General features: G+C 68.1%; 109 protein-coding genes, 3 tRNA genes and 1 pseudogene (1 of these 113 running past the window's edge). 53 read left to right on the top strand and 60 right to left on the bottom strand.

Features of this window, described 5'->3' with window-relative positions; genetic code table 11:
• Positions 1-272, bottom strand: partial view of a DUF488 domain-containing protein gene (locus tag FV242_RS01805; RefSeq protein WP_147937718.1) — the 5' portion only. 232 nt of this gene lie to the left of the window's left edge; 272 of the gene's 504 nt are visible here — the first part of the coding sequence; the start codon lies at positions 270-272; the stop codon falls past the left edge of the window.
• Positions 273-948: 676 nt separating this feature from the next.
• On the opposite strand from FV242_RS01805, the gene FV242_RS01800 reads away from it, so the two are divergent.
• Positions 949-2,145, top strand: coding sequence for a PD-(D/E)XK nuclease family protein (locus FV242_RS01800; protein ID WP_147937717.1), 1,197 nt, complete (start codon positions 949-951; stop codon positions 2,143-2,145).
• Positions 2,146-2,684: 539 nt separating this feature from the next.
• On the top strand, positions 2,685-3,401 hold the full coding sequence (locus tag FV242_RS01790) for a Crp/Fnr family transcriptional regulator (RefSeq protein ID WP_147937716.1): 717 nt from the start codon (positions 2,685-2,687) through the stop codon (positions 3,399-3,401).
• Between the two features lie 62 nt (positions 3,402-3,463).
• On the opposite strand, the gene FV242_RS01785 is transcribed toward FV242_RS01790, so the two are convergent.
• Positions 3,464-4,024 (bottom strand): hypothetical protein, encoded by a 561-nt coding sequence (locus FV242_RS01785; RefSeq protein WP_147937715.1) that lies wholly within the window; start codon positions 4,022-4,024, stop codon positions 3,464-3,466.
• Positions 4,025-4,291: 267 nt separating this feature from the next.
• On the opposite strand from FV242_RS01785, the gene FV242_RS01780 reads away from it, so the two are divergent.
• Genes FV242_RS01780 through FV242_RS01770 form a run of 3 tightly spaced genes read left to right on the top strand, consistent with a single transcriptional unit; the run spans position 4,292 to position 6,028 of the window.
• Positions 4,292-5,131 (top strand): TIGR04255 family protein, encoded by an 840-nt coding sequence (locus FV242_RS01780; protein WP_147937714.1) that lies wholly within the window; start codon positions 4,292-4,294, stop codon positions 5,129-5,131.
• On the top strand, positions 5,131-5,619 hold the full coding sequence (locus FV242_RS01775) for a hypothetical protein (RefSeq protein WP_147937713.1): 489 nt from the start codon (positions 5,131-5,133) through the stop codon (positions 5,617-5,619). Before FV242_RS01780 ends, FV242_RS01775 begins: the two co-directional genes overlap by 1 nt.
• Positions 5,620-5,659: 40 nt before the next feature.
• Entirely contained in the window at positions 5,660-6,028 is a 369-nt protein-coding gene (locus FV242_RS01770; protein WP_147937712.1) for a hypothetical protein, read from the top strand.
• Positions 6,029-6,218: 190 nt separating this feature from the next.
• Here FV242_RS01770 and FV242_RS01765 read toward each other — a convergent pair whose 3' ends face one another.
• From FV242_RS01765 to FV242_RS01725, 9 genes are all read right to left on the bottom strand, one after another.
• A complete protein-coding gene (locus FV242_RS01765) occupies positions 6,219-6,626 on the bottom strand; it encodes a response regulator (protein ID WP_147937711.1) in 408 nt (135 codons plus the stop codon).
• A gap of 52 nt (positions 6,627-6,678) precedes the next feature.
• A complete protein-coding gene (locus FV242_RS01760; RefSeq protein ID WP_246692566.1) occupies positions 6,679-9,384 on the bottom strand; it encodes a PAS domain-containing protein in 2,706 nt (901 codons plus the stop codon).
• A gap of 591 nt (positions 9,385-9,975) precedes the next feature.
• Positions 9,976-10,620 (bottom strand): hypothetical protein, encoded by a 645-nt coding sequence (locus tag FV242_RS01755; protein ID WP_147937710.1) that lies wholly within the window; start codon positions 10,618-10,620, stop codon positions 9,976-9,978.
• A gap of 90 nt (positions 10,621-10,710) precedes the next feature.
• Positions 10,711-11,337, bottom strand: coding sequence for a hypothetical protein (locus FV242_RS01750; protein WP_147937709.1), 627 nt, complete (start codon positions 11,335-11,337; stop codon positions 10,711-10,713).
• A gap of 11 nt (positions 11,338-11,348) precedes the next feature.
• Positions 11,349-12,380 (bottom strand): hypothetical protein, encoded by a 1,032-nt coding sequence (locus tag FV242_RS01745; RefSeq protein ID WP_147937708.1) that lies wholly within the window; start codon positions 12,378-12,380, stop codon positions 11,349-11,351.
• A complete protein-coding gene (locus FV242_RS01740) occupies positions 12,380-13,123 on the bottom strand; it encodes a recombinase family protein (protein WP_147937707.1) in 744 nt (247 codons plus the stop codon). The genes FV242_RS01745 and FV242_RS01740 overlap by 1 nt, the downstream gene beginning before the upstream one ends.
• 459 nt (positions 13,124-13,582) lie before the next feature.
• Positions 13,583-14,752: a hypothetical protein gene (locus tag FV242_RS01735; RefSeq protein ID WP_147937706.1), complete on the bottom strand. Its 1,170-nt coding sequence runs from the start codon at positions 14,750-14,752 to the stop codon at positions 13,583-13,585.
• Between the two features lie 266 nt (positions 14,753-15,018).
• Complete coding sequence (locus FV242_RS01730; RefSeq protein WP_210248918.1) at positions 15,019-15,231, bottom strand: helix-turn-helix domain-containing protein; 213 nt, start codon at positions 15,229-15,231, stop codon at positions 15,019-15,021.
• A gap of 622 nt (positions 15,232-15,853) precedes the next feature.
• Positions 15,854-17,011 carry a site-specific integrase gene (locus FV242_RS01725; RefSeq protein WP_147937704.1) on the bottom strand — a complete coding sequence of 386 codons (1,158 nt, stop codon included), beginning with the start codon at positions 17,009-17,011 and terminating at the stop codon, positions 15,854-15,856.
• A 449-nt stretch (positions 17,012-17,460) separates the two neighbouring features.
• On the opposite strand from FV242_RS01725, the gene FV242_RS01720 reads away from it, so the two are divergent.
• From FV242_RS01720 to FV242_RS34290, 5 genes are all read left to right on the top strand, one after another.
• Positions 17,461-18,102 carry a hypothetical protein gene (locus FV242_RS01720; protein WP_147937703.1) on the top strand — a complete coding sequence of 214 codons (642 nt, stop codon included), beginning with the start codon at positions 17,461-17,463 and terminating at the stop codon, positions 18,100-18,102.
• A gap of 404 nt (positions 18,103-18,506) precedes the next feature.
• Positions 18,507-19,505, top strand: a complete 999-nt coding sequence (locus FV242_RS01715; RefSeq protein ID WP_306440285.1) for a helix-turn-helix domain-containing protein — start codon at positions 18,507-18,509, stop codon at positions 19,503-19,505.
• A 185-nt stretch (positions 19,506-19,690) separates the two neighbouring features.
• Positions 19,691-21,379, top strand: a complete 1,689-nt coding sequence (locus FV242_RS01710; protein WP_147906109.1) for a methyl-accepting chemotaxis protein — start codon at positions 19,691-19,693, stop codon at positions 21,377-21,379.
• Positions 21,380-21,565: 186 nt separating this feature from the next.
• Positions 21,566-21,757 carry a hypothetical protein gene (locus tag FV242_RS01705; RefSeq protein WP_147937702.1) on the top strand — a complete coding sequence of 64 codons (192 nt, stop codon included), beginning with the start codon at positions 21,566-21,568 and terminating at the stop codon, positions 21,755-21,757.
• A gap of 324 nt (positions 21,758-22,081) precedes the next feature.
• A complete protein-coding gene (locus FV242_RS34290) occupies positions 22,082-22,240 on the top strand; it encodes a hypothetical protein (protein ID WP_187278306.1) in 159 nt (52 codons plus the stop codon).
• A gap of 347 nt (positions 22,241-22,587) precedes the next feature.
• On the opposite strand, the gene FV242_RS01690 is transcribed toward FV242_RS34290, so the two are convergent.
• Entirely contained in the window at positions 22,588-23,928 is a 1,341-nt protein-coding gene (locus tag FV242_RS01690) for a sorbosone dehydrogenase family protein (RefSeq protein ID WP_147937701.1), read from the bottom strand.
• The gene (locus FV242_RS01685) at positions 23,925-24,392 is read right to left on the bottom strand and encodes a DUF2231 domain-containing protein (protein ID WP_147937785.1); all 468 of its coding nucleotides are present in this window, start codon (positions 24,390-24,392) and stop codon (positions 23,925-23,927) included. The genes FV242_RS01690 and FV242_RS01685 overlap by 4 nt, the downstream gene beginning before the upstream one ends.
• Positions 24,393-24,534: 142 nt before the next feature.
• On the opposite strand from FV242_RS01685, the gene FV242_RS35320 reads away from it, so the two are divergent.
• Positions 24,535-24,930, top strand: coding sequence for a hypothetical protein (locus FV242_RS35320; RefSeq protein WP_246692565.1), 396 nt, complete (start codon positions 24,535-24,537; stop codon positions 24,928-24,930).
• A 130-nt stretch (positions 24,931-25,060) separates the two neighbouring features.
• Here the strand turns inward: FV242_RS35320 and FV242_RS01675 are convergent, their stop codons facing one another.
• Entirely contained in the window at positions 25,061-25,459 is a 399-nt protein-coding gene (locus FV242_RS01675; RefSeq protein WP_147937700.1) for a PRC-barrel domain-containing protein, read from the bottom strand.
• A 266-nt stretch (positions 25,460-25,725) separates the two neighbouring features.
• Here FV242_RS01675 and FV242_RS01670 point away from each other — a divergent pair, with 266 nt between their 5' ends.
• Positions 25,726-26,616, top strand: a complete 891-nt coding sequence (locus FV242_RS01670; RefSeq protein ID WP_246692564.1) for a DMT family transporter — start codon at positions 25,726-25,728, stop codon at positions 26,614-26,616.
• A gap of 9 nt (positions 26,617-26,625) precedes the next feature.
• Here the strand turns inward: FV242_RS01670 and FV242_RS01665 are convergent, their stop codons facing one another.
• Positions 26,626-27,549, bottom strand: coding sequence for a hypothetical protein (locus FV242_RS01665; protein WP_147937699.1), 924 nt, complete (start codon positions 27,547-27,549; stop codon positions 26,626-26,628).
• Between the two features lie 136 nt (positions 27,550-27,685).
• On the opposite strand from FV242_RS01665, the gene FV242_RS01660 reads away from it, so the two are divergent.
• The 4 genes from FV242_RS01660 (at position 27,686) to FV242_RS01645 (ending at position 31,867) form a co-directional block, all read left to right on the top strand.
• Positions 27,686-28,249, top strand: a complete 564-nt coding sequence (locus FV242_RS01660) for a nitroreductase (protein WP_147906103.1) — start codon at positions 27,686-27,688, stop codon at positions 28,247-28,249.
• Positions 28,250-28,276: 27 nt separating this feature from the next.
• Positions 28,277-28,906 (top strand): flavin reductase family protein, encoded by a 630-nt coding sequence (locus FV242_RS01655; protein ID WP_147937698.1) that lies wholly within the window; start codon positions 28,277-28,279, stop codon positions 28,904-28,906.
• 304 nt (positions 28,907-29,210) lie between these two features.
• The gene (locus tag FV242_RS01650) at positions 29,211-30,314 is read left to right on the top strand and encodes a lytic transglycosylase domain-containing protein (RefSeq protein WP_147937782.1); all 1,104 of its coding nucleotides are present in this window, start codon (positions 29,211-29,213) and stop codon (positions 30,312-30,314) included.
• Positions 30,311-31,867, top strand: a complete 1,557-nt coding sequence (locus FV242_RS01645; RefSeq protein WP_147937697.1) for a DUF2336 domain-containing protein — start codon at positions 30,311-30,313, stop codon at positions 31,865-31,867. The genes FV242_RS01650 and FV242_RS01645 overlap by 4 nt, the downstream gene beginning before the upstream one ends.
• Before the next feature lie 87 nt (positions 31,868-31,954).
• Here the strand turns inward: FV242_RS01645 and FV242_RS01640 are convergent, their stop codons facing one another.
• Both FV242_RS01640 and FV242_RS01635 read right to left on the bottom strand, forming a co-directional pair.
• Complete coding sequence (locus tag FV242_RS01640; protein ID WP_147937696.1) at positions 31,955-33,811, bottom strand: glycoside hydrolase family 15 protein; 1,857 nt, start codon at positions 33,809-33,811, stop codon at positions 31,955-31,957.
• A gap of 130 nt (positions 33,812-33,941) precedes the next feature.
• The gene (locus tag FV242_RS01635) at positions 33,942-35,177 is read right to left on the bottom strand and encodes an acyl-CoA dehydrogenase family protein (RefSeq protein WP_147937781.1); all 1,236 of its coding nucleotides are present in this window, start codon (positions 35,175-35,177) and stop codon (positions 33,942-33,944) included.
• 138 nt (positions 35,178-35,315) lie between these two features.
• Between FV242_RS01635 and FV242_RS01630 the strand changes: the two genes are divergently transcribed.
• Positions 35,316-36,071, top strand: a complete 756-nt coding sequence (locus FV242_RS01630; protein WP_187278305.1) for a response regulator — start codon at positions 35,316-35,318, stop codon at positions 36,069-36,071.
• Positions 36,068-37,480, top strand: a complete 1,413-nt coding sequence (locus FV242_RS01625; RefSeq protein WP_147937695.1) for an ATP-binding protein — start codon at positions 36,068-36,070, stop codon at positions 37,478-37,480. The genes FV242_RS01630 and FV242_RS01625 overlap by 4 nt, the downstream gene beginning before the upstream one ends.
• A gap of 126 nt (positions 37,481-37,606) precedes the next feature.
• On the opposite strand, the gene FV242_RS01620 is transcribed toward FV242_RS01625, so the two are convergent.
• Positions 37,607-39,754, bottom strand: coding sequence for a methyl-accepting chemotaxis protein (locus FV242_RS01620; RefSeq protein ID WP_147937694.1), 2,148 nt, complete (start codon positions 39,752-39,754; stop codon positions 37,607-37,609).
• Positions 39,755-40,183: 429 nt separating this feature from the next.
• Here FV242_RS01620 and rocF point away from each other — a divergent pair, with 429 nt between their 5' ends.
• The 3 genes from rocF (at position 40,184) to FV242_RS01605 (ending at position 42,254) form a co-directional block, all read left to right on the top strand.
• Positions 40,184-41,152 (top strand): arginase, encoded by a 969-nt coding sequence (gene rocF, locus FV242_RS01615; RefSeq protein WP_147937693.1) that lies wholly within the window; start codon positions 40,184-40,186, stop codon positions 41,150-41,152.
• The gene (locus tag FV242_RS01610; protein WP_147937692.1) at positions 41,152-42,015 is read left to right on the top strand and encodes an urease accessory protein UreD; all 864 of its coding nucleotides are present in this window, start codon (positions 41,152-41,154) and stop codon (positions 42,013-42,015) included. The genes rocF and FV242_RS01610 overlap by 1 nt, the downstream gene beginning before the upstream one ends.
• A 165-nt stretch (positions 42,016-42,180) precedes the next feature.
• Positions 42,181-42,254: transfer RNA gene (locus FV242_RS01605), tRNA-Cys, on the top strand.
• 152 nt (positions 42,255-42,406) lie between these two features.
• On the opposite strand, the gene FV242_RS01600 is transcribed toward FV242_RS01605, so the two are convergent.
• The 3 genes from FV242_RS01600 to FV242_RS34285 form a co-directional block, all read right to left on the bottom strand.
• Entirely contained in the window at positions 42,407-44,095 is a 1,689-nt protein-coding gene (locus FV242_RS01600; RefSeq protein WP_147937779.1) for a methyl-accepting chemotaxis protein, read from the bottom strand.
• A gap of 873 nt (positions 44,096-44,968) precedes the next feature.
• Entirely contained in the window at positions 44,969-46,648 is a 1,680-nt protein-coding gene (locus FV242_RS01595; RefSeq protein WP_147937691.1) for a methyl-accepting chemotaxis protein, read from the bottom strand.
• Positions 46,649-46,903: 255 nt separating this feature from the next.
• Positions 46,904-47,050, bottom strand: coding sequence for a hypothetical protein (locus FV242_RS34285; protein WP_187193565.1), 147 nt, complete (start codon positions 47,048-47,050; stop codon positions 46,904-46,906).
• 417 nt (positions 47,051-47,467) lie between these two features.
• Between FV242_RS34285 and FV242_RS01590 the strand changes: the two genes are divergently transcribed.
• Together FV242_RS01590 and FV242_RS01585 are read left to right on the top strand one after the other, a co-directional pair.
• Positions 47,468-47,543 (top strand) — tRNA-Asn (locus tag FV242_RS01590).
• 313 nt (positions 47,544-47,856) lie between these two features.
• The gene (locus FV242_RS01585) at positions 47,857-48,075 is read left to right on the top strand and encodes a hypothetical protein (RefSeq protein ID WP_147937690.1); all 219 of its coding nucleotides are present in this window, start codon (positions 47,857-47,859) and stop codon (positions 48,073-48,075) included.
• 19 nt (positions 48,076-48,094) lie between these two features.
• Here FV242_RS01585 and FV242_RS01580 read toward each other — a convergent pair whose 3' ends face one another.
• From FV242_RS01580 to FV242_RS36025, 9 genes are all read right to left on the bottom strand, one after another.
• Positions 48,095-48,823, bottom strand: a complete 729-nt coding sequence (locus tag FV242_RS01580; protein ID WP_147937689.1) for a response regulator — start codon at positions 48,821-48,823, stop codon at positions 48,095-48,097.
• Positions 48,820-51,537 (bottom strand): sensor histidine kinase KdpD, encoded by a 2,718-nt coding sequence (locus tag FV242_RS01575; RefSeq protein ID WP_147937688.1) that lies wholly within the window; start codon positions 51,535-51,537, stop codon positions 48,820-48,822. Before FV242_RS01575 ends, FV242_RS01580 begins: the two co-directional genes overlap by 4 nt.
• A 151-nt stretch (positions 51,538-51,688) precedes the next feature.
• The gene (locus tag FV242_RS01570) at positions 51,689-52,072 is read right to left on the bottom strand and encodes a nuclear transport factor 2 family protein (RefSeq protein ID WP_147937687.1); all 384 of its coding nucleotides are present in this window, start codon (positions 52,070-52,072) and stop codon (positions 51,689-51,691) included.
• Positions 52,073-52,363: 291 nt separating this feature from the next.
• On the bottom strand, positions 52,364-52,969 hold the full coding sequence (locus FV242_RS01565) for a K(+)-transporting ATPase subunit C (RefSeq protein ID WP_147937686.1): 606 nt from the start codon (positions 52,967-52,969) through the stop codon (positions 52,364-52,366).
• Positions 52,970-52,991: 22 nt separating this feature from the next.
• Positions 52,992-55,082, bottom strand: a complete 2,091-nt coding sequence (gene kdpB, locus FV242_RS01560) for a potassium-transporting ATPase subunit KdpB (protein WP_147937685.1) — start codon at positions 55,080-55,082, stop codon at positions 52,992-52,994.
• A gap of 55 nt (positions 55,083-55,137) precedes the next feature.
• Entirely contained in the window at positions 55,138-55,335 is a 198-nt protein-coding gene (locus tag FV242_RS01555) for a hypothetical protein (protein ID WP_147937684.1), read from the bottom strand.
• 1 nt (position 55,336) lies between these two features.
• Positions 55,337-57,052 carry a potassium-transporting ATPase subunit KdpA gene (kdpA, locus tag FV242_RS01550; RefSeq protein WP_147937683.1) on the bottom strand — a complete coding sequence of 572 codons (1,716 nt, stop codon included), beginning with the start codon at positions 57,050-57,052 and terminating at the stop codon, positions 55,337-55,339.
• A 22-nt stretch (positions 57,053-57,074) separates the two neighbouring features.
• Positions 57,075-57,176, bottom strand: coding sequence for a K(+)-transporting ATPase subunit F (locus FV242_RS01545; protein ID WP_210247817.1), 102 nt, complete (start codon positions 57,174-57,176; stop codon positions 57,075-57,077).
• A gap of 11 nt (positions 57,177-57,187) precedes the next feature.
• Positions 57,188-57,310, bottom strand: a complete 123-nt coding sequence (locus tag FV242_RS36025; protein WP_281407025.1) for a hypothetical protein — start codon at positions 57,308-57,310, stop codon at positions 57,188-57,190.
• Positions 57,311-57,879: 569 nt separating this feature from the next.
• Here FV242_RS36025 and FV242_RS01540 point away from each other — a divergent pair.
• The 3 genes from FV242_RS01540 to FV242_RS01530 all read left to right on the top strand — a co-directional run bounded on the left by FV242_RS01540 (position 57,880) and on the right by FV242_RS01530 (position 60,013).
• Positions 57,880-58,470, top strand: a complete 591-nt coding sequence (locus FV242_RS01540; protein WP_147906086.1) for a cell wall anchor protein — start codon at positions 57,880-57,882, stop codon at positions 58,468-58,470.
• 197 nt (positions 58,471-58,667) lie between these two features.
• Positions 58,668-59,246: an NADPH-dependent FMN reductase gene (locus tag FV242_RS01535; protein WP_147937682.1), complete on the top strand. Its 579-nt coding sequence runs from the start codon at positions 58,668-58,670 to the stop codon at positions 59,244-59,246.
• 434 nt (positions 59,247-59,680) lie between these two features.
• The gene (locus FV242_RS01530) at positions 59,681-60,013 is read left to right on the top strand and encodes a hypothetical protein (protein WP_147937681.1); all 333 of its coding nucleotides are present in this window, start codon (positions 59,681-59,683) and stop codon (positions 60,011-60,013) included.
• Positions 60,014-60,208: 195 nt separating this feature from the next.
• On the opposite strand, the gene FV242_RS01525 is transcribed toward FV242_RS01530, so the two are convergent.
• The gene (locus FV242_RS01525) at positions 60,209-60,424 is read right to left on the bottom strand and encodes a hypothetical protein (protein WP_147906083.1); all 216 of its coding nucleotides are present in this window, start codon (positions 60,422-60,424) and stop codon (positions 60,209-60,211) included.
• A gap of 325 nt (positions 60,425-60,749) precedes the next feature.
• Between FV242_RS01525 and FV242_RS34280 the strand changes: the two genes are divergently transcribed.
• On the top strand, positions 60,750-60,896 hold the full coding sequence (locus FV242_RS34280; RefSeq protein ID WP_187193566.1) for a hypothetical protein: 147 nt from the start codon (positions 60,750-60,752) through the stop codon (positions 60,894-60,896).
• A gap of 35 nt (positions 60,897-60,931) precedes the next feature.
• On the opposite strand, the gene FV242_RS01520 is transcribed toward FV242_RS34280, so the two are convergent.
• Together FV242_RS01520 and serA are read right to left on the bottom strand one after the other, a co-directional pair.
• Positions 60,932-61,408 (bottom strand): hypothetical protein, encoded by a 477-nt coding sequence (locus tag FV242_RS01520; protein ID WP_147937680.1) that lies wholly within the window; start codon positions 61,406-61,408, stop codon positions 60,932-60,934.
• A gap of 169 nt (positions 61,409-61,577) precedes the next feature.
• Entirely contained in the window at positions 61,578-62,828 is a 1,251-nt protein-coding gene (serA, locus tag FV242_RS01515) for a phosphoglycerate dehydrogenase (RefSeq protein WP_147937778.1), read from the bottom strand.
• Positions 62,829-63,620: 792 nt separating this feature from the next.
• Here serA and rpsA point away from each other — a divergent pair.
• From rpsA to FV242_RS01480, 7 genes are all read left to right on the top strand, one after another.
• Positions 63,621-65,333 carry a 30S ribosomal protein S1 gene (gene rpsA, locus FV242_RS01505; RefSeq protein WP_147853718.1) on the top strand — a complete coding sequence of 571 codons (1,713 nt, stop codon included), beginning with the start codon at positions 63,621-63,623 and terminating at the stop codon, positions 65,331-65,333.
• Between the two features lie 219 nt (positions 65,334-65,552).
• Positions 65,553-65,810: a plasmid stability protein stbC gene (locus FV242_RS01500; RefSeq protein ID WP_147937679.1), complete on the top strand. Its 258-nt coding sequence runs from the start codon at positions 65,553-65,555 to the stop codon at positions 65,808-65,810.
• Complete coding sequence (locus FV242_RS01495) at positions 65,807-66,232, top strand: PIN domain-containing protein (protein WP_147937678.1); 426 nt, start codon at positions 65,807-65,809, stop codon at positions 66,230-66,232. The genes FV242_RS01500 and FV242_RS01495 overlap by 4 nt, the downstream gene beginning before the upstream one ends.
• 97 nt (positions 66,233-66,329) lie before the next feature.
• Positions 66,330-66,497: a hypothetical protein gene (locus FV242_RS34275; RefSeq protein WP_187278304.1), complete on the top strand. Its 168-nt coding sequence runs from the start codon at positions 66,330-66,332 to the stop codon at positions 66,495-66,497.
• Positions 66,498-66,693: 196 nt separating this feature from the next.
• Complete coding sequence (gene sppA, locus FV242_RS01490; protein WP_147937677.1) at positions 66,694-67,656, top strand: signal peptide peptidase SppA; 963 nt, start codon at positions 66,694-66,696, stop codon at positions 67,654-67,656.
• Positions 67,657-67,715: 59 nt separating this feature from the next.
• Positions 67,716-68,027 (top strand): integration host factor subunit beta, encoded by a 312-nt coding sequence (locus FV242_RS01485; protein WP_091785957.1) that lies wholly within the window; start codon positions 67,716-67,718, stop codon positions 68,025-68,027.
• Between the two features lie 19 nt (positions 68,028-68,046).
• A complete protein-coding gene (locus FV242_RS01480; RefSeq protein ID WP_147906155.1) occupies positions 68,047-68,418 on the top strand; it encodes a LapA family protein in 372 nt (123 codons plus the stop codon).
• Between the two features lie 10 nt (positions 68,419-68,428).
• Here FV242_RS01480 and FV242_RS01475 read toward each other — a convergent pair whose 3' ends face one another.
• From FV242_RS01475 to FV242_RS01435, 9 genes are all read right to left on the bottom strand, one after another.
• Positions 68,429-69,088, bottom strand: coding sequence for a phosphoribosylanthranilate isomerase (locus FV242_RS01475; protein WP_187278303.1), 660 nt, complete (start codon positions 69,086-69,088; stop codon positions 68,429-68,431).
• An 18-nt stretch (positions 69,089-69,106) separates the two neighbouring features.
• Positions 69,107-70,216 carry a DUF2125 domain-containing protein gene (locus tag FV242_RS01470; RefSeq protein WP_147937676.1) on the bottom strand — a complete coding sequence of 370 codons (1,110 nt, stop codon included), beginning with the start codon at positions 70,214-70,216 and terminating at the stop codon, positions 69,107-69,109.
• A gap of 152 nt (positions 70,217-70,368) precedes the next feature.
• Positions 70,369-70,815, bottom strand: coding sequence for a hypothetical protein (locus FV242_RS01465; RefSeq protein ID WP_147906077.1), 447 nt, complete (start codon positions 70,813-70,815; stop codon positions 70,369-70,371).
• Positions 70,816-70,966: 151 nt separating this feature from the next.
• Positions 70,967-71,752, bottom strand: coding sequence for a 1-acyl-sn-glycerol-3-phosphate acyltransferase (locus tag FV242_RS01460; RefSeq protein ID WP_147937675.1), 786 nt, complete (start codon positions 71,750-71,752; stop codon positions 70,967-70,969).
• An 86-nt stretch (positions 71,753-71,838) separates the two neighbouring features.
• Complete coding sequence (locus tag FV242_RS01455) at positions 71,839-72,354, bottom strand: hypothetical protein (RefSeq protein ID WP_147937674.1); 516 nt, start codon at positions 72,352-72,354, stop codon at positions 71,839-71,841.
• 117 nt (positions 72,355-72,471) lie between these two features.
• Positions 72,472-75,669: an efflux RND transporter permease subunit gene (locus FV242_RS01450; RefSeq protein ID WP_147853723.1), complete on the bottom strand. Its 3,198-nt coding sequence runs from the start codon at positions 75,667-75,669 to the stop codon at positions 72,472-72,474.
• 107 nt (positions 75,670-75,776) lie between these two features.
• A complete protein-coding gene (locus FV242_RS01445) occupies positions 75,777-76,934 on the bottom strand; it encodes an efflux RND transporter periplasmic adaptor subunit (RefSeq protein ID WP_147906074.1) in 1,158 nt (385 codons plus the stop codon).
• Positions 76,935-77,080: 146 nt separating this feature from the next.
• Positions 77,081-77,401: a rhodanese-like domain-containing protein gene (locus FV242_RS01440; protein WP_147906073.1), complete on the bottom strand. Its 321-nt coding sequence runs from the start codon at positions 77,399-77,401 to the stop codon at positions 77,081-77,083.
• Between the two features lie 106 nt (positions 77,402-77,507).
• Positions 77,508-78,788 carry a glycosyltransferase family 1 protein gene (locus FV242_RS01435; protein ID WP_147937673.1) on the bottom strand — a complete coding sequence of 427 codons (1,281 nt, stop codon included), beginning with the start codon at positions 78,786-78,788 and terminating at the stop codon, positions 77,508-77,510.
• 158 nt (positions 78,789-78,946) lie between these two features.
• Here FV242_RS01435 and FV242_RS01430 point away from each other — a divergent pair.
• Positions 78,947-79,023, top strand: a tRNA-Pro gene (locus FV242_RS01430).
• Positions 79,024-79,117: 94 nt separating this feature from the next.
• On the opposite strand, the gene FV242_RS01425 is transcribed toward FV242_RS01430, so the two are convergent.
• The gene (locus FV242_RS01425; protein WP_147937776.1) at positions 79,118-80,020 is read right to left on the bottom strand and encodes an MBL fold metallo-hydrolase; all 903 of its coding nucleotides are present in this window, start codon (positions 80,018-80,020) and stop codon (positions 79,118-79,120) included.
• 258 nt (positions 80,021-80,278) lie between these two features.
• Here FV242_RS01425 and FV242_RS01420 point away from each other — a divergent pair, with 258 nt between their 5' ends.
• From FV242_RS01420 to FV242_RS01400, 5 genes are all read left to right on the top strand, one after another.
• Complete coding sequence (locus FV242_RS01420; RefSeq protein ID WP_147937672.1) at positions 80,279-80,944, top strand: SCO family protein; 666 nt, start codon at positions 80,279-80,281, stop codon at positions 80,942-80,944.
• 94 nt (positions 80,945-81,038) lie between these two features.
• Positions 81,039-82,628 (top strand): glucan biosynthesis protein, encoded by a 1,590-nt coding sequence (locus FV242_RS01415; protein ID WP_147937671.1) that lies wholly within the window; start codon positions 81,039-81,041, stop codon positions 82,626-82,628.
• Between the two features lie 99 nt (positions 82,629-82,727).
• Positions 82,728-82,958, top strand: coding sequence for a hypothetical protein (locus FV242_RS01410; protein ID WP_147905648.1), 231 nt, complete (start codon positions 82,728-82,730; stop codon positions 82,956-82,958).
• A gap of 2 nt (positions 82,959-82,960) precedes the next feature.
• Positions 82,961-83,341 carry a hypothetical protein gene (locus FV242_RS01405; protein WP_147937670.1) on the top strand — a complete coding sequence of 127 codons (381 nt, stop codon included), beginning with the start codon at positions 82,961-82,963 and terminating at the stop codon, positions 83,339-83,341.
• A 162-nt stretch (positions 83,342-83,503) separates the two neighbouring features.
• Complete coding sequence (locus FV242_RS01400) at positions 83,504-83,770, top strand: flagellar protein (protein ID WP_246692562.1); 267 nt, start codon at positions 83,504-83,506, stop codon at positions 83,768-83,770.
• Between the two features lie 19 nt (positions 83,771-83,789).
• Here FV242_RS01400 and FV242_RS01395 read toward each other — a convergent pair whose 3' ends face one another.
• The 4 genes from FV242_RS01395 to FV242_RS01380 form a co-directional block, all read right to left on the bottom strand.
• Positions 83,790-84,506: a YoaK family protein gene (locus FV242_RS01395; protein ID WP_147937669.1), complete on the bottom strand. Its 717-nt coding sequence runs from the start codon at positions 84,504-84,506 to the stop codon at positions 83,790-83,792.
• 232 nt (positions 84,507-84,738) lie between these two features.
• Entirely contained in the window at positions 84,739-85,137 is a 399-nt protein-coding gene (locus tag FV242_RS01390) for a hypothetical protein (RefSeq protein WP_147937668.1), read from the bottom strand.
• Between the two features lie 107 nt (positions 85,138-85,244).
• Positions 85,245-85,478, bottom strand: coding sequence for a hypothetical protein (locus tag FV242_RS01385; RefSeq protein WP_147905652.1), 234 nt, complete (start codon positions 85,476-85,478; stop codon positions 85,245-85,247).
• A 150-nt stretch (positions 85,479-85,628) separates the two neighbouring features.
• Positions 85,629-86,255 carry a carboxymuconolactone decarboxylase family protein gene (locus FV242_RS01380; RefSeq protein ID WP_147937667.1) on the bottom strand — a complete coding sequence of 209 codons (627 nt, stop codon included), beginning with the start codon at positions 86,253-86,255 and terminating at the stop codon, positions 85,629-85,631.
• Between the two features lie 152 nt (positions 86,256-86,407).
• Here FV242_RS01380 and hrpB point away from each other — a divergent pair, with 152 nt between their 5' ends.
• From hrpB to FV242_RS01345, 7 genes are all read left to right on the top strand, one after another.
• Positions 86,408-88,864, top strand: coding sequence for an ATP-dependent helicase HrpB (gene hrpB / locus FV242_RS01375; RefSeq protein ID WP_147937666.1), 2,457 nt, complete (start codon positions 86,408-86,410; stop codon positions 88,862-88,864).
• A gap of 47 nt (positions 88,865-88,911) precedes the next feature.
• Positions 88,912-89,337, top strand: a complete 426-nt coding sequence (locus FV242_RS01370) for a PaaI family thioesterase (RefSeq protein WP_147905655.1) — start codon at positions 88,912-88,914, stop codon at positions 89,335-89,337.
• 139 nt (positions 89,338-89,476) lie between these two features.
• Positions 89,477-90,628, top strand: coding sequence for an SMP-30/gluconolactonase/LRE family protein (locus FV242_RS01365; protein WP_246692561.1), 1,152 nt, complete (start codon positions 89,477-89,479; stop codon positions 90,626-90,628).
• A 234-nt stretch (positions 90,629-90,862) separates the two neighbouring features.
• Positions 90,863-91,447, top strand: coding sequence for a DUF1285 domain-containing protein (locus FV242_RS01360; RefSeq protein ID WP_147905657.1), 585 nt, complete (start codon positions 90,863-90,865; stop codon positions 91,445-91,447).
• Complete coding sequence (locus tag FV242_RS01355) at positions 91,444-92,103, top strand: CoA pyrophosphatase (protein ID WP_147937664.1); 660 nt, start codon at positions 91,444-91,446, stop codon at positions 92,101-92,103. Before FV242_RS01360 ends, FV242_RS01355 begins: the two co-directional genes overlap by 4 nt.
• Before the next feature lie 14 nt (positions 92,104-92,117).
• The gene (locus tag FV242_RS01350; RefSeq protein ID WP_147905659.1) at positions 92,118-92,375 is read left to right on the top strand and encodes a DUF6111 family protein; all 258 of its coding nucleotides are present in this window, start codon (positions 92,118-92,120) and stop codon (positions 92,373-92,375) included.
• Positions 92,372-93,631, top strand: a complete 1,260-nt coding sequence (locus FV242_RS01345) for a CCA tRNA nucleotidyltransferase (RefSeq protein WP_147937663.1) — start codon at positions 92,372-92,374, stop codon at positions 93,629-93,631. The genes FV242_RS01350 and FV242_RS01345 overlap by 4 nt, the downstream gene beginning before the upstream one ends.
• Here FV242_RS01345 and FV242_RS01340 read toward each other — a convergent pair.
• The 7 genes from FV242_RS01340 to FV242_RS01310 all read right to left on the bottom strand — a co-directional run bounded on the left by FV242_RS01340 (position 93,621) and on the right by FV242_RS01310 (position 100,517).
• A complete protein-coding gene (locus FV242_RS01340) occupies positions 93,621-94,022 on the bottom strand; it encodes a F0F1 ATP synthase subunit epsilon (RefSeq protein WP_058190458.1) in 402 nt (133 codons plus the stop codon). The genes FV242_RS01345 and FV242_RS01340 overlap by 11 nt on opposite strands.
• Before the next feature lie 146 nt (positions 94,023-94,168).
• The gene (gene atpD, locus FV242_RS01335) at positions 94,169-95,629 is read right to left on the bottom strand and encodes a F0F1 ATP synthase subunit beta (protein WP_147854040.1); all 1,461 of its coding nucleotides are present in this window, start codon (positions 95,627-95,629) and stop codon (positions 94,169-94,171) included.
• A 42-nt stretch (positions 95,630-95,671) separates the two neighbouring features.
• On the bottom strand, positions 95,672-96,562 hold the full coding sequence (locus FV242_RS01330) for a F0F1 ATP synthase subunit gamma (protein ID WP_147937662.1): 891 nt from the start codon (positions 96,560-96,562) through the stop codon (positions 95,672-95,674).
• Between the two features lie 162 nt (positions 96,563-96,724).
• The gene (gene atpA / locus FV242_RS01325; protein WP_147905662.1) at positions 96,725-98,260 is read right to left on the bottom strand and encodes a F0F1 ATP synthase subunit alpha; all 1,536 of its coding nucleotides are present in this window, start codon (positions 98,258-98,260) and stop codon (positions 96,725-96,727) included.
• 55 nt (positions 98,261-98,315) lie between these two features.
• Positions 98,316-98,888 (bottom strand): F0F1 ATP synthase subunit delta, encoded by a 573-nt coding sequence (locus FV242_RS01320; RefSeq protein WP_147937661.1) that lies wholly within the window; start codon positions 98,886-98,888, stop codon positions 98,316-98,318.
• Positions 98,889-99,104: 216 nt separating this feature from the next.
• Positions 99,105-99,797, bottom strand: a complete 693-nt coding sequence (locus tag FV242_RS01315) for a DsbA family protein (RefSeq protein WP_147937660.1) — start codon at positions 99,795-99,797, stop codon at positions 99,105-99,107.
• 93 nt (positions 99,798-99,890) lie between these two features.
• A complete protein-coding gene (locus FV242_RS01310) occupies positions 99,891-100,517 on the bottom strand; it encodes a 2-hydroxychromene-2-carboxylate isomerase (RefSeq protein ID WP_147905665.1) in 627 nt (208 codons plus the stop codon).
• Positions 100,518-100,720: 203 nt separating this feature from the next.
• Between FV242_RS01310 and FV242_RS01305 the strand changes: the two genes are divergently transcribed.
• A complete protein-coding gene (locus FV242_RS01305; protein ID WP_147937659.1) occupies positions 100,721-101,959 on the top strand; it encodes an argininosuccinate synthase in 1,239 nt (412 codons plus the stop codon).
• A 20-nt stretch (positions 101,960-101,979) separates the two neighbouring features.
• On the opposite strand, the gene FV242_RS01300 is transcribed toward FV242_RS01305, so the two are convergent.
• Complete coding sequence (locus FV242_RS01300; RefSeq protein WP_147905667.1) at positions 101,980-102,600, bottom strand: hypothetical protein; 621 nt, start codon at positions 102,598-102,600, stop codon at positions 101,980-101,982.
• Positions 102,601-103,152: 552 nt separating this feature from the next.
• Between FV242_RS01300 and FV242_RS01290 the strand changes: the two genes are divergently transcribed.
• Positions 103,153-103,719, top strand: coding sequence for a hypothetical protein (locus FV242_RS01290; RefSeq protein ID WP_147905668.1), 567 nt, complete (start codon positions 103,153-103,155; stop codon positions 103,717-103,719).
• Here the strand turns inward: FV242_RS01290 and mtgA are convergent.
• Positions 103,697-104,359: a monofunctional biosynthetic peptidoglycan transglycosylase gene (gene mtgA, locus FV242_RS01285; RefSeq protein ID WP_147937658.1), complete on the bottom strand. Its 663-nt coding sequence runs from the start codon at positions 104,357-104,359 to the stop codon at positions 103,697-103,699. The two genes, FV242_RS01290 and mtgA, sit on opposite strands and share 23 nt — an antisense overlap.
• A 144-nt stretch (positions 104,360-104,503) precedes the next feature.
• Between mtgA and FV242_RS01280 the strand changes: the two genes are divergently transcribed.
• Complete coding sequence (locus FV242_RS01280; RefSeq protein WP_246692235.1) at positions 104,504-105,475, top strand: polyprenyl synthetase family protein; 972 nt, start codon at positions 104,504-104,506, stop codon at positions 105,473-105,475.
• A gap of 114 nt (positions 105,476-105,589) precedes the next feature.
• Entirely contained in the window at positions 105,590-105,931 is a 342-nt protein-coding gene (locus FV242_RS01275) for a hypothetical protein (RefSeq protein WP_147937657.1), read from the top strand.
• A 34-nt stretch (positions 105,932-105,965) separates the two neighbouring features.
• Here FV242_RS01275 and mmsB read toward each other — a convergent pair whose 3' ends face one another.
• From mmsB to FV242_RS01255, 4 genes are all read right to left on the bottom strand, one after another.
• Positions 105,966-107,195 (bottom strand): multiple monosaccharide ABC transporter permease, encoded by a 1,230-nt coding sequence (gene mmsB, locus FV242_RS01270; protein WP_147937656.1) that lies wholly within the window; start codon positions 107,193-107,195, stop codon positions 105,966-105,968.
• Complete coding sequence (gene mmsA, locus FV242_RS01265; protein ID WP_147937655.1) at positions 107,192-108,727, bottom strand: multiple monosaccharide ABC transporter ATP-binding protein; 1,536 nt, start codon at positions 108,725-108,727, stop codon at positions 107,192-107,194. Before mmsA ends, mmsB begins: the two co-directional genes overlap by 4 nt.
• A gap of 99 nt (positions 108,728-108,826) precedes the next feature.
• Positions 108,827-109,855: a multiple monosaccharide ABC transporter substrate-binding protein gene (gene chvE / locus FV242_RS01260; RefSeq protein ID WP_246692571.1), complete on the bottom strand. Its 1,029-nt coding sequence runs from the start codon at positions 109,853-109,855 to the stop codon at positions 108,827-108,829.
• A gap of 476 nt (positions 109,856-110,331) precedes the next feature.
• Positions 110,332-111,084 (bottom strand): SDR family oxidoreductase, encoded by a 753-nt coding sequence (locus FV242_RS01255; protein ID WP_147905673.1) that lies wholly within the window; start codon positions 111,082-111,084, stop codon positions 110,332-110,334.
• A gap of 198 nt (positions 111,085-111,282) precedes the next feature.
• Between FV242_RS01255 and FV242_RS35315 the strand changes: the two genes are divergently transcribed.
• On the top strand, positions 111,283-111,732 hold the full coding sequence (locus FV242_RS35315; protein ID WP_246692560.1) for a cyclic nucleotide-binding domain-containing protein: 450 nt from the start codon (positions 111,283-111,285) through the stop codon (positions 111,730-111,732).
• Positions 111,693-112,196: pseudogene (locus FV242_RS35310) on the top strand (cyclic nucleotide-binding protein); the annotation flags it as partial. The gene FV242_RS35315 and the pseudogene FV242_RS35310, both read left to right, overlap by 40 nt.

Below are 112,196 nucleotides of genomic sequence, written 5' to 3'. Positions count from 1 at the left end.
TTCGGCCGCTCGTAGCAGGTCAGCACGGGGATGCGGCCCTGCGCGAGCTGGTCAATCCGGGCCACGATGTCAACAGGATCGAGGCGACCCAGGATTTGCGCATAACGGGCACGATACTCTTCAGTCCGGGCGGTCTGGAACCATGCTCCAGGGAAGGTCTCGGGCAATCTCGGTGGAACGGCTTTCAGCCATCTCGGAACACCGCGACTTACGCCGATGGCTATGTGGTCGGGACCCAATTTTAGACCCCAGTATCCCGTCTTGATGGTCATCGTGCAGCACTCAGGAGTGAGTACCATTTTATCCTGGAACTCTACTTCCACAAAGGCCACAGGACCTATTATCGAGACCCTGGACCGAAAATTTGCACCGGGGTGCAACGTTAGCCAGTGATCGGTAGATCGAATTTAACACGTTTTTCGTGGTTAGCGAGTGCCTCAGAGACGGGGATTTTGAACCGCGTTGCAACGGAGACAAGCGATGCTCGAAACTATGGTGACCGCTGCGGATCAGATCGCCGCTGGACTTAGATGGCGCTGGAGAGACGCTGTGCAGCTATTGGAGGTAGCTGCGGAATACGACGGCCTACTTGGTGTTTAGAACGTCGCGACCGCCCTGTGCGGGATAGCGCGGGAATGCCGGCTCCATGAGCAGGGAATGAATGACCAGCTTAGCACCTTACGGGCTGCGATCCGCGAGCACCAAAGTGAAGACAAGGCGGTTCGGCACTAGCCCTAGCGTTGGAGCCGGCCTCGGAACGTCCGCCAAGGGTGGCGAACGGAAACTGGGTCGAGACCGGAAAGCAGACCTTCGGCTCGGTGCTCATCATGCCTGCGGCTCGACGCAGCGCCGAGGGTCGCGGTTTGTGGCGAGCGCTATGGCGCTTCCTAATTTGGCCGGGTGACCGCCTGTTGCACTTATGGTCGGCCAAGTGGCAGACGATAGCGAATGTCGCTGCCAGCAATCCGCACCCTGGTTGAAAAAGTCGCCTCTCGGCGTACGAAGCCCGGCCAATTGCACGACGCCTTTAACCCAGCAGCGCTATTGCTGACCGACGAGATGGACCTCTCGCGTGTGATCGGCTGGATGCTGGACCCCGCGGGCACGCATGGCCAAGGTGAGCGCTACCTCCAGCGCTTCCTCGATCTCTGTGGGATCGCCCCACCCGATGATTGCCGATCGGCGAAGGTCCGTCTTGAGGTGCCCCGGTACGCGCTGGGACGGCTGATGGGGCGCATCGATATTGAGGTCTCCCATCCTCGCTTCCTCGTGCTCGTTGAGAACAAGCCGACGGCTCGCTTCGGCGACCAGCAACTGGAGCGCTACGCCCGTACTCTACCGCGTGATCACGGTGAGCGAGCGCGAGTTGTCACCCTACTTGGTGCCGGATGGGACAGGGCGCGCGTCGCAGCTATTGAGGGCAACGGAACGCGAGCGCTGAAGCTCGGCACCGAGGTGCGAGACTGGGTGGCAGCCTGCCAGTCGGCTACAACGGCGGTGAGGGTTGCTGCCTTCCTTGGCGACCTCGAAGTGGATCTGGACAGGCGCTACGCTGGGAAGGACGCGCGCGAAGTGCAGCAGATCATCGACCTCCTTGCTGCCACCCCGGAGACGGTAGCGGCATCAATCGCCGTTATTGACGCACGCGATGCACTGACCGCGACGATCAACGATCGCTTCGTGGATCTTGTGCAGGAGCGCGCACGAGCGGCCGGATTGGGAGAGGTGCGCCCAATCCCGGGCGAGATGCCGCTCTTCTCGCCCAACCGCAATGGCACGCTGCGTGTCGACATCGGTGACCCGCGCTTCGACTTCTCGCTTTCGGCCGAGGCGACTTACTTCAAAAATGTGGCGCTGGGTGTGAACCTCCGCAGGGAGCAGCGCGGGATAGCTAAGGTCTATGCCAAGGAGATCACGCGGCTGCGCAATGCACTCGGACCGGGGGAGAGCGACCTCAACGAGTGGTGGCTCTGGTGGGACAACGTGCAGAAGCTCGACGCCAGCGGAGGGCGCGGCGTCAACCCGCCCGATCTCTGGGCCTGGGCATCTGATGTCAGTGACGACGGATTAGCCGCGGCCTTCGTGAAGCAAGCGGCCGAAGCGCAAAGAGCCCTGTTCGCTGCTGGAGGTGAGCTTGAAAGCTAGGATCAACGTGTGCGGCCGGGTGTGCCACCGAAAAACAGACACTCCGACGGTCCGATAGGGGTCGGAAGCGGGCGCCTAGGTCTCGTCTCGGCCGAACCGCGCTACCTCCTCTCGGCCGGTGGGCGTCAGGAACCAGTAGGAAGCTCGCCCGACCCGGCCCCCGGTCCGTCTCGCGACCAGCCCGGCCGCCTCCAGGACCGGCATGACGCTTCGATACGCGTTGCCCCTTAGGCCTTGCGGGTTCGCAGCACAGGCGCGCAAGGCATCCAGGCGGCGCTTCTCGACAGCGGGGGTTATCGGCTTCGGATGGTCCACTACCGCGTGGTCTCGTTCAAGCGCAGTCGCGGTTCAAGCTAGTGGTCCAAATCTGACGCTTGGTACCCAATCGCGGGGTCCGCAACGGGGGTAGACCTTCCCGGTCAGACCAACCAACCACGCCGCCGATTATGTTGAAGGCGAATGCCAGAAACCGCTCAACATGACATATATTAATTTTCAGGATCAGCGCTGATGTAGCGGCTGTTCCTGAGGATGCCACTATGTTCAGCCCGCTCATCCGCAAGCTCGGGCACGGCGTCGATCTCACGGAGGCGGACCGTGATCGGCTCGCTTGCCTCGGACGCACCCGGCAGATCGGCGCGCGTCAGGAGATCATCGCACAGGGCGACCGACCCGAGGACGTGCACCTCGTGCTCAGTGGCTTCGCCTGCCGCTACAAGGTGCTACGCGACGGCAAGCGCCAGATCATGGCCCTACTGGTGCCCGGCGACTTCTGCGACCTGCACGTCGCGATCCTCGGCGCGATGGACCACGGCATCACCGCGCTGTCGCCCTGCACGGTCGCGGAACTGCCCCGTGCCACCATCCTCAATCTGACCGAGAACCATCTGCGTATCACCCGCGCGCTGTGGTGGGCGACGCTGGTGGACGAGGCAATCCTGCGCGAGTGGCTGGTGAACATGGGCCAGCGTGAGGCGCACCAGCAGTTGGCGCATCTGTTCTGCGAGCTTCTGGTCCGCCTAAAGGCGGCGGGCATCGGCGACGCGGACGGCTATCCGTTCCCGCTCACGCAGGTCGATCTGGCCGAAGTGCTGGGCATCACGTCCGTGCATGTAAACCGGACGTTGCAGTCTCTGCGCGATGAGAACCTCATCGTGCTGCGCGGGCGTCGGCTCAATATCCCCGACGTGGAGCGGCTGAAGGCGTACTGTGACTTCGATCCCGCCTACCTGCACCTCGTGAAGCGGGTTGAGTGAAGCGTCAGCTACGGGTCGGGCGCGGCCCTTGGCGGCGGGTACCAAGTGTCAGATTTGGACCACTAGGTTCGGGCAGTAGTCCAAGGTCGATCCGTCACAGGGCCCTCACCAGACCAGCGGACCACAACGTCAGCCCGTTCTAGCAACCCTTCACGCGCGACGTAAGCAACAAGGCCCTCCATCGCGTCGGCGGCCCTCCGATCCTCGCTCTCGACGTAGATGAGCAAGTCGGGCTTACGACCGAGCTGACTTAGGGCGTCCAGCAGGAACACGCTCTCGACCACGACGGGCCTCCCGTGATCAAGGCGGGCGCTTAGCAGCCGCTCGATCTCGTCCAGACGCCAGGACAGCGGCGGCGTCCGTCGCACGCGGAAGCCGTCTAGGAAAAGGCAAGGCGCGCCGAGCTGCCAAGCGAGCCACGCGGCAAATGACGACTTGCCCGCACCGTCAAAGCCGTCGATCGCGATGAGGCATTGCTTCCGGTAGGGATAGCCGGTCGCGAGCCAGCAACGCTCCAGCGCAACCACATAGTCCGGCGGCGCCACCTTTAGCGGGAAGGTGGGCGGCATCGCAATCTCGTCATCCTCGACGTCCCACCAGTCAGAGGTCACCAGCTTGCTCACCGTTTCATGATCCGGAGCACTCACCCGTTGCACCGGGGTGCAACGTCCATAGGATCACTCCGCGGTCTCGGCGTCGATCGTCTCGCCGGCCAATGCCCTATGGGAGGATGGTACCACCTATGGTTACGCTCGCTTTCGCCGAGCACACGTCTTAGTTCATGAATGCACAGGCGCTGAGCAATCTTAACCGTTTGCAGAGCGCAACCGGGGATTTTCAGGGTTGGCTTGGTACGGCCAAGCTGTGCTGTTATTGGTCGAGCCGGACAGATGGACGATGCGAGAACCATGACCGCGGAGGTGGACAGGCGGACGGCTGAGGGAGCCGACCTATCGCCGCTGATCGACATGGCGATGTCTATCCAGTTCGCGGCGCTTACGTCTCTGCGGACCCCGTACGTCGGACTGCTCTGGGGCAACTTCCGCGATCGCTACCAGCAGGGCACGGAAGCACCCCCGGTACCCCCACAGTTCGAAATGTTCGGTGGCCCGGCTGGGATCGGTGGCCCGCAGTTCACCATCCAGCTCAACGCGCTCGTCCCACGCATCATTTTCGAGGGGGTCGACGGCGACGTCCTGCTGCATGTCCAGCAGGATCGCCTGATAATGGGCTGGCGACGCTACCCGACCGGGCGCCCCTATCCAGGCTACGTGGCCCTGCGAGACAGGTTCATGGAGGAGGTCCGCGTGGTTGAGGGCTTCTTGAAAGCCGAAGGGCTGGGTGAGATCAGGCCGAACCAGTGCGAACTGACCTACGTCAATGCCCTGCTGCTCCCTGGTGAGACAGCCATCCATGAGCACCTAGATAGCGTCACACCGATGTGGCGGCCCATCGATACCGGGCTGCCGTTCGACAGCGCGCTCTTGCAGAACCGCTACGTCATCTCGTCCGGCAGCGAACAGACAGGGCGCCTATATACGACCTTCTCGCCAGCGGTCCTGACCGCGACAGGCGAGCCGAATTATCAGCTTGAGATCGTGGCTCGGTGCAGGCCCAGCGGGGAAACTGTCGATGCTGCGTTCGCTACGCTTGACAGCTCGCATGATCTGATTGGTCGTGCGTACAAAAGTGTGACGTCCTCAGTCGTAAGGACGTCGGGAGGAGTTTGATGACCTCAGGCGCTGCACCGCGTTACCGGCCTACTGAGGCCGACGTGCCGTTAGCTGGGACTTTCGGCGCGCGCGCGGCTGCGGGTGAAACGCTCGCGTTCTCGCGCCTCCGTTCGTACGAAGACGCCCTTGCACCTAAGTGGCCTCAGGAAGCACTCGCAAAGATCACCTCTTACATCGAGCGCCGGGCGAACTGGGACAGCTATGGCTCACAGCCGTTGCGCCACGACACTGGCATGTTCGCCCTTCAGGTCCTGATGGCTGTGATGCAGCCGCGCACTCCCATGCCCTCGATCGTACCTTCTGCAAGTGGTGTGCAGTTCGAGTGGCATGAGAACGGGATCGACCTGGAGCTTCACGTAACAGGCCCCTACCAGTGGGAGATCTGGTTCGAGGACCACACCGGTCAGTACCCCTCGTTGTCGGAGGAGCTTACAAGCAACTTCGCATCTGCACGCGAGGCAGTGTCGATCTTAACGAAGCGTTGAAACAGCCCAGGGGCGCATGTCCGGTAGCATAGCTGTGCGCGTGATTGATGACGAGATGGAGCTTTACCGTCGCGTCCATCCTGAACAGGTAGTTCCAGACAAGAACACCGGGCAGCTGCGGCCGTCCTCGGCAGTTTTCAAAGACCCAAGCATGTCGGTAGATGTTGCCGATTTCATGCGCGAAGATGGTCTTGATTGGCGATGGTCGCTCCGTGACTTCCCTGGGTGGTCGCTTGTCTGCCTGACCGCTGCTCATGCGCGTGCCAAGCAGCAGGACGTACAGCACACACCAATCACGACTGAGCCGAAAAACCCCTATCACGCAGAGGTTATCGGCAAGAAAACCCCCGGCACTGCTAACCATCTGCGGGATGGCTCGGCTTTGTTGCATCTTGAACCAAAATCCTAAGCAAATCCTAGTGGTCCAAATCAGACGCTTGGTACCCATGGTCGAGGGCTGCTTCCGATCCAACTCGGTCGTGCGAACGGCTATCGACCCTTCCCGAAAGCGGCCACTGGTCCGCCAGACAACAACATCGGCTTGGGACAACAAGAAGCCGCGCTACACACAAAAATAAGATAAGAGTGATGCGTTCCCCTCAAGTCTTAAGCTGAGAAGGCATGTGATCGTCTGGCATAACCTTCCGCACATGGTGATGGACAATTTGTGCACTGAACGGCTTGGCGATGAAGCGCGCACCCTCTGGCAGATCGTCGGGACCCGGCGTCACTCGGCCGGACGCAACCACGATCGAGATGTGCGGGTATGCCTGCGCGGTCTCACGCGCGAGTGTGAAGCCGTTGCGTGAGCCGGGCATCTCTACGTCGGTGAACAGGAGGACCACATCCTGATGATGCTGGCGCAATAGCTCAGCCGCATGATCGCCCGTTACGGCTTCAAGTGTCCGGAACCCCGCTTGTTCTAGGATATCGACCGCATCCATACGGATCAGCCCTTCATCCTCGACGACCAGGGCGTAGGGGGCGGACGGCAAATCTTTTTCCATAGGCCCTAATTCCTGACGCGGAGAAAAGGTCCTGCGTGTTTCGGCGTAGCGATCACATTCCCGCGCTGAGGCTCGCCAGCGATGAGGTCAGCGTGCAGACGACGCCTTCGGTTGGGTAGCGGGTATCGACCGTACCGCCCGCCAGACCCCGCTGGATCAGGCGCGAACCGAACCCACTGCGGCTCGGCGGGGTAACCGGCGGCCCGCCGTGCTCTGACCAGACCATCTGGAACATCGCCTCGGCGCCCTGGCCATGAATGGACCATTCCAGTGAGACGTAGCCCGCCGGGCAGGTCAGCGCACCGTACTTGGATGCGTTGGTCGCAAGCTCGTGCAGGATAAGCCCGAGCGCCAGAGCGGCAGAGGGGCCGAGCGGAAGTTCGGGACCACAGGTTCGAAACCGCGTCTCCCCGTCCTGGTGTAGGGATAATGTGCCGTCGATGAGGGCGGTGATCGGCGCACTGTCGCTGCGTCCAGTTAGGAGGATGTCGTGCGACTTGCCCAGGGAGACGAGACGCGCCGCCAACGCGTCACGAGCCTCCCGCAGGTTCTCTGCGTTGCGCAAAGTCTGCGAGGCGATCGATTGCACTAGGGTCAGGGTGTTCTTCAGGCGATGGCTGAGTTCGAGATTGAGGATACGCTGCTGCTCCTCGGCCTCTACCCGCGCGACGGTCGAGCGCGTGCGGTCGGCGACATGACGCACGAAGGCGATGTCTTCCGGTGCCCATACCCCCGGCTCCGCCCTTACGCCGTAGAACAGCGCCACGAACCGACCATGTTCCATCACCGGCAGATTGATCAGCGCGCGGGCGTGGATCGCGGCGAACGCTTCGGCATCGGCTGCCGTCCTGGCGTCGGAGCCAAGGTCTTCGATGACGACGTTGCGACCGGCTTTGAGGTCGTCGATGTACGTGCCGTAGGTCCGGAAACGGTGCAGCCCGGCAATGCTGGTGAGGCCCGCCCCGGTCCACTCGTGCGCCACCAAGATCGTCTCCGCCTCTGGATCAACCTGACCATAGCCCGCGTGGCTCAAGCCCAGCGTCCGCCCCAGGATCTCGGCTGCGATCCGACTAATCTCCTCCTTGTCGCCTACGTCGCGCAGGCAGTCGCCCAGTTCTATCATCGCGGCTCGGCGAGCCTCGGTTCGCTTGCGCTCTGAAATCTCCAGGAACAGTGCCGCGAACTGCTGCTCACCCTGTTTCCGGGCTCGAACCTCGAACGTGCGACGCAATTCGGGGACGTGGATCTCGAAGGTCTCGGGCTGGCCGGTTTCGATCACGCGGGCATAGGTATCGATCAGCGATTGCGCGATGTTTGGGATCAATTCGCGTATCGTCCGTCCAGCGCTATCGACCGGCAGCCCGGTGAGCCGGGCGAAGGCAGGATTGACCTCCAGCAGGCGGAAATCCACTGCGCGGCCAGCCGTACCGCGGATCAACTCCGCGCTTAGGAAGCCTTCCTGCATCCCGGTGAATAGGCCGCGCCAACGCTCTTCACTGATGGTGAGTTGGCTCTCGATGGCCTTCTGGCCGGTAATATCGCGGGAGACGGACAGCAGCTTCTGCGGCTGCCCATTCGGACCGAGGATCGGCGTCACCTGCACGTCCCACCATCGCGGCGTGCCGATGTAAGTGTTTGCCGGGCCTTGGAAATGGCCGACGCCGCCAGCTCTAGCCGCGTCCAGTGCCGCGTGGGCGTCAGTATGGCCCTGGCCTTGCCAGAAATCCGGCCAAGGGCAGCCTTGGACGAGGTTGAAGTCGCTCAACTCCATAACCCGCAAGCCGCCCTCATTCATGAAGGTGAGGCCACCGTCGAGATCGAGCACCTTGATGCAGTCGGCCGAGGAACTCAGCACGCTGCGCATGAACTCGGCGTCGGCCTGCTGCTTGGCGGCAGCGTTGCGCTGCTCAGTGCGGTCACGCAGGATTTTGAGGAAGCCCTCGGGGGTGCCCCGCTCGTCGAGGAGCGGCATCATCTCACCGCTCGCCCAGAACAGGCTGCCGTCCTTTCTGCGGTGCCAACGCTCGTCGGAGCCGCGGCCGTGAAGCAGCGCGGAACCCATCTCCCTCTCTGCGATCTGATCGCGCTCGTCCTTCTGTGTGAAGAACACGTTGGCGTGCTGCCCAAGCATCTCGGCTTCGGTCCATCCGAGGATCTGCTCGGCCCCGGCGTTCCAGGTCGTTACGTGGCCGGTCAGATCCATCGAGATAATGCCGTAATCGATCGCGCTTTCCAGGATCGCCTCATTGCGACGGTCGCTCTCGCGGCGCCCCTTGAGTGCCCGGCGCAACTCCAGCGTGGTTATCGCCTGACGCGCCAGGGTGCGCAGGATCAGCGTCTGTGAGGCATTGAGCGCGTTGGGCTTGGTATCGAGCACGCACAGCGCGCCGAGGGCGACACCATCGGCCGTCTCCAACGGCACGCCCGCGTAAAACCGCACGTGAGGTGCTCCCGTCACCAGCGGGTTGTCGGCCGTGCGGGGGTCCTCGGTCGTGTCCGGGATCACGAACACATCGCGCTGTCCGGCGGTGAGGGCGCAGATCGAGGAGGAAAGAGGGGTTTCGCGCGAGCCGAACCCGGTCTCGGCTTTGAACCATTGCCGATCGACGTCGAGCAGCGAGATCAGCGACACCGGCATGCCGCATGCTGCCGACGCCGCCTCTACGATCTCGTCGAACTCGGCCTCTGCTTCGGTATCCAGGATGGCATAGCTGGCCAGGGCCTCGCGACGCCTTGCCGTCATGTCGGTGTCAGTCAAGGCGCCCCCGCCCATCTGCCGTAATGATGGGGTTATGTCATAGCGCGGTCCGAGGCTAGGGCGCTGACGCTTTGCGCCCCGCCGCTAAAACCGGCTTGTGACTTTTCCGCTCAGGTCTGCGGAAGATCGTGAGTTAGCGCAACAACGACGTCCTTTGTTGCGCATGGTCTCCCGAAAGCAGACAGGCGGCAATCCACCCTTAGCGGACGGTACCCAGCGTCAGATTGAGACCACTAGGTTGATCCGATCAGTCACAACGGGGGGTACGATGGCCGCAAGATCAATCGATAAGTTTGAGGTTGGCGATCCTCCGCTCACCAATTCCGCTGAGATATTTGAGCTGGAAGATGGAAGGTATCAGGTCGTATTGAGGCTCTATCCGTCAGCCGATGATTGGGAGACGGGATCTTACCCTCCCCAGGAGCTTAACTTCCGAGAGTATACGAACGCGGTGGAGGCTCGCGGCTGGTTTAAGACGCTAAAGCGCCTGCTTGAGAAGGCAGGAGCACCTTAGCGGCGCCTAAGGTGTTAGGCGCCGCTAAGGTGCTCCGATTTTGAACCGGGGTGCAGCACGGCCTTATGATCGGACTGTCACTCCTCGTCGTGGTCGATCGTCTCGCCGACTGCCGCGCGGCGCTCGGCCAGGAGTTCGGTCAACCGGATCGCCATCTGTGCCAGCCCACGCTGAGCGGTGAGCCGCGCCAGCACTTCCGCCGGTTGATCCGGGGTGAGCCCGAGGCGTTCCACGACCTTGGGCGACAAGCCCAACAGCGCGTTGCGCTGCCCGGAGATGTCGAGCAGCAGCTTCAGCATCCGGGCTTCGTCCTTGGGGCTTGGCTCCTTGCGGTTCGACAAGGCGGCGTACTTCGCCCAGGTCTCCTGTTCGAGCAGATCGAGCCGCGCCATGGCCTCGCCGCGGAAGCGCGTGATCGTCCGACCACCGCCTGTGATCTCCCATCGGGCGTGAACCCTCTCGATCAGCCGGATGACCGTGCGCGTGTTCAGCTCCAGAAGCTGGCCGATAAGCTCCGGTCTCGTGACGCCCTTAAGCATCAGCATTTCCACGCGGGACGTCTGCTGGTCCTCGTGGGCAGCCTTGTCCTCGGTGGCCGATACGGTGGGCAGCGGAGGCTGGTGGATGCGCTGAGCAGCGGCCGACGCCGACTTGGCCTTCGCCAGGACACGCGAACTGGGTCTCGGTGCGGGGGCGGCTGCTGGTTTCGGTTGAACGGCCATGATCGTCCTCGACGTAGGCAAGGGACTGAAGGGGTTACGGGATCGAGACGGAGGGATTAGCGTCTCGGCTCTCTGCCCTGTGCTGTCGGGTCAGGGCTCACGGTTTAGCCTCTCGATCCGGGTCTCGAAGTCGAAGGCCGGGCGAAAGTCAGCCCACTCGCCGCTGGTCAGCTCACGCCGATTGACGGTCTGTCGCCACGCGGTGCCGAGCTGGCCGCTGTAGACGAAGCCCCCGACAAGGTTCTGTTGGACACGATCCACCACCGGAACCTGGGACCTGAATTCGGTGCTGATGGTGCCGGCGACCGGGATGACCTTGCGGATGATCTGCGGCGCGCAGAGCACTACGAGCCCAACGAGGCCCGTCTTTGACATGGCGCTCAACGCTTCCTCGGCCGCGCCCTCGTTCACGATAGCGAACTCGGCATATTGGAGCGCCGCGGGCCGACTGCCTTGGTTTTTGATGTTGAGCGTGACCCGCACATACGTCTTGCCGTCTCGGTGGACCTCGGCGCCCTTCTGGATGCCCAGCTCTAGGAACGGATGATCGCTCTCGATTAGCGCGGTCTGGGCAATGTCGGCCTGCCGCTTCGCCTGGAGGTAGGCGCCCCCGGCGAACCCGGCCGCGCAGAGCGTGGCGATCAGCGTGACGCTGCCGACAATGCGCTCGTACCGGCGGTGCTTGGCCTCTTCGTCAGCATGCGGGTTCTCGGACACCGTTAAGTCCTCTATGGTTCGGCACTGGGGGCGACGCGTTTCCTGTAGCGTTCGAGGCGTCTTGGGGACTTGGCGGTGATGATGCGACCCGTCTGAAGATCGCCACCATGCTGGGGACGGCAAATGGCCAGCCACAGGTTCTCGTTCTCGTTCAGCCAATACCGCATGATGTGGAAGTACCGCCTGATTGCAGGACGCTTCGTTCCTGGAGGCGGCAGGACGGTGTTGTACTGGAGCCTCCAGCGAGCCAGCACCGCAGCAAAGAAGTCCGGGATGCGGATGAGGTCATCGACCAAGTCTGACAGGCCACGATCCATACCAGTCAGATCCGTTTGGCTGATCTGCGGCATTGGCTTCCGGCCGAATGTTTTTGTCCAAAGGGCGTGATAGTTGAGGTACGTCATTGTGCCGAATACCTCGTTGCAGTAGCGCGTCTCCCCTTCATCGTCGGTGACCCACCAAACCCTATCGACCGGAATGTTGGCCGTTAGTTTCGCTGTCACGAAGGCATTGAAGAGCCCGAGCAGCAGCATCCGCTCCATAAACGCCAGACTGAAATCCCGCCTACCAGCTTGGTTGTGAAGCATGCGCAGCTTGCGGAGATGGTCTTCGCCAGTCCCATTCTTCGTGAGGATAGCGATCGTCTGAGCCAGTTCGTTGCGGAATGCGATCAAATCCTTCGTTCGATCCCCGGAGCGCAGAAATCTATCGGACTTGGAGACGAGGAAGACAAAGACGAAGCACGTGTTTGTGGCTGGAAAATGCTTCTGCTCCCACGTGATGTGTGACGTGTGTTTGAAGTCGCGCGGGAAGCATTTGCGGAGGGCATCGCGCACCCCCTCGATGCCGATCAAAGAGATGGGGTAGACGGCGAAGGCGTAGACGTCGTGATCGGTGCCTTGGGTACCGGTGTTGTAGTCGCTCGCCACCACCCACCGCTTGACCGTGAGGTGATGGCTCAGGAACCGGCGCAGCGCCTGCGCGCCGCCTGCGTCGAACGAGCTGTTCAGATTGAAGACGTAGCGGGCGAAGTCGAAGGGCATCAGGCCGGCTCACTCAGAGCCACGACGTTCACCAAGCGGGCACGCGTGTGGCGCACCGGATTGCGAAGATCCTGGGCAGGAGGCGTCGTCCGTGCCAGCAGGTTCTTCACGGTAGAGACGTGCCATTCCCCTCCCCGCACCGTAGCGACCCGCCGTTCATTCAGGGCGTCCGCGATGGCTTGCAGGGTTGTCCGACCGCTGGCCTGGATCTCCCGAACGATCGGCATGACGTTGGCCGCGAAGGTGTCGGCGGACCGGGCATTGGTGGCAGCCCCGCGCTTATGACCGCCAGCGAGGTTCACGAGGTTGCCCAGGACCGCGCCGGCCGCCTTCTTCCGCTGAAGCGCATCCCGAGTGCGCGAGGCGATCAGGGCGCGTTCTTTCTGCGCCAGGGCGGCATAGATGTGCAGCAAAAACGGGTCGCAGTCGGCGCCAAGCTCGGTGACGATGAACGGCACGCGCTGGGTCATCAGTGTCGCGATGAACGCCACGTCCCTTGAGATCCTATCGAGTTTGCTCACCAGCACCGCGCACCGGAGCTTCTTGGCCTTCGCCAGGGCTGCCGCGAGCTGCGGGCGCCGGTCGAGGGCATCGAACCCTTTCCCGGTCTCCTGTTCACTGAACCATTCCACGACCTCGTAGCCCTGGACGGCAGCGAACTGCTCGATCACGACGCGCTGCGCGTCCAGTCCGAGATTTTGTTTCTTCGTGGAGGTCCGGAGGTATCCGACTGCTGCCGTCATGGCTGCTGCCCATCCCTTACAAAGAGTGGAGGGTGGTGTGGGGTTTGTAAGAACTGACCCTGGGTCGCAATCGCGGAGCTGTGAAGCCCAGAAGCGCGCCGATCGACCGCAATTGCACCTCGGTGCAAGCCCTCCCCAGACTGTGCATCGCCAGCGTATTGGGCATCACGCGTGAGAGCGCGCGGCAGCTCGTCATCAGGAAGCGATGGGGCGGACCAAGGGCAACGACAACCGTGCGCGGATCGAAGTGCCGGAGGATGCCGTTAGGGGTGTTAGGCCGTCGGAGGACACATCCGCTGCCTCGTCCGATTACATGGGTCATGAAGCTCGCCAGGAGGTGGACCGGTCCCGTGCTGATGCAGAACGATGGCGCGGGGCTGCTACCGCCGGGTCCGCGCCACCCGGCGTGTAGGCGGCGATCCTGAAGCGGTTCGACTGAGACGGGCAGGGCGGCGCGCATCACCAGCGGCCTCGAAAGACGCATGCCCAGTCCTGCGGTAGGTTTATGACACCTGCGAACCGCTGCGATCGACTGAGCGTGCATTTCCAGAGATCGCGTTCGAGCTGCTGTAGCCTCCGCACTGCGAAGATCCACGGCAGCTCAAGCACCTCGATCCTGCGGTAGACCGGATCAGCCAGGACCCTCGGATCTACGTTTTCCGGGTCGCCGTCAGGATCGTCGTATCCAGGGTAGCTCCTGCGTAGGCACTCCTTAGCATCGCGGAGGATGTTGCCTGCGACCCAAACGAGGAAGACGTCTCGGGTGAACGCGGACAGCGGGTGCCGGCCGGCGAGGCAGGGGTGCTGCTTCGCTACGGCCACGAACCCACGATAGCCCTGCTCCCACTTATCCGGCTGGCTGCCCGGCCAGATGTAGCCCTCAGTGTCCGCGGGCGGCTCGGGGGGCAGTTCGGGAGCCTGCTTGTTCCGGCCGTAGACCACCTCCTCATCGGAGTAGCCGTTCGCGCGACGCTTCCGAAACGTCTTCGGGTCCTCCTTGCGGAGCCGAGCCCAATCGGCGAGAGGCCGGGTCTCGCCGCCGACCGTCAGTATGATCGTGTTGCGGCGGTTGTTCGCCTGCGCGCGCTTGTCCCGCCACTCCACCTTCTTCGGCGCATACTCCGGATCGTGCGGGTTCTTGCGGTCGAGGGTCCAGGTAGGCAGCGGCCTCCGCCCGACGTGGAGCAGGAAGGATCGGAACTCGTGAAAGGCGGGATGGACCACAGCACCATGCGTGCGCCGCCGGTTCATCATGTCGAGGTGAGAGATGGCCTCCAGGCGGAAGTGCCTGCGCAACTCCATCTTCCCGAGGCTCTGGACGAGCTTTCGGAAGGCCGCATCGAGCCGCTGCGGATTTAAATTCGATGACGCCTCAGCCTCGGAAAGGCTTATCTCCGTTGACGCCGGCGTCATTGTTATCAACTTGCCAGCGTTGAGCTTTTTGCCCTTCTTCACTGGCGTCTTTGAATTTAAACCCGGCGCGTTTGGCGTCACCGATTTTAAATGCGTCTGCGTCCCAGGCTTAACCCTCTTCGGGCGCTTCGGACGCCTTCTAGATCGCTTCACCACGACGTCGGGCCGGAGCAGCACAACATTCTCGGGCAGCTCAGGAACCTTACTCGGGCTCACAACCCATCCTCCCCTTTTGCACCCGGGTGCAAAAATTCAGCGCTGAAGACACGCGCAAGCTATGTTCGGCAGAGACTAGCCCGCGGTGTTCATCACCTCTCGAAGCGTCCTGCGCTACTTAGATGATCCCGTTTGCTCGATTAGGGCGCTACCGCTTGAGGATGCTGTCGCTCCTCATGCTGCCCGGGGAGCAATGGGGACGGGCTGCGACCAGCCTCTGCGCCGAGCATGTTATGGCCACTTGGCGTAGCGGCTCGGCCCTTTCCTCATCTCCTAGCTGATGCCGGCACCCGGACCGCAGCCTGCTCGTTGGCACGCAGCCACTCTTCGACTGCCTCACCACGATACATGATCTGCCGCCCGACTATCGTGCGTGGCGGACCGCGCCGTTCACGATGCCAGCGGTCCAAGGTGCGAACATGCACCCCAAGAGCGTCGGCGAGGTCATACCGGTCGAAATACTTAGTCATGATGTCCATGAGCACCCTCGTCATCCGGCTCGTTTCAAGCGCGTTCGAGAGTACTGCGGAACGTCAAAGATCAGCAGGACGAAATCGACCCCTTATTCGTCCACTCCACTGCTTGGCTTGCTAGCCACATTTTCCCTGAGACGGACGTATCGCCGGGCTTCCGCTGTGACACGCTCGTTAGTCCAATTTCCATTTTCGTCCCTGTACTCCGGCCCATACTGATTTTTCAGACGACGTATGCTGCTCGCGATGGCGTCTTCATCTGCCATACCTTCCCGAAGTAGTATTTGCCTAAACAAGGCTCCGAGTGGCGGGGGCTTCTTACCCTTGTACCGACCATTCTCATTCTGCATCCAGGAGAGGCGTAATCTTGCTACTTCCGATATCCGCGCTCGATCCTTCGGCGATGATTTTGGCCCTTTTCTCTGAGTGACTACCCTATGGCCGTCGATTGAGCTTTCAAACTCGGCGGCACAGGCATCCAGAGCCCAATCCGGAGGCGTCCCAGACATATTAGATTGGCTGCGCCAATGGCCAATGGCCAAGACCGCATACAGAACGTTGCGCGTGCGCTGATACTTAGCCTGCGTGGCCCAGTGATCCCGATCTTTCTGTTTTCTCGCGCCGCTGGTCATTTGCGCGGCCCTAAATCAACAAGGACGCCGAACTTTTCCGTTGCCTCCCTAAGCGGATCATCCAGGAGATGCGCGTACCGCTGCGTGGTCTGTGCCTGCGTGTGTCCGAGAAGTGCTCCCACCACCGGAAGTGAATACCCAGCAGATGCGAGATATGAAGCGTAAGTGTGCCGCAGATCATGAAGGCGGCAGTCCGCAATGTCGGCTGTTTTGCAGAGGGTTGCCCAGGCTTTTTTGATGTCGGTGAGGTGTGTGGCACCGCCTTTAGCGGGAAATACATATGGTCCGCTGGCAGTTGCTCTCATCTCGACCAGCAGGCGCAGCGCAGTGCTCGACAGTGGAACCCGGTGCTCGCGTTTTTGTTTCGTGTTTGATCGCGGTTTAGTCCAGGTCCCCCGTTCGAGATCGAAGTGCTCCCACATGGCTGCAAGAACCTCACCACGGCGTGCGCCTGTGAAAAGCAGAAGTCGGACGGCGCTGGCGACATTTTTGTTGGCGTAACCATTGAGCGCGCCTGCTAGGCGGGCAAGTTCGTCGCGATTGAGATATCGTGAGCGGTGTGCTTCAGGGTTACGCTCAATGCCGGTTACCGGATTGTCAGCTCGATAGCCCCAGCGGATCGCGAGGCTCATCATTTTGGAGAGCAAGGCGATCACGCGATTGGCTCGGAACGGCGCGCGTTTCGAAATCTCTCGATGAAGAGCATCGACGTCTGAGTGTGCCAGATGGACTACCTTCATCGTGCCGAGCCGCGGCTTGACGATTTGGGCGATCACAGCGACGTCGTTGCGCTGCGAGGATGGGCGCTTTTTCGGGAGATGCCGTAATTCGTAGAGGTCGCATAGTTCCGTTATGCTTGGGCTGGCGCGGGTATTGTCCCTCGTCGCCATGGGGTCGTTCCCAATGTCGATTTCTCGCTTCAACGTTTCCGCGTGCCTACGCGCTGCGGTTGCCGACCACTCGGGATAGGACCCGATGGTTAGACGGCGCTCTCGCCCGAAAATGCGGTAGTTTAGAATAAACGCACGCGCGCCCGCCGCCGTGATCCGCAGCCCAAAGCCCTTCAGGTCGGCGTCATAGATGATGCGCGTGCGTGACCCGGCCAGCGGAGTGGCAGCGGACTTGGCCAAGGTTTCCGTGATCCGCTGGGCCATGCTAGTCCCGCTCTCGATGTCCGCAGCATGTCCGTTCATTGACGGGTCTTGAAACGGATCTGAAAGTACACTAGCATCCCCGAATGGCAAGCCTAACCGACTGAAGTTGCTGCTCAAAAATATCTAAGCACCTGTGAGCATTCGGGTATGGATTTCGGCCGGGAACACACTCTTAATCAGCGGGTCCTAGGTTCGAACCCTAGTGCGCCCACCAAGACTTCCCGGAACGGTCCTCACAGTCTCATTCGTAGGATCGACGCCGCACAGGCTGCGCGGGGCCGTGGCGGCTTTGCATCGTCGTGCCGCAACCCACGCACAACGAAAACAATTCTTTGGCGACAGAGCTGAAGACAATTTGTTCTGCCTGTGCAATTTCGGGTTTAGAACTATCTCCGCCTGAAGATGGTCTGGCTTTCGCATATCGCGGGCTGAACTCGGAGATTTGTCGGTTGGTTCGTTTCGCCTCGATTGTCGCCGCGGCAGGAGCAGGCGCCCTGGCGTGGTGCGGACCCGCTTCGGCGGCGCCGGAGATCACCCTCGCGGCGATCGCGACGGGCCGGCTCTACATCGTCGGAACTACGGAGCGTCCGCATGTGCCGGTGGTGCTGGAGGACAAGTTCCGCACCGAGTCGGACGAGAAGGGCAGGTTCCAGTACGAACTCGTCTATCATCCGAGCCGGTGCATCGTGTCGGCGACCATCGACGGCAAGACTGTAGAGGCGGTCGTCAGCAATTGCGGTCAGACCTGCGAGGCCGCACCGCAGCCCGCGGCGGCCGCCGCTGCTGCGCGCGCGCTACCGGCCGGGCAGGCGGCGCCTCCGGTGGCCGGGAGCGCGGCTCAGCCGCCGCGAGGGGTGTCGAACAACCGGTCCGCCGTCGCGCCGCCGCCGAATCCCAGCGCCGCGCCGACTGGAACGCCCGATGCCGCGCCGAAGAACGTCCAGATCGCTCGGCCACCGAGGCCACCGCAACGGCCTGCCGTGCGGACGCCGCCGCAGGCCCGGACCGTCCAACCGGCCAAGCCGGCGCGCAAGCCCAGGCCGGCGCAGCGGCCAGCCCCCGACGATGCCGGACCACCCGTCGCGGATTGATGGATCGCGGCGCCGCGATCGCAACTCGAACGGGGCCAAAGCCCGTCCCGTCAGCGCCGCCGCCAGCGCCGCGGGCCCCCCTGCCGCTGTCTGATAACGGCCAGCCTTGAGCCCGATATCAACCGACATACCGCGATAGGTTGGATAACGGCATCGTCCTGGAACGCTGCCGAAAGCCGCGCGGCGCACAGGCCGATGCGGCGCGACTTTTTAACTCATACAAATAAGATACTTTAATCGTTTGTAATTATGCTTCGCTGATCAGATTAAAGTTTATATTTTTGTGAATAAAACACATCTATATAGTCTAAGAACGGGAATACAGCGAATCAACCATAATTTGTCAGTTTGATTATAAAACCTACCATTTCTGTTTGCGATGATGGATAATCCAACAATCCTCGATGAGGGCTACCGGATCGATCTGCGCATCAATGAAAACCATTTTCTCGGCGGTCGGCGATCAATCGAATACAAATTTCAATCTCTGGAGAGATTTTGCCACGAGCCGCTTGATGCCGGCCGAACTGTATCGGGTAGACGATGGCCACTTCCGCGGCCTTTTTGAAGGGACAGATCTCGGCTCGCTGCTGATCACCCGCTCGACGTCCAGTGCCGTAAGGGTGGAATCGACCCCGGCCACGCTCCGGCGAAGCCACAAGCGGGATACCCTCGCCGTCACGGTCAAGCTGTCCGGAACGTCGATGTGCGAGCAGTTCGGGCGCCAGGCCGTGCTGCAGCCCGGCGAAATCACCGTCCTGGATCGGGCAAGCCCGTCCGTCCGCCAGACGTCCGGATCGTCCCGATCCCTGCTCCTGGAAATCCCCCGGGACCGATTGGAGAACCTGCTCGGTGATGCCCGTCACTTCACGGCCCTGACCATCGGAGAGCATCTCGGCAGCGCGCGCCTCGTGACGACGTTCCTCGACACGTTGCTCCAACTCGAGAACGTGCTCACGGCCGACGTCGCCCAGCGGATGTCGGCCATCGTCGTGGACCTGATCGCGGCCAGCATCGCTGAGCGCCTGGCCAAGGAGGTGCCCCGGCCACTGCACGGCACCGTCGTGGTCCAGCGGGCCAAAGCCCATGTCGAGGCCAACCTCGGTGACCTGACCCTGGACCCGCCCCAGCTCGCGGCGATCGTCGGCGTTTCGCTGCGCCGCCTTCAGGAACTGTTCCACGAGCACGGGCAGCACATCTCCGATTGGATCTGGCAGCGCCGGCTGGAGGCCGCTGCCAAGCGCCTGGCCGACCCGGGGTGTCGACATCTGTCCCTCGGCACCCTGGCCTATGGCTGCGGCTTCGCCAGCCAGGCGCATTTCTCCCGGCGGTTCAGGGATCGATACGGGATGGCACCGAGCGCGTTCCGGCATCTGGCCGATCCTGGCATCCCGAAACGGTGATCCGGCCGCGCAGGGCTGGCTTCTCAACCGCAGATCGGTCCGGCGTCGATGACCCCGCGGATCCCGCACCGGGCCTCATCGTAACTCCAAGTGCAGAGCAATCAGCGGTTGTTAAGATCTGTTGGTTAAGCATTCGCGGCTGCAGCTTACGCAATGTTCCTATTCCGCTGCATTTCGAGGGTGCCGTGACGCTGCAATCTGTCTCCATCCGCACGAAATTGATTGTGGCGTTCGCCACTCTGACCGTTTTCGTGGTCGGCCTGGGCATACTCGGGCTCGTGAGCACGCAAAAGCTGCGCGATCAGACCGTCGCCATCGAAACGAACTGGCTGCCGAGCATCAGGACGCTCAGCGAGATCAACACGCTGACGGCCCGGAGCAGTGGGCTTCTCCTGCGTCACACGCAGGCGACTGATCCGGCGCTGCTGGCCACCATCGAGAAGGACATTGGCAGCTTCGACAGATCCGTGGACGAAAAGGCCAAGTTCTATCGCACCCTGATCAGCTCACCCGAAGAGCAGGCATTGGACGCGACGCTGAGCCGGGCGTCTGACGCCTTCCGGGCTGTCCGGGACCAGGTGCTGGCCCTATCGCGCCGGGGTGACAAGGCGCAGGCCTACGCACTCTACGAGACGAACGGGCTCGCGCCCCGTCGTGCCGTCTCCACCGCGCTCGAGAAGCTGATCGCCCTCAACAACGAAGGCGCCAGCGCCGCCGAGGCCCAGGGTCTGACGGTCTTCGAGGAGACCCGCACGGTGACCCTGATCGCGATCGGGCTCGCCCTGATTCTTTCGGTGCTGTCGGGGGCGGTGATCGTCCTGGGGGTCACGCGCGGCATCCAGTCCGTGGTGCAGCCGATGCAGGCCCTGATCGCCGGCGACCTGTCGGTCACGATCCCGCACCAGGGCGCCCGGACCGAGGTCGGCACGATCGCGGACGCCGTGCAGGTCTTCAAGGACGGGCTGATCCAGATGAAGGCCTTGGAGGCCGAGACGGCCGAGGCCCGGCTCGCCGCCGAGGCGCAGCGCAAGACCGGCATGCGCCAGATGGCCGAAACCTTCGAGCAGGCGGTCGGCGGCATCATCGGCCTGGTCTCGGCCTCCGCCACCGAGCTTCAGGCAACCGCTGAGGCGATGTCGGCCATGGCCGGCCAGACCTCGGCGCAGTCCGGCGCGGTGGCGGCCGCGGCCGAGGAGGCCGCCAGCAACGTCAACACCGTGGCGGCGGCCGCCGAGGAGCTCGGCTCGTCGGTCCAGGAGATCGGCCGCCAGGTCGACGGCTCGGCCAGCCTGGCGCAGCGCGCCGTCAGCGAGGCGGATCAGACCGCCGTCCTAGTGCAGGAGCTCAGTACGGCGGCGGCCCGGGTGGGCGACGTGGTCGGCTTGATCTCGTCGATCGCCGGGCAGACCAACCTGCTGGCCTTGAACGCCACCATCGAGGCGGCCCGGGCCGGCGCTGCCGGACGCGGCTTCGCCGTCGTCGCCTCCGAGGTGAAGGCGCTGGCCGAGCAGACCGCCAAGGCCACCGAGGAGATCTCGGGTCAGATCGCCCGTATCCAGGCTTCCACCGGCCAGGCCGTCACGGCGATCGGTTCGATCGCAATGCGGATCCAGGAGATCAGCGGCGTGACGACCTCGATCGCCGCCGCCGTGGAACAGCAGGGCGCGGCGACCCAGGAGATCGTTCGCAACGTCAGCCAGGCCGCGATGGGGACCGGGGCGGTGACCAGCAACATCACCGGCGTCGCCAGCGCCGCGGAGGAGACCGGATCGGCGGCGAGCGAGGTCCTGGGCGCGGCATCGGAACTCTCGCGCCAGTCCGAGCACCTCTCAGCCGAGGTGGGCCGCTTCCTCGCCACCGTGCGCGCGGCCTGAACGAACGGCGGGGCCGCCAGGATCGCAGGCCGGATGCGCGCAGTCCGATCCGGTGCGCGCGTCGGCCCCAGCGATGTCTCGCGTTCCCAGCAACGATCGGTTGACCACGTCGACAGCCAGCCGCTCGTCCCGGAGGGCGCCAGAGCCAAATTGCGGACTTCGCTCAGCGGCTACGCGGATCCCGCAATGTTCAAGGTCTTGGCGTTCCTGGCCGCGCTGGGATCGGTCGCCTGCGGCTTGCTGATCGTCCGGGATCTGCTTCACTTGCTGACGTTGCAGCAGAACCCGACCGGAGCACGCGTCGCGACGTTGCTGGCGGTTTTCGCGGTCGGCTCGAGCCTGGGCGCGGCCGCGAGCCTGCTTCACCGCAATCGCTGAACCATATGCGGGCGAACCCGATCGCGGCCCAGGTGTGCCGAAGCACGTCCGCCTGGAAAGCTTAGGCATACATCAGGGTCACACCGCGAACACAGTCGCGGACCTGATGGAGACTTTCAATGCCCCTTGCATTCCGCCTCACCATTGCCGCCGCCGCGACGATCGCCACCGTTGCGGTCCTGGCCGGCTCGTACGTGCAGGCCTTGAGCCTCGCCCTGCCGAACCACTTCGTCTGATGCTAATCGGACCCGGCGACGGAACGCCCAGCAACCCAGCGCTCCGTTGCCCCTGCCAGCCCAAAACCCCTGTGCGGGGAGGCAAGCGATGCACGCCATCCTGATAGCCATGCTCGACGGCGCGACCTGGGTCGCCGACACGCTCGATACGCTTTTCGACGATGCCGTCATCGGCTTCGGAGCTGCAGCCCCGTTCGCGGCACGCGGCGAGGACGAGTCCATGGAGCCGGTTCCGCCAAGACCCTGACGCACAAGCTGTAATAGCTGCACCGCGGACAACCGGGTCAGCGACGCCGCGCCTCATTACAACGCGCGATTACGACGACCGCGTGCGCCCAACGTCTTCGGTTTGCCGATCGGACGCCGGATCCGACGCCTCGTGATCGGGGATCCGATACCCCCGCGCCCAGGTGCGGTGCTCGTTCGAACCTTCGGAATAGGGATTGGCCGAAAGGCTCTCCGCGGTCTCGCGCGTGGCGCCCCTCATCGCTGATCGCGGTTGGCGACCGGCTAGATAGCATCACGATGCAGTCTTCCCGGTCATGGATTCTTCCCACGCCACGTAACGGGAGCTCCGGGACGACGAGGCCGGGATCATCGTACGATTGCGGGCGGCTGCGCCTCGGAGCGCGCGCCCGATCCCGTGACCCGCCACACCGTGCCGCCGGCATCGTCCGCGATGAGCAGGGCACCCTGGCCGTCGATCGCAAGCCCGACCGGTCGGCCGCGCGCTTGCTTGTCCGCGTTGAGGAAGCCAGTGACCACGTCCTGAGCCTTGCCGGCGGGCTTTCCGTTCTCGAACGGGACGTAGACCACCTTGTAGCCGTTCAGCGGATCGCGGTTCCAGCTGCCGTGCTCGCCGACGAACGCCCCGCTCCGGTAGGCCTGGGGCAGGCCCGTTCCGGTGGCGAATGCCATCCCCAGCGGGGCGACGTGCGAACTCAGCGCGTAATCGGGCATGATCGCCTGGGCGACCAGGTCGGGGCGCTGCGGCATCACCCGTGGATCGAGATGGCTGCCCCAGTAGCTGTACGGCCAGCCGTAGAAGCCGCCGTCCTTTACCGATGTCATGTAATCAGGGACCAAGTCGGGACCGAGTTCGTCGCGCTCGTTGACCACGCACCACAGCGTCTTCGTCTGCGGCTCGAAGGTGAGACCGTTGGGATTGCGCAAGCCGGTCGCGTAGAGCCGGTGGGCGCCCGTGGCGCGGTCGATCTCCCAGATCGCGGCCCTGTCCTTCTCCTCGTCGATGCCGTTCTCCGTGATGTTGCTGTTTGAGCCGACGCCGGCATAGAGCTTGGTGCCGTCCGGGCTGGCGGTCAGGCTCTTGGTCCAGTGATGGTTGATCCGGCCCGCCGGCAGCTCGGTGAGCTTGACGCCGGGCTCGGTGATCTGGGTCGTGCCGGTCGTGTACGGGAAGCGCATCACCGCATCGGTGTTGGCGACGTAGAGCGCGTCGTCGACGAGCACCATGCCGAAGGGCGCGTTCTGCTTGTCGAGCAGGACGGTCTGCGTCTCCGCCACGCCGTCTCCGTCGGTATCGCGCAGCAGGGTGATGCGCTGGCCCGCTTCGCCGGCGGGATGGGACAGGCTCTCCAGCCAGCCCATGACGATCTCCTTCGGCCGGTTGATCGGCGGCGTCGGGCCTCCGCTCTCGGCCACCAGGACATCGCCGTTGGGCAGGACGAGGAGCGACCGCGGGCCTTTCAGGCCGGTCGCCAGAGCCTTCACCTGCAGACCCGCTGCGACCTGCGGAACCTCACCGTCCTTCCAGCCCACCGACCGGGATACGTGCATCGGCGGCAACAGGTACTGGTGCAGGTCCGGCAGGGGCGGGTTCGGGCCGACCTGGGTCTGGGGATCGATGGGATCCGGTCCGCAAGCCGACAGCGGCAGCAGCGCGGCTGCGGCGAGGAGATAGTGTTTCCGGCTCATGCTCGTGTTCCAGGCCGCACGCCCACGCGATGGCGATGGATCAAGTCCGCGCCGCTCCAGCCCGTCACCAGCAGGAGCACGACCACGGTTCCGGAGAGCGCCAAGCCGGTCGGCACCACCGAGGTGTAGGCGTCCCGGCTGTGCACGAACACGTTGACGATCGACAGAGCGAGTACGAGGACGTTGCCGACCGCATGGATCCAAGCCGGTCGCAGGCGCCGGATCGACCGGCTGCCGAGGAAATCGATCACGCCGGCGAGGCCCGCGAACACTGAGGCGATCAATCCGATACTCAACAGCCAGGCCGAGAAATTCGCCCATTGCATGTTGGCGGTCGCCCAATAGGCGATATCGGTGACAAAGGTGCCGACGAAGCAGACGATCGGGATCGGCACAACCATCGGGTGAATGGGATGCCCGGCGATGCTGGCAGTCGAGCGCGGGAAGTTCTCCGACACACGCATCCTCGTCATGAAATCGCATTCTGCACTGCGGGTCCTACCGCGCGTCGAGGTAAAGGTTCCGCCTGCGCGCCATCTGGTCGCTCGGGGGCTGCATCGCTCGCCGAACCGCCTGAGTCAGCCTCCAGCGGCATCGGATGGGCGCGTGCGTCCGCGCACCGTCGGGAACCCTGATCTGTGTCGTTTTCTAAAATCATCGGCCGGCACCACTATTGCCGAGTCTGAGCAGCATCGCCATTTCTTGTCTCATTCGCGGACAAGCGGCGAAAAGCAGTCCAGGATTGAGCCAATGGCCGCTGCCACAGTAGAGAAGCCACTCGACGTTGGTGGCCCGATCAGCCGGAGAGCCGCCGCGCTCGCCAACGTGAAATGGTTTCGGGCTCTGGCCTGTCGCGTGATGCGCGAAGGCGGGCCGCAGGCGACGCTGCGCGCGGCCAACGCCAGGGCAGCGGCCCGCATCATTTTGCGCCAGGCCAAGCGGGACGCGCTGGTCAACCGGATGGCGCGTGAGGCGCTGCAAGCGGATCGAATGACGCACTAGATCGGGCGCCTATCTAACTGCACCATGCTTGACGGCAATCTCGAAGCATCCGCTGCGATAAATCGCCGGGATCAGCCAGAAGAACCGGGGCCGCCGGCCAGCTCGTACCGCCGGCAGCCCCGTCAGACGCTCAGCGCTTGAACTTGCCGTCGTACTTGAACTCCGGCGCGGACTTCAGCTGCTCTTTGGTCGCGCCGATGATCGCCTTCCACTTCTTTGCGTCGGCATCGTAGCCCAGGGCCACGGAGGCCGGGAAGACGGCGACGTAATGCTCGCCCATGCCGAGGAAGCCGCCGACCGAGACGATGTAGCCGACGACCTTCTCGTTGTGGATCGCGATGTCCTTGATCTCACCGACGGTGTTGTTCTGCGCGTCGGTGATGTTGAGGCCGATCAGGTTGTAGCTCAGCACCGCATCCTGCGGCACGCTCTCGAACTTGGGGGCCACCGTCGGGGGCGTGGTATTCGCCGCGAGGGCGGGTCCGGCGAGGGCAGCGGCGGCGAGGGTAGCGAGGACGAGGCGGCGCATCGAGATCTCCAGCGGCCCGGGATGGGCGCGGGGAAAGGGCCTGCCTGCACGCATCGTTCCGCGAGATCGCAGAAATGTTAATGGCCGGAACATGGAACCATGGGGCCCTATCGCCCGGTCAGCGCGCGTGTCCTGCCGCGCGGCCGGTACAGTTCGGCTCGTCCGGCCCGAACCGTCCCTATCTGAGCACGCGCAGCAGGCGCATGTCCCGGCGGATCAAGACCGAGGGGACAGTCGTGGCACGATCCGGGCAAGCATCGACGGCATTGACCAACCCAGGCACCGGGCGAAACCTGGCCTCGGCAAAACCGGGCGCGTGGATCGACGGACTGGTCGGCGTCGCGATCTTCAGCGGCTCCCTGGTGGCGACCCGGCTGGCGCTCACCGGCATGGACGCGCTGTTCCTCAGCGCCGCGCGGGCGGCCCTGGCCGGGCTCGCGGGGGCAGCCGCATTGCTCATCCTGCGGGAGACCTGGCCCCGCCGGAGCGACATGGGGGCGCTCGCCATCGTGGCGGCGGGTGTTGTGGTCGGGTTCCCGCTCCTGACGGCGCTCGCCCTGCGCACCGTCAACGCGGCCCACGGGACGGTCTTCGTCGGATTGCTGCCTCTCGCCACCGCCCTGTTCGGAGCCTTGCGGTCGGGCGAGCGCCCCTCGTCGGCGTTCTGGATCCTGTCGATCCTGGGCGCCCTCGTGACGGTGGGGTTCGCGGCGCGCGGGCTCGACGGGCCGCCGGGTCCCGGCGACGCCTTCATGCTGGCGGCGATCCTGGTTTGCGGCCTCGGCTATGCGGAGGGCGGAAAGCTGGCACGGCGGCTCGGCGGCTGGCAGGTGATCGCCTGGGCCACCGTCCTGTCTCTGCCGCTCTCCCTGCCGCTGGCGCTGGTCTTGAGCCCCGCACATCCCGGCGCGATCCCGCTGGCGGCCTGGGTCGGCCTGGGTTACGTCGCCTTGTTCAGCATGTTGATCGGGTTCGTGTTCTGGTACCGGGCGCTGGCCCGGGGCGGCATCGCGGCGATCGGGCAGCTCCAGCTTCTGCAGCCGTTCATGGGGCTGGGCGTGGCCGCACTGGTCCTGGGCGAGCGGATCGCGCCCGCGATGATCGGGGCGGCCCTCGCAGTCGCGGTTTGCGTGGCCCTGGCGCGGCGTATGGCCTGAACAGACCGCTCAGCCGGACTTCGCCACCACCTCGATGTCCCGGTCCAGCCCGCTCTCGACTTTGAACTCGCGGGTGTAGACCTGCCCGTCATGCCGGGCGATCAGCACGTAGTCGCCCTCGGCTAGGGTCACCTGCGGGAATGCGCCGATCGCCTCGCGTATGGTGTCGCCGCCGGGGGTGAGGACCGAGAAGGCGGTGCCGGCATAGGCCTCGGCCCCGAAGGCTGCGACCAGCTTGAGGGTGACGGTGGCGGCGCGGTGATTAAGCGTCGCCTCGGTGACCTTGCCGTTCTCGACCCGCAGGTCGGCGCGCTGGATCGCGTTGGACTCCCCGTAGGTCGAGACCACGTGATACGTGCCCTCGGGCAGTCGCAGGATCTCCCCGGCCTTGATGCCGGAGCGTACGAGGCGGCCCTCGGAATTGGTCCCCACCGGCACGAACACCGAGAACACCACCTGGGCGGGCGGGATCTTCTGGTCGCCCACGGCCCCAGCGAGCTTCAGTGCGCCGGCCGCGACCCGGAGGGTGTCGGTGGCCGGCTGTCCGCCCATCACGATGCGCTTCGAGGCGCTGGCGAAGCCGTACGTGACGGTCGCCACGTAGGCGCCCGGGGGCAGGGTGAAGTTCGGCTCGGCCTCGGTGGAGCGGCCCACGATCGAAGGCCGGGTGCCGTCGCCGCGATCCTCGTAAATGCGCCAGGCCAGGCCCTTGCGCAGCGGCACCCCGGCTCCGGACAGCAGCGCCGACAGCGACAGCTGCGCCTCGGGCTCGGCCGGTGGCATGTTGGGCGGCAGGGTCGGGCTGGTGATCGACGGGGAGGGCAGGGGATCGCCGAGGCGGTTCTGGAACACGCCCTGCTGCGCGCGCGCATCCGCGGGCAAGAGGGCGGGCGAGAGAATTGCCAACGCCATCGCGGCAAGCCTCGTGCGCATCCGTTGAATCCTCATCCAGTCCCAGTCCGGTTCCGCCTGTGCCTCGGGACCATGGCGGCGGCAAGGCCGCACGGTCTTCCCCCGGGTGCCCCTGCGTGCCACATCCGGGTCCCGATTCATCCGCGGGACAGGACGCATGACTGCCACCCTCGACCTCCTGAAGACGCGCCGTTCGGTCCCGCCGCTGCTGCTGGACGGCCCGGGGCCGGACCGCGCGCAGCTCGAGACCATCCTGACCGTGGCCTCCCGGGTGCCCGACCACGGCAAGCTGGCCCCCTGGCGGTTCATCGTGATCGCCGAGGCGGCGCGGGAGCGGGTCGGAGACGTCATCGCGGCCACGTTCGCGGCCGACAATCCCGAAGCGAGCCCGGAGCGCCTCGCCCAGGAGCGCGGCCGCCTGATGCACGCGCCGTTGACCGTCGCGGTCGTCTCCCGCACCGGCCCGCACGTGAAAATCCCCGAATGGGAGCAGCTTCTCTCGGTCGGCGCCGCCACCATGAACCTCGTAGTCGCGGCCAACGCCTCGGGCTTCGCCACGTCGTGGCTGACGGAATGGTACGCCTACGATCGCCGCGTGCTGGATGGGCTGGGCCTTGCGCCGTCCGAGAAGCTCGCCGGGTTCGTGCATATCGGCCGGGCCCGCGAGGTGCCGTCAGATCGCCCGCGGCCGAGTCTTTCCGAGATCGTGACCTATCTCTGAGTGCGGTCCGTCTCAGAAGGCGCATTCGTGCATTACGATCTCGAGATTCCGCGCGAGAACCGCGCGCTTCCCCACAACCCCCTCAAGGCGATCGTGGCGCCGCGGCCGATCGGCTGGATCAGCGCCATGAGCCGCGAGGGCAAGCTCAACCTCGCGCCCTACTCGTTCTTCAACGCGGTCGCCGACGACATGGTGGCGTTCTCGTCCTCGGGTCGGAAGGACGCCATGACCTTCGCCGAGGAGGGCGCGGAGTTCGTGTGCAGCCTGGCGACCTGGGACTTGCGCGACGGGATGAACGATTCCTCGGCGCCCCTGCCGCGGGGCGAAAGCGAGTTCGCGTTCGCCAACCTGGAGACCGCCCCATCGCAGAAGGTGCGCCCGCCCCGGGTGGCGGCCTCGCCCGCCGCCCTGGAGTGCCGCTGGCTCCAGACCGTCCCGCTGGTGCCGCTCGGCGGCGGCAAGGCGGAGAACTTCTTGGTGATCGGCCAGGTCGTGTCGATCTACGTCGATGAGCGGTTCGTCTCGGACGGCATGGTCGACACCGCCGCGATGCATCCCATCATGCGCGGCGGGTATTTCGATTATTTCCGCGCCACCGCGGAAACCCGCTTCCAGATGCGCCGGCCCAAGGGTGCGGCGGAGTTCAGCGGATCCTGAAGCCGCCGTTGAACCTGACGATGCCGAGCGGTGGACGTTTTGCGCCGCCCCTTCCCGCACGCATGCGGCGCCGGCGGGATGCGATCCGGGATCCGGGCCGGGACAGCGGGCGGCGTGTTCGCCGCGGCGCGTTCCGTGCCGTGTCGCGGATCCCCGTCCACTGGCGTTCCAGGCGTCCAGGAGTGTGGCGTGGTTCTCCGTCGATGATGGAGAAGCGCGCATAACATAGCGCAACATCGATTGAGGAGTTGTTTACCATAAGCGGCGCAGGTTCACGGTGTCCTCAGACCCCGTGCGCGCCCGGATGTTCCTGTTCACCACGCCGTCCAGCCCATCGGAAAGCAGCCCGCCCGCCCAGGCACGGGCGGCCGCGGGCTCGGCCGCCTCCGGGCCGGTGGTCCAGGCGATCCGCGACGGCGCGATGGCGAGCGGCGTCGGGTTCGACTACCTGCTGGCGACGGCCCGGCGGGAATCCGCCCTCGATCCGGCGGCCAAGGCCGGGACCTCCTCCGCCACCGGCCTGTTCCAGTTCATCGAGCAGACCTGGCTCGGGGTGATGAAGAATGCCGGGCCGAAACTCGGCCTCCAGGCGCAGGCGGACGCCATAACCCGGCAATCCGACGGCACCTACGCGGTCCCGGATGCCGAGCAGCGCCAGGCGATCCTCGACCTGCGGCGCGATCCGAAGATTTCCGCGACGCTCGCCGGCGCCCTGACCCAGCAGAATTCCGACGCCCTCGCGTCAGCCCTCGGGCGCGACCCCACTGCGGGTGACCTCTACGCCGCGCATGTCCTCGGCGCGAAGGGCGCAGCTGCCCTGATCTCCACCGCCCGCGCCTTCCCGGCCCGGGCCGCGGCCCTCGACCTGCCGGAGGCGGCCGCAGCCAACCGATCCCTGTTCTACGACCGGACGGGCCGGCCGCGCAGCGCCGCCGAACTCTACGCCAACCTCGCAGCCGCCGCGCAGGGCGCCGTGCAGAGTGCCACCGCCGCCACCGACCTGACCGTGCTGCGCCAGGACGGCGCCCCGCCCACGCAGGCGGCCACGGCCTATGCCAGCACCGCCACCGCGTTCGGCGGTACCTCCGACCTGCGCAGCCTGTTCCAGACCGAGCAGCGCGGAGCGGCCTCCGACGCCGCAGCGCGCCTCTGGCAGGCCCGCAACGCCGCGCCGCCGACCCAGCACCCTGCGCCCACCTACTTCCCGCGCTCCGGCGCGGAGGCGCCGCTCGTCGCTTCCGTCGCCGAGCCCGCGACCACCGGCGCGCTCGCAGAACCGGCGCCGACGCCGGCAGGCCTCGCCCTGGTCAACCCGCCGCTGCCGCCCCGCCGCCCGGGCGATCTCGCCGCCGCGGGATCCACCACCGGCATCAGGAACAGCCTGTTCGCCCCCCGGAGCGGCCCATGATCATCCGCGAGTTCCTGGCCTGGACCCAGAACGCCTCGGCCGGCCGCAGGGCCGAGGCCACCACCGCGCTGGCGCGGGCCTTCCTGTACGGCGACCTCTCCGCCGACGAGGCCTGGGAGGCCAAGACCGCGCTGCTGTCGCTGCTGGACGACCCGTCGCCCCTAGTCCGCCGGGCGCTCGCCGAGACCTGTGCCGCCTCGGCCCGCACGCCGCGGCCGCTGGTGGTCGCCCTGTCCTGCGACGTGCCCGAGGTGGCGCGCCTGGTCCTGGCCCGCTCGCCGGTGCTCACCGACGCGGACCTGGTCGACGCCGCCGCGCTCGGCGACGAGACCACCCGCGCGGTGATCGCCGCCCGGCACCACCTGTCCCCGCCGGTGTCGGGGGCGCTCGCCGAGATCGGCGAGCTGGAGACCCTGGTGGTGCTCGCCGGAAATCCCACCGCGAAGATCACCGCGGGCCGGATGCTGCGCATGATCGAGCGCCACGGCACCGAAGCCCGCCTGCGTGAGGCGCTGCTGCGCCGGTCCGATCTGCCGCCGGAGGTGCGCTACACGATCGGCCTCGCGGTGGCCCAGGCGCTGTCCCAGTTCGTGATCGCGCGCGGCTGGATCGGCACCGAGCGCTGCGACCGGATGAGCCGCGAGGCGGGCGAGCGCGTGGCCCTCGAGACCTGCGACGATTCGGGGGTCGCCGCGGTGGCGCGCCTGGTGGCGCATCTGCGCACCACCCGGCAGCTCACCGCGGGCCTGATCCTCCGGGCCGTCCTGTCGGGCCGGACCGATTTCGTCCACGCCGCCCTCGCCGACCTTTCGGGACAGGATTATGCCGGGATCACCCGCGCCATGCGGGATTCCTCGCGGGATCCGCGGGCCTTCGCGGAGTTGCACCGCAAGGCCGGGCTGCCGGAGGCTCTGCTGCCGGCCATGCAGGCGGCGCTCGCGGCCCGGCACGCGGCCGCGGGCAGCCTGCGCGGCGCCGGCCTGTCGCGCCGGATGATCGAATCCGCCATCGACGCCTGCACGGACCTGCCGGCGCCCGAGATGCACGCCGTGGTCGCCCTGCTGACCCGCTACGAGGCCGAGGCCGCCCGCGACGAGGCCCGGGAGGTCGCCCGCGCCGTTGCGGCCGAGGCGATGACGCGCGAGACCGCCCGCCGCGAGGCCGAAGCTGCGGACGCCGCCTGGCGCGCCGCCCTCGAAAGCCAGCGGCGTACCGCCTTCGCGCCAGCGAGCGCCGTCGAGATCGTCGCGGAAGGGATCGCCGCGCCGGTGGAGATGCCCGATCAGGCCACGGTCGAGCCCGCGATCGCGGCGCGTGCGGATGGCGCGCCGGCCATAGCCGAACCGCTCAACCCGGTCGGAGCGATCCTCGACGCGCTGCCCGAACAGATCCTGGCCTGGTACCGCACGGAGCCGAAGGACGAGGATCCGGTGGTCCAGGCCGCCATGCAGGAGGTCCTCGACGGGCTCGGCGCCGACCTACTGGACGAGTTCCAGGCGAGCCGCGCCGGCGCGGATACCGGGTCGGACGAGGAGATCAGGATCGCAGCCTGATTGAAGCGAACAGCTTGGCGCCGTTCATGCAAACGCCCCGTCATTCCGGCGCGGCAGGCGAGCTGACGGATGCGTCCGTGAATGGACCTATTCGGCCGCCCGTTGCTCGATCGCGTCGACGAGGCCGAAGCGCTCGATGCTGTCCTCCAGTCGGAGGGCCGCGTTGATCAGCGCCATATGAGAGAAGCCCTGCGGCGTGTTCCCGCGCTGCTCGCCGGTGGCCGGGTCGATCTCCTCCGCGAACAGGCCGACATCGTTGCCGCGGGCGATCAGGCGCTCGAACGCCGCCTTGGCCTCGCGGGTCCGCCCGTCCAGGGCCAGGCACCCGACCCGCCAGAACGCGCAGGCCGTGAAGGTGCCCTCGTCGCCCTTCAGCCCGTCATCCATGCGGTAGCGGTAGATCAGGTCGCCGTCGCCCAACTCGCGTTCGATCGCCGCCAGCGTCGAGCGGGTGCGCGGGTCGCTCGGATCCAGCGCGCCGAACAGGGCGACCCGCAGCACCGCCGCGTCGAGGTGGTGCGAGTCGTAGGCCCCGGTATAGGCCTGCTTCTCCGGGTTCCAGCCCTTGTCGTGGTATTCCGCCCGGATCTCGGCGGCGATCCGCTCCCATTCGGCGATCTTCTCCGCGGGGACGCCTTCGATGTTGCGGCCGATCCGGGCCGCGTCCGTCAGTGCTACCCAGATCATCGCCTTGGTGTGAACCTGCTGACGCGGGCCGGTCCGCAATTCCCAGATGCCGTGATCGGCATCGTGGCGGTGACGGATCGCCCGGGCGGTGAGGTTGTCGAGCACCTCGGGCAGGCGGTCGTTGACCTTCTCGGGCGGGTCGTAGTCGACGGCCTCCAGGAACACGCACAGCGCCCGCAGCAATTCGCCGTAGATGTCGTGCTGGTCCTGGGCCTCGGCCAGGTTGCCGATCACGACAGGTCCGACTCCGCCCCAGCCGGCCAGATGTTCCAGCACCTCCTCGGGCGGCATGCCGTCGCTGATGCCGTACATCAGCTTGGTTTCGCGCCCGTACGAGCCGTCGCGCTCGCGCAGGAAGCGCAGGAATTCGGAGGCTTCACGGACGTAGCCCAGCATTACGAAGGCCGTCACCGTGAAGGCCGCGTCGCGCATCCAGGTGAAGCGGTAATCGTAGTTGCGGTCCCCCGGCACCGCCTCCGGCAACCCGGCGGTGGCCGCCGCCACGATGCCGCCCGAGGGCGAGTAGGTCAGCAGCTTCAGGCACAGGGCCGAGCGCATCACCGCGTCCCGGTAGGCGCCGTTGTAGCTGCTGCGGGCGCTCCAGCGGCGCCAATACTCGGTCGTGGATTCCATGCGGCGCTGGGCCCCGGCGAAATCCTCGATGCAGGCATCTTCCTGGTCCTCGCCATGGGTCAGGACCAGGTAGGCGGTCTCGCCCTCGGCGAGGTCGAACAGGACCTCGGACGTATCGCCCTGCAGCTGCGGCTCCGGGAAGGCGTTGACGCGCAGGCGCCAATCCCCGGCCTCGAACAGCACGGATCGGTCCTCGACGATCGGCGTGCAGGGCCGGCGTGCGTAGTCGAAGGTCGGCCGCACCACGAACCGGCCGGCGACCCGCCCGCTCTTGCAGGTGAGCAGCCGGATCAGGCGGCTCTCGCCCTCGCCGTCTGGCCCCTCTTCGGGCTCGGGGCTCGGCGGATTCACCGGCATCACGTCAATCAGCCGGGCGCGCCCGGTCGACGTGGTGAAGGTGGTCTCCAGGATGTTGGTGTCGGGCACGTAGCGGCGCACGGTCTCGGTGAGCCCGTCGAAGGCGAGGCTGCACGCGCCGCCCTTGTCGTCGTCCAAGAGCTTCAGGAACAGGGCCGGCGAGTCGTGGCGCGGCCAGCACAGCCAGTCGATCGAGCCGTCCCGCGCGATCAGCGCGCAGGAATGGGTGTCGCCGATGAGGGCGTAATCGCTGATGGGCTTGGACACAGGGCTTCCGAAAGGCGATCGCGCCGCTGGTACGGCATGGAACGAACCTATCGTGAGTTAGCCAAACGACCCCAAGCGGGGAGTCCCGCTCGACGATTCGCCGCACGGGTCTGGGGCCAGGAGCGACCGATCAGGCCTTGGGCCGCGGCAGCATCCGGTCGCTGATGATCCGCCGCTGGATCTCGCTGGTGCCCTCGAAGATCGTGGTCAGGCGCGCGTCGCGCCAGTAGCGCTCGACCCGCCGCTCGGTGGTATAGCCGTTGCCGCCGTGAAGCTGCATCGCCTGGTTCGTCACGCGCACCGCCATCTCGGTCGCCAGAAGCTTCACCATGGCGGATTCGCTCTCGGCGGGCTCGCCCTGGTCGAGCAGGTGGGCGACCTGCTGCCAGAACGCCCGCGCCTGGGCGACCTCCGCGGCCATGTCGGCGAGCGCGAAGCGCAGCGCCTGGAAATCACCGATCGGGTGGCCGAACTGGACCCGCTCCTGCAGGTAGGCCTGGGTGTCTTCCACCGCCGCGCGCGCCACGCCGACGGCGCGGGCCGCCGTGTGGACCCGGGCGATGTTGAGGCCGCGCTGGACCGAGGCGAAGCCGCCGGAATCCGCGTCGGCGCCCTGGTCGCCGTAGAGGCCGGTGAGCCGGTCGCTCTCGGGCACGCGCACGCCATCGAGGGCGAGCTCGAAGGTCTGGAAGCCGTGATAGCCGATCTTGTCGATCACCCGGCCGGTCACCCCGGGCGGGAAGCTGTCGCGCTCCTTCACCACCAGGAACGGCTCCAGACCGGCCGAGCGGGACTCGCCGGGCTCCGGGTCTCGGGTGCGGGCGAGGACCTCGATGAAGTCGGCGCCCTTGGCGAAGCCCGCCCAGCGCTTTGTGCCGGTGATCACCCAGGTGTCGCCGTCCCGCACCGCGCGGGTCTGCACGCCGGCCAGATCCGAGCCGGCATTGGGCTCCGACAGGGAGATCGAGCCGATCCAGCGGCCCCGGGCCGAGCGGCGCAGCAGATCCGCCCGGCGCTCGGGGTCGAGGGTCTGGGTGCCGAGGCCCTGGCCCCGGGCCAGGATGCTGCCCACCGACAGCCAGGCCCGGGCCAGCTCCTCTGAGACGAGGCAATATTCGAAGACCCCGAGACCGAGGCCGCCCTGCGCCTCGGGTATCGTGATGCCGAACCAGCCCTTCTCGGCCATGGCCTCGATGAGCCCGCGGGGCATCTCGGCCTTCTGCGGATCGAGCTCGTCGGCGAGCGGGAGGACGACGTCGTGCGCGAAGGCGCGCGCCTCGGCCTGGAGCGCGGCCCGGGCCGGATCGTGCCAGGGCGAGGCCAGCTCGGGTGGCTTCGGGGCGATCGGATCAGGCTTGTGCGCCATCGTGCTCATGCGTTCCCCCGGCTTTCACCCACCGCTGCATTCATGGCCACGCGGCACGGCAAAGCTGGAAACACGCGCTTACAAAATGGTTCCCGCAACCATCTTCGAATAATCGCCGCGTCGGCGCATAATAACCTGATGACGCTCGCCGATCCGCTCGCCGAATCCTTCGCGATGAACGCACCCGCCACACCCCACATCCTCGTGGTCGAGGACGATCGCGAGATCTCGGCCCTGGTCGCCCGCTACCTGCGCGGCAACGATTGCCGCGTGACGCTTGCGGGCGACGGCAACGAGATGGACCGGGCGCTGGCGGAGGCTCGGATCGACCTGATCGTGCTCGATCTGATGCTGCCGGGCGAGGACGGCATGAGCCTGTGCCGCCGCCTGCGCAGCGCCTCTCAGATTCCGATCCTGATGCTGACCGCGAAATCCGAGGAGGTCGACCGCATCCTCGGCCTGGAACTCGGGGCCGACGACTACCTGGCCAAGCCGTTCAATCCGCGCGAGCTGCTCGCCCGGATCCGGGCGATCCTGCGCCGGGTGGCCGCCGAGGCACCCGACCCGGACGAGCGCCGCCGCCTGCACTTCTCGGGCTGGACGCTGGACGTGTCGCTCCGGCAGGTGCTGTCACCGGAAGGCGCCCGCATCGCCATGACGGGCGCGGAGTTCGAGCTGCTGCACGCGCTCTGCCTGCGGCCGGGCCGCGTGCTGTCGCGCGACCAGTTGCTCGACCTGACACAGGGCCGCACGGCAGGGCCGTTCGAGCGCAGCATCGACGTGCTGATCTCGCGCATCCGCCAGAAGATCGAGCGGGATACGCGCAATCCCGAATTCATCCGCACGATCCGCTCGGGCGGCTACCTGTTCACCCCCGAAGTGACCCGATCATGAGCGCGTTCCGATCCTTGCGCGCCCGCCTGCGTCCGCAGAGCATCGCGGGGCAGATCGCCCTGCTGGTCGTGGCCGGGATCGCGGTGGCCCACATGGTCGCCACCGCGGCGTTCCTCCTCCTGCACGAGCCGCAGAATCCGGACACGCTGCCGGGCGTCGCGGCGGGCCGGCTCTCCACGCTGGTGCGGCTCCTCGACGAGGCGGACCCAGCCGCGCGGCCGGCCCTGCTGGCGAGCGGGCGCAGCCTCCCGCTGATGCGGGTCGAGGCATGGGACGGGACGGTTCCGCCGGACGCGGCCCCCGTGCCCGACCTCCCGGTCATCCGTCGCCTGCGCGTCGGCGCCGGCCGGCACGTGACCCTGGTGGATCTGAGCACGCAGGATCCGGCACAGACGCAGTCGGACGGGCAGCTGCATATCGGGATGATCACGCCCAAGGGCGCGACCCTGCAGGCCACGCTGCCGAACGCGCCGCTGCGCCCGCCCCGGCAGGGGGCCCTGATTTTCACGGTCGTGTTCCTGGCCCTCACTCTCGCGTTGCTCTGCGTCTGGGCGACCCGGGCGCTGACGGCGCCGCTGGCGCGGCTGGCCGGAGCCGCCGAGGCGTTCGGCACCCACGACGACCACGTCGCGCTTCCGACGGCAGGCCCCCGCGAGGTGCTGGCCGTCTCCCGGGCGCTCGACCGGATGCGGGCCCGGGTGCGCCGCCTGATCGACGACCGCACCCAGATGCTGGCGGCGATCAGCCACGACCTGCGCACGCCGATCACCCGCCTGCGCCTGCGCGCCGAGTTCATCGAGGACGAGCACACCCGCACGGCCACCCTGCGCGACCTGGACCAGATGAACGGCCTGGTGGAGGCGGCCCTGTCCTTCGTGCGGGACGGGCAGACGCGGGATGCCAGCAGCCTGAGCCTCGTGGACCTCGCCTCGGTGGTCCAGACGGTCTGCGACGACTTCTCGGATTTCGGCGCGCCCGTGAGCGTCGCCCGCAGCCGGCACGTCCTGGTGCAGGGCCGCCCGGAGGAATTGCAGCGGGCGATCACCAACCTGGTGGACAACGCCGTCAAGTACGGCGGAGGGGCTGAGGTCCAGATGGAATCCTCCGAGCGCGGCATCCGCATCTGCGTACTCGATCAGGGCCCCGGCATCCCCGAGACCGAACGCGACGCGATGCTGCAGCCCTTCGTGCGCGGCGACCGCGCCCGCAATCTCAACGAGGCCAGCGGTTTCGGCCTCGGCCTGTCGATCGTGCTGGCGATCGTCGAGGCGCATAACGGCCGCCTGACCCTGGAGAACCGGCGCGAGGGCGGCCTGTGCGCCGCCATCGAGCTGCCGCTCGCGGCGCAGGCCTATGCGAGCCGGGCGGCACAGAGATCCCAAGGCCCGCTACCGGCCCGGGCTGCCTGACGGCCGTCCGAGCCCAACCGCCTTCGGTCTGCTTCGCGCATCGTGCCGGTGACCGGCACGATGCGCTCGCTCTCTGATCCGCATCGACGATGTCCGAACGCCGGCGGCCACCGTTCGGACCGATGCTCAGGCTGCCCGGACGTTGCGCAGGAACTGCGAGACCTCGGCGCGGAGCTGCTCCGACTGGGCGGCGAGTTCGTCCGAGGCCTGCGCCACGGAGGCGGCGGCCTCGCCGGCATCGCTGGCGACCCGGGCGACCTCGGCGATGTCGGCGGTCATCCCGCTCGTGCCGGTCGAGGCCTGGCCCATGCTGCGGACGATGTCCTGCGTGGTGACGCCCTGCTCCTCGACGGCCGCCGAGATGCTGGTGGAGACGTGGTTCATCGCCTCGATCTGGGACACGATGCCCTGGATCGCCTCGGAGACGCCGCCGGTCACCGCCTGGATCGACGCGACCTGCCGGCCGATCTCCTCGGTGGCCCGGCTGGTTTGGGTCGCCAATTCCTTGACCTCGGCCGCGACCACCGCGAAGCCGCGGCCGGCCTCGCCGGCGCGGGCGGCCTCGATCGTGGCGTTCAGAGCGAGCAGGTTGGTCTGGCCCGCGATGGTCGAGACCATCCCGACCACGTCGCCGATGCGGGTGGCGGCGGCGGCGAGATCCGCCATCGTGCCCTCGGCCCGCTTGGCCTCGCCGACCGCGGTGGCCGACATGCCGGCTGCCTGCTCGACCTGACGCCCGATCTCCTGCACGGTGGCGCCGAGTTCCTCGGCGGCCGCAGCCACGGCATCGACGTTGTCGGCGGTCTGGCGCGCGGCGCTGGCGACGCTGGTCGAGCGCTCCGACGTGCCGCTAACGGCGACCCGCATGGTTCCGGACGCGCCCTGCAGGGCCGCCACGCCCCGGGTCAGCCCATCGACGATGCCGCCGACCGACGTCTCGAAGCCGCTCGCCAGATCCTGCAGCATGGCGCGGCGGGCCTGCTCCTCGCGCAGCCGCGCCGCCTCGGTGGTCTGGAGCTGCTGCGCCGCGTCCTCCAGCGACACGTCGCGGATGATGACCACGGCGCGGGCGATATCGCCGATCTCGTCCCGGCGCCGGCTGCCCGGTACGTCGCTGAGCGCCTGGCGTTCGGCGAGCGCCTTGAGGGCGCGGGTCAGTGCGCCGAGCGGCGACACGATCGAGCGCGCCAGCAGCAGGCCGAGCACGGCCGTCCCGGCGAGGACGCAGAGCCCGATCAGCAGCAGGTTGCGGGAGAGCGCGCGCACGGCGTCGATCGCCTCCGCCTGCGACTGCTCCGCCACCACGGTCCAGGGGGCGCCGAGCACGCTGACCGGCGAGGCCGCCGCCATGTGCGGGCCGTCCGCGGCGGTGAAGTCGAAGCTTCCGCCCGCCTTGAGTTGGGCCGCCTCGATCCCGAGCGGCGTGAGTTCGTTGCCGGCCTTCACGGTCGCGTTGAGGGGCGGGTTGCTGCGCAGGCGCCCGTCCGCGCCGGCGGCCATGACCTGGCCGGTCTCGCCGAGGCCGGTCCGCTTGGCCAGGGCCTGATCGAACAGCGTCGGCGTCACCCGCAGGGCGATGAAGCCGATCCGCTCCGCGGCCTGGGCCGTGCCCATGGCGACGTTCGCCCGCTTGGTCATGGCGCGGCCGATGAAGGCGGCCGGGACACCGTCCACGGGATAGGCCGCGAAATCCTCGTAGAGTACGGCGCTCGGGTCGGCGGCCTTGAGACGCTGGACGAGGCGGGCGAGGGCCGTATCCTTCAGCCCGTCCTCGGTCACCGACTGGCCGAAATCTTTACCCTTCGTGGTCGTGTAGACGACGCGGCCGGCATCATCGAGGAACAGCAAGTCGGCGTAGCCGGCCTGCGCGATGAGCTTGCGCGCCGTCTCCTGCACCTTCACGTGCCGGCGCCCATACATGCCGGTGCCGTCGAGGGCGACCCGAGCCTCGACGGTCGGCGGCGCCTGGAACGCCGCGATGACCGCGGCGGTGTCCGGCTTGGCCGGATCGAGGTTCTCGATCAGGTCTGGGAAGTTCGAGACGATCTGCGGATGCGCGGACGCGGCCAGGAAGTCGGCCTGCATCCGGTCCGCCACCAGCTCGATCCCGTCGCGGCGGGCCGCGGCCGCGAGCTGCAGGCGCTCATTCGCCGCGTCGATCAGGCCGGACCTGGCGGAATACCAGCTGAAGCCGCCCATCGCGGTGGCGCTGAGCAGAGCCAAGCCGATCGTCATCGCCGGCAGGCGAGAACTCAGCCGCGAAAGCACCACCATGGCTATCCTACATCGTTTTCTTAGAGAGAGCGCCGCAACCTTAGAGCAATGGCACTAAGATCCGGTAAACTTCGGCTGCAAAGCCGGGCATTATGGCGCAAAACTCAATCTATCGTAACATCGAGATATTCAATATTTTGAGGAACTAAGTATCTACGTAGAGACATTCGGATCCTCTCGGACACTTAAATCCACACCAAAACTGCCAGGCAATACCAGGGTCTACGAGGCGATTTAGCATCCGCCATGACGGATTGTCTTGTGAGCCGACCGGTCTGGAACCTGCCCGCGTGCGGGGCACCACCGCGCCCACGCAAGCGCGGCCCGCGGCTTGCGGGCGAAGCGCAAGCGAATCGTTGGCCGGCCCTTCGAGTGCGCCTAGAGCATCGGACGGGCGCACGAGCCTCCACCTGCACTCGAGGGGACCGGATGACGAGCGACACCAGCCGAGGGGATGCGCGCCGGATCGCGCTGATCGGGGCGCCGATCGAGGTCGGGACCAGCGAGCCCGGCGCGCTCATGGGGCCTGCGGCCCTGCGCACCGCCGGACTGGTCCGGACCCTGTCCGATCTCGGCCACGCGATCGTCGATCAGGGGGACGTCGTCCCCGACGGGCCGGCGGATGCGCGGGGCCTGCCCGCCGTCACGGCCTGGACCCGCGCCCTGTCGCGGTCGGTCGAGGCTGCTCTGGGGGCGGGCGCCCTGCCGCTCGCCGCCGGGGGCGATCACAGCCTGTCGCTCGGCTCGGTGGATGGGGCGATGCGCCACTGCGCCCGGGAGGGTCGGCCGCTCTTCGTGCTCTGGCTCGACGCCCACGCCGACTTTAACACCCCGGAAACCTCGCCGTCGGGCAACGTCCACGGCATGCCGCTGGCGGCCCTGTGCGGCGAGCCGGGCTTCCCGAGCCTGTTCGCCGATCCGGCGCCGGCGCCGCTGCCGCCGGCCAACGTCCACCTGTTCGGCCTGCGCTCGATCGATGCCGGCGAGCGCGCCCTCGTGACGGCCCGGCGGGTCGGCGTCACCGACATGCGCACCATCGACGAGTTCGGCGTCGTCGCGCCCCTGCGCCGCGTCCTCGACCGCGTCGCACGCGACGGTGCGCATCTTCATGTCAGTCTCGACGTCGATTTCCTCGACCCATCGATCGCACCCGGCGTCGGCACGACCGTGCCGGGGGGCGCGACCTTCCGGGAAGCGCACCTGATCATGGAGATGCTGCACGATTCCGACCTGGTGCGATCCCTCGACGTGGTCGAGCTGAACCCGTTCCTCGACGAAAGGGGCCGCAGCGCCCGGGTGCTGGTGGAACTGGTGGCGAGCCTGTTCGGCCGGCGCATCCTGGACCGGCCGACGCCCGCGATCGAGGCGGTCTCGAGCGATCAGGGCGGCCGCCGCTAATGCCGGACGGCGCGACGCAAATTCAGGATCTTCCGGCGGCCGGGGCGCCCGCGCGCCAGCGCTCGGACGGGCGCGTCCACCTGTGGGCCGGTCCGGCCGGGGGAACGGGCCCGACCCGCATCCTCGACCTCGCTGAATCCGGCCCGTCGCGGCTGCGCTTCCCACGCGGGGAGGGGGCGCTTGAGGCGGTGCTGGTCAACACCGCCGGCGGTGTCGCGTGCGGCGACGCCTTCACGATCGCGCTGGACCTCGCCCCGTCGGCCGACCTCGTGCTGACGACCACGGCAGCGGAAAAGATCTACCGCTCGGATGGCCCGGTCAGCCGGATCGAGAACCGGATAACCCTGGCGGCGCACGCCCGGCTGGCCTGGCTGCCGCAGGAGACGATCCTGTTCGATCGCGCCCGGGTCCGGCGGCGCTTCGAGGCCGACCTCGCGGAGGGCGCCGCTTTGCTGGCCGTCGAGATCGTGGCCTTCGGCCGAGCCGCCCGGGGCGAGCGGATCGCGGCGGGGTTGTTCGCGGATACCTGGCGCGTGCGCCGGGCCGGGCGGCTCGTCTATGCCGACAGCCTCGTCCTGGAAGGCCCGATCTCGGATCTTCTCACGCGACCGGCGATCGGCGGCGGTGCCCGGGCCTGCGCGACCCTGCTGGACGTCTCAGCAAACGCGGAGGGGCGTCTGGAGGAAGCCCGCGCCCTGCTCGAACAGGCCGTCGTCCCCGGAATCGAGGCGGCGGCGAGCGCCTGGAACGGACACCTCGTCATCCGCGCCCTGGCCGATGGGGTCGGGCCCCTGCGCGGCCTCGTGAGCCAGGTCCTGGCCGGCTATCGCGATCGGCCGATGCCCCGGGTCTGGCAGAGCTGACCGGCTGCTTTCGGGCCGCGGGCCGGTCCAGCGCCGACCGACCTGCATATTCCTGCGCGGAAGCCGCATCGCGACCGTTGCCTGTCGCCGCCCACCTCTGCTAGAGACCCCCACCCGGAGCCGGCCGCCAGGCTCCGATGGCGACGCCGCGGCGTCGCGACGAGGGGCCTCGTGGCGGAGTGGTTACGCAGAGGACTGCAAATCCTTGCACCCCGGTTCGATTCCGGGCGAGGCCTCCATCGATCATCCGAGATACAGCGCGCACACTTCCGCCGACCGGTCTCGATGCCGTCGATACGGCGGATGTCCCGCGTCGCAGGCGCCGGCATGGCGGCCGGCACCCACGATTCCCTAGACCCTCTCGAAGGCCCTGCCTTCCAGGACGATGCCGTCAGGCCGCGGCGACCTGGGCCAGAAACGTCTCGATCGCCCGCTGAAGGCTATGAGTCCCGGCATTCACCTGCAGGGCGCTTGTCCGGACATGCTTGGCCTGCACCTCGTTGGAGGCCGCAGTGGCGCGCACGCCCGCCACGCTGTCGGAGACCTTCCGGGAATCCGTCGCCGCGCTGGTGATGGCACGGGCAATCATCTGGCTCGACTGGCCCTGCTGGTCCGCTGCGACCGCAACCTCGGCGGCGATGGAGCTCATCTGCGCGATCGTCTGGCCCACCGTGCCGATCGAGCCGATCGCTCCGACCGTGTCGGCGGCGGCGGCTTGAATCGCCCCGATATGATGGGCGATGCGGTCGGTCGCCTGCGCGGTCTGCGCCGCCAGATCCTTGACCTCGGTGGCGACCACGGCGAACCCCCGTCCCGCCGCACCGGCCCGCGCGGCCTCGATGGTGGCGTTCAGCGCCAGCATGTTGGTCTGCTGAGCGACGGCGCGGATCAGCGCGATCACGGCGCCGGCGTCGTCCGCGGCTTGCGAGAGGGTCGTCACCGTCGCCACCAGCCCTTGCGTATCCGACAGGGCCGTCGAGGCGATCTCGCTCGTATGCCGGACCTGGCTCTCGATCTCCCGGGCCGCAACCGACAGCTCCTCGGCAGCGCTGGCGATGCTCACTACGACACCGGCGGTCTGATCGGAGGCCTCCGCCACGACGGCGACCTGCGTGGTCGTCTCGCCCGCGAGACCCGATAGCGCGTCGGCCGAGGCCTGCATGGCGTCCGCGGAGGCGGCGAGATCCGCCACCGTCCGCTGCATCTCGTCGTCGAAGGCCTGGGTCGCCGCGGCCAGGCGCTCGGCCCGGACGAGGTCGCGCGCCGTCCGCGCCCGGGCGTCGTGGTCGAGCGTCCGCCGCTCGATCATCGCCGCCTGGAACGCCGCGATGGCATGCGCCATCTGGCCGATCGCGTCCTGGCGCTGCGTGAACGGGATCGCGTCGTCGAGCCGGTCCGCCGCAAGAGCCTGCATGGCGGCCTTCAGGCGCTTCAGGGGCTTCTGGATCTGGGAGAGGACGATCCAGATCGCGGCGGCCAATGCCAGGGCGAGCGCAACCGCCGGCGCCACGATCAGCGCGACGATCGCATGGCGCTGCTCGATGACGCCTGCTGCGCGCTGGTCGTTGAGCCGGGCCAACACCTCGCCCCCGAGTCGGCTGATCTCCGCGATGATGCGTTCGCGGTTCTTCACCGTCGCCTCGTCGGTGGCCTGGATCAGGGCGGCCTTGGGCGAGATGGTCAGGCCGAGCTCAGCGGTGTCGTTCTGGTAGGCGATGAACTCCTTCACGAACAGGTCGAACCGGCGGCGCCGGTCCGGCGGCAGCTGATCTTCCATCGCCACCAGGAACGGCCCCCGGACGTGTTCCACCGCCGCCAGGGCGTCCTGCAGCCCGGAGAGACGCGTCCGCGCTTCCTGCGTATCCTCGGCCGTGTAGAGGGCGGTGGCCTGCACGACCGCGTGCTCGATCGCCTGGCTCAAGGCGCCGGCCTGAAGCCCGGCATTCCAGATCCTGTCCGTGGCTGCGGCGCGCTCCTGCTCCCACAGGGATTGCCGCACGGCGAAGGCCGAGATGCCGACCGCCACGAAGCCCAGCAGGCCGACGACCGCCGCCAGCTTGAAGCCGAAGGAATTGCGCATCTGAAGCACGATACTGTTCTCTTCTGGACCGACGCACGATCGCGTCGCGGCAAGGTGCCTTGTCGAAGGCGGAAGCTTGGAAGTCGAAAGGGTCGAGGAGACCATTGGGCGATCGAGAGCGCGGGGCATGTGGCCGAGTACGGGGCGAAGCCAGTTCGGGGCGAATCCGGCGCTCGGGACGATGCGCCAAGCGTTGCATCGACGTGCGGCAGCCTCAGCGCCGCCGCATCGCCGGGCCGAACCTCAGCGCCTTCGGTATGGCGACGCGCGGCCGTGACGGCGCGAGCCCGCCGGATCAAAAATCGACGCTGCAAACATGGAATGGCGGGACGGTTCGACGACGTTTCTTCAGCTGTTCGGATAAAGATACGGGCCGAAGGATCAATCCGTCAATACACGCCAAAGTTGTCAATACTGATTTTATTTAATGATCATGCTCAAATATACGGTAGATAGAAGCCGAAAGTTAGAACTCGCGGGATGTTATTTATTGCATTCGGAAACAATCCCGCGCTTGTGCACCCGGCTATGAAACTATCGGCAACGCGACCCCCTGCGCTCGCATCCAGAACGCGCGCAGACGAAATCATGCCTTGGCGGCAGGCCTGTTCCGCTACCCTGGGCGATGCCGTTCGCGCGCTGGCCCGCTTGAGCTGAACGACGAGGTCGGAAACGCCGGTAGGTCCCGGACATCGCCGGGCGTTTCCATCGCGCGCTGCAGAAGCGCCAGTCTCTGCCGGTCGGCGTGGGAGCGGTCCGGATCCGTTACGAGCCGCGAGCCGGACGTTCGCAGATCGGCCTCCCGGACGGCCGCGCGCACTCTGGCTGTTCCGCCAGGCGCGCGAAAGGCCGTTTCGTGCGCCTGGTCGAACGCTACGCGGCGTGGACCTGCCCCAGGAAGGTCTCGATCGCCTGTTGCAGGGTCCGGGTCCCGGTGCTCACCCGGGAGGCGCTGCCGCGCACCTGCTCGGCCTGCACCTCGTTGGAGGCGGCCGCGGCGCGCACGCCTCCAACGCTCTCGGAGACCTTGTGCGAGTCCGCCGCCGCATCCGCGATGGCCCGGGCGATCTCCTGGCTGGCCGCGCCCTGCTGGTCTGCCGCCTGGGCAACCTCTGAGGCGATCACGCTCATCCGGGCGATCGTCTCGCCGATCGACGCGATGGCGCCGACCGTGTTGGCGGCTGCCCCCTGGATCGACCCGACCTGGCCGGTGATCCGGTCGGTCGCGAGCGCGGTCTGGCCGGCGAGCGCTTTCACCTCGGCGGCGACCACGGCAAAGCCGCGCCCGGCCGCGCCGGCGCGGGCCGCCTCGATGGTGGCGTTCAAGGCGAGCAGGTTGGTCTGCTCCGCCACCGTGCGGATCAGGGTGACGACGGCATCGATCTCGGCAGCCGCCTGCGACAGGCTCGAGACCGTCATCTCCAGCTGCTTGGTGTCGGTCAGCGCGGAGGCCGCGATCTCGCTGGTGTGGCGGACCCGCCCCTCGATCTCCCGGGCGGAGGCTGCGAACTCTTCGGCCGCGCCGGCGATGCTGTCGACGATGTCGGCGGTCTGGCTCGAGGCACCCGCCACCACGGCGGCCCGGGACGCCATGTCGCCGGCCGTTCCGGTGAGCGTCGCGGCAGCATCCTGCATCGAATCGGCCGATCCGGCGAGATCCGCCACGGCGCGGTGGGTCTCCCCCTCGAAGGCGCGGGTCGCCTCCGCCAGTTGCTCGGCCCGGACCCGGTCGCGATCACGGCGGGCCTGCGCCTCGGTATCGAGCTTCCGCTTCTCGATCAGGGCCGTCTGGAAGCCCGCGATGGCGCTGGCCATCTCGCCGATCTCGTCCTGGCGGTGGGTGAACGGGATCGTACGGCCGAGGTCGTTGGCCGCCAGCGCGGTCATGCTGGATTTCAACCGGCCGAGCGGCTTCTGGACCTGGCTGATTATGATCCAGATCGCGGCAAGCAGCCCGAAGGCGAGGGCCACGGCGGGCACGACGATCAGCGCCAGGCGGGCGGTGCTGCGATCCGCGGCGTCAGCGGCGCGCCGCTCGTTGAGCCGGGTGAGCACCTCGCGGCCAAGCAGGCCGATCTCCGCGATCATGTGCTCCCGGTTTCTCACCGTCGCCTCGTCGGTGGCCTGGATGAGGGCGGCCTTGGGCGAGATGGTCAGGCCGAGCTCAGCGGTGTCGTTCTGGTAGGCGATGAACTCCTTCACGAACAGATCGAACCGGCGGCGCCGGTCCGACGGCAGCTGATCCTCCATCGCCACCAGGAACGGGCCCCGGACCTGTTCCACCGCCGCCAGGGCGTCGTGCAGCGCCGACAGCCGCGTGCGCGCTTCCTTGGTGTCCTCGGCGGTGTAGAGGGCGGTGGCCTGGACGACCGCGTGCTCGATCGCCTGCCCAAGGGCGCCCGCCTGAAGCCCGGCATTCCAGATCCTGTCCGTGGCGGCGGCGCGCTCCTGCTCCCACAGCGATTGCCGGATGGCGAAGGCCGAGATGCCGACCGCCACGAAGCCCAGCAGGCCGACGACCGCCGCCAGCTTGAAGCCGAGAGAAATGCGCATGAGGAGAGAACCGCTGTCCGCGAGAATCGTGGGGGAGAGCCTTACGATAGCAAATTTTGCGCCGACACTAAATATAGCCGGCAAACCCCACGAATTCAAATGTACTCTTTCCTAGATATATTCACACCGCTCAGTACAGACGAGAGGCTACAATCATTGAACTCAGGGAAAAATCTTCGGTCTTGCCATCGATGCCCAGCGCCAGAACCTGTTCCCGGCGGGACGGCCTGGTCGTCGGATTGTGCGGAAGACACCTCAAACGGTGTGCGCCAGGATCACGCGCGCGGCAGCAGCGACGATCAGAAAACCGATCACAGCGACACCGATGTAGTCGGGCATGCGGCTGTCACGCTTCGGGCCGAGGGCGTCGCCTGTTGGAAGGCCGTCGGGATCCCGAAACATCGTGAGAACTCTCAGTACGTGACAGGCAGGCCCGCACGCGACGGAAGCCGGAAGTCGGGGCGAACGCGGCATCACCGGACGGCACGGCACAGGCGCCTTGCGGTTCGGGACGGCGCGGGATCGGCATCGAGGCGCGCATGGCGACGGCCCCATCGTCTAGGCGGCCGCCATGACGATGGGATGACCCCGCGAATTCCCATGGGCCTCGGCATGCTGCCGCCGCCGCACCTTCTGCCGGCACCTCCCGCTGCGTCGCCCCCGAAATGTCCGTTGTAAAAATGCCACGCCGCGCCCGGTCGAGCGCCGGCAAACCACCTTTCTCCAGGGGCGCTCAGGGGGCGCCCAGACGATCGGTGCCGATCGCGTCATTCAGGGTCTTGCGTCCCGCGATCTTGGTGTGTAGAGACCCGCTCGTGATCCCCGATAGCTCAGTTGGTAGAGCAGGCGACTGTTAATCGCCTTGTCGCAGGTTCGAGTCCTGCTCGGGGAGCCATCACCCAGTTAACCTCCTGAAGACGTTGCGCGAATAGCTTTCGACGGCTTTACTGCGGCAGGCGATGCCGCGTCTTTGCTGTCAGGACCGCGCGAGACGACCACCCGGAAGCCGCATACTGTGACCGGCGCCGCTCCGAACGGAGTCACCTGAGGCGCCGATCACGCCCTCAACGGGCGGCGCAGGCGGGCCCATCCCGGAATCTTAACGCGACCCTTATGAGATCGGCCGGGCGTCCCGCTCGATCCCTCATGCGTTCGGGTCCACCGTCCGGGTGCGATCCCTGGAGGATCGCGGGAACCCCAGTCAGCCGATGTCGCCCACCATCCCCATCGTCGCCCCCGCGGGGGACACCGCCCGGTTCATCGTCGGCCAGGACCCGGAGGGGCGCTGGGTCGCCATCGAGATCCACGGGCGGGCCGGTGGCCTGTTCCGCAGCCGAGAGGCGGCGTACGGCTACGCGGCGGCGGAGACCGATCACCGCCCCGATGCCGTGCAGGTCTCGGCGGAACGGATCGCGCTTCGGCTCTGAGCCGGTCGAAGCCCTGTTCTCAGGCGCCGCCGGTGCGCGACCGCCCGCTCTCAGAGACGGTCGGCTCGTCCTCCGGCGCGCGCAGGCGGTAGCCGACACCGGTCTCGGTCAGCAGGATGCGCGGGCGTTCGGGGTCGGCCTCCAGCTTTTGCCGGAGCTGGCGCATGTAGACGCGCAGGTATTGCGGATCGGAGGAGACCGAGACCGCCTGCATCAGCTGCGCGTGGGTCAGCACCTTGCCGGCATGCAACACCAGCACGCGCAGGAAATCGTACTCGCGCGGGGTGAGCTTCACCTCGGCATCGTCGACCTTCACGATCCGCCGCACGAGGTCGATCGAGAGCCGGTCGACTCGGAAGATCGGCCGCTCGCCCTGGACGGCGAGTTGGTGGCGCAGGGCGGCGCGCAGCCGAGCCAGCAACTCCGCCATGCCGAACGGCTTGGTCACGTAGTCGTCCGCGCCGAGGTCGAGGGCGTCGACCTTGCCGCCCTCGTCGGTGCGGCTCGACAGCACCACCACGGGCAGCTCGGGATGGCGGGCCCGGATCGCCCGCAGCAGGTCGTGGCCGCGCATGTCGGGGAGCCCGAGATCAAGGATGACGAGATTCACCCGCTCGCGCCCCAGCACGTCGAGGGCGGTCGCGGCGTTCGGCGCCTCCAGGATCGCATAGCCCTGCGTGGACAGCCCCGTGCGCAGCAACTTCCGGATCGGCGGCTCGTCGTCGATGACCAGGATGGTCGGGCTCATGCGGCGATGTCCTTCGGCGTGGTCCGGGCCGGGACCGGCAGCGTCACGGTGAAGACCGCCCCCAGGCGGTCGCGCCGGTTGGCGGCCGTGACGGTGCCGCCCATCGCCTCGACGAAGCCGCGCGCGATGGCCAGCCCGAGCCCGGTGCCGGCCCGGACCCGGTCGCTCTTGCGCACCCGGTAGAACTTGTCGAACACCCTCTCGACCTCCGTCTCGGGCAGGCCGTCGCCCTCGTCGATGATGTCCAGCCGCACCCGGTCGCCCTCTCGGCGGGCCCGGACCGTCACGGTCGAGCCGGCCGGTGCATATTTGGCGGCGTTGTCGAGCAGGTTGACCAGCACCTGCTCGAACAGGACCGGATCGAAGCGGAGCACCGGCAGATCGGGCGCGAGGTCGACCGTGACCCGATGGTCGGCCAGCACCGGCTCGACCCGGCGCAGGGCGGTGTCGACGGTCTCGGCGACGTCCTGGGGGGCGAGGGTCGGGGCCACCGCGCCCGCCTCCAATCGGGTCATATCGAGCAGGTTGGCGATGAAACAGTTCAGCCGCTCGGATTCCGCGATGATCGTCGCCAGCAGCTCCGCCTTGGCCTCGGAGCCGAGGTCGGCGTCGAGGTCGCGCAGCGTGCTGGCAGCCCCGAGGACGGAGGCCAGCGGGGTCCGCAGATCATGGCTGATCGAGGTCAGGAGCGCCTGGCGCAGGCGGTCGGTCTCGGCGGCGCGCTCGGCCCGATCGAGATCCTCCACCAGCCGCACCCGCTCGATGGCGAGGGCGCCCATATCGGCCAGCGCATCGAGCAGCCGGCGCCCCTCCTGGGTCAGGATCGGGCCGTTGCCGTCCGCGTCGAGGCCGATCACCCCGATCGTGCCGCGCCCGGTACGCATCGGCAGGAACAGCCGCTTGGCGCCCGGCAGGGTGTCGGCACCGCGCCCGGCCGGGCGGTCGTTGTCGAAGGCCCATTGGGCCGCCGCGAGGTCGGCGGCATCGAGCCGGTCCTCGGGCGGGTAGCCGGCCCGGACGGTGACGGGCTTGCCGTCCGGCAGCAGCAGGACCACCCGCACCTTGAGCATGGCGGCCACCTGCGCGCAGGTGGCCCAGAGGACGTCGTCCAGGGTGCCGCACCCCGCGAGCTTGCGCGAGAAGCCGAACAACCGCTCCGTTGAGGTGGCCCGGCCCTGGCTGATCATGGCGATGCGGCGGGCCCGGGCGGCGAGGTTCGAGACCAGCACGGCTACCAGCGTGAACAGCAGGAACGCCGCGACGTTGGTCGGGTCGGCGATGGTGAAGGTGTAGACCGGCGGCAGGAAGAAGAAGTTGTAGGCCAGCGAGGCCGTGACCACCGCGGCGAGCGACGGCCCGAGCCCCCAGCGCACGGCGACCGCGACCACGGCGGTGAGCAGCATCAGGTCGGCATTCTCGATGCCGGTATAGGGCTGGAGCACGAGTGCCGCCCCGAGCGCCACCGCGGAAGCGAGGACAGCCATCCCGTAGGGGCCGGGCTCGAAGGTCGCGGCCGGGGCGGCGGTGGCGACCGGCCGGCGCGCCGGAGCCTCGGCCGGCACGGCTTCGCCCGGCACCACGTGGACGCTGATGTTGCCGCTGCGGCGCACGAGGTCGTGGACCACCGAGCCGTTGACCAGCTCGAAGATCCAGGAGCGCGCCGCCTTGCCGACCACGATGTGGTTGACGTTGGCCGAGCGGGCATAGGCCAGGATGTCGTCGGCGACGCGCCGGCCGCCCGGCAGCGTCACGGCATCGCCACCGAGCCGGTCGGCTAGCCGCAGGGTCTCGGCGATCCGGTCGCGCGCCGCCTCGCTGCCGGAGCCGCCGCGCGGTGCCTCGATGAACAGAGCTGTCCAGGGCGCGTGCAGCCGGTCGGCGACGCGCTTGGCGTAGCGCACCAGGCCGGCCGAGCGCGGATCGGCGCTGATGCAGACCAGCACCCGCTCGCCGGCGCTCCAGGGCCCCGCGATGGCGTTGGCCTGCATGTGGCTGACGAGTTCGTCGTCGACCCGGTCGGCGGTGCGGCGCAGGGCGAGCTCGCGCAGGGCCGTGAGGTTGCCCCGGGAGAAGTAGTGCTTCAGGGCGCGCTCGGCGTTGGTCGGCACGTAGACCTTGCCGTCCTTGAGCCGCTGGATCAGGTCGTCCGGGTTGAGGTCGACCACCTCGATGTCGTCCGCCCGGTCCAGAATGCCGTCCGGCACGGTCTCGCGCACGCGGATGCGGGTGATCTGCGCCACCACGTCGTTCAGGCTCTCGACGTGCTGGATGTTGAGCGTCGTGTAGACGTCGATGCCGGCGTCGAGCAGTTCCTCGACATCCTGGTAGCGCTTCGGGTGGCGCGAGCCGGGGGCGTTGGTGTGGGCAAGCTCGTCCACCAGCGCGAGGGCCGGCCTGAGGGCCAGCAGGGCGTCGAGGTCCATCTCGTCGAGGGTGGTGCCGTGGTAGGGCACGGTGCGGCGCGGCACGATCGTAAACCCGTCGAGCAGCGCCTCGGTCTCGGCCCGGCCGTGGGTCTCGACGACGCCCACCACCACGTCGATGCCGGCTTCGCGCCGAGCGCGGCCGATGGTGAGCATCTCGTAGGTCTTGCCGACCCCGGGGGCGGCCCCCAGGAAAACCTTTAGCCGTCCGCGAGTCGGAGTCTCCCGGCGCGCCGTCTCCAGCAGCGCCTCGGGGGTGGGACGGGACGGGTCTCGGCCGGTCTCGGGCATGGTTCCTTCAGGCGTGACCGCGGTCAGCGCGACGCGTATGGGGTCCGCAACGGGCCGGATTGCCGCCGCTCCGGTCTCGCACCCGACAACCCCTTCCACGTTGCAGGTCGTAGGGCAGGTGGAGGTGGGGTAAAAAATTCGTGTCGCCTCGTCAGAACATGCCATTGGGATTGGCGGCGGTTTCCGGCAGGATTTGCAGCACGTCCCAGTGCTCGACGATCTTCCCACCAGCATCGAGCCGGAACATATCCATGGTGGCGTAGTCATCCCCGCCCGGCCAATGCTGGAGGCAGTGGAGAACCACGAACTCGCCCTCGGCGACGGCGCGCTTGATCGCGACGCGCTTGCCAGGCCATTCCCGCGCCATGCGTTCGAAATAGCTGATGAACCCGTCTTTGCCGGTGGCCACATGCGGATTGTGCTGAACGTACTCGGCCCCAGCGTAACGCTCGATCGCCTCCCGCGGCCGGCAATCGTTGAACATCAGCTCGTAGAAGGCGATCACGTCCGCCTTTCTCTGCACAAGGTCACTCATGACACCCCGAGAGTGCTGACGATCGCGGCGGATACGGGCCAGTCACCCGTACGCGCATCCGGGCGGGAAAGCCTGTGGCGCCCGTCCATCGACCACGATACCAATGTGGGTCGCCTGTAAATACCGTTCAGCCCGAGGGTTGGAGTGAGGTCGCTTCGAGAAACCGGCTCACGAGATGTCGCCTCTCGAGCTGTCTCGGCCATCCGATCCGTCAGGCCGACGGCCGTCGAAGCAGATGCATCGTCCCGCGGGGATGGATCGGGGACGATGCCGAGCGTCCTGGATGGCCTTTCAGCGCCGACCCAACTCATCCAGCGCGAGGTTCAGCGCCAGCACGTTCACCCGTGGCTCGCCGAGCAGCCCGAGCGTGCGGCCCTCGATCAGCGCGGCGACGAGCTGGCGCAGGCGGTCCTCGGGCTGGTTGCGGGCCTTGGCGACCCGCGGCACCTGGAACAGGGCGGCGTCGGGCGAGATATCCGGGTCGAGGCCCGAACCGCTTGCCGTGGCGAGATCGACTGGGACAGGGTGGCCCGGATTCTCCGAAGTCAGCGCATCCCGGTCGCTCTTGACCCGCCCGGCCAGCGCCGCGCTGGTCGGGCCGAGGTTGGATCCGGAGGAGTTGGACGCGTTGTAGGGCGCCGGCACGGTCTTGGACGGGTCGGCCGGGTCCGGCGCGCTGGTGGCCGAGGGGCGGCCGTGGAAGTAGGCGGCGCCGGTAAAACTCTGGCCGATCAGGGCCGAGCCGATCACCTGACCGTCGCGTGCGATCAGGCTGCCGGCGGCACGGGCCGGGAAGATGAGGCCGGCGAGGCCGGTCACGGCGAGCGGGTAGGCGAGGCCGGTGATCGCCGTCAGGATGGTGAGGAGCACGAGGGCGGGGCGAAGCTGGCTGAGCATGGCGGGTCTCCGATGGACCGGTTCAGGCGAGGTGCAGGGCGGTGACGGCGAGGTCGATGGCCTTGATGGCGGCGAACGGCACCAGGACGCCGCCGAGCCCGTAGATCAGCAGGTTCCGGCGAAGCAGCGCGGCGGCGCCGACGGCCCGGTAGGTCACACCCCGTAGCGCCAGGGGGATCAGCGCCACGATGATCAGCGCGTTGAAGATGATCGCCGACAGGATCGCGCTCTGCGGCGAGGCGAGGCCCATGACGTTGAGCGCCTGGAGCTGCGGGTAGAGCCCGAGGAACATCGCCGGGATGATCGCGAAGTACTTCGCCACGTCGTTGGCGATGGAGAAGGTGGTCAGGGCACCGCGGGTCATCAGCAACTGCTTGCCGATGCCGACGATCTCGATGAGCTTGGTCGGGTCGCTGTCGAGATCGACCATATTGCCGGCCTCGCGGGCCGCCACTGTGCCGGTGTTCATGGCGACGCCGACATCGGCCTGGGCGAGGGCAGGGGCATCGTTGGTGCCGTCGCCGCACATGGCGACGAGCTTGCCCTGCGCCTGCTCCTGGCGGATCAGCGCCAGCTTGTCCTCCGGGGTGGCCTGGGCCAGGAAGTCGTCCACGCCCGCCTCCGCGGCGATGGCGGCGGCGGTCATCGGGTTGTCGCCGGTAATCATCACCGTGCGGATGCCCATCCGGCGCAGCTCGGCGAAGCGCTCGCGGATGCCGCCCTTCACGATGTCCTTCAGGTAGACAACACCCAGGAGCCGGCCGTCGCGGGCGACCGCGAGCGGCGTCCCGCCGGCCTTGGCGATCGTCTCGGCGATGGCGCGGATCTCGGCGACGGCTTCGGGTTCCGCCTCCGGCCGATAGGCCAGGGCGGCGTTCGAGCCACGGCTCGCCATCGGCTGCGCCGAGACCGCTGCGATCACCGCCTCGACCGCGCCCTTGCGGATGGAGATTCCATCGAGATCGACACCGCTCATGCGGGACTGCGCGGTGAACGGCACGAAGCTGGCGTTGAGGCCAGCCATGTCGCGGGCACGGATGCCGTAGGCGTCCTTGGCCAGCACCACGATCGAGCGGCCCTCCGGGGTCTCGTCGGCCAGCGAGGCGAGCTGGGCCGCGTCCGCCAGGTCCTGCTCGGTGACGCCGGCCACGGGCCGGAACGCGGTCGCCTGGCGGTTGCCCAGGGTGATCGTGCCGGTCTTGTCCAGCAGCAGGGTGTCGACGTCGCCCGCCGCCTCGACGGCGCGGCCCGACAGGGCGAGCACGTTGAAGCGCACCAGCCGGTCCATGCCGGCGATGCCGATGGCCGAGAGCAGGGCGCCGATCGTGGTCGGGATCAGGGTGACGAACAGTGCCACGAGCACGATCAGCGGGATCGCACCGCCGGCATAGGACGCGAAGCTCGGGATCGAGGCCACCGCGAAGACGAACACGAGGGTGAGCCCGGCGAGCAGGATGTTCAGGGCGATCTCGTTCGGGGTCTTCTGCCGCGAAGCGCCCTCGACCAGGGCGATCATCCGGTCGACGAAGGTCGAGCCCGCCGCCGCGGTGATCCGGACCCGGATCTCGTCGGAGAGCACCTGCGTGCCGCCGGTCACCGCCGAGCGGTCGCCGCCGGATTCGCGGATGACCGGGGCGGACTCGCCGGTGATCGCCGCCTCGTTGACCGAGGCGACACCCTGGATTACTTCGCCGTCGGAGGGGATCAGGTCGCCGGCCTCGACCAGCACCACGTCGCCGACCCGGAGGCTGGTGCCCGGGACGGTCTCGTAGCGACCGCCCGGACCGGTGAGGCGCTTGGCCATCGTCTCGGTGCGGGTGCGCCGCAGGCTGTCGGCCTGGGCCTTGCCGCGCCCCTCGGCCAGGGCCTCGGCGAAGTTGGCGAAGACCAGGGTGAACCACAGCCACAGGATGATCTGGCCGGAAAACAGCAGGTCGCCGGCGCCGGTGGCGACATCGCGGACGAACAGCACGGAGGTGAGCGCGGCCACGACCTCGACCACGAACATGACCGGGTTGCGGATCATGGCGCGGGGATCGAGTTTCTTGACGGAGCCGATGAGCGCCGGCCCGACGAGGGCAGGGCTGAACAGGGATGCGGTCTGGCGGGACATGGGTCGGGTGTCCGAAGCGGGGCGGGCAGGCCCGTCGCGCGGGCCTCGGGATGCGTCAGGGGGCGGGGGTGCCGGCGGTCAGCGCGCAGGCAGCCATCAGGGCGAAGGCGGCGAGCAGGAGGGTGCCGAGCAGCGCCAGGACGAGGTCGGAGGTCCGCGGCGGCGGCGCACCGGCCCGGTGCCGGAGCGGGGGTGTCCGGTGAAGCAGGCGGTGATGGCGCGGCATCCGCCGGGTCGGGAGCGTGCGCGGCATTTCAGCCTCCGCTGGCGAAGGTCTGGCCGGCCGAACCGGCGAGGTGCTCGACCACCGGTCCCAGCGCCAGGGAGGGGAAGAAGGTCAGTCCGCCGACGATCAGGATCACGCCGACCAGCAGCCCGATGAACAGCCCGCCATGGGTCGGGAACGTGCCCGCCGAGGCCGGGAGCGTCTTCTTGGCGGCGAGAGAGCCTGCGATGGCGAGCACCGGGATCTTCACGAAGAACCGGCCGACCAGCATCGCGAGGCCCAGGGTGCTGTTGTAGAATAGCGTGTTGGCCGTGAGCCCGCCGAAGGCCGAGCCGTTGTTGGCCGAAGCCGAGGTGTAGGCGTAAAGGATCTCGGTGAAACCGTGCGGCCCGGCATTGGCCGGCCCGGCGAGGCCCGCCGGCAGCACGGTCGCCAGGGCGGTGCCGCCGAGCATCATCAGCGGCAGACACAGGATGCCGAGCATGGCCATCTTGACCTCCCGCGCCTCGATCTTCTTGCCGAGATATTCGGGGGTGCGCCCGACCATCAGGCCGGCCACGAAGATCGCCACGATGACGAAGACCAGCATGCCGTAGAGGCCGGCCCCGACGCCGCCGATGACGACTTCGCCGAGCTGCATGTTGATCAGCGGGATCATGCCGCCGAGCGCCGTGAAGCTGTCGTGCATGGCGTTGACCGCGCCGCAGGACGCCGCCGTGGTCACCACCGCGAACAGCGCCGAGGCAGCGATGCCGAAGCGGATCTCCTTGCCCTCCAAGTTCCCGCCCGCGAAGCCGAGGCTGTTGAGCACCGGGCTGCCCTGAGCCTCCGCCCAGTAGGTAACGAGGACGCCCGCGAGGAACAGGATCCCCATCGCGGCGAGGATCGCCCAGCCCTGGCGCTCGTCCCCGACCATGCGGCCGAACACGTTGGTCAGGGCGGCCCCGATCGCGAAGATCGACACCATCTGGACGAAGTTCGACAGCGCGGTCGGGTTCTCGAACGGATGCGCGGCGTTGGCGTTGAAGAAGCCGCCGCCGTTGGTGCCGAGCATCTTGATCGCGACCTGGCTCGCCACCGGGCCGATCGCGATGGTCTGCCTTGCCCCTTCCAGCGTGGTGGCGTCGACCGAGGCGCCGAGCGTCTGCGGGACGCCCTGCCAGACCAGGAACAGCGCGTACGGGATGCAGAGCGGCACGAGGACGTAGAGGGTCGCCCGGGTGACGTCGACCCAGAACGACCCGATGGTGCCGGTGGAGGCCCGGGCGAAGCCGCGGATCAGCGCCACCGCGACCGCGATGCCGGTGGCCGCCGACAGGAAGTTCTGGTGCGTGAGCCCGAGCATCTGGGCCAGGTACGAGAGCGTGGTCTCGCCCCCGTAGGCCTGCCAGTTGGTGTTGGTGACGAAGCTCGTGGCCGTGTTGAAGGCGAGGTCCGGCGCCACGGCGGCCTGCTCGGCCGGGTTGAGCGGCAGGAACGCCTGCAGCCGCAGGATCGCGTACAGCACCGCGAATCCGAGCAGGTGGAACAGGATCACCCCGCCCGCATAGGCGAGCCAGTGCTGCTCCTGCCGGGCGTCGATGCCGGCGACGCGGTAGAGGGCGCGCTCCACCGGCGCAACGATCGGCGACAGGAGCGTACGCTCTCCGTTGAAGACGCGCGACATGTAGAGGCCGAGGGGCTTCACGAGCGCCAAGACGACCGCGCAGTACAGCGCGATCTGCATCCAGCCGTTGAGGGTCATGGGAGGGGTCCGTCCGTGCCGTTCAGAACCGCTCGGGGCGGACGAGGGCGTAGGTGAGGTAACCGAGCAGACCGAGGGTCACGAGCGCGCCGAGGGTCAGGTCGAGGGTCATGGCAAAGGTCATTGGGCGCCTCGTCAGAGGCGGTCGCAGAGGACGGCGTAGCCTTCGCTGAGGGCGAAGAAGGCCAGTCCCGCGGCGATGAAGATGAGGTCGAGCATGACGGGTCCGTTTCGGTCCTGCGGGCGGTCGGCGGCCATGCCGCGACCGATCCCGGCCGACCCGGATTGTGGGCGGGAACCGCGTTAGGGTTCGAGATGGAGAGGCGGGCGATCTTATTAGGATCGCATGAGGATCGGCGGGGTGGGGTCGTGCCTTCATCGGGCCCGCAGGCCGCGGATGGCCCGCTCTCCCGTGCGGGCCGTCGGGTTCACCCATCGCTGCCGGAGGGGGCCAAGGCTAACCGCGGGCGCGTCTCCCCCCACCCTTTGCGGGGGGGTCTGCGCCGTCGCTCCCCACTTGCGGGATTTCGTCCCGGTGGCCCCAAGGGCATCCTTCCCCGTAAAGGGGGATGGGCGTGTCCCCTTCGGAACCACTTCTCTCCCGGTGCAGAATCATCCGGCCCGCGTTCTGTGAAGCCGCGTGTTTGCAGGGAGAGGGGACGCGCGCTGGGCGGTCCGCCCGAGCCAAGCCGCTGCCCCCGAGCCGGCAAAAGCTGCCGGGTGGCGGATCCTGCCGGCCCACCGCCCGTCTCAATCGTTGAAATCACAGGCAAATATCTGGACCGCGGCGTGCATCGTCCCGAGAAAGGATTTCACGAGGACGTATTATGTCGGTCGGTTCGGTCACGAGCAGCAGCCTCCAGCGGGACCTCATTAGCGCCCTGCGTCAGACGCGCGGTGCGTCGGCCCAGCAGACCGACGCGAGCGCGTTCGCGGTGCCGAGCGACGGCGCGAGTCCGTCAGCCGGCACGGCGGCCACGACCGCTTCCGGCAGCACGGCGTCCAGCCCGGGGCTGTCGAACGACCTGATGGCGTCGCTGCTGAAGGTGCAGTCCGACTTCAGCCAGATCAGCGCGCAGGGCGGCTTCGCGGCACCCGCGTCCGCGCAGAGCATCACCGAGGCATCGAGCGACGGTTCGGATGGAGGCCAGAGCCAGGGCGATGCCGCGCCAGCCCATCGCCATCACGGGCATCATGCCCGCGCCGCCGGCCCCGATGGCTCCGGCTCCGCGGCGTCCAGCAGCGCCGCGGTCGCGGCGAATTCCGGTGCGGCGACAGGCGAGACCGATGCGTCCGGCGGAATCCAGGATGGCCTGCAGGCTTTGCTGCAGCAGGTGACGAAGGCGATTGCCGCCTACACCGCAGCCGGGCCGGTCGGCCTCGCGGCCTCCGCCCTCTCGACCACGTCGAAGACCTGATCGGACGGGCCGCGCGCTCCGTGACGTCCGCGGTCTGGATCGCAGACCGGAGACGACGCAAGCATCGCCTCGAAGCGGAGCGGCAGTTCGCCAAGACGCCTCCCCGGGACGATCGATACCGCATCGCAGCAGCGGGGATGCGGCATCCGGGATGGTGAACTAGGTTTCAGGCATCGTCGGCCGGCCCGGAGATCGCCATGCCTCTCACCGTTCCCGTCATCCTCGGCAGCGTCCGCACCGACCGCATCGGCATCCGTGCGGCAAGGTTCCTGATCGCCCGGCTCGAAGCGCGCGGCCACAGCGCCCCGCTGGTCGATCCCGCCGAACTCAAGCTCCCGCTGCTCGACCGGATGTACAAGGAATATCCAGCCGGCACCGCCCCGGAGCCGTTGGAGCGTCTCGCCACCCTCTATCGCCAAGCGGACGCCTTCCTGATGGTCTCGGCCGAGTACAATCACGGCGTTCCGCCGGCTCTCTCGAACACTCTCGACCACTTCCTCGAAGAGTATTACTGGCGGCCGTCGGCGATCTGCTGCTACTCGGCCGGACAGTTCGGGGGAGTCCGGGCGGCGATGCCGCTCCGCGCCATGCTCGCCGAGCTGGGAATGCCCAGCATTCCATCGCTGCTGCCGATCCCGCGACTGCAGAAGGTGATTGGGGAGGACGGCACGCCGGCGGATGACTGGATCGAGAAGGCGGCCGGGCGGTTCCTCGACGAGTTGGAATGGTATGCCGAGGCCCTGCACGCGCGGCGTCTGCGCGGGACTTCTTACTGAGCGTCCATCGCGCAATACGCGGCCTTCGAAGGTCGTCGCGCGACCTACGCAAATCCGAAAATCCGGTCCGGACACAGGTGGCCTGTTCCTGTAGCGAACGGGTCATCTCCGCGGGCTCGCATCGTACAGGACGGGGCCCGAACCGGCCGGGCACCAAAGCCATCGGCCCCCGTTCGCCATTGACTTTCTGCGGGGTGAATGCGCCGAGCGCCCAAAGATCTTAGGGACGAATCCTTCTCATAAGCCTATTTTTCCGTCGTTGACTGATAAGATATCGATCAATCGACAATATCAAATTCGACCGTGAAGCGACCGTGTCCCACACTGATCGATTCTCGAAAAGAGGAACTGTATTTCGCTGTTGCAAAAAGGTGGCTGCGCGGTTCGGGAAAGTGTGAGATCTTCTTTCTGTTCCCAGTCGCGGACTTGGCCCAATGAAACTCGACGAGAGGGCGCTCCTTCAGGAGCGCGTGCGAACGCTTGTCCTGCGTCATGCCCTAGAGGCGGCGCTTGAGCGTCTGGCAGCGGCGACCCGCGAGGCTGGAAAAGAGGCGACGGCTGAATTCCAGAGCCTGGAACACTCGCTGCTCTCGGCGGCCCGCAGCCTCGCGGATCGTGCCAGCGCCCAGAAGCTGGCCGTGCTGGTCGCGGTCGAGGATGCCAGCGCGACGGTGCGGAGTGCGTTCGACAACGTCCACAGCCGCCTCGACGCCCGTCAGACGGACGTGCTCTCCGCGGCTGCGCCCCTGAACGTGGTCGCTGCATAAGCAGGACTGCGCGATAGCCGATCCAGACGGCAAGTCGCTTCCAAGACGCCTGATCGTCGCGACGTCTACCAGGACACCAAGTCCCGCACGGCGACGCTGCGTGCGTGGTCGGAAGCAGGGGAGAGCGGGCGCAGTCGTGTGGCGCGCCCGCCCCGGAATGCTTGCGCCCGCGGCGCTGGCCTTACCGGCGGACGCTCACTGCTTGGCGCGGTTGATGATCGCCCAGAGCGCCTGAGCCACCGGCTCCGACACGGTGCGGCGGTACTTGCGGTGAACGAGCTGGCCGTTGTGGAATACGTCCTGCTCGACGTAGAGCCGGTCGCCATCCCACCGGACGATGTTGTCGGATTCGATGGTCTCCTCGACGCCGAGATCCCCACGCAGGATCGTGTTGCCAGTCTGGGTCAGCATACGCGCGTCCTCGTTCACGCTGTTGGTTCGGCACAGGGGAGCATCGTCGCGGTGCGCGCGGCGAAGTCCCCGCATCGGGCTACCATAGGAGGGCACCGCGATACGCGCCAGCGATGCCGCCGACGCAAACGGATGACCGTCACCGTAGGGATGAGCGTCGCGCACGGGACGCAGCCAGGGCACGCAGGTGATCGTGTGCGCGCCCGTGACGCCGCATGTGCGCTTCGGCACGCCGGATCGGGCGGTTGAGTGCAATGCTTTCGGCACGCGTCAGGGCTGCACTCAGGTCTCCGCCTGAGTCGTCAACGTCGCGGCGGAGGCGCACATGCTCGCTCGCCCGTTCCGATACGTCGCCCCGGTGCTTGCAGGGCTCAGCCTGATCGCGCTGCGGCTCGCCAGCCCGTTCCTGACGCCGGCTCCGCCGCCCGGCGCCGCCGAGGACCGGCGGGTCGTCTTCCGGCACTACCTCTGACGCATCGACCCGGCGGGCGGGAGCCGGCCGCGGGTTCAGCCGCGCCGGTCGAGCACCACGCGCGGCACCGTGCAGGCGGGCAGGGCCGAGGGACCGAGGACGATGTCGCCCTGCTGCGGGTTGTTGACCGTGAAGGGGGCGGTCTCCTGCGTCCCGAAGAAGCCCCGGCCGAGCTGCGTCGCGAAGAACTCGTCGCTGCCGAACCGGACGAAGCAGCGATCGAGCACGGCCTCGTAATCGAAGGTCGCCTGGGTGACCGGGCTGCCCCCGGCCTCCGGAAGCCCGCAATACGCCGAGATCGCAATCTGGCCGGGCCGCGACAGCCGCACCGGCAGGGACCGGCCCGGCAGCAGGGTCGCGGGCGGTGAGCCGTCCTGGCGGGCGACCAGCACGTAGGTCGAGCGGTTGTAGATCCGGCGCAGGCAATCGGCGGACGCATCGGAGACGGTCACCACCAGTCCGACCAGACCGAGCGCGACGCCGGCCAATCCGCATCCAATACGCTTCGTCACCGCACATCCTCCGCCGATCGGCCGATCCATCAGCAACGCGGCCGGGCGTGACTTGAACAACGCCCGGCATCGCCGCGCAAGGCGAACGCGGCAACAGCGGCCGCGTTCGATGCGGCCGGCGCGAAATCGGCTTGGCGCGAAATCGGCTTGGGATGAAATCGGCTTGGGTTCAGCGGCGCTCGTAGAGCAGGCGCGCCCGGATCGTGCCCGGGATGGCGCGGATCTCGGTGAGCAGCGTCTCGGCGTCGGCATTGGTGGCGTCGGTCTCCAGCACCACGTAGCCGACCTCGCCGTCGGTCTGGTAGGACTGCGCGGCGATGTTCACGTGGCTGCGGGAGAACACGTCGTTCAGGCGGCCGAGCATACCCGGAAGGTTGCGCTGCACGTGGATGAACCGGGTGCCGGTCGGCCGGGCCGGAAGCTGGACCTGCGGGAAGTTCACCGCCCCCACCGTCGAGCCGATATCGGAGTAATCCACCAGCTTACGGGCGACCTCGGCGCCGATGCGCTCCTGGGCCTCCTCGGTCGATCCGCCGATATGGGGCGTGAGGATCACGTTCTCGATGCCCTGCAGCGGGCTCTCGAAGGTGTCCGCGTTGGAGCCGGGCTCCACCGGGAACACGTCGATGGCCGCGCCTTTGAGATGGCCGTCGCGCAGGGCCGCCGCGAGGGCGTCGAGGTCGACCACGGTACCGCGGGCGTTGTTGATCAGGAAGGCGCCGGGTTTCATCGCCCGGATCTCGGCCGCGCCGATCATGTTGGCGGTCGCCTCCGTCTCGGGCACGTGGAGCGAGATCACATCGCACTGGGCCAGCAGATCGTGCAGCGTCTTGGTCGGCTCGGTGTTGCCGTGGCGCAGCTTGTCGGTGTGGTCGTAGAACAGCACCCGCATGCCCATCGCCTCGGCGAGCGTGGAGAGCTGCGTGCCGATATTGCCGTAGCCGACGATGCCCAGCGTCTTGCCGCGAACCTCCAGCGAGCCCACCGCCGACTTGTCCCAGCGGCCGGCATGGGCGCCGACGGAGCGCGGCACGATCCGGCGCAGGAGCATCACGATCTCGCCGATCGTCAGCTCCGCCACCGAGCGGGTGTTGGAGAACGGCGCGTTGAACACCGGGATGCCGCGATGGCGCGCGGCCTCCAGATCGACCTGATTGGTGCCGACCGAGAAGCAGCCCACCGCCAGCAGCCGGTCCGCGACCTCGAAGGCCGCCGCGTCGAGCTGCGTGCGCGAGCGGATGCCCACCATGTGCACGCCCTGGAGGGCCTGGTGCAGCGCCTCGCGGTCCAGCGCCTTCGGCAGCCGGGTGAGGTTGGTGTAGCCGGCCGCCTGCATCAGCGCGACGGCGCTGTCGTTGATGCCTTCGAGCAGCAGGATCCGGATCTTGTCCTTGGGCAGGGAGAGCTTGTCGAGCGTCATAGGCATCGTTCGTCCGGCGGCGGTACGGTCGCGCGCCGCAGCGCCGGGGCCGATCCGCAGATCTGCATCGCGGGCAGCGTTACGGTTCTGCCCTGTGCGATGCAACATGAGGCCGGGCACGGCAGGTCTGCGCCGCGGATGTGCATCCGGAGCAGACCACCCGGACGGACGGCATCGCGTGCTGCATATTCAAGCACCGTCGATGGACGACAACAGTCGAGCGAACGGAACCACTGACAGATCGACGTGCCGAAGGACCCGGCGCCGATGGATTTTGCTGCGTGGTTCGAGGTCTATCGCGCGACGTCTATCTGGAAGGCCCCAAGGGCGGCTACCGGTACATGTACGACGCCCGGCCGACCAGCCGCGGATCGTGATGGTCCGGGGCCGCGACGCTACCGATTGAGCGCTGACACCGTTTCGGGACTGCCTACCTCGTTCGGTTCGACGCCCATACCGACGCGGTCGAGGAGACCCAGGCGGTCTTGGCGCAGGCGGCCTGACTGGAGCGGCCGCGAGCAGGAAATCCCGCTCGGTTGAAGTCGTTAAGCCGATGCTGTAAGGAGCGCGCGTCCTCCCGGATTCCGCTCGCGCGCGCTCATTTTCTGTGCGCCCGCCGCGTCGCCGGCTGGATCGCCCTCGTCATCCGTATCGACGCGTCGGCAAGCCGGATCCCGCGGGACCGGCCGCCTCTCCCTCAAGGTTTCGGGAGCGGCCGCGGCGAACCGGGGGTGCGTGCAACGCGAGCCGCCGACGCAAAGGGCCTCCGATGGGGGCCGTTCAGGAGAGAGAATGACCGCAGGTACCGCTCTGGGGCGTGGCCCGAGCCGCGATGATTTCGCCGCCCTCCTCGAGGAGAGCTTCCTCGAGCACGAGATCACCGAAGGGTCCGTCGTCAAGGGTCGCGTCGTCGCGATCGAGAAGGACGTGGCCGTCATCGACATCGGCGCCAAGACGGAAGGCCGTGTCGCACTCAAGGAATTCACCGGCCCCGGCCGGGAAGGCGAGCTGAAGGTCGGCGACGAGGTCGAGGTCTACGTCGACCGGATCGAGAACGCGCTCGGCGAAGCCGTGATCTCGCGCGACAAGGCGCGCCGCGAGGAGAGCTGGGTCAAGCTCGAGAAGTCGTTCGAGAACAACGACCGCGTCACCGGCACGATCTTCAACCAGGTCAAGGGCGGCTACACCGTCGACCTCGACGGCGCCGTGGCGTTCCTGCCGCGCTCGCAGGTCGACATCCGTCCGGTTCGCGACGTCACCCCGCTGCTCGGCACCCCGCAGCCGTTCCAGATCCTCAAGATGGATCGCCGCCGCGGCAACATCGTCGTGTCGCGCCGCACCGTGCTCGAAGAGAGCCGCGCCGAGCAGCGCTCGGAGCTGGTGGCCAACCTCGAGGAAGGTCAGGTCATCGACGGCGTCGTCAAGAACATCACCGAGTACGGCGCCTTCGTCGATCTCGGCGGCATCGACGGCCTGCTCCACGTCACCGACATGGCGTGGCGCCGCGTGAACCATCCGTCCGAGGTCGTGACCATCGGCCAGACGGTCAAGGTCAAGATCATCAAGATCAACCACGAGACGCACCGGATCTCGCTCGGTATCAAGCAGCTGCTCGCCGATCCGTGGGAGGGCATCGCCGCCCGCTACCCGGAGGGCGCCAAGCTCAAGGGCCGCGTGACCAACATCACCGATTACGGCGCCTTCGTGGAGCTGGAGCCGGGGATCGAGGGTCTGATCCACGTCTCCGAGATGAGCTGGACCAAGAAGAACGTCCATCCGGGCAAGATCGTCTCCACCTCTCAGGAGGTCGAGGTCCAGATCCTGGAAGTCGATCCGGTCAAGCGCCGCATCTCGCTGGGCCTCAAGCAGACCCTGCAGAACCCCTGGGAGGCCTTCTCCGAGAAGCACCCGGTCGGCTCCGAGGTCGAGGGCGAGGTCAAGAACAAGACCGAGTTCGGCCTGTTCATCGGCCTCGAAGGCGATGTCGACGGCATGGTCCACCTGTCGGATCTCGACTGGAACCGTCCCGGCGAGCAGGTCATCGAGGAGTTCAAGAAGGGCGACATGGTCCGCGCCCAGGTTCTCGACGTCGACGTCGAGAAGGAGCGGATCTCGCTGGGCGTGAAGCAGCTCGGCGGTGACCCCTTCGCCGAGGCCGGCGAGATCAAGAAGGGTCAGATCGTCACCTGCGAAGTCGTCGAGGTGAAGGATTCGGGCGTCGAAGTGAAGATCGTCGACACCGACATGACCACCTTCGTCCGCCGCGCCGAACTCGCCCGCGACCGCGGCGACCAGCGGCCCGAGCGTTTCGCCGCCGGCGAGAAGTTCGATGCCCGCGTCGTGCAGTTCGACCGCAAGGCCCACCGCGTCCAGGTCTCGATTAAGGCTCTGGAAGTGGCTGAGGAGAAGGAGGCGATGGCCCAGTTCGGCTCCGCCGATTCCGGTGCCTCGCTGGGCGACATCCTCGGCGCGGCCTTCAAGAAGGCCCGCACCGACGACGAGTGAGACCCGATGGTTTCGCCGCCCGGTTCAGCCGGGCGGCGGCTTCGGATCAATAAAAAAGCCTGCGCGGGACACCAGTCCCACGCAGGCTTTTTCATGCCGTCTCCGGCGGCGAAGTCATCATCCAGCTGATCGGCATGGCTCCCAGGCCGCTGGGTCGCGCGACGTGATTGCATCATGATGGAATGCAATCATTACCGTCCGGCTTCGGAGGTTGGGTCGATGCCGGCCATCACGATCCATAACGTTCCCGACGCGGAGCATCGCGCCCTGCGTGCGCGGGCCGCATTGCGCGGTCGCAGCACCGAGGCTGAAATCCGCAGCACCCCCGAACAGGCCGCTAAGCCCGAGGGCCGCCCGAAGCTCGGATCGCTGCTGGCGTCCATCGCGCGCGACGCCGGCGGGATGACCGAAGCCGAAGCGGAGCACATCGAGGCTTTGTGCCAACGGACACCGGTCGAGCCGATGCGCTTCGAATGATCGTCCTCGATACCAATGTGATCGCGGAACCCTGGAAGTCCCAGCCGGACCCCACGGTGAACGCCTGGACCGATGCGCAGATGGTCGAGACTCTCTACCCGTCCACGATCACCGTCGCTGAAGTGCGCTTCGGCCTGGCGACGATGCCGGACGGCAATCGGCGCCGGATTTATCAGGAGCGTCTGGAACGCGAGGTCCTGCCCGTCTTCTCGGGCCGGATCCTGTCCTTCGATCTGGCCGCCTCCCAGGCGTACGCGGCCCTGATGGCGCGGGCGAGGGCGGCCGGCAGAGGCATCGGCCGGGCGGACGGCTACATCGCCGCCACGGCCGCCGCGCACGAAATGACGGTCGCCGCCCGCCACATCGGTCCGTTCGAAGCGGCCGGCCCGACCGTCATCAATCCTTGGAAGGGGACGCCGTGAGGCGAAGTCGCCGACAGTTCGCGAGAGGCTTCATGCCCGCACATTTTGCTCAATCGCCCGACGGCTCGGCGTGTCGCGCCGGGCGCTCCACGATTTGATGGCCGAGCGGCAGCCAGCGAAGGCCGCCATGGCGCTGCGCCTCGGCAAGCTGTTCGGGAACGAGACCGCGTTCTGGCAGAACCGGCAGCGGGTCAACGATCTGCGGCGCCTGGAAGCTCAGGTGGCCGAGGAACTCGCCGGGATCCCGACGCTGCTGGCCACCTGACGACGGCCCGGCTTGAGGGTCTGCGGGGTGCCACCGCATTTTCTTCGCGTGGCCCATATCCAGGTCCGCGGAAAATGCTCTAGAACACCGGCCTCGGGCGGCTCCAGCCGCGCGAGGCGAAGGAAACCAAGGACTTGCCCGGTGCGGGACCTCGCCCCCGCACGCCATCTCGGGGCAGGCTAGGGGAAGTGACCGTATGGCAGCCGACGCCGAACTGCTGATCGACCGCCGGCGCCTGCGCCGCAGATTGTCCCTGTGGCGGGTACTCGGGATCGGCGGCCTGATCGTAGCGGTGGGTGCGCTGGGCTACCGGGCCCGGGCCGGGGCCGACGGCGCCTTCGCGGTGCGGCCGCAGATCGCCCGCATCTCGGTTTCGGGCTTCATCGCCGGCAGCGAGTCGACGGCCAAGCTGATGAAGCGGGTCGGCGAGTCCGACGCCGTGAAGGGCGTGATCGTCTCGATCAACTCACCGGGTGGCACCACCACGGGTTCGGAGGAGATCTTCCGCAACCTGCGCGCGCTCGCCGCCAAGAAGCCGATGGTCGCCTTCGTGGACGGCACGGCAGCCTCGGGCGCCTACATCACCGCCATCGCGGCCGATCATATCGTCGCGCGCGAGACCAGCCTGGTGGGCTCCATCGGCGTGCTGTTCCAGTATCCGGACCTCTCGGGCCTGCTCGACAAGGTTGGGGTCAAGGTCGAGTCGGTGAAGTCTTCGCCGCTCAAGGCAGAGCCGTCGGGCTTCACACCGACCACCCCGGAGGCGCGCGCCGCCCTGGCCGCGGTGGTCGGCGACACCTACGCCTGGTTCAAGAACTTGGTGGCCGAGCGCCGGGGCATGGATGCCGGCCAGCTCGCCGTGGTCTCGGACGGGCGGGTCTTCAGCGGCCGCCAAAGCGTGCCCCTGAAGCTGGTGGACGAACTGGGCGGCGAGCGGCAGGCCGTCGTCTGGCTCGAGAACGACAAGGGCGTCCCGAAGGATCTGCCGATCAAGGATTGGAAGCCCAGCAAGGAGAGTGACTTCTCCCTCTGGTCGGCCGCCGGCATCGGCGCGGACCTGCTCGGCCTCGACGGTCTCGCCGGACGGCTCCGCGTCGCCGGCGCCCAGGCCGAGACCGCCGGCGGCGGCCTCTTGGTCCTGTGGCGCCCGGAGCCCTGAGCGCCGCCGGACAAGGCCGTCCAGTCGCCCGCCCCGATCCCCCGAGAAGACCAGACGCCATGATCAAGTCGGAGCTCGTCCTCAAGATCGCCGAGCAGAACCCGCATCTCTACCAGCGCGACGTCGAGATCCTGGTCAACGCGATCCTCGACACCATCTCGGATGCGCTGGCCCGGGGCGACCGGGTGGAGCTGCGCGGCTTCGGCGCCTTCTCGGTCAAGCGTCGAGAAGCGCGGCGGGGACGCAACCCGCGCACAGGCGCAGCCGTTGCCGTGTCCGAGAAGGCGATTCCCGTGTTCAAGACCGGGAAGGAGATGCGTCAGCGTCTCAATGCCGCCGGCATCGGCGAGAGTGCGTCGGCCGCCGAGTAGGAAGAGGTCTGTGAGCACGATGATCCGTTTCCTGAAGAGCCTCGTGCTGCTGCCGATCGCGGCCTTGGTGATCCTGCTGGCGGTCGCCAACCGGGCGCCGGTGCCGCTCTCGTTCGATCCGTTCAACGCGGAGGCGCCCGTTTTCAGCGTGAACCTGCCGCTCTACGCGATCCTGTTCGGCGCCGTGGCGTTGGGCATCGTGGTCGGCGGGGTCTTCACGTGGCTCGGCCAGGGCAAGACCCGCGCGAACGTGCGCCACCACCGCCGCGAGGCGACCCGATACGAGCGTGAGGCGAACCGGCTGCGCGCCTACGCCCCAGATAGCGAGACGCAAAACGGCGCCTACACGGTCCCCAATACGGGCCGTACCGCCCTGCCGGCGCCACGCTGAGCGGAAGCGTTCAGGAGGCGGACCGCGCCGCGGCCAGGAAGGCCGCGATCTTGTCCGGATCCTTCTGCCCGGGCGCCGATTCGACGCCCGACGACACGTCAACGGCACCGAGGCCGGTTCGGGCCAGTGCATCCCGGACATTGCCGGCGTCCAGTCCCCCAGACAGCATGGTCCCGTCGGGCAGATCGGCACCCTCCAGGATCGTCCAGTCGAATCGGTGTCCGTTGCCCCCGGGGAGCGCGGCGTCCGGCGCCGGCTTGGCATCGAGCAGGATCCGGTCGGCCACGTCGGCATAGGCCGCGATCGGCGCCAGGTCGGCCCGGGTCGCGACGCCGATCGCCTTCATCACCGGCCGGCCGGCGAGCGCCCGGATCGCCGCCACCCGCTCCGGACTCTCGCGTCCGTGCAGCTGGATCAGATCCGGATCGACGGCCTCGACCGCAGCCCGAACGAGGATGTCGTCCGGATCGACGAGAAGGATCACGCGGTGGGCCCGGCCGCGGGCTTGCACCGATAAACGCGAAGCCTGCGCGAAGTCTACGTGGCGGGGACTGCGAAGAAAGTGGACGAGTCCGATCCAATCCGCGCCAGCCTTCAGCGCAACGTCGAGGGTAGCTGGCGTGCTGAGCCCGCAGATCTTGACGCGGGCCGGTGAAATCGGAGCGGACATGGGCGTTGTATAGCCGATCTAGTACAGGGTCGGCAGGGAGACGTTCGGGATCGGGAACCCACTGAACACCACCCGCCCGTTGACGAGCTTCAACGGCGGCAGAGCCTTGAGCGGCGCGGACTCGCCCTGCGCCTCGCCCGGCTCAGGCCGCCGGCCCAGGCCCAGGAGGCCGCCCACGAGCTGGCCGATCAGCGCGCCCTTCTCCGAACCGAAGCGCTGGCCCACCACACTGCCCACCAGGGCATCGACGCCGGCCGCCCGCAGGTCGAGCTGTCCGACGGGGCGGTGCGCGTCGTCGAGGGCGAGCGTGCCCTTCGCCTGGACGCGCTGGGCGCCCTTGGCCAACGAGAGCGCCGTCAGGTCGAGGGTGCCGCCGGCCTGGCGCCAGCGCTCGAGTTCCCGCGGCACCGGCCCGGTGCGAAGCACCGTCGCCTGGGTCAGCGTCGCATCGAGCGACAGGTCGGCGGGGGCCGGGTTGCCGGTGAGCGCGTCGAGCTGCGGTACGGCGGCCTGGGCGAGCCGCAGGCTCACGTCGACCGCGCCTTCGGCGTCGAAGCGGCCGGGGGTCGGCCGCGCATGCAGTTCGAGGTGCTGGCCCGATACCGCGATCGGGCCCGGATCGGCACCGGTGACCGTGACGTTCGGGCTATCCACCACCAGCGAGGCACGGGTGAAGCCGTCCGATGCTCCGTGGACGCTCCCCTGAAGCTTGCTCCAGGCAGCATCGCCGGTCAGCGCACCCTGCTCGACATGGAACGGCCCGGCGCTCTCGAACAGGACCAGGCGCGGCTGGTAGACCTGCGCGACCGCGGTCGAGGGACCGAGGCGGAACCGGCCGTCCGACCGCTCCAGCGTGACCGCGTTGCAGCGCAGCTCGATCCGGAACGGGTAACCGGTGAGGGATCGGTCGGCGCAGGTCCAGGTGCGCCCTGCCGCCGCCTCGCGGGTCATCCAGCCGTCGATCTCCGTCGCCGCGCGTCCCCGCAGCCAGAACCAGCCAACCGACCACGCGACGACGATCAGGGCGAGCAGGACGTAGGGCAGGAACAATCCGAGCCGGAACCGTCGTGCGGTTCGTGTCAGGGAAGCCTGCGCCGCACCGTCCGGCCGCGTCCGATCCTGCGTCATGCGTCCTGTTTCCCGTCTCCGCCCCGCTCAGAGGGCTTGCAGGCTCCGCCTTGAAGCCATGCACGGGGCAAAACTGGGGCAGCGCCGGCATCGATCGACCAGTCGACCACCGATCCGCCGCGGGGAACGCCGCTTCCGGGGCAGATCCCGCTTCAGACTTGGGCCGGCTCGATCGTGTCGAACCGCAGGTCGCTGACGATCGCCGCCCGCTCGGCTTCACCCTCGGCGAGGCGATGCACGTGCAGCTCGGTGGCGCCGCTTCTCCGAACCCGGTCGAGCCAGGTCCTCCGGAGGTGGTCGCGCGGGCTCTCGTTGGAGGTCGCCACCGAGACCATCTCGGCGATGCCAGTATCGTCGCGACGCACCGCGATCACGACCGCCTCCGCCATCTCGTCGAGGTCGAAGGCACCGGCCGAATGGATCCCGACCACGTAGCGACGGCCGGAATGCCCGCGCCATGCCGAGAGCGGAAGGGCCGGCGTGCCGCGCAGGCCTGCGGTCGTCTTGAGGCGCTCTTCACGCACATCCTGTCTCCGCGTGCGATCGTCCTTCAGGTCGCGTAGCGCGGCCGACCAGGACAGGGCTCTTCTGTTCGCCATTTGTTCCAACCTACCGCACGATATCCACAGGCGTCAAGCACAACGTTCCTGAGGAGGAATGTGGTATCGGGCGACGTTATCCACAAGCGACGCAGATCGACCGAAGCACCGGCTCAAAGCTGATTGAGCGGGTCCATCGAGGCCGGGCTCGTCAGCGTCTCTGGGCCGCCGCCGCGGTGTGCCCGGCAGCCGCAGAGGCGGGCTGCTCCGCCCCCATGGTCGATCCCGCGGCGTCTGGCTCCAGGAGGGCGTTCGAGGCGGCCTCCAGCCGCTCTTGGGCGAGGGCCTGGAACTCCGGGCGACCCATGCCCGGCGGGATGGGTTCGAGGAAGTGGATCACGGCGGTTCCGGGCCGGCGGATGAGGCTGTTGCGAGACCAGAACCGGCCCGTGTTCAACGCCACGGGCACGCACGGCACCTTCAGGGTCGTGTAGAGGTGCGACAGGCCCTGCTTGTAGGCGGGGGGCGCTCCGACGGCACGGCGGGTGCCTTCGGGGAAGATGATGAGCTGGCGGCCCTCCTGGATCGCCGTGGCGGCAGCCGCATTCATGAGGCTCATCGCCCGGGCGCCCTTGGAGCGGTCGATCGCCACCATGCCACTGCGGGACAGGTACCAGCCGATCAGCGGGATCAGCAGCAGCTCACGCTTCAGGATGTAGGCGAATTCCGGGAACACGGTGCAGAGCGCCAGGGTCTCCAGGGCCGACTGGTGCTTGGCCGCGATTAAAAGCGGCCCCTCCGGGATGTTCTCCAGCCCGCGAAACTCGACCTTCATGCCGGCGACCACGCGCAGCAGCCACAGCGTCAGCCGGCCCCAAAGGCGGGCCAGCCGTAACACAGCGCGGCGGGAAACCAGCGTGGGCAGGCCGCCGAACGCCAGAAGCGTCGTCATGGCGTAGAAGCAGACGTTGAAGGCGAGGGAGCGCAGGGCGAGCATCGGAATCCGCTTCGTGGCGGTCCTCCTCTAGCGCGCTGAGGCGTCAGCGGCCAAGCGCGCCCGGTTAGGCAACCTGCCCCGAACGATCATCCGCCTGCGGCCAGTGCGGGGCGCCGGGAGAACCCTGCGCCGCGTCCTGCAACCAGCCAGTAGACGAGGCCCGCGCTCGCGCCGACGACGAACAGGATCAGCGTCAGGCGCGCTTCTGCGGCGAGAAGCCCCGGATCCGAGCTGGCCGCCGGACGCACGCCGCCGCGGGCGAGCCAGGGGAGGGCGGCGGTCAGCAGTCCGGTTCCGGCGCCGTACCAGAGCAGGCTGCGGCGCCCGAACGCCTCGCCTGCAAACCCGACCACGGCCGGCGGCACGAACAGCACGACGAACAGCGCCTGAGCGAGACCGGCGACCAGGAGAACCAGCGCCTCCGGCGGCAGGCCCGCCGAAAGGTCCGACAGGGCCATGTCGACGCCCGCGAGCGCACCGCCGGTGAGCCAGGCATTCGCGGTCGGATCGATCAGCAGCGCCAGTACGAGGATCCCCGCGCCGGCCGGTACGGCCAGGAGAAGGGCGAAGGCTCCGAGAATCAGGCGGCCGAGGAGGTGCATGGCAAGCTCATACACCGAAGCGTAGGGCCCTCGTAAAAGAAGCCGCGCCCGACCGGTCAGGGTCGGGCGCGGCTGTGGGATGCGCGGCTCTCTCGATCCGACGGCCGGCGGGACGCCTCAGCCGTGGGCGGGGGCAGCCCCGCCGTGGTCACCGTGCGAGGACTTGCCCCGCAGGCGGCCGAGCCAGAGCGAGAAGTGGCGGATCACGACGTAGAAGACCGGGGTGAGGAACAAGCCGAAGAAGGTCGCACCGATCATCCCGAAGAACACCGCGGTGCCCAGGGCCTGGCGCATCTCGGCGCCGGGGCCGGTGGCGATCACCAGCGGCAGGGTGCCGAGGATGAACGCGAAGGCGGTCATCAGGATCGGGCGCAGGCGAAGCCGGCAGGCTTCCACCGCCGCCTCGACCGGGCCCCGGCGCTCACGCAGTTCGATGTCGTGCGCGAATTCGACGATCAGGATCGCGTTCTTGGCCGCGAGGCCGATCAGCACGATCAGGCCGATCTGGGTCAGGATGTTGTTGTCCTGTCCCCGGAACTGCACACCGGCGAGCGCCGCGAGCACGCCGGTCGGCACCACCAGCAGGATCGCCAGCGGCAGGGCCCACGATTCGTACTGCGCGGCCAACACCAGGAAGACGAGGAGCACGCCCAGGGCGAAGACGGCGCCGGCAGTCCCGCTCGCGGCCTTCTGCTGGTAGGCGATCTCGGTCCAGTCGTAGGAATAACCGTCGGGGAGCGCCTTCTTGGCGATTTCCTCCATGGCGGTCAGCGCCTGACCGGTCGAAACGCCGGGCTTGGCCACGCCCTGGATCGGGACCGAGTAGTACAGGTTGAAGCGCTGGACGATCTGCGGACCGGTCACGTCGCGCACCGAGGCGAGGGTACCCATCGGCACCAGTGCCCCCGTCGAGGAGCGCACCTTGATCTGCGAGATATCCTGGATCGACGAACGATAGGCGGCATCGCCCTGCAGGCGCACCTGGTAGATGCGGCCGAGGGTGTTGAAGTCGTTCACATAGGTGCCGCCAAGATCCGCCTGGACCGACGAGAACACGTTGGCGAGCGGTACGTTCAGCATCCGCGCGATGGTGCGGTCGATGTCGAGGAAGAGCTGCGGCGTCGCGTTGTCGAAGGTCGTGAACACCCGCTGCACGTCCGCGCTCTGGTTCGCCTGGGCGATCACCTCGCCGGCCGCGGCCATAAGCGGCCCGATCTCCGAGGATTGGCGGCTCTCGATCTGCAGCTTGAAACCGCCGCCGTTGCCGAGGCCGCGGACCGGCGGCGGAGGGATCACGATCACCCGGGCTTCCTGGATGTCGGACGTCGCCTTGAGCACCTCGCCGGTGAGCACCGCGGCGCTGCGCCCCTCGCCGGCGCGTTCCTTGGCTCCGGTGAGCGTCAGGAACATCACGCCGGCATTGGTGGTGTTGGTGAAGGTCGCCCCGTCGAAGCCCGCGATGATGACGGCGTTGGCGATGCCTTTGACCGTCCGGGCCTGCTTGGCGGCGCGCAGCATCACGTCCGTGGTGCGGTCGAGCGACGAGCCGGAGGGAAGCTGGACGACGCCGATCAGGTAGCCCTGGTCCTGGTCCGGGATGAAGCCCGTCGGCGTCGTCTGCGCCAGGTGCAGGGTGCCAGCGATCACCGCGGCGTAGACCAGCAGCATCGCCCCGAGCCCGACGATCCCGCCGGTCAAGACACGGATCGAGCGGCCGTAGGCGTTCGACGTGGCGTCGAAGGCGCGGTTGAAGCCGTTGGCAAGCCAGTTCACGAACCGGGTCAGGAAGAACTTCGGCTCCTTGCGCGCGTGATGCGGCACGAGCAGGAGCTTACACAGCGCCGGGGACAGGGTCAGCGAGTTGAACGCGGAGATCAGGGTCGAGGCCGCGATCGTGAGCGCGAACTGCTTGTAGAACTGGCCCGAGATGCCCGGGATGAACGCCGTCGGCACGAACACCGCCGCCAGCACGAGCGCGATGGCGATGACGGCGCCGCCGACCTCGTCCATGGTCTTGTGGGCGGCATCGCCGGGCGAAAGCCCTTCGGCCATGTTGCGCTCGACGTTCTCCACCACGACGATGGCGTCGTCGACTACGATACCGATGGCCAGCACCAGCCCGAACAGGGTCAGGTTGTTGAGCGAGAAGCCGAAAGCCGCCATCGCCGCGAAGGTACCGATGAGGGACACGGGGATCGCGATCACCGGGATCAGCGCCGTGCGCCAGCTCTGCAGGAACACCAGCACCACGATGACCACGAGGCCGACCGCCTCGAACAGGGTCTTGTAGACCTCCTGGATCGATTCCTCGATGAACTCGGTGGGGTTGTAGGCGATGCGGTACTCGACGTCCGGCGGGAAGTTCTTCTTGACGACCTCCATCACCTGCTTGACCGAGCTTGCGGCCTCCAGGGCGTTGGTGCCGGGCCGCTGGAACGCGCCGATGCCGACCGCGGGCGTGTCGTTGAGGTACGAGTTGGTGGTGTAATCCTTCTGGCCCATCTCCACGCGGGCGATGTCCTTGACCCGGACGAGGCGCCCGTCCTGGGCCTTGATGATCACTTCGGCGAATTGTTCAGGCGTCTTGAAGCGCGCCTGAGACTGGACCACGAGCTGGAACGCCTCGCCCTTGGCGGCGGGCGGGCCGTTGAGCTGGCCGGCCGCCACCTGCACGTTCTGCTCCTGCAGGGCCGTGGTGACGTCGGTGACCGAGAGGCCGTAGGCGGCGAGCTTGTTCGGATCGACCCAGATGCGCTCGGCGTACTCGTTACCGCCGAACACCGTGATGTCGCCGACGCCGTCGAGGCGCAGCAGCTCGTCGCGGATGTTCAGGTAGATGTAGTTCGCCAGGTAGTTCTGGTCGTAGGTCTTGTTCGGCGAGAGCAGGTGCACGACCAGCATCAGGTCGGGCGAGGCCTTGCGCACCGTAACGCCGAGGTTGCGCACGTCCGGCGGCAGGCGCGGCTGCGCCACCGAAAGCCGGTTCTGCACCAGCACGTTGGCGATATCGAGGTTGGTGCCGACCTTAAAGGTCACGGTCAGCAGCATGTTGCCGTCGTTGGTCGACAACGACGTCATGTACAGCATGTTGTCGACGCCGTTGACCTCCTGCTCGATCGGCGTCGCGATCGTAGCGGCCACGGTCTCGGCGTTGGCGCCCGGATAGGAGGCGCGCACGGTCACGGTCGGCGGCACGATCTCGGGATATTGCGAGACCGGCAGGCTCTCGTAGGCCACGAAGCCGAGGATCAGGAAGATGATCGACGTGACGGACGCGAAGATCGGCCTGTCGACGAAGAAGTGGGCGAAACGCATCGGTCAAACCTCTGAGGCCCGCCGGTCACCCGGTCGGGGCCCTGCGTCGTCGGTGCGGCGCACGCGGCGCGGCGCGCACGAATGCAGTCGTGTCGAGCCGGTCAGGCTCACGTCTTGCTCGGGGGCAACTCGACCGTCTCCGGGGTGACTTTGGCCCCCGGACGGATGCGGGCGACTCCGTTGACCACCACGGTCTCGTCGCCCTTCAGGCCGCTGCGGATCACCCGGTAACCATCGACCTTGGGGCCCAGCACCACGTCCTTCTGCTGGACCACGTTCTCCGGCCCGATCACGTAGACGATGCGCTTGTCCTGGTTGGCCGCGACCGCCTCGTCGGGGATCATCACGCCCTGGAACGGTTTGGTCGCCGGCATCGCGACGATGCCGAACAGGCCGGGCTTGATGAACTGGTCGGCGTTGGGGACGGTGGCGCGCAGCAGGATCGTGCCGGTGGCGTTGTCGACGCGGTTGTCGACGAAGTCGAGGGTGCCCTTGCGGGTCGGCTTCGCCTCGCCCGACAGCGCGATCATGATCGGCACGCCCTTACCCTGCTGGGTCTGGCCCATGCCGATGCCGAGGCTGTTCTGGTACTTGAGGAACGACTTCTCATCGACCGTGAAGCTGAACCAGATCGGGTCGAGGGACACGATCGTCGTCAGCATGGTCTGGTCGGCGCTGACGATGTTGCCCTCGGTGACCAGCCGGCGGCTGATCCGGCCGTTGACCGGGGCCTTCACCTCGCTGAAGTCGTAGTTGAGCTGCGCGTTGTTCAGTGCCGCCTGGGCGCTGTCGACGTCGGCCTGGGCGGTCAGCGACGCCTGCCGGCGCTGATCGGTGACCTGCTCGGAGATGTTGCCGCTCCGCGACAGGGTCTGGGCGCGCTCGAGATCGGTCTGCGAGAACGTCTGGCGCGCCTTGGCGGACGCCAGGGCGGCCTGGGCCTGCTCGAGGGCCGCCTTGTAGGGGCGCCGGTCGATCACGAACAGCAGATCACCCTTCTTCACGGTCTGGCCGTCCATGAAGTTGATCTTCTCCAGGTAGCCGGTCACCCGGGCCCGGACCTCGACGTAATCGATCGCATCGAAGCGGCCGGTATACTGATCCTGCTCGACGATCTCGCGCACCACCGGCTTGGCCACGGTGACCTTCGGCGGCGGACCGCCGGGTGCCTGGGCGTACGCGATCGGGGCGAGCGGCCCCGCGAACAGGAAGCCGGCCGCGAGACCGGAGAGCACGGGGAAGAGGCTGGAAAGCCGGCTGCGCATCGGGTCCTGCTGTCCGTTGGCCGACCCGTCGGTCGAACCGAGCTTGACGACGTGTCCTTGTCAGACGCGCCGTAACCTACGCGCCCGACTGCTTATTGTGCGAGAGCGCACATCACGGCCCGGGACGGCCGGATTGTTTCGGCGAGCTACTCGATTGCTTCGCCTGCGGCGTACCAATCCTTGAAGCCGCCCTTGTAGTGCTCGGAGATGTCGACGCCCGCCTGCTGGGCAGCCATCAGCGCGTGGACCGAACGAACGCCGGACCCGCACGAGAGGACCGGCCGCCGGCCGTCCGCCGCGATGAGGGCGGCCACGGCCTGGGGATCGAACGTGGACAGCGGATGCAGGACGGCGCCGGGGATGTGCCCGGCCTCGTATTCGTGGTCTTCGCGCACGTCGATGACCAGCATCGTGCCGTCGCTCAACCCGCGTTTGACCGTTTCACGATCGAGGTCGACCACCTGCATCGGCGGATCTCCGTTCCGTCCGCCCTAGGGCCAGCCCTATGGACTGACGCTTTCCCTTATTCGTCAGGGCGGGGCCGCGCAACTCGCGGTGACCGGCTCGCTCCCGTCAGATCGCCGCGAGCGTCGGGCCGACCGCCGCGAAATGCGCGTCCCAGGTCGGCGGCACGTAGCCGTCGAGGCGCCCGGCGAGTTCCGCGCGCAGGGGGGCGTCGGGTCGGGCGAGGTTCTCGATGGCGTCGGCCCAGCCCGGCCCGTCGAGGGGATCGCGGAACAGCGCGAAGCCGTCGGCAATCTCCCTGTGCACGGGGATATCGGAGGCCACCACCGGGAGACCGGAGGCCGCCGCCTCGACGATCGGGATGCCGTAGCCTTCGGTGAACGAGGGCATCAGCAGCGCGGTGCAGCTGCGGGACAGTGCTGCCAAGCCGTGTGTGGAAAGGCCCGTGACTTCGACCGTGTGGGCGCGCACGCCGGGGCAGCGATCCAGCATGTCGATCGCGCTCTCGGCCTCCCAGCCCCGGCGCCCGACGACGACGAGGCGGGGCGTTGCGGCGCCGTGCAGCTCGGCGAGCCGCCGCCAGATCTGGAACAGCAGCAGGTGGTGCTTGCGGGATTCGATCGTCCCGCAGACCAGGAAGGTCGGCCGGTCGGGCTGGAGGCGCGGCCCCGCGCGCCCGAAGGCGGGCTCGACGCCGAGATGCCCCACCGCCACGGGTGGGCGTCCGAAGCCTTCGGTGGTGAGATGGTCGAGGGTGCGGGCGCCGGTATCGGCGGAGTTGACCAGGATCGCGGCGGCGTGCCGGCCGATCGTGCGCATCCGGAGCCGGTGCCGGTCGGCCTCGCCGGCACGCCCGTATTCCGGATGGGTGATCGGGATGAGGTCGTGGACGAAGAACGCCGCGCGCACGTCGCGCCGGTCGTAGAGCCAATCGAATCGGCGCGGGTTATCGAGGCGCAGGTGCGATGTGTGCAGGTAAAGCGCGTCGCGGGGCAGGGCGGCGAGCGACCGGCCGCGCGCGGCGATGTCGGCCGCAGTCCGGGCCTGGATCCGACGGCGCTGCACACCCTCGACCGGGGTGGCCTGCGCAGGTGGGGCGGAGGCCAGCGGGGCGCCGAGCCGCGCTGCGAGACCGCGATAGACCGGATCCGAGAGCGCGTCCCGGTCTTCGACCCAGCCCGCCGCCACCGCGTCGACGATGGCGAGGGCACGCTCCCGGTCGAGCACCCGCGGTCCGTAGGCCGTGGAGACCATGCCGACGGCCGGTCCGGGCCGCCCCAGATAGAAGCGCGCGTAGGCGAGGTCGACCCGGTCGATCCCCGACGGGCTGGCATGGCGCAGGCGTGTGACGAGGCGCGTGAGATCGAAGGCGATCGGTCGGTCCGTCATGGTCCTCGAGGGCGTGGCGCGAGCGTTCGGCGTGGTGAGACGCGGAGCGGAGGCTCCCCGTAACCGCCCCGGCCGGGGAGGGCCAGGGTCGACGATCCGGCACGGAGGGCTTGCGCGGGCGGAGCGCGACGGCTAAGAGCGCCGTGCCCATGTGGCGTCGGAGTGTAGCGCAGCCCGGTAGCGCACCTGTCTGGGGGACAGGGGGTCGTCGGTTCAAGTCCGGCCACTCCGACCATATCTGTTCCGCCCATCGCGAACACGAGCACGCGGGGCGACATCTTCTAGCATCGGGATCGTCGGCAGTTTCGTTCGCGCGCGTGCGGGGCGAGTTAGTCCGGCGGGGCGTAGGCCGAGCCGTCCGCGGCCCTGACCGGCTCTTCCACGTAGCGACCCTGCTTCGGAACGGCGACAGCGTCGAACGTGTCGGCCAGGGCGTGGAGCGCCCGCCGCATCTCGGGTCCCTCCAGGGGACGGCCGTGACCTGTGATGACGCGCTCCGGTTCGAGAGCGGCGAGGGTCCGGACCGAGTCGCGCGCAGCTGTCCAATCGAGGGTCAGGTACATGGGCGGCCCATGCAGTTCCGGCTCCTGTGTCGTCACCGCATAGGCCGATTCCTGCGCCGTGGTGACGAAGGCATCGCCGGCGATGAGGGTGCGGTCGGCCTCGCGCCAGAACGAGACGTGACCCGGCGCGTGCCCGGGCGTGTGGATCCAGCGCCAGCCAGCCATCGGCGGAACGGACCCGTCGGCCGGCAGATCCTGCAACCGATCGGACACGTCGACCGGCCGCGTCGGGTACAGAGGCGACAGGCGCCCCAGCAATCCCCCGCCGACGCTCGGATCGGGGGTCGGGTAGGAGGCGCTGCCGTCCAGATACGGACGCTCCAGCGCATGCGCGAAGACCGGGACGTCCCACTCCGCGGCGAGATCCTCCAGCACGCCGACATGGTCGAAATGGCCGTGTGTCAGCACGATCGCGGCCGGCCGCGCGCCCGCGCCGAACCGTGCTTCCGCGGCGGCCTTGATCGCGCCCTTCGCGCCCAGCACGCCCGCATCCACCAGCACCCACCCGCGATCGCCCGCCCCGGGCGCGCCGACGAACACGGTGTTGACCAGCACGAGCCGCCGATACGCGACGTCGGCCGTGATGGCGTGCGTGGAATCGTCCCGCTCTGCGTCACGGGCCGGATCATCGGCGCGGGCCTTCGGATCGACCGGGATCTGCTGGGCCATGTCGGGCGGCTCTCCTGCCAGGTGCCCGAGCAGGCCGGCATCGAGGGACCCGCTCAAGTCATTGCGACCGTGAGGATTTCAACGCCGCGGCCCTCTGCGGTCCGGGCGTGAGGCGCGTTGGCCGCCCCTGTACCGCAAACCGGGCTTCCCGAGGCGGGTTCCCGCTCGGCGATGACGTCCGCCTCGCCGCAGAGGCTTCGCGCGCGGCGTGGCAGACCCCATATTGCAACGACCGACGCACCCGTCGCAGGTTCGAGCATGGCACCGAGTCCCGTCGCCCTCATCGCCTCCGCCGCCATCGTCACCCTGGTCGCCACCGGGACGGGGGCGATCGTCCTGCAGCAGGGGTCGCGGTTCAGCCATCCGCGCCGGGTCGGCGGGTCCTTCGCGATGGCGGATCTCGACGGGCGCCCGGTGAGCCAGGCTGACCTGCTTGGCAAGCCGTCGGCCCTGTTCTTCGGCTTCACCCATTGTCCGGAGGTCTGCCCGACGACGCTGTCCACCCTGTCCGGCGCACTCGGCCGCATGGGGCGTGACGCAGACCGGCTGAACGTGGTCTTCGTCACCCTCGACCCGGAGCGGGACACCCCCGACAGCCTGCGGGACTATCTGACCGCGTTCGATCCGAGGATTCGCGGCTTCGTCGGGACGCCCGATCAGGTCGCCCGCATGGCCGATGCCTACCACGTCGCCTACAAGCGCGTGCCGGTCCCGGGCGGCGACTACACGATGGAGCATTCCGCCACGGTCGGCCTGTTCGACAAGACCGGCCGCATGGTCGGGGAGATCGGCTACGGGGAGGATGAGGACCGCACGCTGTCCAAGCTGATCACGCTGGCGCTGCCGGGCCAATGCGCGCCCGGCGGCGGCGCGGCGCTCTGGGAGACCAACGGTCCGACCAACGCCTGCGGCCCGCGAAGCTGAACCTCAGCCGGCTGAGCCGTCAATGGCGCGCTCATTCCAGCGTGGCTAGAGGACGCGGCGGGTCGTCGGAGGGGCGATTCCCGGAGGTTTCAGCTTGATCACGCGACGCGCCCTGACAGCCGTAGGCCTGCTGGCCCTCTCGCCGCTCGCGCGATCAGCCGAGGCCGCATCCGGCGGTCCGCGTCTGGCGCCGCCGGAGCCGATGGATTTCGAACGCCTGAAGGATCTGGCGCGCACACTGCGCGATCGTCCCTACATGCCGCCCCACGAGGCACCCCCGTCGCCGACCCTCGACGCGCTGACCTACGGGCCGCTTCAGGAGATCCGCTACCCGCCAGCGCACGCATTGTTCCCGGAGAGCCCGTACCCGGTCACCTTCTTCCACCTCGGCAACTTCTTCCGTCACCCGGTGAAGATCTTCGCCCTGGAAGGCGGCCAGGCCCGGGAGGTACTGTATTCGCGCGATCTCTTCGCCTACCCCCCCGGCAATCCCGGCCAGGATCTGCCGGACGGCTCGGGCTTTGCCGGCGTACGCTTCCAGAAGGTCCCGGCCGGCCGGCTCGGTGACGACGGCGACTGGCTGGCATTCCTCGGCGCCTCCTATTTTCGCGCCGCCGGCGACGGGGCACAGTACGGCGCCTCGGCTCGGGGCATCGCCATCGATACGGCGGCGGGGCCGGGGAAACCGGAAGAATTCCCAGTCTTCACCCGCTTCTACGTCTCCCCCGCCGCGGACGGGGCGGTCTCGGTGCTGGCGCTCCTCGAAGGCCAGAGCCTGACCGGCGCCTACCGGTTCACCGCGCGGAAGGAGCCGCACGTGGTGATCGACGTCGCCTGCACATTGTATATCCGCAAGGCCGTCGAGCGGTTCGGCGTCGCGCCCCTGACCTCGATGCTGTGGTATTCGGAGGGGATGAGCCGGTTCCTCGCCAGCGACTGGCGGCCCGAGGTGCACGATTCCGATGGCCTGCTGATGCAGACCGGCACCGGCGAGCTGATCTGGCGCCCGCTCAACAACCCGCCGCGCCTCAGCGTCAGCGCCTTCGCGGACACGTCGCCGAAGGGGTTCGGCCTGCTCCAGCGCGACCGGGCGTTCGACAACTACATCGACGACGGCTTCGAGGAGAACCGCCCCCACATCTGGGTGGAGACCCAGGGCGATTGGGGACAGGGCAGCGTGCAGCTGGTCGAGATCCCGACGCACCAGGAGACCGACGACAACATCGGCGCCATGTGGGTCCCGGCCGACCCGCCCGCCGCGGGTGCCGAGCGCAGCTTTGCCTATCGCCTGCACTGGCCGGTGGCCGAGCCGGTCGCCACCGATCTCGCCCGCTGCGTCGCGACCCGGGCGACCAAGGCGTCCTGGCTGTCCGACGCGGACCGGCGGCCTGGCCGGGCAAACCTCGTGCGCCAATTCGTGCTGGCGTTCGAGGGCGCGGCCTTGGCCGGCCGCGACCCGGAGAAGGCGCAGGTGGCACTCACGCTGTCCCGCGGCACCGCGGAGGAGGTCGGGGCGACCTGGGCGCCCTACGGCAAACCGAGTCCCTGGCGCGTCTTCCTGAAGGTCTACGCCGAAGGGCAGCAGCCGATCGAGATGCGGCTGCAACTCAAGGATGGAGACCGCCTTCTCTCGGAGACCTGGGCCTACCAGTATTATCCCGAGGCGCCCGGGACGGTGCTGTAGGCGGCGACCGGGCGCATTGCCGACGCCGGCCCGCTGCCCTTAGAAGGTCGAGCCCCGGCCGCAGGTGCCGGTTGTCCCACCGCCGCATCGGAGGCCGTCATGAACGGCGAACGACCGCCCGGCACCGATCTGCCCGACGCCCTGACCCGGCTGTTGAGAGCGCCCAAGAGCGCGATCTGGCCGACGCCCGAGGATCGGGATCGCCTGCGCCTCGGTCGTCAGCGCCCCCGGCAGCCGAGCCGCGCCGTGATGGGCGTCTGGATCTGGGCGATCCTGTACAACGTGATCGGCTTCGCGATCCTCGCGACCCTGTGGCGGACGATGCACTGACGATGAACGCACCCCTATGGACCCGGCCCGGATCACGCCGCGCCATCCTGGCCGCCCTGCTCGTCGCGAGTCTGGCCGCCGCCCCGGCCCGGGGGCAGACGCGCGAGAGCGCCCTGAACGCCGACGATGGCACCGGGGCCGTAAAGGTCTGCGCGCCTGTGGCGATGCCGCGTTGGCGCTCGATGATTCCGGCCCCGAAAACCTGGACCTTCCTGGACTGCATGGGCTTCTCGGGCGAGATGGGCGCCAGCCACTTCCAGCTCGGCTGCCTGTTCGCCAACGTCACGCCGCACGCGCAGAAATACGCCTGGGGGCCGCTGGTGGCGATCGAGAAGGCGGCCTTGGCCAAGCCGCAGCCGCCCATGCCCAATTGCGGATGGTGACAGGCCGGTTCGGCTCGGGTCGGCCGATTCCGTACGAACTTGCACGGGCAACCCGCATACCAACGCCGATCGACCGTCGACTTTGCGCGGATGAGATCGGCGCAATCCGTTGCATTTGATCGATCCGCGAAACCCTTGTCTCTCGAGTCCGTGCGAGGATCGGTGGGAGGAGAGCCCACGAGGATCGACGCGCTTCAGACCGCAACCACCGGGATGACCCGGGCCACCGACCGGCTTGGGACTGCGGCGCAGCGCATCGCGGAGATCGGCGTACCGGTCGGCGATGCGGCGCTGCCGCCCGCCGCGCAGGTCGATCTGTCGAGCACCGTCGCGGATCTGATCGGGTCGCGGACATCCTTCGCCCTGAACGCCGCGGTGGCGCGCACCGCCGACCGCATGAGCGGCCAGCTTCTCGACATCACCGCCTGAGGCCCGCGCGACGACGCGCTCACTCGGCCGGGGCCGACCGGCGCGGGCCGATCGTGGGGGCCGCCAGGAGCGCCAGGATCGCGGCTGCGGCGAACAGCAGCCCGACGCCGATCGCGCGGTACGCGACCACACCCAGGAGGCCACCGCCGAGGAACGCGCCGACCGTCATCAGGTGAAGCCGCAGCTTGTTGGGGTCGTGGCGTTTCGCCAGGGGATCGCCGGCTTTGCGATCGAGCCAGCGCGCGAGTTCGATCCCGATATCGGTGATCATCCCGGTGACGTGCGTGGTCCGCACCCGGGCATCCGTGATCTTCGTCGCCACGGCGTTCTGCAGGCCCAGGACGAAGCTCAGGCCGAACACCAGAGCCTCGCCCCGCGCCGGCTCGGCCATGGGGAGTGCGACCAGACCGATCGCAGCAAGCAGGAGGGCCTCGGCCCGGATGCCGTAGGCGTAAGCCCCGGAGGGGGCGTGGCGCCGGCGCCGGCGGATCAGCAGAGTCGAGGTCGCGGCGCCCAGCACGAACAGGATGACGAGGAGCAGCGCCTGGGCGGCGAGGATCAGGTCGCCGGTCCCGGCTCGGTCCGAGATCGCCGACACGTTGCCGGTCATGTTCGAGGCGTAGAACCCAAAGGCGTAGAAGCCCGCCGTGTTCAGGGCGCCGGCCACCGCCGCCAGGGACCAGGACAGGGTCAGGTCGGCATCGCGGGTGCGCGTCTCGCCTTCATGGACAAGCATGGAATCGCCGATGCCGTTGGGTCAGTCCGGATTGAGTCGGTACTCGTACCCGACCCGCCCCCGATCGGGTACGCGACCACGGCGCAGCGGTGCCCTGCATCGGTTCCGTGGACCAGGCGTAGCCATCGACGGACGGGCGCGCGGGACGAGACCGTTCCGGTGCCACGGCACCCGGGCCGATCCGGACATCACCGTTCGGGTCGCCCGCCGGGATCGTCGCGCCGTCCCGTCCTCACCAGCCGCGATCGTCGCCACCGAGGTGGCGACCGTAGCCGCCTTCGTCGTCGTAATCCGCATCGTCGCGCCAGCGGCGGTGACCGTAGCCCACCGGGACTCGCTCGTAGGTGACCACGCGTCGCGTCGCGTAGACCGGCTCGACGGCGTCGTAGGCGCGGTAGGCCGGCCGCGGCCGGACGACCACGGGGATCGGGGCGTAGCCGTCGTCCTGGATGCCGTACGCGTGGCCGTAGCCCGGCGCGGCCTGGGCGGCAGCACCGATCAGGGCACCGGCCGCCAAGCCACCGATGATGCCGGCCACCACGGCGCCACCGCCGCGTGCCTCGGCGGTCGTGGATGCGAGGGTCCCCGCGCCGATCAGCGCGGCGGCCGAAAGCACAGCGATCCGTTTCATGGCCTGACTCCGAATGAAGCGCGGGATCACCAGGGCGATCCCGATCACAGGAGACAGGATGCCTGGGCGTCGCTGCATCGGCTCTGAAGTCCGCCTGCAGCCACCGTTCAGCTTTCAGTCCCGACGGCGACCATCGGCGCCTCTCGGACGTAGCCCCGGGAAATCAGGCGGCTGCGCTCGCGCGTGCGCCGCTCGGCCTCCATCAGGTCGGACAGGGCGTCGGCGATGGCGCAGCGGAGCGCGATGCCGGCATCGCCGCCGGTGAAGCTGAGATAGGCGCGGCTGATCGCGTCGACCGGACAGGCATGATCCGCCTGTGCAGCAAGGGCCTGGGTCAGCATCGGGGTCTCCTTCGTCACACGCCGGAACGAAGGGAGAACAATTCAGAAGGGTTAACGCTTCGTCAACGCATGGCCGCCAACGCGCGAGGGCGTCGGCAAACCCTGTGGATAACGGGGATCCGGATGCCGGAGCGCTGTCGAGAACCCTGTTTACTCCGGAAGCCTCGGGAGGCGCTGACCGTCCTGGGGAATCGGATAGCGCGCCGTGTTCAGCTCCATGGCGAGCAAGGTGTAGTAGCCCGAGATGGCGGCCAGATCGACGATACCGGCCTTCCCGAACCGGGCCTCCGCCCGGGCGTAGGTGGTATCCGAGACGCGCCGCGTATCCTGCAGTTCGGTCGTAAAGTCGTACACGATCGTCTCGTCCTCGCTCATCCGGGCCGGCCGGCGCCCATCGCGGATCGCCGCGACGATCTCGGGGGCGATGCCCGCCTTCTCGGCGATGGGGGCGTGGACATACCATTCGTAATCCTGGGTCCAGCGCCGGGCCGTGAGCAGGATCACCAGTTCCGAGAGCGTCGTGCCAATCTTGGGCTTGAAGCGCAGATAGTCGCCCATCGCGCGGGCGAGGGTCATCACCTCGGGCGAGTGCATCAGCGGCTGGAACGGGCCGAACGGCGGCTTGCCGCGGGCCTGCTCGAACGCCTCGGCGGCCTGCTTCTGCTCGGGCGTATAAACCTGCGGCGGGATGGTCGGCAGGCGCTCTTCGGCTGCGATCGTGAGGGTGGGGAACAGGGCCGCGAGCGCCAGGGCGCGGGCGGCGAGGCGGATGCGCATCGTTTCACTCCCAAATCGTTACGCGTACGTTCGCCTCGGCCTGCGGCGCCGGCCAGGGCAGGGGCGGCCGATCGGTGTCGATCGCGCCTCGGCGTCACGGGGGAGCGCCGGGCGGTTGCGCCCCGCGCCGGGCCGGGCCATCAGCGGAGGCGATGGCCGGTCCAACCTCCGCGCTGCCGATCGAGGCCGCACTCCCCGAACTGCGTCGCGTGCTATCCGCCCGGAATGCCGCCGTGCTGGTGGCGCCCCCCGGCGCCGGCAAGACCACGCGCGTTCCCCTCGACCTGCTCGACGCCCCCTGGCTTGAGGGACGCAAGATCATCCTCCTTGAGCCGCGCCGCCTGGCGGCCCGGGCCGCCGCCGCCCGGATGGCGCAGACCCTGGGCGAGCCGGTGGGCGAACGGGTCGGCCTGCGGGTGCGGCTCGGCTCGAAGATCTCGGCGCGGACCCGGATCGAGGTGGTGACCGAGGGCGTGTTCACCCGCATGATCCTCGACGATCCGGAGCTCGCGGGCATCGGGGCTGTGCTGTTCGACGAATTCCACGAACGGTCCCTCGACGCCGATCTGGGCTTAGCCTTCGCGTGCGATGCACAGGGCGGCTTGCGCGAGGATCTGCGGATCCTGGTCATGTCCGCGACCCTGGATGGCGCCCGCGTCGCGCGGCTGCTCGGCGACGCCCCCGTGGTCGCGTCCGAGGGCCGGGCTTTCCCGGTGGAGACCCGGTACGCCGAGCGCGACCCGAACCGGCGGATCGAGGATTCGGCGGCCGAGGTCACGCTGCGGGCGCTCCGGGCAGATCCCGGGTCGGTGCTGGTGTTCCTTCCGGGACAGGCCGAGATCCGGCGGACGCACGACATCCTGGCCGCGAAGGTCGGGCCGGAGGTCCAGCTCGCCCCGCTCTACGGCGCACTCACCCCGGCAGAGCAGGACCGCGCCGTCGCGCCGGCGCCGGCCGGTACCCGCAAGGTGGTGCTGGCCACCAGCATCGCCGAGACCTCGCTGACCATCGAGGGCGTCCGGATCGTGGTCGATTCCGGCTTGGCCCGCGTGCCGGTCTACGAGCCGGGCCTCGGCCTGACCCGGCTGGTCACGGCCCGGGCGTCGCGCGCCTCGGTCGACCAGCGCCGGGGGCGGGCCGGGCGGACCGAGCCGGGGCTGTGTTGGCGGCTGTGGTCGGAGGCCGGCACCAACGCGCTGGAGCCGTTCACCCGCCCGGAGATCCTTTCGGCGGACCTCGCCGGCCTGCTGCTCGACTGCGCCGCCTGGGGCGTGACCGATCCGGGCAGGCTCGCCTTTCTGGATCCACCGCCCGCCCCGGCGCTCACGGAGGCCCGCACCATGCTGGCCGCCCTCGGGGCGCTCGACGCCGACGGTCGCCTGACCGAGGTCGGCACGCGACTGCGCGCCCTGCCGTTGCCGCCCCGGCTCGCCCGGATGGTAACGGCGGCGGCCGGAACCGGCCACGCCCGCGCCGCCGCAGATCTCGCGGCAGTTCTGGTCGAACGTGGGCTGGGCGGCGACGGCATCGACCTCGACGAGCGGGTCGAGCGCTTCCGGCGAGACCGAGGAGCCCGGGCCGCGGATATGCGCCGCCTGGCCGAGAATTGGGCGCGGATCGCTGGCGGCGCGCAACATTACGCCCCGGAAGCCGCCGGCCTGCTGCTCGCCCTGGCCTATCCGGACCGGGTCGCCCGCGCCCGGGGACGGGAGGGCGAGTTCGTGATGGCGAGCGGCCGCGCCGGCCGACTCGATCCGGCGAGTCCACTCGCCCGGGAGACCTACCTGGTCATCGCCGACTTGGCCGGCGCCGCCGGCAACGCTCGCATCCTGGCGGCGGCTTCCATCGGTGCCGACGCGATCGAGAGGCTGTTCTCCGACCGGATCGAGGCGCGCACCGAGGTGACCTTCGATTCGCAGGCCGCCGCCCTGCGGGCCAGAGCGGTCCGGCGCCTGGGTGCGGTCAGCCTCGGAGAGCGGCCGCTGCCTGTCCCGGCCGACACCGCGTCCGCGGAGATCCTCGCCAGCGGCATCGTCGGCCTCGGGATCGATCGGCTGCCCTGGACGCCGGGACTGTCGCAATGGCGGGCCCGCGTGCAGTTCCTGCACGCCGCCGAGGGCGATACGACCTGGCCGGATCTCTCCGACGCCGCCCTCGGGGCCAGTGCCGCAGCTTGGCTGGCGCCGGCGCTCGTCGGACGCAACTCCCTCGCGGCGATCACCCCGGACGACCTCGGCGGCGCCCTCCAGGGCCTGCTGCCCTGGCAGCTCCGCGGCCGGCTCGACGGGGAGGCGCCGACCCATGTCGAGGTGCCGACCGGCTCACGCATCCCGGTCGACTACACCGAGGCCGAGCCTGTGCTGGCGGTCCGGGTGCAGGAATTGTTCGGCCTGGACCGCCATCCCACCGCGGGCGGCCGTCCCCTCGTGCTGCACCTGTTGTCGCCGGCGCATCGCCCGATTCAGATCACCCGGGATCTGCCGGGCTTCTGGCGCGGTTCCTGGGCGGCGGTGCGTGCGGAGATGCGCGGGCGCTACCTGCGCCATCCCTGGCCGGAAGACCCGTTGGCCGAGGCGCCGACCCGGCGGGCAAAGCCCCGTGGCACCTGAGTTTCGGCAGGCCCGATACCCGTCAACGACACGAGGGACGAGACGCAATGGCGACTGACCCGACACCCTTCGATCCTGCATCCGAGGGCTGGGCGCTGGTGGAGGACGAGGGTTTCATCGCCCATGTCGGCCCGCTCCATGTCCGCGCCGCGGACGGCGCCTACGCGTTCCGTGCGGAGCAGAAGCACGCCAACCTGATCGGGGTGGTCCATGGCGGCATGCTGATGAGCTTCGCCGACCGCGCGCTGGGCGAGACCGCGATGCGGGCCGCCGACGGCGCCAACTGCGTGACGATCCAGCTCGAGATGAAGTTCATCGATGTCGGCCGCCTCGGCGACTGGCTCACCGTGCACCCCGGGGTGGTGAAGCGCACCGGCTCCCTGGTCTTCATGCGCGGGGAGATACGCGAAGGCCCGCGCCTGGTGGCGACAGCAGACGGTGTTTGGAAGATCCTGCGCCGCAAGCCCGGTTGATCGAAACGCGGTCCCAGTCATACTGCCGAGATCGACAAGAGTTAGATCGACGATCGGTCGGCGTACGGGGAGGTCTATCATGCGGCAATCACAGGATGACGCTGTCAGAACTGGACTCGCGCGACCGTCCCGTCGCGCGATGCTCGTCGGTGCTGGCGCAGCCCTTGCCTCGACCACGGCGGCTCTCGGTCAGCCGGAGCCGCCGAGCACCGTGACCGACCCGCCCCGCGACTTTCGTCCCGGCGCGGCCCCGACCACCTACTTCACCGATCCCGACGTCATCACGGTCGATCCGGCCTTCGGCCCCTACGTGGTTCCCAACAGCGCCATCCGCCGCCTCTGGACCGGCGCACTTTGGGCGGAGGGGCCGGCATGGAACAGCCTCGGCCGCTTCCTGATCTGGAGCGACATCCCGAACGACCGCCAGATGCGGTGGCTCGAGGAGGACGGGCATGTCGGCGTCTTCCGCAGCCGCAGCAACAACTCGAACGGCAACACCTTCGATCGCCAGGGCCGCCAGATCTCCTGCGAGCACATCACCCGGCGGGTGGTGCGCTACGAGCTCGATGGCTCAGCCACGATCCTGGCCGACCGCTTCGACGGCAAGCCGTTCAATTCACCCAACGACGTCGAGCAGCACGCCGACGGATCGTACTGGTTCACGGATCCGCCCTATGGCGGTCTCCTGTACGAGGGGATGCCGGACGAGGCGGGCGGCCCGTCGAACCCGCAGGGCCGGATCAATCCACGGCTCGGCCAGGCGGCCGGGATCGCCGTCGGCAAGCGCGCGCTCCCCAACGCGCTCTACCGCATCGACCCGACCGGCCGGATCGACCAGATCCTGACGGACGCGCAGGTGCCGAATCCGAACGGGCTGTGCTTCTCGCCCGACCACAAGACGCTCTACCTGTCCTCCACCGGGAAAGGCCCCGGCGATACCGGAGCCGGCGGCAAGGGTGAGATCTACGCCTTCGATGTCGGAGACGGCCCCAAGCTCTCGAACCAGCGGCTGTTCTCGGATTGCGTCGTGGACGGCGTGAAGTGCGGACCGGACGGCATGCGGGCCGATGTCGACGGCAACCTCTGGGTCGCGAGCAACGCGGGCCGGGCGGTCGGCTACAACGGTGTCACGGTGTGGTCGCCGCAGGGCAAGCTGATCGGCCGCATCCGCCTGCCCGAGGTCTGCGGCAACCTCACCTTCGGCGGCCCGAAGCGGAACCGCCTGTTCATGACCGCGAGCCAATCGCTCTACGCGGTCTATGTGAACACGCAGGGGGCGGGGCCGGCCTGAACGCGGGTGAGGGCCGACGCCAACCAGATGCGGAACCGCATGAGGCTGGATGTCCCTTCTCCACCTGAGCCTGATGCGCACGCCCCGGCGTGCGTCGGGATGCGGCCGACGGATCGAAATCCCTCGGCCCTGTGGATCCTGGCGCCCGCATGAATGATGACGGCGACGAACGGCGGCAGATGGCAGGAAAGCACCCGTGGTTGCCGGGCCCCCGGGACGCTATCTGTAACCGGCATGAGTGAGGATCCCGCCCCCGACCCGACCTTGAGCCGCCTCGGCGCCGCCTTGGGCGACCTGCCCAAGCGTGGGCTGCCGCCGGTCGAGACATGGAACCCGCCCTATTGCGGGCCCATCGACATCCGCATCGCCGCGGACGGCACCTGGCACCACAACGGCTCGCCGATCCGCCGGGATAAGATGGTGAAGCTGTTCGCCTCCATCCTGCGGCGCGAGCCGGATGGGCGGACGGTGCTGGTGACCCCCGTGGAGAGCGTCGGCATCACCGTGGACGACGCCGCCTTCGTGGCCGTCGAGATGGCGGTGGACGGAGGCGGGGAGGACCGGCGGATCTCGTTCCGGACCAATGTCGACGATCTCGTGAGCGTCGACTCGGAACATGCCTTGCGCTTCGAGCAGGAGCCCGATGGGGCTCTGAAGCCCTATCTTCATGTCCGGCGCGGACTCTCGGCCCTGGTCACCCGCGCGCTCACCTACGATCTGGTGGAACTCGCCGAGGAGCGCGTGATCGACGGGCGGCCTTGGCTCGGCCTCTGGGCCGGCGGCACCTTCCACACGATCGCCCCGGCCGAGGCCGCGTGAGCGACCCGCACGCCGAATTCCTCGCCCGCGCCGCGTCCCACCTCTCCCCAGCCCCACCGGGCCCGGACGACCCGACCTCGAATCCCCGGGGGGACCACAGTCTCGACCCGGACGGCAGCGCGGTGATCCCGCCGCCGCCGCACCGGCGGGCGGCAGTCCTTGTGCCGGTGGTGTTCCGGACGGACGGCCTGAGGCTGGTCCTGACCCAGCGGGCGGCCAACCTGCGCGACCATTCCGGGCAGGTCGCGCTGCCGGGCGGCAAGATCGACCCGGCCGATCCCGGACCCGCGGACGCAGCCTTGCGGGAGGCCCACGAGGAGATCGGGCTCGCACCCGACTCGGTCCGCCTGCTCGGCTATCTCGACCCCTACCTGTCCGGCACAGGGTTCCTCGTCACGCCGGTGATCGGCGTGGTCCCGGCCGACGCCGTCTTCACGCCGAACCCCAGCGAGGTCGCGGACGTGTTCGAGGTGCCGATGCCGGTGCTGATGGACCGGGACCGCTATGTTGTGCAGGCGCGGGTCTGGCAGGGACGCACCCGCCGGTACTATGCCCTGACCTTCGAGGACCGGCTGATCTGGGGCGTCACCGCCGGGATCTTGAACAACCTCCGGGAGCGCCTCTACCCGGAAACCGGCCCCCACCCCGCGGGATAAGGCAACCGACCATCATGCTGCGCCGCCTCATCGAAGAGTTCGGCCTCTTCCTCATCCCGTTCGTGCTGTTCATGGCCTACCTGGTGCTCGTGGGCCGCAACCCGATGCGCCGGGTGCACTGGGACCCGCACCTCGTCCGTCTGGTCCTCGCCGGCCTCGCCATCGTCATCGGGACGCTGGTCTACGAGGGCTTGTTCTCGGAGCGCAGGGCCGGCGGCTACGTGCCGACCCATATGGAGAACGGCCGTCTGGTGCCGGGCGGCTTCAAGTGAGCCAGGCCGCCCTCGATTACGGCGCGCTCGCGGCCCTGCTGGGCCAGCCGGGCGTACGCCGGGCACTCGCCGCACTCGATGTTCCGCACGCCGAGACCCGCCTGGTCGGCGGCTGCGTGCGCGACGCGCTGCTGGGCAGCCCGTCCGCCGACATCGACCTCACGACCACGCTGTTGCCGGACGCCGTGATGGATGCCGCCCGGAAGGCGCAAGGCCTCAAGGCGGTGCCCACCGGGATCGAGCACGGCACGATCACCCTGGTGACAGAGGACGGGCCGGTCGAGGTCACGACCCTGCGCGAGGATGTCGAGACCGATGGCCGCCATGCGGTGGTCCGGTTCGGTGGCGATTTCGCCCGGGATGCCGAGCGGCGCGACTTCACCGTCAACGCCCTCTCCCTGGGAGCCGACGGGCGCCTGTACGATACGGTCGGCGGTCTAGCCGATCTGAAGGCCGGGCGGGTGCGCTTCATCGGCGATCCCGGGACCCGGATCCACGAGGATGCGCTCCGGATCCTGCGCTTCTTCCGCTTCCACGCCCGATTTGGCGCCGGCCCTCCTGATCAGGCGGGGCTCGCCGCTTGCGTCGCCGCCCGGGACGCCCTCGACCGGCTGTCCCGCGAGCGGGTCCGGGCCGAATTCGTGAAACTGCTGGCTGCCCGCAACGGCACCCAAATGGTCGCGGTCCTGAGCGCCACCGGGCTCCTTCAGCGGATCACCGGCGGCGTCGCAGAAGTGGGGCGCCTGGATCGGGCGTTCGCCGCAGCGCTCTCGCCGGTGATGCGCCTCGCGGCCCTCTCGGTCGGCGGGCGGCACGATGCCGACCGGCTGCGCGAACGGCTGCGCCTGTCAAAGCAGGAGCACGCGCTGCTCAGCGGCTACGCGGATGCGCTGGCAGACCTCCACGGTCGCGCCGACATCGACCCACACACGGCCCGGGCGCTCGTGGCCGAGCACGGCCTGCCGCTCCTGAAGGAAACGCTGACGATCGTGTCGGGCGAGCCCCGGCCTGTCGTGGGGAAAGAGGCGCGGCAAGCGCTGGATTCGCTGAGCGGTGCAGGCGGTGCGCCGCGCTTCCCGCTCGCGGGGGCGGATCTCGTGGCCGCGGGCCTCCCGGCAGGTCCGGCCATCGGCCGTGGATTGGCAGCGGCCCGGGAACTCTGGTTGGAGCGCGGCTGCCCGGCCGATACCGAGGCGAGGGCCGAGCTGTTGGAGCGCGCGCTGGCGAGTGCCCGCGCGTTCTCTCTCAGAGCTTGAGGAGCGCCTTGGTCTCCTGGAGCTGGACGATCTGGCCGTTCAGATCTTCGCGCTTCTGCAGATCTTCGGTGGCGTCGCGCTGCAACTCGGCCGCCTCGATATCCCGGTCCAGGGATTCGTGGGTGAGCTCCTCGATCGGCGCGGCGCGCTCGGCGAGGACGGTCACGGCGGTCGGGCCGATATCGGCGAAGCCACCGCGGACGTAGATCCGTTTGCCGCTGCCCTGGCTCTCGGTGATCACGATGACGCCGACCCGCAAGGACGTCAGGACCGGGGCATGGCCCGGCATCACAGTCATCTCGCCCTCGGTGCCGGGGAGCTGAACGGCCGTCACCTCGCCGGAATACAGCGTCCGCTCGGGGCCGACGAAATCGAAGTGGAAGGTGGCCATCTCAGGACGATCCCGGAACCGCAACGCGCTCTCCGCCCCATCGTGGGGCGCAGGTGGAAGTGGGGCGGTTCGGGCAGCACCGGCGAGCCTCGCCGCGGCCATCCCACCCCGGCCCCTCCCCGCGAGGGGGAGGGGATTGGCGGGCCTTACGCGGCCTTGAGCTTCTTGGCCTTCTCCTGAGCCTGCTCGATCGTGCCAACCATGTAGAAGGCAGCCTCCGGCAGGTCGTCGTAGTCGCCGTTCACCAGGCCCTTGAAGCCCTTGATGGTGTCTTCCAACTGCACCTGCACGCCCGGCGAGCCGGTGAACACCTCGGCCACCGAGAAGGGCTGCGAGAAGAAGCGCTCGATCTTGCGGGCGCGGGCGACAGTGAGCTTATCCTCCTCGGACAGCTCGTCCATGCCCAGGATCGCGATGATGTCCTGGAGCGCCTTGTAGCGCTGCAGGGTCTGCTGCACCCGGCGGGCGACGTCGTAGTGCTCCTCACCGAGGATGGCCGGCGACAGCATGCGCGAGGTCGAATCCAGCGGATCCACGGCCGGGTAGATGCCCTTCTCGGCGATCGAGCGCGACAGCACCGTCGTGGCGTCGAGGTGGGCGAACGAGGCGGCGGGCGCCGGGTCGGTCAGATCGTCGGCCGGCACGTAGATCGCCTGCACCGAGGTGATCGAACCCTTGTTGGTGGTGGTGATGCGCTCCTGCAGCGCGCCCATGTCCGTGGCGAGCGTCGGCTGATAACCCACGGCCGACGGGATGCGGCCGAGAAGCGCCGACACCTCGGAACCGGCCTGCGTGAAGCGGAAGATGTTGTCCACGAAGAACAGCACGTCCTGGCCTTCGTCGCGGAACTGCTCCGCGATGGTCAGGCCGGTGAGCGCGACCCGCGAGCGGGCGCCGGGCGACTCGTTCATCTGACCGTAGACCAGGGCGCACTTGGAGCCCGCGGCCGAGCCGCCATTCTCCTTCGGGTCCAGGTTCACCTTGGACTCGATCATCTCGTGGTAGAGATCGTTGCCCTCACGCGTACGCTCACCGACGCCGGCGAACACCGAGTAGCCCGAGTGCACCTTCGCGATGTTGTTGATCAGCTCCATGATCAGCACGGTCTTGCCGACGCCGGCGCCGCCGAACAGGCCGATCTTTCCGCCCTTCGCGTAGGGGGCGAGCAGGTCGACGACCTTGATGCCGGTCACCAGGATCTGCGCCTCGGTCGACTGGTCGGCGTAGGACGGGGCCGGCTGGTGGATGGCGCGGTAGGTGTCACACACCACCGGGCCAGCCTCGTCGATGGGCTCGCCGATGACGTTCATGATCCGGCCGAGGGTGTTCATGCCCACCGGAACCTTGATCGGCTCGCCGGTGTCCGTGCACTCCTGACCGCGGGTGAGGCCCTCGGACGTGTCCATGGCGACGCAGCGGACGGTGCTCTCGCCGAGCTGCTGGGCGACTTCGAGAACGAGGCGGGCGCCGTTGTTCTTGGTTTCCAGGGCGTTCAGGATCTCCGGCAGGTGGCCGTCGCTGAACTGCACGTCGACCACGGGGCCGATGACCTGGATGATCTTGCCGACCTTGTTGGAGCCGGCGCCGGGGATTGCGGTGTTCGCCATTGTAAACCTACCCTTCAAGCTGTGCGTTCAGGTCGCGGTGCCTCAGAGAGCTTCCGCGCCCGAGATGATCTCGATGAGTTCTTTGGTGATCATGGCCTGACGCGTACGGTTGTAGATCAGCGTCTGCTTCTTGATCATCTCGCCGGCGTTGCGGGTTGCCGAGTCCATGGCGCTCATGCGCGCCCCCTGCTCGGATGCCGCGTTCTCCAGGAGCGCCCGATAGACCTGCACGGTGAGGTTCTTCGGCAGGAGCGTCTCCAGGATCGCCTCCTCGGACGGCTCGAATTCCAGCGCGGCGTTGCCGATCCCAGCCTTCGCAGAGGTATCGACCGCCGGCAGTTCCGCCGGGATCAGCCGCTGCGCGGTGGGGATCTGCGAGATCACCGACCGGAATTCGGAGTAGAACAGGGTCGCGACGTCGAACTCGCCGGCTTCGAAGCGCGTCAGGATCTTGCTGGCGATCTCGGCGGCGAACTCGTAGTCCACCGGGCGGTTGCCGCGGATATCCATGCTCTCGACGATCTGGTCGCGATACAGGCGCCGCAGCTGGTCGTTGCCCTTCTTGCCGACCGTCATGATCTTGACGGTGTTGCCCTCGGCGGTGAGCTTCAGAATGTATTCCCGGACCGCCAAGCGGACGATCGAGGAGTTGAACGCGCCGCAGAGGCCGCGATCGCCGGTGCAGACGACCAGAAGGTGTGTCTGATCGGCGCCGGTCCCGGAGAGCAGCTTCGGGGCGCCCACGCCACCGACCAGGTTGCCCGCCAGGTTGCCGAGCACCTGGGCCATCTTTTCCGCGAAGGGACGGCCGGCCTCGGCGGCCATCTGCGCCCGGCGCAGCTTGGCGGCCGCGACCATCTGCATGGCCTTGGTGATCTTCTGCGTCGCCTTCACCGAGGTGATGCGGTTGCGCAGGTCCTTCAAACTCGCCATCGGGCCGCGTCCAGATCCGTTCCAGGGCCTCTCCTCCCCCATGTGGGAAGGAGCCGAAGGTGGGGGTGGTGCCGGGTCAAGCGCCCGACGGTGCGGTCAGCACCGGCGTCCAACCCCGTCCCTCCCCACCGTACGCGGGGAGGTCGCAAGGTTCGTGTCGGATCAGTTGCCGATCGACTTGGCCACGCCCTCGACCACGCTCTTCAGCTTGCCGGCGCTCTCGTCCGACAGGTCCTTCGAGGTGGCGATGGCGCCGAGCAGGTCCTGATGCTTCGTGCGCAGCGTGCTGAGCAGGCTGTCCTCGAACGCGCGGATCTTGTTGACCGGCAGCTTGTCCAGGTAGCCGTTCACGCCGGCGTAGATCACCGCAACCTGCTCTTCCATCTTCAGCGGCGAGAATTGCGGCTGCTTCAGGAGCTCGGTGAGCCGCGAGCCGCGGTTCAGGAGCTGCTGGGTCGAGGCGTCGAGATCGGAGCCGAACTGCGCGAAGGCCGCCATCTCGCGGTACTGCGCCAGCTCGCCCTTGATCTTGCCGGCGACCTTTTTCATCGCCTTGGTCTGGGCCGAGGAGCCCACCCGCGACACCGAGAGGCCGACGTTCACCGCCGGGCGGATGCCCTGGTAGAACAGGTCGGTCTCGAGGAAGATCTGGCCGTCGGTGATCGAGATCACGTTGGTCGGGATGTAGGCCGAGACGTCGTTGGCCTGGGTCTCGATGACCGGGAGCGCGGTCAGCGAGCCGTTGCCGGCGGCGTCGCCCATCTTGGCGGCGCGCTCGAGCAGGCGGCTGTGGAGGTAGAACACGTCGCCCGGATAAGCCTCACGGCCCGGCGGGCGGCGCAGCAGCAGCGACATCTGGCGGTAGGCGACGGCCTGCTTGGACAGATCGTCATACACGATCACGGCGTGCATGCCGTTGTCGCGGAAATACTCGCCCATGGCGCAGCCGGCGAACGGCGCGATGAACTGCATCGGCGCGGCGTCCGAGGCAGTGGCGGCGATGACGATCGAGTATTCCAGGGCGCCCTGGTCCTCGAGCACCTTCACGAACTGGGCGACCGTGGAGCGCTTCTGTCCGATGGCCACGTAGATGCAGAAGAGCTTGGCCTTCTCGTCGCCGCCGGCGGCGTGGCCGGGCTTCTGGTTCAGGATGGTGTCGAGGGCGATGGCGGTCTTGCCGGTCTGGCGATCGCCGATGATCAGCTCGCGCTGGCCGCGGCCGACCGGGATGAGGGCGTCGATCGCCTTCAGGCCCGTGGCCATCGGCTCGTGCACCGACTTGCGCGGAATAATGCCCGGCGCCTTCACGTCGACGCGGCGACGCTCGGTGGACTCGATCGGACCCTTGCCGTCGATCGGGTTGCCGAGGCCGTCGACCACGCGGCCGAGCAGGCCCTTGCCGACCGGCACGTCCACGATGGCGCCGGTACGCTTGACGGTCTGGCCTTCCTTGATCTCACGGTCGGAGCCGAAGATCACGATGCCGACGTTGTCCTGCTCGAGGTTGAGCGCCATGCCGCGCACGCCCGACTCGAACTCGACCATCTCACCGGCCTGGACGTTGTCGAGGCCGTAGGCGCGGGCGATGCCGTCACCAACGGACAGGACCTGCCCAACCTCGGAGACCTCGGCCTCTTCGCCGAAGTTCTTGATCTGGTCCTTCAGGATCGCGGAGATCTCGGCGGCGCGGATGTCCATACTCGGCCTCTGTCGCTAAATCGTCAGTGCATGTTCGGATCGGATGGGGGCGCGCTTAACGCGCGGCCCGCATCGCGAGGCGGATACCGTTGAGCTTGGTCTTCAGGGACGCGTCGATCATGCGCGAGCCCATCCGGACGACGAGGCCGCCGATCAGGCTCGGATCGATGACCAGATCGACGTCCACATCGGACTTGGCGATGTCGCGCAGGGACGCCTTGATCTCTTCGATCAGCGCGTCGGACGGCCGTTCGGCCACCCGCACCTCGGCGCGCACGACGCCCCTCGAGTCCTGGACCAGAGACCGGAAGGCGCGGATCATGCCCGGCAGGGCGAAGAGGCGCCGGTTCGAGGCCGCGAGCCGGATGAAGTTGCCGGCCAGTCCGCCGATCCCGGCGCGGTCGAGCACGGCACCGATGGCGGCGACCTGCTCGTTGGGGGTGAAGGCCGGGCTGCGGACGAGGCGGCGCAGGTCCGCGCTCTCCTTCAGCAGGCCATCGAATTGATTGAGTGCTTCGGCGACTGCGTCGACCTGGCGCTCGTCACGCGCGAGCTCGAAGAGGGCGGAAGCGTACCGGCCCGCCACGCCTGCGACCAGGGGACCAGCCTCGGAACCGTTCTGCGCCACCCGTCGCTCTCTTCTCTGTTGCCCGCCCGATCCGCGCGCTCCGGCTGGGAGCACGGTGCGGATACCGTTCGGGACGTGGGATCGCGCCAGCAATGGGAACGGTCCAGGACCAGCCCTTGTGGCGCGGCGACCGCCTAGCATGCCAGCATGGCCGCACGCAACACGGACCGGCGCGGCTCTGCGCGCTACGGCGGCGGAAGTGTGACGCAGCCGGCCTCAGCAGGCCAGGCGATCACACCGCCGCGTGCTGGCGATCATCTTCGCCATGGCGTTGGCGCCGGGGTGACCGAGGATCCCGCTGTTGCCCAGGACGTACGAGGGCGTCGCGTAGAGGCCGAGGTCGGCTGCCATCCGCATCTGGCTCTTGAGCGCCAGCCGGACCTCCTCGCTGTCGGCGATCGCCTCGACGTCCGCCTGCGGGATGCCGAGCGCGGCCGCGGCCGTCAGGGCGCCGGGTCCGTCGATGCGACCGGGCTTGCTCAGCAGCGTCCGGTAGAATCCCCATGCCGCCGCAGCGCCGAGCTTGCGCTGGACGGCCAGCATCACCTTGGCGGCTTGAACGGATTGCGGCGACAGGATCGGATTGTTGACCAGGCCGACACGCAGGTCCGGATCCGATTCGTGCAGCGCCACCACATCGGCCGCGGCCTTGCGGCAGTACGGGCAGTTGAAGTCGAAGAACTCGTAGAGCGTGGTCTGGGCCTCGCGCGGCCCCGCATAGGTGACCCCGCGCAGGCCCGGGATCTGCCCGGTGATCTCACCCGGCAGGATCGAGTTCGCGACCGGCCGGCCATCATCGCCGGTCACCGCGACGCGCTGGCCGTAGGATTGCGCGGCCGCGTGCCCGAGCCCGGCGCCCAGGGACGCGCCGGCCGCGGCGGCGATGAGGTGACGACGGGACAGCGCCATGGAATCCGTGCGGGACAGAGGGGATCGTTCGGCCGGAGCGGGGCCGGAACAGGAACTTGCGCCGACAGATGATGCCGGTTCGTGAACGCCGCCCTACCGGATCCCGGCCGGGCGGTCGCCAACCGCCCAGGCCAGGGCCTGGTCCAGACGGTCGTTGCCCCAGAACAGCTCGCCGTCATCGGCCAGGAAGGTCGGGGCGCCGTAGATGCCGCGGGACCGCGCCTCCTCGACGCTGACCCGGAGCCGGGTCTTGTTGGCCTCGCCGGCGGCGGCACGCACCGTCTGGGTGCCGTCGAGACCGAGCGAATCGAGGATCTCGACCACCGCGGACGGTTCGGCGATGGAGCGCCCTTCGGCGAAGCTCGCTGTGAAGACCGCCTTCGAGAACGGCACCAGCCAATCCTGGTCGTGCCCGTAGACCGCGGCTCGCACCGCGCTGAGGCTGTTCTGCGGAAACTGGGCCGGACGGGTGAGCGGCGGCAGGCCGAGTCGGGCGGCCTCGCGCTCCACGTCGCGCCACATGTTCTTGCCCTTGGCCGGATAGAGGTTGAACGGCGACGTCGTCCAGCCCTGCGCCGCGAAGAGCGGCCCGACCAGGAACGGCCGCCAGCGCACGGTCACGCCCGCATCGGCGGCGGCCGCCTCGATCCGCATCGCCGCCAGATAGGAATACGAGGAGGCGAATTCGTACCAGAACTCCAAGGTTGGCTGGCGCGCCATAGATTTCGCTTCTCCGATGCTCTCGTGCGGCCGGGATCAGGCAATGCCCGCGCCGCGCCGTGCCTCACACGGCCGCAAGGCCGTCATGAGGCGAAACGCTGTCGATCGTCCGGCAACAGGCTACGCGCGAGGCGGCACGCCGGTTGCAGGCCGATGATGCCCGCGATAAGCCGCCGACACCCTGCACCAGTTCCGGAACCAGCATGTCCGATCCCGCGAAGAGCCCCGTGAAGAAGGTGGTGCTGGCCTATTCCGGCGGCCTCGACACCTCCATCATCCTGAAGTGGCTGCAGACCACCTACGGCTGCGAGGTCATCACCTTCACGGCCGATCTCGGCCAGGGCGAGGAACTGGAGCCCGCCCGCCGCAAGGCGGAGCTGCTCGGCATCAAGCCCGAGAACATCTACATCGAGGACCTGCGCGAGGAGTTCGTACGGGACTACGTGTTCCCGATGTTCCGGGCCAACGCGGTCTACGAGGGGGTGTACCTGCTGGGCACCTCGATCGCGCGGCCGCTGATCGCCAAGAAGCAGATCGAGATCGCCGAGAAGGTCGGGGCCGACGCGGTCTGCCACGGCGCCACCGGCAAGGGTAATGATCAGGTCCGGTTCGAGCTCGGCTACTACGCGCTGAAGCCCGACGTCACGGTGATCGCCCCCTGGCGCGAGTGGGACCTGCGCTCGCGCGAGCAGCTGATCGCCTTCGCCGAGCAGCACCAGATCCCGATCGCCAAGGACAAGCGCGGCGAGAGCCCGTTCTCGGTGGATGCCAACCTTCTGCACGCCTCCTCGGAGGGCAAGGTGCTGGAGGATCCGGCAGTCGAGGTGCCGGACTACGTCTTCTCCCGGACGATCTCCCCGGAGCAGGCGCCGGACACGCCGACCATCATCACCATCGGGTTCGAGAGGGGTGACGCGGTCTCGATCGACGGCGAGGCCCTGTCGCCCGCGAGCCTGCTGGCCAAGCTCAACCAGCTCGGCCACGACAACGGCATCGGCCGGCTCGACCTCGTGGAGAACCGCTTCGTCGGCATGAAGAGCCGCGGCATGTACGAGACGCCGGGCGGCACGATCCTGCTGCCGGCCCACCGGGCGATCGAATCGATCACGCTCGACCGTGGCGCGGCCCACCTCAAGGACCAGCTGATGCCGCAATACGCGGAGCTGATCTACAACGGCTTCTGGTTCTCGCCTGAGCGCGAGATGATCCAGGCGCTGATCGACAAGAGCCAGGAGAAGGTCACGGGCACGGTGCGGCTGAAGCTCTACAAGGGCGGCGTCCACGTAATCGGCCGCGAGAGCCCGCACTCGCTCTACGATCAGGACCTCGTGACGTTCGAGGAAGGCGCCGTGGCCTATGATCACCGCGACGCCGCGGGCTTCATCAAGCTGAACGCGCTCCGGCTGCGCACCCTGGCGCAGCGCAAGAAGCGGGACGCCTGAGCGGCCCCCGGGGGCCTCGCTCAGGCGGGCTCCCAGACCGACGCGGCATTCCTGCGGAACGGGCCGGGCCCGAGATCGGCGTAGCGCAGGAAGATCTGGAAGGCCGGCTGCATCTCGCGGTGAAGCCGGGCCAGGCTGTCGTCATCGGTGGCGCCGCCGATGTGCTGCCCCATGGCGTGCGTGTACGGTCCCGTCCCGCCATAGGGCCGCTCCAGGTCGATGCGCGGTACGCCGTGTTCCGCGTCCCAGACGTGGTTGAGCTGCGGGATCAGCGCGAGATGCGCGTCCGTCACCGCGAAGGTGATGTGCTCCGGCGTCTCGCCGGTGGCGGCATCCCGAAATACGTCGGTGATCGCCGCGCAATCCAGCTTGGCGAGCGGGTTGTGGTATTGGTAGCGGCCGGGCTTGAGCTTCGCGTTCTGCGAGAAAACCGCAATCCCATCTTCGAGCGCCCGATGCTCCTCCTCGGCGCCGTCGTCGTCCCCGGTGACGTTGGCGATGTCGCCGTCCCGGTCGTGGCTGCCGTAGGGCGCCTCCGGGTGAATCATCGGCGCGCCGGGCTCGGCGCCGTTCCAGGCGACCACCATCCGGCGAATCAGGGCGATGCGCTCGAGGGTGAGGTCGTAGACGGCGTCGTTCATGGTCGGTCGGTCCCAGATGTCGTGGTTCTGGCGCCTCTCTTACAGAGCCGATTCGGAGGCTGCTACCGCCCGGTACGGCCTTGTTCCCGCATGGCGTCCGATCACTCATAGATGGGGTTTGATTTCGCGAATCGGGGATGCCCATGGCCGGTTCGACCGTCCACACCTGCGATCACGATCCGTTGGTGTTGCTTCCTGAAGCTGTGGCCTTTCAAGTCGACGTTCGGCGTGTCGATATCCTCAAGATCGGCCGCAGCCGCGTACTGGTGCCGCAGGGCGAGTGCCGGGAAAATTTTTTCTTGAATTGGCCATGCGTAGGCGACGATTTTATTGTCGAACGCAACCAGCCGGGCGCACAGGATTGGCGGCCAATGTGGTCTCCGATCGATAGGCTTGGGGCGACCGACGCGGTCATCGCGAGCGCAGCGAAGCAAGCGAGGATAGCGCCTTGTTCGGGGAGCGCGCGCTGTCCTTGGTCGCTTCGCTGCACTCGCGATGACTGTGCGGGACGATCGGCTCAAACGCATTCAGCGGACGCTACCTGACACCGGCATGCGCCTCCTCGACCGATACCTGCCGACCTACCAGTTCAGCGAGATGCATGCCTGCCTGGTGGCTGCCGAACCTGCCGCGATCCTCGACCGCGTTGCCGCCTATCGACCGGATTCGGATCGATTCTTTCGGCTCATGATCGGCCTGCGGGAATGGCCGATGCGCGTCCTTGGCAAGCCGGATGCGGTGCGTCCGCAATTCGGCTTCGACGACTTCACGCTCCTCGGCCGGAGCGAGAGCGAGATCGTCTATGGGTTGGTCGGCCGGTTCTGGCGACCGGATTACGGGCTCGAGACGATCGCCGACGACGCCGCGTTCGTGGCCTGCGATGCGACGCACATCGCGAAACTCGCCCTTGCCTTCCAAACCCGGCGTGACCCCGACGGCCGGACCCGGCTCGTCACCGAGACCCGCGTCTTCTGCGCGAGCCGCGCCGCGCGGCTGAAGTTCATGCCGTATTGGCTGCTGATCCGCCCCGTCAGCGGTTTCTTGCGACGGCGCATGCTTGCGTCGATCAGGACCAGCACCGAAGCACGGGAGACCGTCATCGCCGGAGACAGCCCGTAAGCCCTTCGATCTGTCCCATCATGGCCTGGATCTGCGCGGCGCGGCGGCGGACCCCGGGGGAGGGGCGGCCGGCGCTGCGGGTGATCGGGTTCGGCAGCACGGCGGCCAGAAGGGCGGCTTCTCCCCGGCTCAGCCGGCTCGCGTCCTTGCCGAACCAGTGGCGGCTCGCCGCCTGCGCGCCGTAGATGCCGTCGCCCCATTCGGCGATGTTGAGATAGATTTCCATCATCCGCCGTTTGCCCCAGAGGGCGTCCAGCGCCAGCGCGAGCGGGATCTCGAACGCCTTGCGGATGTAGGACCGGCCCGGCCACAGGAAGACGTTCTTCACCGTCTGCATGGCGATGGTCGAGGCGCCTCGGCTCGGCGAATCCTCGTCCTCCACGACCTCGCGGATGGCCCCGAAATCGACGCCGTAATCGAGGCAGAAACGCTGGTCCTCCGAGGCGATCACCGCTTGGGGCAGCGCCGGCGCGATCGCCGAGAGCGGCACCGCATCCCGGCTCACGGGCTGAAGCGACAACCAGCGTCCGAGCATCAGAGTCGACGGCGGCGTCACCGCGCTATAGACGAGCGCCAGCGTGAGCGTGGAGATGAATCCGACGGCGGGGAGCAGCAGGAGCGCTCCCACGATCCGGCGCACACGGCGGGACCGCCTCGGGCGAGCGCGTGGCAAGGCGTGCTCCGCCGCGATCCGCCTGGGTCCGGTTCGGTTGATCTTGATTTCATCTCCGCGCAAAGCGACGCCCGATTGATTTCGCCAGGCCAAGACCGGACGCAGCGCCCGATGACCTCGATACCCTCAACGCAGGCTCAGACCGGTTCGGTCAAGACGGCCACTCCCGCCGCCGGGTTTTCCCACAGGCTGACGCAGGTCGCCGAGACGGTCGAGACCTTCCTGGTCGAGCGCCTCGGACCAGAGGTCGGCCCCGGCGAGATCGCCCGGCCGCCGCGCCTGATGGAGGCGATGCGGCACGCGGTGCTGGGCGGCGGCAAGCGCCTGCGCCCGTTCCTGGCCATCGAGACCGCCCGGATGCTCGGTGGCTCGGAGGCCGCAGCGCTCGCGGCCGGCGCCGGTGTCGAACTGGTGCATTGCTACAGCCTCGTGCACGACGACCTCCCGGCCATGGACGACGACGACATGCGCCGCGGCAAGCCGACGGTGCACAAGGCCTACGACGAGGCGACCGCCATCCTGGTGGGCGACGCGCTGCAGACGCTCGCCTTCGAGATCGTCGCCGACCCGACCTGGCAGCCGGACGCGCGAATCCGCGCCGACCTCGTGCTCGGGCTCGCCCGCGCCTCAGGCCTCGGCGGAATGGTCGGCGGCCAGCTCCTCGACCTCACCGCCGAAGGGCGGTTCGGCGCCGCCACCATGGACGTGGACGACACCCTGCGGATGCAGGCGATGAAGACCGGCGCAATCCTGGCCTTCTCGGTGGAAGCCGGCGCGATCGTCGGCGGGGCCGACGAGGGTCAGCGGGCGGCGCTGCTGCGCTATGGTCTGGCACTGGGCCAGGCGTTCCAGATTGCCGACGACATCCTCGACCGGGAAGCCTCGCCCGAGGCGATGGGCAAGGCCACCGGCAAGGACAAGGACGCCGGCAAAGCGACCCTGGTGGATCGCCTGGGCCTGGACGGCGCCCGGGCCGAGTGCGACCGTCTGGTCGGCGTCTGCGAGGATGCTGTGGCGCTCTGGGGCGAGGGCGCCCGGACCTTGCGGGACGCCGCCCGCTTCACGGTGGCGCGCAAGACCTGAACCGCTTCCCGCAAACCGGTGCTGCGCATGCGCTCGGCGCAGGGCCGGCCGGCTCGCGACAATTGAACGGATCGGTTTGACCGCCCGGCAAGGACGCGGACGCGACCGTCGGGCATGCCCGCCTACCCGTCGCTCTCCCGCATCCTGGCCGCCGGCTCGGGTCTCGGCGGCCTTGGCTATCTGATGACCCGCACGGACCCCTCCGTGGAGGGTGTCCTGACTGGCTTGTCGTGCCTCGTCCTGTGTGTCGGCTTCTCCGCGCTGCCGGCTCCGAAGAGGCCGGCGCGGCGTACACCCGCGCCGCCGTTGCGTCCGCCGGTGCCCGAGCCGCGAACCATCGACCCGCTGTCGGGACCGCAGCCCCACCGGCTGCTCATGGCCCAGGTCGTGCAGCCCCCCGCCCCGCCAACCCAGCCGGAGCGCAGCGACGACCTGCAGCCTGGGCGGACGTCTTGAGCCCTTGCCGCCGGGGAGCAGCAGCCTTGTCGCGTCAGGCCCGGTTCTTCTTGTTGTAGACGTCGAGGCAGACAGCCGCGAGCAGCACGATACCCTTGATGACTTGCTGGTAGTCGATGCCGATCCCGAGGATCGACATGCCGTTGTTCATCACGCCGATGATGAACGCCCCGATGACGACCCCCGAAACCTTGCCGATGCCGCCCGCGGCCGAGGCGCCGCCGATGAAGCAGGCCGCGATCACGTCGAGCTCGAACCCGACGCCGGCCTTCGGGGTCGCGGTGTTGAGGCGCGCGGCGAAGATCATGCCGGCGAGCCCGGCGAGGGCGACCATGTTGGCGAAGGTCAGGAAGGTGAGCCGCTCGGTCTTGATGCCCGACAGGCGTGCGGCCTTGATGTTGCCGCCCAGCGCGTAGATGCGCCGCCCGATCGTCGTGCGGGTGGTGACGAAGCGGTAGATCATCACCAGCACGAACATGACCAGCAACACGTTCGGCAGGCCGCGATACGAACTCATCTGGTACGCGAAGGCCAGGATCACCGCGGTGATAATGCCGTTGCGGGCGATGAACGAGGCCAGGCTGTCCGGCGAGCTTCCGTGGCGGACCTGAACGGCGCGGCGCTGCCAGTTCATGCCGAGCAGGAGGAGCGCGAGCACGAGCCCCATCAGCATCGCGGTCCAGGGCCCGGCGAAGTTGACCAGGAAGCCTTTGGAAAGGAGCTGGAACACCTCCGGGAACGGCCCGATCGAGGCGCCCTGCAACAGCGCGAGCGTCAGGCCCCGGAACACCAGCATGCCGGCGAGGGTGACGATGAAGCTCGGGATCCCGAGATACGCCACGAACGCGCCCTGCAGGCCGCCGATGGCGGCGCCGACCGCGAGGCACACGATGGTCGCGGTGAACGGGTCGATGCCGTAATGCACCATGAGCAGGGCCGCCAGGGCGCCGACGAAGCCGACGATCGAGCCGATCGACAGGTCGATATGGCCGGCCACGATGACCAGCAGCATGCCCAGCGCCATCACGACGACGTAGCTGTTCTGCAGGATCAGGTTGGTCAGGTTGAGCGGCTGGAACAGCACGCCGTTCGTCGTGTACTCGAAGAACAGCGTGATCAGCAGCAGGGCGATCACCAGCCCGTAATCCCGGAACTGCGAGGTTCCTAGGAAGCCGCGCTTGGCGCGCGCATCGGCAGCGGGCTTGGCGTCCGGGACGGACTCGGGACCGGGGGGCATCGTCTTGGCCGCAGAGGTCTCGGTCATCCGTTCAGTTCCTTCGAGCGCATGATCGCGCGCATGATCGCCTCCTGGCTCGCCTCCGAGCGCTGGAACTCACCCACGAAACGCCCCTCGTTCATCACGTAGATGCGGTCGCACATGCCAAGTAGCTCAGGCATCTCGGACGAGATCATCAGCACGCCCTTGCCGCCCTCGGCCAGCTCGTTGATGATCGCGTAGATTTCGTACTTGGCGCCGACGTCGATGCCCCGAGTCGGCTCGTCCAGCATCAGCACCTTGGGGTGCGTGAACAGCCACTTGCTCAGCACGACCTTCTGCTGGTTGCCGCCGGACAGGTTTACGGTCTGCTGCGCGACTCCGAAGGAGCGGATGCGCATCTTCGCGCGATAGTCGGTGGCGACGCCGCACTCCTTGTCCTCGTCGATCACCGCGGCCCTGGACACGCCCGGCAGGTTCGCCAGCGTGGTGTTCTTGGTGATGGTCTCGTCGAGCACGAGGCCGAGCTGCTTGCGGTCCTCGGTGACGTAGGCGATGCCCGCCGTGATCGCCTTGCCGATGGACGAGACGTCGGCGTCCCGGCCTTCGATCCGGACTTGGCCCGAGATGCCCTGGCCGTAGGCGCGGCCGAACAGGCTCATGGCGAGTTCGGTGCGGCCCGAGCCCATCAGGCCGGCGATCCCGACGATCTCGCCCTTGCGGACGGTGAGGCTGACGTTGCGCACCACCGCCCGGTCGGCGTGGACGGCGTGGTGCACCGTCCAGTTGCGCACCTCCAGCATCACGTCGCCGAGCCGCGGCTCGCGGGCCGGATACCGGTTCGCCATCTCGCGGCCGACCATGCCCCGGATGATTCGGTCCTCATCGACGGTGCCGTCACGGCAATCCAGCGTCTCGACCGTGGTGCCGTCGCGCAGAACCGTGATCCGGTCGGCGACCTTGGAGATCTCGTTGAGCTTGTGGGAGATCAGGATCGACGCGATACCCTGTTCTCGAAAGCTGACGAGCAGGCACAGGAGCGCGTCACTGTCCTTTTCGCTCAGGCTCGCGGTCGGCTCATCGAGGATGAGCAGCTTCACCTTCTTCGAGAGCGCCTTGGCGATCTCCACGAGCTGCTGCTTGCCGACGCCGAGATGGGTGACCAGCGTTTCGGGGTTCTCCTCGAGCCCCACGGTCCTCAGAAGGTCGACCGCCCGGCTGAACATCCGGTCCCGGTCGATGATGCCGAACCGGGCCGGCTCGTTGCCGAGGAAGATGTTCTCGGCGATCGACAGGAACGGAACCAGCGCGAGTTCCTGGTGGATGATGACGATCCCGACGCGCTCGCTGTCCGAGATGTCCCGAAACGCGCTGAGGCGGCCCTCGTAATGGATCTCGCCCTCGTAGGTTCCGTGCGGGTAGACCCCGCTCAGGACCTTCATCAGCGTCGACTTTCCGGCGCCGTTCTCCCCGACCAGGGCATGGATCTCGGCCGGCCGGATCGTCAGGTTGACGTCGGAGAGCGCCTTGACGCCGGGAAATGTCTTCGTAATCCCTCGCATTTCGAGGACGGGCTGCATGCGACCAATTCCGGCTCGTCGTTCAGATGTCGGCAGCCGATACCGGGGATGCCGGCATCGGCCAGGATCGATCGGGACCGGACCCCGGCCCCGCCGCGCTTATTTCAGCTGGTCGAGCGTGTAGTAGCCGGTTTCCACGAGGACCGGCTTCCAGTTGTCCTTGGTGACGACGACCGGCTTCAGCAGGAAGGACGGGACGATCTTCTTGCCGTTGTTGTAAGTTTTGGTGTCGTTCACCTCGGGCTGCTTGCCGTTCTCGATGGCGTCGATCATCGCCACAGTCACCTTGGCCAGCTCGCGCGTATCCTTGAACACGGTCGAGTATTGTTCGCCGGCGATGATGGATTTGACCGATTGCAGCTCGGCATCCTGGCCGCTGACCACCGGCATCTTCAGGCTGCCGGAGCCGTAGCCGACGCCCTTGAGCGACGAGATGATGCCGATCGAAATGCCATCGTAGGGCGACAGGACCGCGTCGAGCTTGGCACTGCCGTAATAGGCCGAGAGCAGGTTATCCATGCGTGCCTGGGCGGTGGCCGGATCCCAGCGCAGGGTCGAGACCTTGTCCATTCCGGCCTGGCCAGAGCGCACGACCAGTTTCTTCGCGTCGATATACGGCTTCAGCACCGACAGCGCGCCGTCGTAGAAGAAGTAGGCGTTGTTGTCGTCCGGCGAGCCGCCGAACAGCTCGATGTTGAACGGGCCCTTGCCGTCCTTCAGCCCGAGCGCGTCGACAATTGAGTTGGCCTGCTGCACGCCAACCTGGAAGTTGTCGAACGTGGCGTAGAAATCGACGTTCGGGGTTCCCTTGATCAAGCGGTCGTACGCGATGACCTTGACGCCGGCATCCTTGGCTTTCGACAGCACGTCACTGAGCGTCGTGCCGTCGATCGACGCGATCACGAGGACTTTTGCCCCTTTGGTGAGCATGTTCTCGATCTGGGCGAGCTGATTCGGGATGTCGTCGTCGGCGTATTGCAGGTCCGGCTTGTAGCCCTTGGCGGACAGCTGCTTCACGATGTTGTTGCCGTCGTCGATCCAGCGCTGAGACGACTTGGTCGGCATGGCGACACCGATCAGGTCGCCGCCGGCGGCGAGCGCCTCCGGCACGGCGATGCCGGCCAGCATCGTGGCAGCGAGCGCGAGCCTCAAGAATGACTGCTTGGTGATCATCAAGTCCCCCCGGTCGTATTGTCGTCCCGCGCGCCGGATCGGCGCACGCCGCGTTGAGCGAATGCTTTTTTTGATTGACGGACGTCGTCGGCAGATCGGCGCCCTATAGCCAACTCTGCGCGAGAACTTCCTCGGCGAGCCGATCCCGACGTGTCGGGACGGTCGCCAGTCGTCGGCACCGGAACCGCCGGCCCGATCGTCCGACGAACGCCCGGTGACGGAACTGGCGAAGGCGGCGCACGGCTTACGAGGGCCCTCGCCCCGCGCGCGACCGAGTTCGTACCTCGGCCGTTTTTGTTGAGCGATTTGTATGAGTTATAAATCGGTGCGTCAATCGGCGCCGCGCAGAGCACACGGAAAAAGCGTGGATGCTGTTGTAGGCGGTTGCGCCGTGTGGGCCGGGCCGCGCCGGCAGGCGACGGCCCGGGATCTCAGCCGCGGCCGACGAACGGCATCTTGGTCGCCATCACGGTCATGAACTGGACGTTCGCCTCCAGGGGAAGGTTCGCCATCATCAGCACCGCGTCGCCGACATGGTCCGGGTCCATCACCGCCTCAGGCCGCGTCGAGCCATCGGGCTGCGCGACGCCGGCCTTCATCTTGCCGCCCATCGGGGTGTCGGCGTTGCCGATATCGATCTGGCCGCAGGCGATGTCGTAGGCGCGCCCATCCAGCGAAGTCGCCTTGGTCAGGCCGGTCACGGCGTGCTTCGTCGCCGTGTAGGCGATCGAATTCGGCCGCGGGGCATGGGCCGAGATCGAACCATTGTTGATGATCCGGCCGCCGCGGGGATCCTGGTCGCGCATGATCCGGAAGGCGTGCTGGGTGCACAGGAACAGCGCAGTCAGGTTGGTGTCGATCACCTGGCGCCAGGTCTCGAGCGGCAGATCCTCCAGCGGGACAGCCGGGGCACCGATCCCGGCATTGTTGAACAGCAGGTCGAGACGGCCGAACCGGCCTTTGGTCTGCGCGAACAGGTTGGCGATCGACTCCGGGTCGGTCACATCGGTGGGCACCACGAGGGCGCGGCCGGGCTCGATCCGCGCCGCGACCTCGTCGAGCGGCGCCTGCCGCCGCCCGGACAGCACGACGGTCCATCCGGCCCCGGCGAGCGCCAGGGCCGAAGCCTTGCCGACCCCCGTCCCCGCTCCGGTCACGATCGCGATCCGACCAGCTACCGACATCGCCGCCTCCCTGTTCCATGACGTTGCCCCGGCTGTACCGGACCGCCGTGGCGGCGCGAAGGGCGATCCGTTTCAGATGCATGGGGACCGTAGCGACCGGCAACACGCTATGGTGGAGATGACGGTACGCGGGATCGGGAGCGGCGGGATGCGGGCCTTTCGGGAAACAGGTGTGATCGCGGCCGCAGCGGAGCGCAGATGAGCGCACCCGAGATCCCGTTCCTGGCCGGGCTCGACGCGGCGGCGGTCTCGGCCGTCCGTGCCCGCATGGTCTCGATGGCGGTGCCGGCCGGCCGGACCCTGTTCGAGCAGGGCGATGTCGGCGACGCGCTCTACACGCTGGTTTCCGGCGCGGTCGGCGTCTCGACACGCGATCGCCACGGGATCTTCACCCGGATCGCCAGGCTGCGCCCACCCGAGACCTTCGGCGAGATGGCGCTCCTGTCCGAGGCGCCGCGCGCCGCGACCGTGATGGCATTGCGGGATTCGCAGTTCCTGTGCCTGACCCGCGCCGCCTTCGAGACCGTGATCACGGAGCATCGCACACGCTCCTCTACTTCGCCCGCATGCTCGCCGAGCGCCTGCGCACGCTCTACGACGGCCATTCGGTGCATCAAGCGCCGCGCACCTTCGTGGTTCTGGCGGTGACGGATGGCCCGGACCCGGAGCCGCTCGCCCACGACTTCGCCGCCGCCCTCGACGCGATCCTGCCGGGGAAAACGGCTTGCCTGAGCCGGTGGCCCGATGGGGCCGACGAGGACTGGGTTCACGCCTTCGAGGCCCGGCATGCGCGGACGGTGTTCGTTGCGCGGGACATCGGCGACGCGTGGTCGCGGCTGAGCCAGCGCCTCGGCGACCATGTTCTGTTGCTTGCCGAGCCCGGCGCGCCGCCGCGCCCCGGCGTGACCGCCTATCTGGAGCGGGTGCGGTCCGACTGGATCCGCATGGACCTGGTGGTGCGCCAGGACCCCGCGGCATCGCGCCCGAAGGCCCTGCACCCGCAGGTCGCCGGCCTGCCCGTTGCGATGCGGGTCCAGGTCCGCCCCGGCCGGCACCTCGACGTCCGTCGGCTTGCACGGCTGGCCAGCGGGGTCGGGCGGGGACTGGTGCTC

Origin of the sequence: Methylobacterium sp. WL64 (genome assembly GCF_008039945.1) — a bacterium.
In the GTDB taxonomy this organism is placed as follows: domain Bacteria; phylum Pseudomonadota; class Alphaproteobacteria; order Rhizobiales; family Beijerinckiaceae; genus Methylobacterium.
Note: the sequence above shows the minus strand (reverse complement) of the source record. Positions and strands in the feature narration are given on the sequence as shown.

Coding starts and splice junctions, on each gene's coding strand:
- FV242_RS01780 (WP_147937714.1), top strand. CDS start 4,292: ATGGACGATGCGAGAACCATGACCGCGGAGGTGGACAGGCGGACGGCT.
- FV242_RS01380 (WP_147937667.1), bottom strand. CDS start 86,255: ATGCGCATCCGCCTCGCCGCCCGCGCCCTGGCGCTCGCGGCCCTGTTC.
- FV242_RS01485 (WP_091785957.1), top strand. CDS start 67,716: ATGATCAAGTCGGAGCTCGTCCTCAAGATCGCCGAGCAGAACCCGCAT.
- FV242_RS01645 (WP_147937697.1), top strand. CDS start 30,311: ATGATCATCCGCGAGTTCCTGGCCTGGACCCAGAACGCCTCGGCCGGC.
- FV242_RS01685 (WP_147937785.1), bottom strand. CDS start 24,392: ATGCGTGTGTCGGAGAACTTCCCGCGCTCGACTGCCAGCATCGCCGGG.
- FV242_RS01460 (WP_147937675.1), bottom strand. CDS start 71,752: ATGCTCGCCCTGCGCTCCCTCGCCTTCAACGTCTGCTTCTACGCCATG.
- FV242_RS01610 (WP_147937692.1), top strand. CDS start 41,152: ATGCCGGACGGCGCGACGCAAATTCAGGATCTTCCGGCGGCCGGGGCG.
- FV242_RS01740 (WP_147937707.1), bottom strand. CDS start 13,123: ATGACGGCAGCAGTCGGATACCTCCGGACCTCCACGAAGAAACAAAAT.
- FV242_RS01705 (WP_147937702.1), top strand. CDS start 21,566: ATGTTCAAGGTCTTGGCGTTCCTGGCCGCGCTGGGATCGGTCGCCTGC.
- FV242_RS01555 (WP_147937684.1), bottom strand. CDS start 55,335: ATGCCGCGCACGCTCCCGACCCGGCGGATGCCGCGCCATCACCGCCTG.
- FV242_RS01450 (WP_147853723.1), bottom strand. CDS start 75,669: ATGCGTTTCGCCCACTTCTTCGTCGACAGGCCGATCTTCGCGTCCGTC.
- FV242_RS01535 (WP_147937682.1), top strand. CDS start 58,668: ATGCCTCTCACCGTTCCCGTCATCCTCGGCAGCGTCCGCACCGACCGC.
- FV242_RS01340 (WP_058190458.1), bottom strand. CDS start 94,022: ATGGCCACCTTCCACTTCGATTTCGTCGGCCCCGAGCGGACGCTGTAT.
- FV242_RS01255 (WP_147905673.1), bottom strand. CDS start 111,084: ATGTCGGTAGCTGGTCGGATCGCGATCGTGACCGGAGCGGGGACGGGG.
- FV242_RS01730 (WP_210248918.1), bottom strand. CDS start 15,231: ATGGACATCATGACTAAGTATTTCGACCGGTATGACCTCGCCGACGCT.
- FV242_RS01595 (WP_147937691.1), bottom strand. CDS start 46,648: ATGCGCATTTCTCTCGGCTTCAAGCTGGCGGCGGTCGTCGGCCTGCTG.
- FV242_RS01525 (WP_147906083.1), bottom strand. CDS start 60,424: ATGCTGACCCAGACTGGCAACACGATCCTGCGTGGGGATCTCGGCGTC.
- FV242_RS01465 (WP_147906077.1), bottom strand. CDS start 70,815: ATGGCGAACAGAAGAGCCCTGTCCTGGTCGGCCGCGCTACGCGACCTG.
- FV242_RS01755 (WP_147937710.1), bottom strand. CDS start 10,620: ATGGCCGTTCAACCGAAACCAGCAGCCGCCCCCGCACCGAGACCCAGT.
- FV242_RS01280 (WP_246692235.1), top strand. CDS start 104,504: ATGACCTCGATACCCTCAACGCAGGCTCAGACCGGTTCGGTCAAGACG.
- FV242_RS01650 (WP_147937782.1), top strand. CDS start 29,211: ATGTTCCTGTTCACCACGCCGTCCAGCCCATCGGAAAGCAGCCCGCCC.
- FV242_RS01570 (WP_147937687.1), bottom strand. CDS start 52,072: ATGAGTGACCTTGTGCAGAGAAAGGCGGACGTGATCGCCTTCTACGAG.
- sppA (WP_147937677.1), top strand. CDS start 66,694: ATGGCAGCCGACGCCGAACTGCTGATCGACCGCCGGCGCCTGCGCCGC.
- FV242_RS01440 (WP_147906073.1), bottom strand. CDS start 77,401: ATGCAGGTGGTCGACCTCGATCGTGAAACGGTCAAACGCGGGTTGAGC.
- FV242_RS01665 (WP_147937699.1), bottom strand. CDS start 27,549: ATGCGCACGAGGCTTGCCGCGATGGCGTTGGCAATTCTCTCGCCCGCC.
- FV242_RS01370 (WP_147905655.1), top strand. CDS start 88,912: ATGGCGACTGACCCGACACCCTTCGATCCTGCATCCGAGGGCTGGGCG.
- FV242_RS01775 (WP_147937713.1), top strand. CDS start 5,131: ATGACCTCAGGCGCTGCACCGCGTTACCGGCCTACTGAGGCCGACGTG.
- FV242_RS01350 (WP_147905659.1), top strand. CDS start 92,118: ATGCTGCGCCGCCTCATCGAAGAGTTCGGCCTCTTCCTCATCCCGTTC.
- FV242_RS01530 (WP_147937681.1), top strand. CDS start 59,681: ATGAAACTCGACGAGAGGGCGCTCCTTCAGGAGCGCGTGCGAACGCTT.
- FV242_RS01790 (WP_147937716.1), top strand. CDS start 2,685: ATGTTCAGCCCGCTCATCCGCAAGCTCGGGCACGGCGTCGATCTCACG.
- FV242_RS01495 (WP_147937678.1), top strand. CDS start 65,807: ATGATCGTCCTCGATACCAATGTGATCGCGGAACCCTGGAAGTCCCAG.
- rpsA (WP_147853718.1), top strand. CDS start 63,621: ATGACCGCAGGTACCGCTCTGGGGCGTGGCCCGAGCCGCGATGATTTC.
- FV242_RS01310 (WP_147905665.1), bottom strand. CDS start 100,517: ATGGCGCGCCAGCCAACCTTGGAGTTCTGGTACGAATTCGCCTCCTCG.
- FV242_RS34275 (WP_187278304.1), top strand. CDS start 66,330: ATGGCCGAGCGGCAGCCAGCGAAGGCCGCCATGGCGCTGCGCCTCGGC.
- chvE (WP_246692571.1), bottom strand. CDS start 109,855: ATGCTGGCCGGCATCGCCGTGCCGGAGGCGCTCGCCGCCGGCGGCGAC.
- FV242_RS01290 (WP_147905668.1), top strand. CDS start 103,153: ATGCGCCTCCTCGACCGATACCTGCCGACCTACCAGTTCAGCGAGATG.
- FV242_RS01585 (WP_147937690.1), top strand. CDS start 47,857: ATGTCGCCCACCATCCCCATCGTCGCCCCCGCGGGGGACACCGCCCGG.
- FV242_RS01435 (WP_147937673.1), bottom strand. CDS start 78,788: ATGACGGACCGACCGATCGCCTTCGATCTCACGCGCCTCGTCACACGC.
- FV242_RS01765 (WP_147937711.1), bottom strand. CDS start 6,626: ATGGAAAAAGATTTGCCGTCCGCCCCCTACGCCCTGGTCGTCGAGGAT.
- FV242_RS01405 (WP_147937670.1), top strand. CDS start 82,961: ATGAACGCACCCCTATGGACCCGGCCCGGATCACGCCGCGCCATCCTG.
- FV242_RS01565 (WP_147937686.1), bottom strand. CDS start 52,969: ATGCTCAGCCAGCTTCGCCCCGCCCTCGTGCTCCTCACCATCCTGACG.
- FV242_RS01600 (WP_147937779.1), bottom strand. CDS start 44,095: ATGCGCAATTCCTTCGGCTTCAAGCTGGCGGCGGTCGTCGGCCTGCTG.
- mmsA (WP_147937655.1), bottom strand. CDS start 108,727: ATGCAGCCCGTCCTCGAAATGCGAGGGATTACGAAGACATTTCCCGGC.
- FV242_RS01625 (WP_147937695.1), top strand. CDS start 36,068: ATGAGCGCGTTCCGATCCTTGCGCGCCCGCCTGCGTCCGCAGAGCATC.
- FV242_RS01675 (WP_147937700.1), bottom strand. CDS start 25,459: ATGCGCCGCCTCGTCCTCGCTACCCTCGCCGCCGCTGCCCTCGCCGGA.
- FV242_RS01690 (WP_147937701.1), bottom strand. CDS start 23,928: ATGAGCCGGAAACACTATCTCCTCGCCGCAGCCGCGCTGCTGCCGCTG.
- FV242_RS01480 (WP_147906155.1), top strand. CDS start 68,047: ATGATCCGTTTCCTGAAGAGCCTCGTGCTGCTGCCGATCGCGGCCTTG.
- FV242_RS01575 (WP_147937688.1), bottom strand. CDS start 51,537: ATGCCCGAGACCGGCCGAGACCCGTCCCGTCCCACCCCCGAGGCGCTG.
- FV242_RS01390 (WP_147937668.1), bottom strand. CDS start 85,137: ATGAAACGGATCGCTGTGCTTTCGGCCGCCGCGCTGATCGGCGCGGGG.
- FV242_RS01635 (WP_147937781.1), bottom strand. CDS start 35,177: ATGGCGCACAAGCCTGATCCGATCGCCCCGAAGCCACCCGAGCTGGCC.
- FV242_RS01395 (WP_147937669.1), bottom strand. CDS start 84,506: ATGCTTGTCCATGAAGGCGAGACGCGCACCCGCGATGCCGACCTGACC.
- FV242_RS01275 (WP_147937657.1), top strand. CDS start 105,590: ATGCCCGCCTACCCGTCGCTCTCCCGCATCCTGGCCGCCGGCTCGGGT.
- FV242_RS01425 (WP_147937776.1), bottom strand. CDS start 80,020: ATGGCCCAGCAGATCCCGGTCGATCCGAAGGCCCGCGCCGATGATCCG.
- FV242_RS34285 (WP_187193565.1), bottom strand. CDS start 47,050: ATGTTTCGGGATCCCGACGGCCTTCCAACAGGCGACGCCCTCGGCCCG.
- FV242_RS01745 (WP_147937708.1), bottom strand. CDS start 12,380: ATGCCCTTCGACTTCGCCCGCTACGTCTTCAATCTGAACAGCTCGTTC.
- FV242_RS35315 (WP_246692560.1), top strand. CDS start 111,283: ATGAGCGCACCCGAGATCCCGTTCCTGGCCGGGCTCGACGCGGCGGCG.
- FV242_RS34280 (WP_187193566.1), top strand. CDS start 60,750: ATGCTCGCTCGCCCGTTCCGATACGTCGCCCCGGTGCTTGCAGGGCTC.
- FV242_RS01330 (WP_147937662.1), bottom strand. CDS start 96,562: ATGGCGAGTTTGAAGGACCTGCGCAACCGCATCACCTCGGTGAAGGCG.
- FV242_RS36025 (WP_281407025.1), bottom strand. CDS start 57,310: ATGGCCGCCGACCGCCCGCAGGACCGAAACGGACCCGTCATGCTCGAC.
- FV242_RS01410 (WP_147905648.1), top strand. CDS start 82,728: ATGAACGGCGAACGACCGCCCGGCACCGATCTGCCCGACGCCCTGACC.
- rocF (WP_147937693.1), top strand. CDS start 40,184: ATGACGAGCGACACCAGCCGAGGGGATGCGCGCCGGATCGCGCTGATC.
- FV242_RS01445 (WP_147906074.1), bottom strand. CDS start 76,934: ATGCGCAGCCGGCTTTCCAGCCTCTTCCCCGTGCTCTCCGGTCTCGCG.
- FV242_RS01545 (WP_210247817.1), bottom strand. CDS start 57,176: ATGACCTTTGCCATGACCCTCGACCTGACCCTCGGCGCGCTCGTGACC.
- FV242_RS01475 (WP_187278303.1), bottom strand. CDS start 69,088: ATGTCCGCTCCGATTTCACCGGCCCGCGTCAAGATCTGCGGGCTCAGC.
- FV242_RS01620 (WP_147937694.1), bottom strand. CDS start 39,754: ATGGTGGTGCTTTCGCGGCTGAGTTCTCGCCTGCCGGCGATGACGATC.
- FV242_RS01470 (WP_147937676.1), bottom strand. CDS start 70,216: ATGACGCAGGATCGGACGCGGCCGGACGGTGCGGCGCAGGCTTCCCTG.
- FV242_RS01800 (WP_147937717.1), top strand. CDS start 949: ATGTCGCTGCCAGCAATCCGCACCCTGGTTGAAAAAGTCGCCTCTCGG.
- FV242_RS01420 (WP_147937672.1), top strand. CDS start 80,279: ATGGCACCGAGTCCCGTCGCCCTCATCGCCTCCGCCGCCATCGTCACC.
- atpD (WP_147854040.1), bottom strand. CDS start 95,629: ATGGCGAACACCGCAATCCCCGGCGCCGGCTCCAACAAGGTCGGCAAG.
- FV242_RS01360 (WP_147905657.1), top strand. CDS start 90,863: ATGAGTGAGGATCCCGCCCCCGACCCGACCTTGAGCCGCCTCGGCGCC.
- FV242_RS01385 (WP_147905652.1), bottom strand. CDS start 85,478: ATGCTGACCCAGGCCCTTGCTGCACAGGCGGATCATGCCTGTCCGGTC.
- FV242_RS01660 (WP_147906103.1), top strand. CDS start 27,686: ATGACTGCCACCCTCGACCTCCTGAAGACGCGCCGTTCGGTCCCGCCG.
- FV242_RS01500 (WP_147937679.1), top strand. CDS start 65,553: ATGCCGGCCATCACGATCCATAACGTTCCCGACGCGGAGCATCGCGCC.
- FV242_RS01540 (WP_147906086.1), top strand. CDS start 57,880: ATGTCGGTCGGTTCGGTCACGAGCAGCAGCCTCCAGCGGGACCTCATT.
- kdpA (WP_147937683.1), bottom strand. CDS start 57,052: ATGACCCTCAACGGCTGGATGCAGATCGCGCTGTACTGCGCGGTCGTC.
- kdpB (WP_147937685.1), bottom strand. CDS start 55,082: ATGTCCCGCCAGACCGCATCCCTGTTCAGCCCTGCCCTCGTCGGGCCG.
- FV242_RS34290 (WP_187278306.1), top strand. CDS start 22,082: ATGCACGCCATCCTGATAGCCATGCTCGACGGCGCGACCTGGGTCGCC.
- serA (WP_147937778.1), bottom strand. CDS start 62,828: ATGACGCTCGACAAGCTCTCCCTGCCCAAGGACAAGATCCGGATCCTG.
- FV242_RS01725 (WP_147937704.1), bottom strand. CDS start 17,011: ATGGCCCAGCGGATCACGGAAACCTTGGCCAAGTCCGCTGCCACTCCG.
- FV242_RS01305 (WP_147937659.1), top strand. CDS start 100,721: ATGTCCGATCCCGCGAAGAGCCCCGTGAAGAAGGTGGTGCTGGCCTAT.
- FV242_RS01300 (WP_147905667.1), bottom strand. CDS start 102,600: ATGAACGACGCCGTCTACGACCTCACCCTCGAGCGCATCGCCCTGATT.
- FV242_RS01315 (WP_147937660.1), bottom strand. CDS start 99,797: ATGGCGCTGTCCCGTCGTCACCTCATCGCCGCCGCGGCCGGCGCGTCC.
- atpA (WP_147905662.1), bottom strand. CDS start 98,260: ATGGACATCCGCGCCGCCGAGATCTCCGCGATCCTGAAGGACCAGATC.
- FV242_RS01455 (WP_147937674.1), bottom strand. CDS start 72,354: ATGCACCTCCTCGGCCGCCTGATTCTCGGAGCCTTCGCCCTTCTCCTG.
- hrpB (WP_147937666.1), top strand. CDS start 86,408: ATGGCCGGTCCAACCTCCGCGCTGCCGATCGAGGCCGCACTCCCCGAA.
- mmsB (WP_147937656.1), bottom strand. CDS start 107,195: ATGACCGAGACCTCTGCGGCCAAGACGATGCCCCCCGGTCCCGAGTCC.
- FV242_RS01580 (WP_147937689.1), bottom strand. CDS start 48,823: ATGAGCCCGACCATCCTGGTCATCGACGACGAGCCGCCGATCCGGAAG.
- FV242_RS01715 (WP_306440285.1), top strand. CDS start 18,507: ATGAGGGCTACCGGATCGATCTGCGCATCAATGAAAACCATTTTCTCG.
- FV242_RS01365 (WP_246692561.1), top strand. CDS start 89,477: ATGCTCGTCGGTGCTGGCGCAGCCCTTGCCTCGACCACGGCGGCTCTC.
- FV242_RS01630 (WP_187278305.1), top strand. CDS start 35,316: ATGACGCTCGCCGATCCGCTCGCCGAATCCTTCGCGATGAACGCACCC.